The organism is Burkholderia sp. BCC0398, assembly GCF_902833245.1.
Taxonomy (GTDB): domain Bacteria; phylum Pseudomonadota; class Gammaproteobacteria; order Burkholderiales; family Burkholderiaceae; genus Burkholderia; species Burkholderia sola.
This window is the reverse complement of record NZ_CADFEM010000001.1, coordinates 1-115,343: the sequence shown is the minus strand read 5'-3', so window position 1 is coordinate 115,343 and position 115,343 is coordinate 1. Positions and strand designations below refer to the sequence as shown.

Below are 115,343 nucleotides of genomic sequence, written 5' to 3'. Positions count from 1 at the left end.
TCGGTCATTGCACGCTCGACACCGGCAGCGTGCAGACGGGCGTGACCGTCGTGAAGCCGCATCCGGGCGACGTGTACCGCAGCAAGGTGCCGGCGGGGGCGGCCGTGATCAACGGTTTCGGCAAGAGCGTCGGGCTCGTGCAGGTCGACGAACTCGGCACGCTCGATACGCCGATCGCGCTGACCAATACGTTCGGCGTCGGCGCGGTCGCAGAGGCGCAGATCCGCGCGGCGATCGCCGCGAATCCGCGGATCGGCCGCGACTGGCCGACCGTCAATCCGCTCGTGTTCGAGTGCAACGACGGTTACCTGAACGACATCCAGGCGTTCGCGGTCACCGCCGCGCATTACGACGACGCGTGCCGCGCGGCGTCGCGCGACGTCGCACGCGGCGCGGTGGGCGCCGGGCGCGGGATGTCGTGCTTCGACCTGAAAGGCGGGATCGGTTCCGCGTCGCGCGTCGCCGTCGCGGCCGGCCGCCCCTATACGGTCGGCGCGCTCGTGCTCGCGAATTTCGGCCGGCTGCCGATGCTGACGCTCGGCGGCGTACCGCTCGGCCGCGTCGTCGCGCAACGGCGCGCGGCCGACGCCGCGCACGCGGCGCCGCCCGAGCAGGGCTCGATCATCCTGTTGCTGGCGACCGACGCGCCGCTCGACGCGCGGCAGTTGTCGCGGCTCGCGCGCCGCGCGGCGGCGGGGCTGGCCCGCACCGGTTCCGTGTACGGGCATGGCAGCGGCGACATCGCGCTCGCGTTCTCGACCGCCTACACGATCGCGCCTGACGCATCGACGATCGCGCTGCCGGCCCTCGTGGCCGATGCGGCGCTCGATCCGCTGTTCATGGCCGCGGCCGAAAGCGTCGAGCACGCGATCGCCGACGCGTTGCTGCAAGCGGTAACGGTCGCCGGGCGCGACGGCCACGTGCGGCCATCGCTGCGCGACGCGGTGCCCGATCTCGACCGGTGGTTCAACGAATACAACGAAGGACGTTCGACCCTGTCATGAAGATCCTGATCTCGACCGACATCGAGGGCGTCGCCGGCGTATTCGCGACCGAGCAGACGCGCGCCGGCAATCCGGAATACGAGCGCGCGCGCCGCTGGATGACCGCCGAGGCGAACGCGGCGATCGAAGGCGCGTTCGCGGGCGGCGCGCAGGCCGTCTGGGTCAACGATTCGCATGGCGGCTTCCGCAACCTGCTCCCCGACGGGCTCGATGCGCGGGCGCGCGTCGTGCTCGGCAAGCCGCGTACGCTCGGGATGATGACGGGCGTCGAACAGCAGCCCGATCTCGTGTTCATGATCGGCTATCACGCGAAATCGCAGACGCGCGGCGTGCTCGCGCACACGATCAACAGCTTTGCGTTCACGCAGGTGTGGCTGAACGGCGTCGAGCTCGGCGAAGCCGGGCTGTACGGCGCGCTGGCGCGCGAATACGGCGCGCATGTCGCGCTCGCGACCGGCGACGACGTATTCGCCGAGGAAACGCAGCCGCTGTTTCCGGACGCGCGTTTCGAGACGGTCAAGACGGCCGGCGGCGCATCGAGCGGCGAGACGCTGACGCCGTCGGCGTCGTGCGCGCGGATCGCGACCGCCGCGCGGGAAACGGTCGCGCATGCGCTGTCGTCCGGCGTGCGCGCAGGCGCGCATCGGCCCGCGCCGGCCGCTTGCACGCTGCGCGTGCAGACGGTCGCGCTCGCCGACCTGTTCTGCGTGCTGCCGTCGCTCGAGCGCGTCGATGCGGTGACGCTGCGCTTCGACGGGCCGTCGGTCGAGCACGTGGTGCGCACGCTGAACAGCCTGTCGGCAATGTCGTTCATGCTCCGGTGATGCGTGCCGCGACGCCGCCGCCGGTGCGCGGCCGGTCAGCCGGTCGCGACGGTGCCAACCGTCGCGGCGAGCAGGAATGCTTCCATTGCCGCAACCGGCGAGAACGGCGTCTCGTTCATCGGATGGGTGTTGGCCGCGAGGTCGCGCAACGGTGGAGCGAGTCGTGGATCGTTCGAAGGCGACCGCCTTCGATATCGGGTCATTGATGATGGAATTCGGGCCGTGAGAAATACGCAGCTAGATCCCTACGAACACATTCCCCGGAGCGTGGTCGTGACCGCCAACGACTATGCGGGGGGCACGACGTTTCCGGATCACGCGCACGTGCGCGGACAATTCGCGTTCGCGTCGCGCGGCACGATCAGCGTGTCGACGCCGCACGGCCGCTGGCTGGTGCCGCCGCAGCGCGCGTGCTGGGTGCCGGCCGGCGTGCGGCACGAAATGACGATGACCGGGCCGGTCACGATGCTCAACGCGTTCGTGGCCGCGGACGCCGCGCAGGCGGCCGGGCTGCCCGCGCAGTGCGGCGTGTATGGCGTGTCGCCGCTGCTGCGGCAACTGCTCGACGATGCGGTCGACCTGCCGGCGATGTACGACGTCGACGGCCGCGCGGGCAAGCTGATGGATCTGCTGGTCGCCGAAATCGCGACGATGCCGCGCCTGTCGCTGCATGCGCCGCTGCCGGCCGACGCGCGGCTGGCGAAGGTGTGCCGGCACCTGTTCGCGGCGCCGTCGATCGCGGCCGATCTCGACCGGGTCGCGGCCGACGCGGGCGTGAGCCGGCGCACGTTCACGCGGCAGTTCCGCGCGCAGACGGGCGTGAGTTTTGCCGCGTGGCGCCAGCAGGTGTGCATGCTCGCGGCGATTGCCCGCCTGACCGACGGGCAGCCGGTGACGCGCGTCGCGCTCGATCTCGGCTATGCGAGCGCGAGTGCGTTCACGTCGGCGTTTCGCCGCATTCTGGGCGACACGCCGAGCCGGTATCTGGAGAGTCGCCGCTAGGCGGTGCCTGCCGCCAAAAAATACGCGTCCGCCAACTTCGGCCAGACGCGTTCAAAGGCACTCCGTGTGAAAAAATGCGCGACCGGCCTGTCGGGCAGCGTCGCGCATCGTCCATATCATTGTTGCTTCGTCCGATTCAATCCTGCCGGCTCGTTGCGGATAACGAAGCATACGCTGCATAACGCGCAAACGATATCGTGTCGATCCCATGATTCATGTGCTGTCGCAGCATGCGTTCCGATTGCGCATGCGATATCGGAGCGGAAAGCCGATGAGGACGGGCATCCGCGGCTCCGCCGGTCACGATGCGCCGCACCATCGAATGCGGGCGACGGAGTCCCCCAAACGCCGCGTGGCGCGATGCCCATCGGTATCGCGCCACGCGGCGGTGCGGTTGCAGGCGAAGCCAACGCGCGCCGGCGCACGCGTCAAACGTCGAAGAACACGGTTTCGTCCGGCCCCTGCATGCGGATGTCGAAGCGATAGACGACCGGCCGGCCCGGCTGCGCGTCGCGTTTTGCGACGAGCGTCGCGCGGCGCTCGGCGGGCACCGCGTTCAGCACGGGGTCGGTCGCGTTCGCGGCGGCCTCGTCGTCGAAGTACACACGCGTGAACGCATGGGTGAGGATCCCGCGCATCATCACGGTCACGTTGATGTGCGGCGCGTCGTCGGCGGCGACGCGGCCCGGCTTCACCGTCTCGACGACGAAGCGCTGCTGCGGATCGGTGCCCGTGCCGACGCGCGCGAAACCCGTGAAGCCGGATTTCGCGATGTCGTCGCGCGACGCTGGATAGCGGCCCGCGCCGTCCACCTGCGTGAATTCCAGCACCGCGTCGCCGACGACGTTACCGTCGCCGTCGAACACCTGCCCGACCAGCAGCACATGCTCGCCTTCGGCGTGCGCGGCGGCAATCGTCGGCGTGAACAGGCTTTTCAGGTCGTAGTCGTATTGCTGCGGGCACAGGCCGTACGCGAAGTACGGGCCGACCGTCTGCGAAGGGGTTTGCTTCAGCGTCGTCATGGTTCAGCGCTCCATCGGGGTGGCGTCGCGGCCGCGCAGCACGATGTCGAATTCGTAGCCGAGCGCATAGCCTTCTTCGGTGATGTCCATCGAGAAGCGCGAGATCAGGCGATCGCGCGCGGCCTCGGGCGTGCCCTGGAAGATCGGGTCGTACGCGAGCAGCGGATCGCCGGGGAAGTACATCTGCGTGACGAGACGCGAGCCGAAGTAATCGCCGAACAGCGAGAAGTGGATGTGATTCGGGCGCCACGCGTTCGGATGGTTGCCCCACGGATACGCGCCGGGCTTGATCGTCAGGAAGCGGTAGCGGCCTTCGTCGTCGGTCAGGCAGCGGCCGGCACCGAGGAAGTTCGGGTCGAGCGGTGCGTCGTGCTGGTCGACCTTGTGCACGTAGCGGCCGGCCGCGTTGGCCTGCCACACCTCGACGAGCGTGTTGCGCACGGGCTTGCCGCCTTCGTCGAGCACGCGGCCGGTGACGACCATCCGCTCGCCGAGCGGCTCGCCGTTCTTCACGGCGTTCTTCGTCAGGTCATGGTCGAGCGCGCCGAGATCTTCCGCGCCGTAGACGGGCGCGTACTGGTCGCGCAGCTTCTCCTTCAGCGGGATCAGCGGGCGGGTCGGGCCGCGCTTGACGGACGAACGGTACTCGGGGTGAACATAGGCCGGATGCGACGGCCAGTCGCGCGGCGTGAGGATCGTGGGGGAATCCATCGGGCGTCTCCTGTCAGTTTTTCGCGAAGTGGATGGCACGACTTTAGCCAATCCGGAAAGTTATGCAAAATGACCTTTTTTCGCGAATCGCATAACCGTTCGTTATGTTCGTCCTGACAATGAAAATTCCGCCGGACAGGCAACCTGTCCGGCGGAAAAAGCGATCGGGCTTCGCGTCGTCGGTGACGACCCCGTGCACGGCCCTCCAGCCAGCCCGTCGCTGTTTTTTGTCTTTCGTTCTCGTTGTTATCCGGTCTCCCCGAGCGTGCCCGTCGTCATGGATGGCGGGGATCGAAGACGATCCCGTCGAATTCGAGCACCAGCGTGCCGCTGCGCAGCAGGGCCGACGGTGTCGACGCGTGGCCGGCGCCGAGCACGTCGGTCACGTACTGCGCGCAGAAGCTGCGCCGCGCCCGCAGGTTCAAGCGACTGCCGAGCAGCGCATCGATTCGCTGTTCGGCCAGCGCATGGACGTGACGCTGCGCGTCGGCCGACGCTGCCGCGACGCGGCGCGCCAGTGCGATGCGTCCGCCGTCGGTACGGGCGACGAAGCGCGACAGCGGCGTGAGCTTCGTCCACGCAAACGCGGTGGACTCGGCGATCAGCGGTTCGTCGCCCGACGTATCGACGACGATGCCGAAGCGATTGGCCCAGGTGTCGACCGCGCCAGCCGCGGCATCCGATGCACCGGCCGGTACGCGGATGAACACCAGATCGCCGACATGTGCGCCGGCGGCCAGCGTGCGCACGGTCGCGAGCGGCATCGTGCGATCGGTGTCGCGTGCATCGCGCGGGGCGGCGTGGTGCGGTTCGCAGAGGGCAGTGTCGATTCGGGTCGTCATTTCGGCTCCGTCGTTGCGTGACAGGACGGAGCGGATTATGCAGACAAAGTAACCAAAAGTGCTGATGTGGATGCGCAAGTAGCCTAATATCCGACCTCGAGCATCATTTTTCGATACCGCCATGACCGAGACCGCCCAACTCATCGAAACGCTGAAGCGCCAGCTGAAGGCGCAGGGAATGACTTACCGGGACGTCGCGCGTGCGCTGGACGTGTCCGAGACGAGCGTGAAGCGGCTGTTCGCGAGCGGCCGCTTCACGCTGGAGCGTGTCGCGGAGATCGCCCAGCTGCTCGGCTATACGCTCGCCGAGCTCGTGCAGGAAGCGTCGGCGTCCGCGCCGCGCTTGCGCGTGCTGACCGAGCAGCAGGAGGCGTTGCTGGTGTCGGACGAGAAACTGCTGCTGGTCGCCGTCTGCGCGATCAACTACTGGACCGTGCAGGACATCGTGTCGGCCTATCGGCTCACGCAGGCCGAGTGCGTGAAATATCTGCTGATGCTCGACCGGATGAACGTGATCGCGCTGCTGCCCGGCGACCGGATTCGCGTGCGCGTCGCGCGCGATTTCGACTGGCTGCCGGGCGGGCCGATTCGCCGCTACTTCCATGCGCACGTGCTCGACGACTTTCTCGGCAGCCGCTTCGACGGCCCGGGCGAGACGATGACGTTCCTGCAGGGGATGCTGACCGATGCGGCCGCCGCGGAGCTCGAACAGGAACTGCGGCGGCTCGCCAGCAAGGCGGCGGCGCTGCATGCGGAGTCGTCGTCCGCGCCGCTGGGGCAGAAGCACGGTACGGCCCTGCTGATCGCGAAACGGATCTGGGAGCCGACGGGATTCCACGCGCTGCGGCGCCATGCGTGATGCCGCGCCGAATGCTTGGGCCTTTCCGGAAAGTTATGCAAAATGGCGATTCATCATCATTTGCATAACGACTCGTTATGAATAACCGTATCGCCGACGGTCGCGTCAAATTCCGGCACCTGCAGTGTTTTCTCGCGGTCGCGCAGCTGGGCGGCGTGCAGAAGGCGGCCGAAAGCCTGTCGATCACGCAACCGGCCGTGTCGAAGACGATCGCCGAGCTGGAGGCGATCCTCGGCGTGAAGCTGTTCGAGCGCGGCCGGCACGGCGCGCGGCCGACCCGCGAAGCGCAGCTGTTCATGCCGCACGCGAATGCGTGCGTGCTGGCGTTGCGGCAGGGCGTCGGGCTGCTGGCGCGCGAGGGCGGGGCCGCCGCCGCGACGCTGGAAATCGGCATGCTGCCGACCGTCGCGGCCTCGCTCGCGCCGGCCTTGATGAAGGCACTGACCGCACGCTGGCCGCGCATCGTCGTACGGATCGCGACGGCCGCGAACGCCGAGTTGCTCGAGCGTCTGAAATCCGGCGCGATCGAGTGCGCGATCGGTCGGCTGTCGGAGCCCGAGCGGATGATCGGGCTCGCGTTCGAGCAGTTGTACAACGAGCCGCTCGTCGCGGTCGTGCGCGCCGGGCACCCGCTGCTCGCGAGCGCGGCGCCGGCCGCCGAGCTGGCGCGCTATCCGGTCGTGCTGCCGCCGTTCGGCACGCTGATCCGCCAGTCGGCCGAGCAACTGCTCGGCGCATGCGGCGCGCCGCCGCTGGATTCGTTCATCGAGGTGCTGTCGGTATCGGTCGCGCGCGCCTTGGCGCTCGAGAATGACGCGGTCTGGTTCGTGCCGCTCTATGCGGCCGAATACGATCTGTCGGCCGGCGCGCTGGCGCGCCTGCCGCTGCCGTCGGCGGGCACGGACGAGCCGGTCGGGCTCGTGCTGCGTACCGATGCGCAACCGTCGCCGGTCGCGCGGACGCTGATCGACGCGGTGCGCGACATCGCGCGATCGCGGTTCGGCGATGCGCACCCGCACCGGGCGCCGCGTGCGGCGCGCAAGCCCGGTCGCGGCAAGCGTTGATTCATCGGGCCGGGCGACGCGCCGGGCCCGATCTCCTTTCTTGCTGCAGGGATCCGCCATTCGGCCAGTAGCCGTCATAGGGGTGCTTGGCATATCGTACCGTTTTTGATACGATTGACGGCAAGACGATGACGAGACAGCAGATTCAGGCCACGCTCGGCGTGCGGTTCTTTCGCTCGGCCCGCGGCAACGAGCCGGTGCGCGAATGGCTCAACGCGCTCGGGCAAGTGGATCGAAGGGCGATCGGCGAAGAGATCAAGACCGTTCAACTCGGCTGGCCGCTCGGCATGCCGCTGGTCCGCAAGATGGCGAAGGATCTTTGGGAGATCCGCGTGGCGGTGCCGGGGCGCAGCGCACGCGTGCTGTTCACGGTCGTCGGCGACACGATGGTGCTGCTGCACGGCTTCTTCAAGCAGTCGCGCGCCACGCCGTCGAACGATCTCGACGTCACCGTCGCGCGCCTGAAAGCGCTGACGCACGCCATCTGAATTCCCCGGTTGCGCCGGAATACACCGTCTCCGACGGTCGGGCAGCCGGCAACGCCATGCACTGGAGTACGACATGACGACCACGAACAATCCGCATATCGGCAGCGATTTCGATGCCTTTCTCGAAGCGGACGGCAATCTCGAAGCGGCCACCGCCACCGCGATCAAGCGCGTGATCGCGTGGCAGATCGGGCAGGAAATGAAGGCGCAGCACATCACGAAAACCGCGATGGCCGCGCGGATGAAAACCAGCCGCGCCGCACTCAATCGTCTGCTCGACGAAACCGACACGAGCCTCACGCTGGCGACGCTCGCGAGCGCGGCCGCCGCGCTCGGCAAACGGCTCAGCTTCGAGCTGGTGCCGGCCTGACCGGCGCGAACGAACGGCGCACGGGCGGCTCGACGTGATGGTTCGCGCGCCGGGCGGGGCGAGCGGGCCGGCGTCGGCCCGCGGGCGCATGCCGGGTCATTTGCGCGGGCCGGCGACCTGCAGATAAAGCAGTGCGCCGCCCGCGAGCAGTAGCGGGAACAGGAAATACCAGCCGGTCGTCATGAACAGTCCGGCCACCGCAATCAGCGAAATCCACGCGCAGCGATACGCGATGCCGCCACGCGGCAACAGTTTCAGCGCGGCCGCCGCGCCGAGCCCATACACCATCACGAAACATCCGGACGTCACAAGCACGAGCGGCTTCGGCCCGACGTCCGACAGCGCCGTGGCGGCCAGTGCGACGGCCGCGAGCACGGCGATCACGCCGAGGCTGCGGCGCGGCACGCCGCCCACCTGGCTGCCTTGCGCGAGCCACGCAGGCAACGCGCCGTCGCGTCCGAGCGCCGCGCCGAGCTTGGCCGCGCCCGCGAAATACGCGTTCATCGTGCCGAGCGTGAGCAGCAGCGCGGCGGCCGCCGCCAGCACTTGCGCATGGCCGCCGATGCCGCCCGCGATCAGTTCGGCGAGCGGCGCGCCCGATGCGCCTGCGGAAGGCCCGAGCACCGTCACGCTCGCGGCGGCGACCGACAGATACAGGAACCCGACGACCACGACCGCGATGCCGGCCGAACGCGGCATGTCGTGCGCGGGCCGGCGGAATTCGGCGGCGAGATGGGTGATCGCTTCCCAGCCGGCGAAGCTCCACACGAGCAGCGCGGCGGCCTGGCCGACCGCGAGCCAGCCATGCGGGGCGAACGGATGCAGGTTCACGGCGCGCGCATGCGGCGCGGACGCAAGCACCGCGGCGAGCAGCAGCGCGACGAGCAGCGCCGACAACACCAGTTGCATGCGGCCCGACACGGTGACGCCGAATGCATTTGCGGCCGACACGGTCGCGATCAGCGCGGCGGCGGTGACGATGACCGTCGTGTGTCCGCCGCCCGTGACGGCCGCGACGTATGCACCGCCGAACATCGCGGCCGCCGGCGCGCCGGCAGGCACCGCGAAATAGAAGCACCAGCCGACGATGGCGGCAGCCTTCGGGCCGAATGCACGCCGCGCGTAGGTCGACACACCGCCCGCATCGGGATAGCGGGCGCCGAGTGCGGCGAAGGTGGCCGCGAGCGGCCCGGACAGCACGACGAGCGCCGCCCATGCGAGCAGCGAGGCCGGCCCCGCGACTTCGGCGGCGAGCGCGGGCAGCGCGATCACGCCGGTGCCGAGCACCGCGCCGATATAGAGCGCGGCGCCCTGGAAAATGGTCAGCGAACCCGCGTGATGAGCAGCGGGCGAATCGGCATGCGAAGGCATGAGCGGCAGTCTCCGGGAGTCTTGTTTTGTGTGGACGACGCGCGAAAGCCCGCGCGGTCGATCACCGATGCTACCCGAACGATGGCGCTCGCGCGGCCCGGCGACGAGTAGTCTCGTGCCGCGACCGTGTCAGCCGATGTCAGCAGGAACGCGCGAGCCGCAGGCGCGCGTCCTCGCGCGCGGCAGGCGACAGGTCGGGCGCGTAATGGAACGTACCCGATACCAGCGAGGCGACGGGCACGCCATCGCGGAACAGCACGCGATTGCCGGCCAGCGCCGGCACCTTGTCGCCGGGCAACAGCGTGCCGGCGAGATTCAGCGGATCGGCGCCCGTCACGCATAGGTATTGTCCGTCGCCCGGTTGCCGTCGGAGTTCGCGCAGGATCGGGATGGCCTCGGGCAGCGCGAACTGCTCGCCCGCGAGCCCGGCGACGAAGCGACCGCCGCGAATCTCGCCGCGTGCTTCGAGGCGCTGCAGCACGCGCACGAGTTCGCGCCAGCTGGGCAGCCAGTCGGCTTCGCGTTCGAGCAGCCGCCAGAACACGACGCCGTAGCGGCGCAGCAGCGTCCACACGATATGTTCGAGCGCGTCGGGATCGGTCGTGGCGAGGTTGCGTTTCGGTGCAGGCGTGTCGTCATCCGGCGGTGCCTGACGCTGTACGAGCGCCCAGCGGCCGGCGTCGTCCATCCCGCCGATCAGCGCGCCGCCGCGGCGCGTGCGTGGCGCATACGTCGCGCTGCGCTTGACGGCCGGCTTCAGCAGCGCGCGCAGGCCCGCGTAGCTGTCCGCATTCACGAGGCCGGCCGACACGAGTTCGCCGAGCGCCTGTTCGAGTTCGACGGGCAGCATGTGCAGGTCGTCAAGCAGCGCATCGAAGAACATCGCGCCGTGCGCGGCGAGTGCGTCGCGCACTTGCGTGGCGCGCGCGGACAGCGCCGGTTGCGCATCGGGGTCCCGCAGCGCCTGCCACGCGGAAAGATGACGGCGTGGCAGCAGCACGATCGGCGTCGTCTTCACGGGCGTGCCGGCCGCGCGCGCCGGCGCGCCGATGCGGGTCCACACGAGCTTGCCCGAGCGGCACAACTCGTCGAGGCCGCCCGCCGTGTAGTCGGTGAGCCGCGCGGGCAGCAGCGCGTCTTCCCACGCGCTTGCCGCGGCCTCGTAGCCTTCGAGCTGTTCGACCACGGCTGCCAGCGCGTCGCGGCCGGTGCCGCGCGTGTCGGGCGTCAGGTGCTGCCAGTGGAACAGGAAGCGCATGAAATCGGCGCGTTCGACCGGCTCGATCTCGCGACGCAGCCGCTTCACCGTATAGCGATGAATGCGCGCGAGCAGGTGGCGTTCGCACCATTCGTCGATCGTCGCGCCCGGCGTGAAGCGGCCGCGCATCACGTAGCCTTCGCGCTCCAGCGCCGCGAGCGCCGTCGCCACCGACGCGGGCGGCAGCCCGAGCGGCGCGGCGATCGCATCGAGCGTCAACGGCCCGAAGCCGGTGAGCCGCGCGCGGATCACGTCGACGAGCGCCGCATCGGCTTCCCACGGCTGCACGCATGCGGCCGGCACCTTGAGCGCTGGTGTCGCACGGGCGTCCGCATGCAGCGCGCGCAGGCAGACGAGCCGCTCGACCGGCACCCACAGCGCGGTGCCGCCCGGCGTGGCGAGTTTCGTCGCGCGGCGGCGTTCCGCGAGTTCCGCGAGCCGCTCGGGCCAGCCTGCGTGCGCGTGTGCCTCGCTGTCGGCGACGCACGCGAGCGTGAGCAGCGCATCGTGCATTTCGTCGGCGTCGCGCACGAGCGGCCACGCTTCGTCGCGCACCGCGTCGATTGCGTCGGCGTCGAGCGCACCGAGATCGTCGGCCGATTCGGGATCGCTCCAGCGGCGCGACTGCACGGCCTGCGTGCGGCGTTCCTCGAGCGGCGCATCGTCGAGGAATGCGTAGGGCTTCGCGTTCAGGATCTCGGCCGCGAGCGGCGACGGCGCGGGCAAGTCGCGCGCGACGAGCTCGATCGCGCCGCTTTCGATCCGGCGCAGCAGCGCGAGCCAGCCGTCGGTGTCCATCGCGTCGTGCAGGCAGTCGTCGAGCGTCTGGTCGACGAGCGGATGATGCGGAATCTCGCGTTCGCCGACGATGTTCTCGAGGCACGCGACCTGATCAGGGAACACCGTCGCGAGCAGATCGTCGCTCTTCATCCGCTGCAGTTGCGGCGCGGTGCGCCGGCCGCCGGTGAAACGCGGCAGCGCGAGCGCGGTGGTCGCGTTCCAGCGCCAGCGCACGCCGAACATCGGCGCGTCGAGCAGCGCCTGGGTCAGCACGTGCTCGGCGCTGGCCGAACGCAGGTAGCGCCACACTTCGTCGAGCGCGAAGCTGTGCGCGAGCGACAGCGACAGGATGATCGCGTCGTCGGTCGCGGCGGCCTGCAGTTCGAAGTTGAAGTTGCGGCAGAAGCGCTTGCGCAGCGCGAGCCCCCAGGCGCGGTTGATCCGGCTGCCGAACGGCGAATGGATCACGAGCTGCGTGCCGCCCGATTCGTCGAAGAAACGCTCCATCACGAGCGTGTCCTGCGTCGGCAACGCGCCGAGCGCGGCGCGGGTGCGCGCGAGGTAGTCGGCGATCTGGCGCGCGGCGTCGGGCGACAGGTGCAGATCGTCGACGAGCCAGCGCAACGCGGGCGCGAGGCGGCTTTCGGTGGGGGCGAGCGCGGTGCCGCCGGGCGCGTTGTCGGGCGAGGCGGGCTGCGCGTCAGTCTCGGCGGCCGCTTTTCGGCGTTTGCCGCGGGTAGTCGTCTTGCCTGCCTCGGTGACGTTCGCGTGCTTCGCCGCGTCGGTCCGCGCCTGCCGGTCGCCATCGGCGAACAGTCCGTCGAGCCGCGCGCGCAGCCGGCCGACCGCCGCCGACAGCTCGTCGCTGCGCCCGAGCCCCTCGCCGAGCCAGAACGGAATGCTCGGCGATTGACCCTGCGCATCCTCGACGCGCACGCGGCCCGTTTCCACGCGAATGATCCGGTACGACTGGTTGCCGAGCTGGAACACGTCGCCGGCGAGGCTCTCGATCGCGAAATCCTCGTTGACGGTGCCGACCTGGATGCCCTGCGGTTCGAGCAGCACCGCGTAGTCGGCCATGTCGGGGATCGTGCCGCCGGACGTGGTCGCGGTCATCATCGCGTTGCGGCGGCCGCGCACGGTGCCGCCCACCACGTCGCGATGCAGGTATGCGCCGCGCACGCCGCGCCGGCTCGTGAACCCTTCGGCGAGCATCTTCATCACTTCGTCGAAGCGCTCGCGCGTCAGCCGCGCGTACGGCGCGGCGCGCGTGAAGCTCGCATACAGCGCGTCTTCCTGCCATTCCGTGCACGCGACTTCGGCGACGATTTGCTGCGCGAGCACGTCGAGCGGCGCTTCGGGAATCCGCAGCGCGTCGAGTTCGCCGCGCTGCACGCAGTCGAGCAGCGCCGCGCATTCGACCAGCTCGTCGCGCGACAGCGGAAAGAGCCGCCCCTTCGGCACGCCGCCGACGTGGTGCCCCGAGCGGCCGACGCGTTGCAGGAACGGCGCGATGCCGCGCGGCGAGCCGACCTGGCAGACGAGATCGACGTCGCCGATGTCGATGCCCAGTTCGAGCGACGCGGTCGCGACGAGCAGTTTCAGTTCGCCGCGCTTCAGGCGCTGCTCGGCGTCGAAGCGGTGCTCCTTCGCGAGACTGCCATGATGCGCGGCGATCGCGTCCTTGCCGAGCCGGTCGGCGAGATGGCGCGCCATGCGCTCGGCGGTGCGGCGCGTGTTGACGAACACCAGCGTCGTGCGGTGCGCGGCCGCGAGCCCCGCGATGCGGTCGTACACCTGTTCCCACACGTCGGTCGCCATCACCGGTTCGAGCGGCACGTTCGGCAGTTCGAGCGCGAGATCGCGCTCGCGCGTGTGGCCCGTGTCGACGATCGCGCAGTCGCGCGGCGCGTCGGCCGGCCCGCCGACCAGGAAGCGCGCGACCGCGTCGATCGGCTTTTGCGTGGCCGACAGCCCGATGCGCGGCAGCGCGCGGCCGACCAGCGCGTCGAGGCGTTCGAGCGACAGCGCGAGATGGCTGCCGCGCTTGGATGACGCAAGCGCATGGATTTCGTCGACGATGACCGAGCGCACGTTCGACAGCATTTGCCGCCCCGACGTGGACGACAGCAGCACGTACAGCGATTCGGGTGTGGTGACGAGGATGTGCGGCGCGCGCTTGCGCAGCGCGGCGCGTTCGGCCTGCGTCGTGTCGCCGGTGCGCACCGCGGTGCGGATCGCGGGCACCGGCAGGCCGAGTTGCGCGAGCGATTCCGCGATGCCGGCGAGCGGCGCGTCGAGGTTCACGTGGATGTCGTTCGACAGCGCCTTCAGCGGCGATACGTAGACGACCAGCGTCGCGTCGGGCAGCGTGCCGTCGTGCGCGAGCGCATCGCGCACCAGATCGTCGAGCGCGCACAGGAACGCGGTGAGCGTCTTGCCGGAGCCGGTCGGCGCGGCGACGAGCGTCGAGCGGCCGGCCTTGATGTGCGGCCACGCGAGCGCCTGCGCGCCGGTCGGCGCGGCGAACGTGCGCCGGAACCACGCGGCGATGGCCGGGTGGAACACGTCGAGCGCGCGGGCGGCAGGGCGGGTAGCTGTGACGTCCATCGGAGCGTTGAAATAGGGTGCGAGCGGGGGCGAGCGTGCGGACGGATCGCACGCGAATCGAATCGTCAGTGTGCCAGACGCCGCGCGCGCGTGCCGGGCATGCGTGCCGACGATTCCCATGCAGATGGGGGCCGGCGCCGTGCTTTCAATGGACGGAAAGTTGCGTGCCCGCCGGCACGCCGAGCGCGCGCTGAATTGTGTCGAATTGCAACTGGGCCGAGCCCCAAGCCTGAATTTTTCCGAAAAGCGGAACGTGCGTGATGAGCGCGAACCGCTCCTAGACGCGATGCAGCCAGCCGAGCCAGTGTTCGACCAACGGCGCACGCGACCACAGCGACTGCGCGAGCCACAGCGTGCCGCCCCACGCGGCGGCCACGACGATCAGGTCGCAATGCCCGCTGTTCCACAGGTTCAGCGAATGGCGCCGCCAGATCCACGGTACGCCGAGCGGATTGGGCCAGTCGGCGAGCAGGTGCATCACGCCGCCGCAGGCGAAGCCGAACAGCGGCGCGGCCCACAGCGGATGCGGATGATGGGTGAGCCCGTGCCAGCCGAGCGCGAGCAGCGCGACCCAGCCGATACCCCAGTGCGTGAGGGTGCGATGCGTGATCCACAGGCGGCGTTTGCGGCTCCACCAGGCGACTTCGAGCCAGTCGGGCGCGGTGCCGCCCGCGACGCCCGCCGCGAACGCGGCGAGCATGCCCGAATGCCACGGGCCGGTTGCACCGGTTTGCGCGACGAGGACGGCGGCTGCGACGCCGGCCGCGAAGCCGGACGCGTGATGCGCATTGTGTGATGCCATAGCGAGCGAGACGAGGAAACGTGAAGCGGCGCGTGCACGAAACGATGATTCGGCGCGCAAGCGGGGCGCTATCTTCGCAGATCGGCCTGAGCCGCGCGCGGCGCGTTTGCAGATTTTTTTACGCGCAATGCACGGCATGCCGCGCGATTCGCAACTTTCGGTTTTGTGCATTGCGCGACGGCGCGCGCCGCAGGCGGTGCCGAACGCTCCACGTGTGCGTCGCGGCGCCGCAAAGTGACCGGCCGCACCCACGCGGCACGCTTTCGTCGCGCGCCGCGTGTTCGACCCTTTTTGTGCCCCTATACTACGAAGCCGGCATATGGCCGTCGGCGCGCCAGCGGCCATCCACGGATCAGGTGCTTGTCGTGCCTGAAGGAGATCCACATGGGGGACATGCAATGACTACGCTGAATCGCTTCAAATCATCCGCCGCCGTGCTGGCGACGGTGGCCGGCATCGGCTTCCTGCCGAACGCGCCCGCCTACGCGAAGGGGCCGCAGCCCGCGGTCCTGACGAGCTCGGCGGTGGCGGTGGCCGACAAGTACAGCGCGGATGCCGCGGAGCGGATCTTCAAGGAAGGCGGCAACGCGATCGACGCAGCCGTCGCGATCGCGTTCACGCTGGCCGTCACGTACCCGGAAGCCGGCAACATCGGCGGCGGCGGCTTCATGACGATCTACAAGGACGGCAAGCCGTACTTCATCGATTACCGCGAGCGCGCGCCGCTCGCCGCGACGAAGGACATGTACCTCGACAAGGACGGCAACGTCGTCAAGGGCATGAGCCTGTACGGCCCGCGCGCGGTCGGCGTGCCGGGCACGGTCGCGGGCATGTGGGAGGCGCAGAAGCGCTTCGGCAAGTTGAAGTGGAAGCAGGTGCTCGCGCCGGCGATCCACTACGCGCGCGACGGCTTCGTCGTCGACGAACAGCTCGCGCAGCGCGGCGTCGACGCATCGAAGGAGTTTGGCGGCAAGACCAACTTCGACAAGTATTTTTCCGGACTGAAGGCCGGCGCGAACTTCAAGCAGCCCGATCTCGCCGACGTGCTGACGCGCATCGCGAACGGCGGCGCGGAGGGCTTCTACAAGGGCAAGACGGCCGAACTGATCGCCGCGTCGATGAAGACCGGCGACGGCAACGGGCTGATCACGACCGAAGATCTCGCGCAGTACCGCGCGGTGTGGCGCCAGCCGGTGCAGGCGAAGTGGAACGGCTATGACGTGATCACCGCGCCGCCGCCGAGCTCCGGCGGCATCGGCCTCGTGCAGTTGCTGAAGATGAAGGCCGACCTCAAGCAGGACTTCGAGGGCGTGAAGCTCAACTCGCCGCAGTACATCCACCTCGTCGCGGAAATCGAAAAGCGCGTGTTCGCCGATCGCGCGCAGTATCTCGGCGATCCCGACTTCTACAAGGTGCCGATCGCGCAGCTGACCGACGACGCGTACATCGCGAAGCGCGCGGCCGAGGTCAACCCGAAGGAGCCGTCGGACACGAAGAGCGTGCAGCCGGGCCTCGGCACGACGATGCCGGAGAAGGCTGAAACGACGCACTTCTCGGTGGTCGACAAGTGGGGCAACGCGGTATCGAACACGTACACGATCAACGGCTATTTCGGCTCGGGTGTGATCGCCGACGGCACGGGCATCGTGCTGAACGACGAGATGGACGACTTCTCCGCGAAGCCGGGCGTCGCAAACATGTTCGGCGTGGTCGGCAGCGACGCGAACGCGATCGAACCGAAGAAGCGCCCGCTGTCGTCGATGTCGCCGACGATCATGACGAAGGACGGCAAGGTGTCGCTGGTGATCGGCACGCCGGGCGGCTCGCGCATCTTCACGTCGATCTTCCAGGTGATCAACAACATCTACGACTTCAAGATGCCGCTGAAGGAAGCGGTCGGTGCGATGCGTTTCCATCACCAGCTGCTGCCGCCGAACACGATCTTCTGGGAGCCGTACCACCCGATCGAAGGCGAACTCGCGAAGCAGATCGAGGCGCGCGGCTATACGCTGAAGGGGCAGGATTTCAGCGGCGACATCCAGGTCATCAAGATCGACGGGAAGACGCCGGAAGCGATGGCCGATCCGCGCGGGCGGGGGGTGACGCGGGTCATTCGTTGACGTTGACGTGAAGCAATGCGTGCGCGGCGACAGCGGCCGCGCGCGCCGTTCGGCAGCCGGTGTTTCGACCCGGCTGCCGAATTTTTTCAGCCGGTCGTTCGGATGAAGCCCGCGATCCGCGCGGCAATGGCTTCGGACGCATCCTCGAGGCAGCCGTGCCCGATGCCGGTCCGCTCATTTCGCTTCCGACGGGCTTGGCCGCCCGTTTTCATGAATTTGACGCGCGACGCTGGGATAATGGGCGAGTTTGGCTGCGTCAATGATGGAAGGAGGCCCCATGGGCGACAACGATACCCGCACCGAGACCGACAACCGCACCGATACGGACCCGATGGAAGCGCGCCAGCGCCGTTTCGAGGAGGATCTCGTCGACGCCTACGACGAAGAGCTCGAGATGGAGCTCGACGACCGCCGCTTCGACGATGGCGAGGACCTGCTGTTCTCGCCCGAGCGTCGCGAGGCGCGCAAGGAATATTTCCGCGAGCTGTTCCGGCTGCAGGGCGAGCTCGTGAAGCTGCAGGACTGGGTCGTGAATACCGGACACCGGCTCGTCGTCATTTTCGAGGGGCGCGACGCGGCCGGCAAGGGCGGTGCGATCAAGCGCATCACGCAGCGCCTGAACCCGCGCGTGTGCCGGGTTGCCGCGCTGCCGGCGCCGAACAACCGCGAGCGCACGCAATGGTACTTCCAGCGCTATGTCGCGCATCTGCCGGCCGGCGGCGAGATCGTGCTGTTCGACCGCAGCTGGTACAACCGTGCGGGCGTCGAGCGCGTGATGAATTTCTGTACCGACGACGAGTACGAGGAATTTTTCCGGTCGGTGCCCGAGTTCGAGAAGATGCTCGTGCGCAGCGGGATCCAGATCGTCAAGTACTGGTTCTCGATCACCGACCACGAGCAGGAGCTGCGCTTCCAGAGCCGGATCGCGGATCCGCTGAAGCAGTGGAAGCTGAGCCCGATGGACCTCGAAAGCCGCCGCCGCTGGGAGGCTTATACGGCCGCGAAGGAAGAGATGCTGCAGCGCACGCATATTCCCGAGGCGCCGTGGTGGGTCGTGCAGGCCGTCGACAAGAAGCGCGCACGGCTGAACTGCATTCACCATCTGCTGGGCCAGGTGCCGTATCACGAGGTGCCGCGCCCGACGATCGATCTGCCGCAGCGCGAGCATCACGAGGATTACATTCGCCGGCCGGTGCCGGACAACATGATCGTGCCGGACGTTTATTGAGCGATTCGCCCGGTCGATCGCAATGCGACGAAGCGCGCCGCGGTATGCGGCGCGTTTTTTTTGAGGTCTGGCGGAGGGTGGGCGGTTCGAATGCATGCAGTGCATGCGTACGCGCGCGCCGCGCGGGCTGTCGCCGCAACGGCTCAAAGATCAGGAAACCCCGAGCGCCCCTGCGTCAGATCGAACAATTCGGCTCTTGCCGCGGCTTCGGCGGTTTCGGGCAGCTTGATCACGAGCTTCACCGTCATCCCGTACGCGCTGTCCACCAGTTCATAGCCGGCTTGTTCGATCCAGCGGCGCACGCGCGCCTCTTCCGGGTAGCCGATCTCGACCGCGAGCCGCGTGCGCCGAATGCGCTCGACGCGCTCGGCATCGAGCAGCGCCGATGCGATCGCATCCGTATACGCACGCACCAGCCCGCCCGCGCCGAGCTTCACGCCGCCGTAGTAACGCACGACCGCGCCGAGCACGCCGTCGAGGTCGTGATGGCGCAGCACTTCGAGGATCGGCCGGCCCGCGGTGCCCGACGGCTCGCCGTCGTCCGACATACCGGACTGGCCGCCCGCCAGCAACGCCCAGCACACGTGGGTGGCCGCCGGATGCTCGTCGCGCAGGCGTTGCAGGACCTGCATCGCGGCATCGCGGTCCTCGACCGGAACCGCGTACGCGATGAAACGGCTCTTGCGGATTTCGAGTTCGCGGATGGTGGAGGCGGCGAGCGAGTAACTCATGCGTCGCGACGCGGAAAGTGTAGGGAAATCAAGGCGATGATAGCTGGTCGATGCGTTTGACGGGGGCCCGTGGACGAATGGATATCGTCTGCATGAGCGCGGGGCAAAGACGGAATTTTACCGTGGCGCGCGTCGAAGCATTTCGATGCCGCTGCGCACGGCATCAACGCACGCCGACCGACGACCGCAGCGCCGCGCCCAGCGTGCGCAGCGCCTGCCGGGCGTGCGCATCGGTCAGATTCGAGTAGAGCACCACGTCGCGCGTCGGCAACGGCGGCAGCCCGTAGCGCATCCCCATGTCGACGGTGCCGGCGGGCGCCACGCGATGCCCGAGCGCCGCGATGGCCAGCCCCGCGGACACCGCCGCGCCGATCGTCGCCACGCCGCCGCCGACGAAGACTTCCGTCCACGCGACACCGGCTTCGTCCAGCGCGTCGACCGCCATGCGGCGCACGCTGCACGGTTCGGCCTGCGTGGCGAGCCGCAGCGGTTGCGGCGGATGGTATTCGAAATCGGCCGCCGCCATCCAGCCGAACGACTCCGACAGAATGGTTTCGCCGTCGAGCCGCCGGCTGTCGTGCTGCAGCGCGACGGCCGCATCGAGCAGGCCGCGATCGAACGCATCGAGCACGTCGCGCGACGCGGCGACGCGGATCTCCAGCACCAGCGCCGGCTCCGCTTCGCTCATCCGCCGCAACAGCATCGGCAGATCGGCGCCGACGACATGGTGGCTGACGCCGATCACCAGCCGTCGCCGGCTCGTGCCGAATGCGCTGATTGCGCCATGGTGAGCAGCCACCAGTTCGCGCGCCGGCTCCAGGAACGCGGTGCCGTCGGCCGACAGACGAACCTGCCGCGGCGTGCGTTCCAGCAGGCGGCGGCCGAGCCCGTCTTCCAGCCGCTTGATCTTCAGGCTCACCGCGGACTGCGTGGTGTCCAGCGCCTCCGCCGCCCGCGTGAAGCTCTTGAGATCGGCGGTCAGCACGAATGCCTGCACGGCTTCGATGTCGAGCGTTTTCATCGCACCCTCGGTCATTTCAGAATCGAATCATTGAAATATTCTGCCATCGTCTTTTCAAATGATTCAAGGTCTTCTACGCTGCGCTCATGCCGTCCGGAATGCCGTCCGTTTCTTTCGCCAGGAGTCGATCATGCTGACCGCGTACTACGTGCACCGCCTGCCGGGGGACTACGACCTCGACATCATCCGCCAGCGTGTGCGCGAGCGCGGTCGCCTGTGGGACGACACGCCGGACCTGCTGTTCAAGGGATTCCTGCTGCGCGAGGCAGGCCGCCACGGCGCGACGGAAAACGGCTACGCGTCGTTTTACCTGTGGCGCAACGAACAGGCGTTCGCGCGGTTCGTGACGGACGGCCGCTATCGGGTCGTGACGGACAGCTTCGGCCGCGCGCCGATCGACACGCAGGTGGCGCTGGACGCGCGCAAGGGCAGTGCGTCGACGGGACGTTTCGCGCGTCTGGAAACGATCGAGATTCCGGCGGATGCCGACCTCGATGCGGCACTGGCGCGGGAGATCGAACGCAATCGCGAAGCGGCGGCACGGCAGGGCGTGGTCGCGGCGGCCGTCAGCCTCGATCCGCTGCGCTGGCGGCTGACGCGTGCGCTCGTGACGGAACACGAACCGGACGACGGCGGCGCGGGCACGGTGTACCAGGTCCTGCATCTGGCGAGGCCGCTGCTCGACACGCTGGAAGCGGGCAGCGCGTGATGGCCGGCATCGTGTCGCGATTGCCGGCCGGCGTGGTGGTGGCCGCGCATCTGGCGGGTGTGGTGGCGGGCATCGCCGCGATTGCGGCGCTTGCGACGATGCTGGCGCTGCTGTTCAGATAAGGCGCTTCAGCGCAGTGGTGGTTCAGAAGGGGCGCCGCGCATGCGATGCACGGCGCCCCCGGGTCGCTTCATCGCCGCTTGCTCAGTGGCCCTGCAAGCGGATATCGCGCGACGACGCGCCGACATACACGGTCCCGCCCGGCACGACCTTCCAGCCGTTGCGCGACGTATCCCACACGCTCTGCATCCGTGGCGACACGGTCACGCGCACACGCCGCGCCTCGCCCGGATTCAGCCGGATCTTTTCCCAGCCGACCAGCCGCTTCGGCGGCTCGTCCTTGTACGGCACGCCGAGATAGACCTGCGGTACTTCCGCGCCAGCCACGCGCCCGTCGTTGCGCACCGTGAACGCGACGCTCAGCGAGCCGTCCCATTGCTTCGACACCGACAGGCCCGAATACGCGAAGTGCGTATACGACAGGCCGTAGCCGAACTCGAACATCGGCTTGATGTTGCGCGCGTCATACCAGCGGTAACCCATGTTCAGCTTTTCCGCGTACACCGGGTCGGGGTCGAACGTGCCGTTTTGCCCCCACGTCGGCGAGTCCTGATCGCGCGCCGGGAACGTCACGGGCAGCTTGCCCGACGGATTGACCGCACCGAACAGCACGTTCGCGATCGCCTTGCCGCCGGCTTCGCCCGGATACCACGCCTCGACGATGGCCGACACGTTGTCCTTCCACGGCATCAGCACCGGGTTGCCGCTCTGGACGACGACGATCGTATGCGGATTCGCGCGCGCGACGGCTTCGACGAGCGCATCCTGGTTCGACGGGTTCGCGAGGCTCAGGCTCTGCAGATCGCCGAAATCCTCGCCGGCCGGCTGCGCGACCACGACGATCGCGACATCCGAGCGGCCCGCGAGCGCCGCGGCCTGATCGATTTCCTGCTGCGTGTATGCGCGGAACGGCGACTGCTGGTCGCTGTTGCCTGCATACGTGACCTGGGCGGCCGGCGCCAGCGCGCGGATCGCCGCGACGATCGGCACGTCGACCTTGAGCCACGGATTGCGCCACCAGCTGCACCCGGTCGACGACCCGAACGTCAGGCCGCCGCAGCCGGCGAACGAACCCGATACCGGGTCGCGCGTGTTGCCCGAGCCGCCGCCGGACAGCACGGCCGCATCCGCATGGCCGCCGATCACGGCGATACGCGACAGCGCCGACGCGACCAGCGGCAACTGGTTGCCGTCGTTCTTCAGCAGAACGATCGACTGCTCGGCGGCCGCCTGCGCGAACCGGTTGCCGGCCGCGAAATCGATCGTGCCGCCGCCCTGGGCCGGATCGTCCATCACGCCGACACGGATCATCACCGCGAGCTTGCGGCGCACCATGTCGTCGAGGCGCGCGGTCGACACCGAGCCGTTCGCGATCGCCTGCTTGACGGCCGCCGGCGTCAGGTACACGCTCGGCCCGACGTCTTCTTCCTCGTCGAGGCCGGCGTTGATCGCGGCGGCGGTGCTGTGCGTGGCGCCCCAGTCGGACTGCACCTGGCCCTGGAAGCCCCACTCGTTCTTCAGCACGTCGTTCAGCAGGTGAGGGTTCTCGCACGCATAGGTGCCGTTCAGGCGGTTGTAGCTGCACATCACGCTGCCGGGCCGGCCGCGCTTCGCGGCGATCTCGAACGGCAGCAGGTACAGCTCGCGCAGCGTGCGCTCGTCGATCTGCGTATTGCCGCCCATCCGGCCGTGTTCCTGCTCGTTGCCCGCGTAGTGCTTGATCGTGGCGATGACTTTCTGCCGCTGCGTGGCGAGCGTGCGTTCGGCGAGCAGGTCGCCGGCGAGCAGCGGATCCTCGCCGAGATACTCGAACAGGCGGCCGCCGCGCGGCTCGCGCGCGAGGTTGGTGCCGCCGGCGAGGCCCATGCCGAATCCTTGCGCGCGCAACTGGATCGCGACCTGCTTGCCGAAGTCGTACGACAGCCGCCGATCCCAGCTCGCGGCGACCGCGATCGTGGCCGGGAACGTCGTGCTGGCCTGCGACGTGCTGCCGGAGCCGGTCGCCGAATCGACCATGTTGAGATCGGGAATGCCGAGCCGCGGCACGCCCTGGATGTAGCCGGCGCCGCCGCCCGGCACCTTGGACATTTCGTATTGCGAATGAATGAATTGTAGTTTTTCGTCGAGCGTCATCTTGCGCACGAGCAGGTCGGCGCGCCGTTGCGCGGCGGCTGACGCGAACGTGTCGGTCGCGTCAGCCTGCGCATTGAAATCGGCGTCGCCGGCGTAGGCGGTGGTGCAGAGGGTCGCTGCCAGCACGACGGCCGGCCAGAGTGTGTCCCGCATGTTGCTCTCCTGATCGTATTGCCGGTTGTTGGAATGATGTCTGGAGTTGCGTACGTCCGGCGGATTCGCACCGGACGCATTCGGCTGGCGATGCAGGGTGGTTGCGCGTCGGCATGCCAGCCAGGCGGGGAATCGTTACGGCCGGTTGGGCTCGATCGAGCAACGCGGACGGCGACGCGGACCGTCCGATGCTGCCGAATCGGATGTAGCGATTCTCTGCAGCGACTAATCGTACGAATGTAGTTTGACTACAGCATCGGTGTTTCTACCGATACGTGTGATCTTTATTTCGTAGGGACGCGCGGCGGGGCGGAGAGGCGGTCATCGTTCCCGATCGGGCCTGCGCGGCAGAGTAAGAATTGCCTGCGCATGGGGCGCTCGGAGGGGCGGAAGGTCGGGGCGTGTATGCCCGTGCGATATGGTTCGTTGCGCGCGCATCGAACACGAACAGCGTCGGATGCCGGTCGCCCCGTGCGGAAACCGGCGCGGCACCGACAGTGGGCTAGCCGCGTCGAGCGACCGGACTGCCGGGCATCGGAATCCCGGCGCGATAGACGACGGTGGCGAGTGCCGCGGCGACCGCCGCCTCGGCCATCAGCACGGCGACGGCGGCGCCCCGCTCGGCGAAATACCTGGCGAGCACGGGCACCAGCACGATGTTCAGAATGCCCGACGACATCAGGATTCGCGTGAATGCCGACTTCATCCCGAGCGGCAGCATCGTTTGCACACCGAACAGGTCGGTCATGCCGGCCATGAACGGAATGAAGGCCATCCAGCGCAGCACCTGGACCGTCGGTTCGTACGAAGGGCCATACAGGATCCGCACGGCGAGCGGCGCGCCGAAGAAAATCGCGAGCGAGATGCCGAGCACCATCGCGACCTGCACGACGAACAGCTTGCGCAGGAACGAGAACGCGTCGTTGCGCGCATGCCGCATCAGGTAGCTGATGCGCGGATAGGTGGCCGCCTTCAGCGGTTGCAGCATGCTGAGCGCCGCGCGGATCAGCTTGTCGCCGGCGGCGAAGTAGCCGGCCGCGACGTTGCCCGAGACGAAGCCGAGCAGCACGGTGTTGGTCGACGCGTAGAACGCGATCGACGTCGACGCCAGAAACACCTGCCAGCCGCCTTTCAGCGATTCGGCGATGTCGGCCGCGCCGACGCGCACGAAGTCGATTTCACGGTTGAGGTACAGATAGGCCGCCAGCGCGATCGCGGACAGCGTCGGCACCGCTGCGTTGACGATCATCGCGCGATCGATGTCCGCCGGGCTGTGCACGAGCGCGAACATGGCCGGCAGGCTCAGGATGCGCCCGACGAACAGGATCATGCTGAGCGCGCGCAGCTTTTCCATTCCCTGGAAATACCAGCCCGGCGTGAACGCCACGCCGGCGACCATCCCGAACCCGATCAGCAGCAGGTCGCGGTCTTCGCCGAAGCGCTCGACCGCAAAGGTCAGCGCGACGAGCACGACGAAGCAGATCACCGCGATGCCGATCTGCGCGTATAGCGTCGCCCAGAAGATGCGCGAGCGTTCGGCGCGGTTGTCGCGAGCGAGCGCGATGCGCGGCGTGGCGGTCAGGTCGAAGCTGTAGCTCGTGCAGTTGGTGAGATACGCGATGACGGCGAGCGAGAACGCGAGCTGCCCGTAGCCTTCGGGCCCGAGGGCGTGCGTCAGCAGCGGTGCGATCAGCAGCGGCACGGCGTACATCGAAATCTGCAGCGTCAGCAGCAGCAGGAAATTCTTCTTGAGGTTTGACATTCGCTCGGTCGGCGCCGTGAGTGTCGCGGTGCGGCGGCATGGGACCGCGGTGCGCGCGTGCATCCGGTCGGCGCTGACCCGGGTTGCATGGGTGGGTGGCGCGTCCGGCGTCGCCGGGCACGGCCACATCGTATGGCGGCCATGATACGGGCCGCACGGGACGACTATGTTCGCGAGCCTACCGTTCGCGGATTCCGTTCGTGCGCGCGGCATGAATCGCGGCACGGCGCGCGTCGGCGTGCGTTGTCGTCTCGCGACAGCGATGAATCTATTTGTAAGCTGCCGCACCGAAGGACGTTCGAACCGAGTGCTTTAATCGATCGCACTGTTTTGGTTCACGGTGCAAACCGCCCGACGATGCCTCGGGCACGCAACATCACCTCCCGCGGGCATGGGGAGCAGGGCAACGCATGGAACCGGGCGGGCCGCGCAGGGGCGCGGCGGGGGCCGCTGCCGCGCGTTCATCGACGAGTCGCACGATCGTGGATCGCTCATTCCGGTGGAGCGGCCCGAACGCGTGTCCGCGTCCGATAAAAATACCGATCCGAGGAGTACCGATTGAAGCCGATTACGTTCGGCAGCTGCGTGGGGTGGCTGCACGAAGGACAGACGACACAAGGTGTGATCCTGTGCGAATCGCTGGGACACGAGGCATCGTGGACGCACAAGCTCATGCGGGCGATCGCCGAGCGCCTTGCCCGCGACGGCGTCACGGTGTTGCGATTCAACTATCCGTGCACTGGCGATTCCGCGGGCGACGACCGTGACGCCGATCGGTACGCCGCGACCGTCGGCAGCATTCACGATGCGATCGATCTGCTGCGCGACCAGGTCGGTGTCGCGTCGCTGACGCTCGTCGGAATCCGCGCGGGCGCGCTGTTCGCGATGCTGGCCGCCGCGGGCGACGGGCAGCACCCGTCGCCGCGCGTCGACGCATTGGTGGCGCTCGCGCCGGCCGTGCGCGGACGCGCTTATCTTCGCGAGCTGTCGTTCGTGCATCGCCAGTGGCTCGACGTCACGTCGCCTGCGATTCGCACCGCCCATCGTGACGAGCCCTGCATGAACGTGCTCGGGCACCGCTTTCCGGACGATTTCGTCGCCGCGTTGAAGGCGGTCGATCTGTGCGACGTCGTGCGCGCTGCCCCGAGGCTGCCTGATGCGATGCTGCTGATTCAGCCCGATCAGGACGGACCTGCGTTGCGCGATGCGCTGCTCGCGCGGGGCGTGAACGTGGCGGCCGATCCGTTTCGCGAATGGCCGACGACGATGCTGGACGGGACGCGCTCGCGCCTGCCGCTCGCGGCCATCGACACGCTCGCGCGCTGGATCGGCGAACGCGTGCCGCGCACGGCCGCCAGCGTCGACCCGATGTGGCGGCATGATCCACCGTGGAACGGCGAATCGGCCGCCGCGCTCGACATGACCGACATGACCGAGCAGGTCGTCGCGGTCGGGCCGGACCGGTTGGTCGGCGTACTGTGCCGTCCCGCCGATACGGGGCCGGCGAATCCCGCCGCTCCGGCGCTCGTGATCGCGAACACGTCGACGAATCCGCGAAGCGGCGAAGGCCGCTTCAGCGTGCGCCTCGCGCGGACGCTTGCACGCGCCGGCGTCACGACGCTGCGGATCGACGTGAACGGCGTCGGCGACAGCGGCGCGGCTGCGCTCGACGACCAGTCGCGCGTCGTGTATTCGGCGCAGTCGAGCGACGACGTGGCGGCCGCCGCCGACTGGCTGCGTGCGCTCGGCCATCCTGACGTGGTCGCGGCCGGCATCTGTTCCGGCGCCTATGCGGCATTGCATGCGGCCGTGAAGACGCCGTCGCTCGGCGGCGTGATCGCGATAAACCTGGCGCGCTTCGTGTGGCCGGCCGGGCTCTCGCTCGACGCGGTGCAGAAGCAGCGGAACAACTCGGTGCGCGGTTACTGGCTGTCGGTGCGCGACTGGCAGAAGTGGAAACGCCTCGTGCGCGAACGGCGCGATTTGCGGCCGATCGCGCGCGCCGTCGCCGCCAATGCGATCGCGCGAGTCAGCGTGCCGGTGAAGGAGGCGGCCGCGCGCGTCGGCTGGAAGCCGCGCGCCGGCACCCCACGCGGCGTGATGCACGTGCTTGCGCAGCGCAATGTCCGCACGACCCTGGTATATGGCGCGCTCGATCCCGGCATCGACGATGTCCGGCGCCACTTCGGCGCGATCGAGCACGCATTCGGATGCTCGCGTCACGTGCGGCTGCATCTCGAGCCGCAGGTCGATCACGCGGTGTACGGCGCGGTCGGCACGGACATCGTGATCGCGCGGTGCTTGCAGGCGCTCGGTCGCGACTTGACGAGGCCGGCCGTGCACGTTGCCGATCCCGTCGCGCGCGAAGCGGCAGCGGGATCGTACGCAAACGTGTCGGTCGGCAGCCCGTGATGCGCGCGGTGCCGCACGCGTCGGCGCTTTGGGGCGCGATCCCCGCTTCGTATGAAGATCGACGTTCGGTGGGGTCGCTCACAGACGCGCCGTTCGCCGTGGTGTCCAATCCCTTATCGATGCATGCACGGTCGTGCCGCGGCATGACCGGCCGGGACGGGTCAGTCGCGATCGCCCGGCTCCGCATAGGGTGATTTCGCGTAGGGCGATGCGTACAACGTGTCGCTGCGCCATACGTCGTCGGCGGGCGCATGGGCGACCTGCGCGCGATGTGGCCGCGTCGGCACGAGCGGCCGGCGCAACGCGATGCGGGCCCGCGTGTCGGGCTGGACGGCGGCGCTCGCGGGTGCTGTCGCCGCAGATGCAGCCGCGGACGCAGTCGCTGCGGGTTCGGCGGCCGCGTTCGCGCCGGCAGCTTGCGCCGAGCGTTGTGGCGGCACCGGCGCAACGAGCGTCGACGACGCGAAGGGCGATGTATCGGCAGGCGTGCCGGACAGCGTTTGCGCACCGGCGGTACAGAGGAAGCCGGTCGACACGATGCAGACGAACGGCGCAAGCGACGAAGAGAAGTTCATGACGGATCGTACGGAATGACGTGCGGTGAAGAGGGTGGTGCGGCATGCAAGCTGCAATGCAAGCCGCGCTGGGCAAGCGTAATGCCGGAATTCGCCGCGTTCGGCGGGTTACCGCACAGTTTTGGAAGGACACCATGTCAATCACCACGCAACCGGAATCGACGCGCGGCACGCCGCGGCCCGGCGCCCGTCGCGCACCGTGGCTGTCGCGCATGGCGATCGTGGCGGCCGCATGCGCGCTGAGCGCATGTGTGCTGTCGCCGGGCATGACTTACCGCGCGCCGGCGGAGCGCGACGCGAATGCGCGCGTGAGCGCCGACGCATCGGGGTCGGGCGGCCTCGACGGCGTGCAGAACGTGTCGAGCGAGGATCTGATCGAGATCACGCCGGCATTCGTCGCCCAGCACCAGGCGGGGCGGTCGGCCAATGTCGACGCGGAGATCCGCCGGCTGTTCGGCAAGCCGACGCCGTATACGATCGGCCCCGGCGACGTGCTGGGCATCGTCGTATGGGACCACCCCGAATTGAACCTGCCGACGACACAGACGCTCGGCGGCGGTGACGGCGTCGGCGCCAGCTCGGTCGCGACGGGCTATACGGTCGACGCGACCGGCAACGTCCAGTTCGCGTACGCGGGCCTCGTGCACGTGGCGGGATTGACCGAGGCACAGGCGCGCGCGCTGCTGACGAAGCGGCTCGGCGAATACGTGCGCAAGCCGCAGCTCGCACTGCGCGTGCAGAGCTACCGCAGCAAGCGGGTCTATCTCGACGGCGAGGTGCGCACGCCGGGCCTGCAGATCGTCAACGACATGCCGATGACGCTGCCCGAGGCGATCGACCGCGCGGGCGGTTTCACGCCGACGGCCGATCGCTCGCAGGTTTCGGTGACGCGCGGCGACACGACCGTGAACGTGAGCCTGCCTGCCCTGATCGCGGCGGGCGTGAATCCGTCGAACATCCTGTTGCGCGACGGCGATCTCGTGCGCGTGCGTGCGGCGAGCGACGCGAAGGTATTCGTGCTCGGCGAGGTATCGCGGCCCGCGACGCTGACGTTGACCGACGGCCGGATGAGCCTCGGCGAAGCGCTCGGCGACACGGGCGGCGTGAGTCAGTACACGTCGGATGCGCGCCAGGTGTTCGTCGTGCGCCGCGGCCCCGACAATCGCCCGCGGGTGTACCACCTCGACGGCAGCTCGCCCGCGTCGTTCGCGCTCGCCGACCAGTTTCCGCTCGAGCGGCGCGACGTCGTGTTCGTCGATGCGTCATCGCTGGTGCGCTGGAGCCGCGTCGTGAACCTGCTGATTCCGTCGTCCGCGCAAGGTGCGCTGACGGCGAAAGCCATTTCGCCGTGATGCCCGAGGCGGATTTCGTGACCGCGACCGTGCGTCGCGCCATACGGGACTGATGCTGTATGAACACTTCGACCCTGCCTGACCCGCACAGCGGGCGCATTCTGCGGCCGTCCTATCCGGTGCGCCGCTACTGGAGCATGCTGTATGGCGGCCGGCGACTGATCGTCTGCACGGCGCTCGCGGGCGCGCTCGCGGGCGGCCTGTATGCGCTGTTCGCGGCTCCCGTTTACCGCTCCGACATCCTGTTTCAGGTCGAGCAAAGCCAGACCGATTCGAAGCAGACGTCGCCGCCCGGCGATCCGTCGTCGGTGTTCGATCTGAAGACCGATGCATCGACCGAGATCGAGGTGCTCAAATCCCGTGCGGTGCTCGACCGCGCGATCCAGAGCACGAACCTCGCCCTCGACGCACGGCCGCATTACCTGCCGCTGATCGGCTGGCGCTTCGTGAACGCGGCCGACGGGCTGTCGTCGCCGTTGCCGGGCGGATACGTGTATGGCACCGAGCGCATCGACGTGCCGACCTTCGACGTGCCCAAGCGCCTGCTCGGCAAGCGTTTCGCGCTGACCGTCGGCGACGACGGCGCCTACACGCTGCAGCGCACGGGCTTTTTCGGCCGGAAAGGACCGGCATGGCAGGGCCGCATCGGCCAGCCGCTGCACGTCGAGACGCCGCAGGGGCCGATCGACGTGTTCGTGCGCGACGTGGCCGGCCAGCCCGGCGCACGCTTCGACCTGACGCGCTACAGCGACGAGGAGGCGACGACGTGGCTGCAGAAGAACGCGCTGATCTCGGAGCGCGGCAAGCAGTCGAACATGATCGGCGTGACGCTCGACGGCATCGATCCCGTGCACGACAGCCGTGTGCTGAACGCGATCGGAGATGCGTATCTGGCGCAGAACACGCAGCGCAAGTCCGAGGCGGCCGACAAGCTGATCCGATACATGGACGGCCAGTTGCCGCAATTGAAGGCGCAGCTGGAAGCGGCGGAGAGCCGCTTCAACGCATTCCGTGCATCGCACGGGACGGTCAATACGAGCGATGAGGCACTGGCATTGCGTCAACAGTCGGTCGACATCGAGACGCGCGTGCAGACGCTGCAGCAGCGGCGCGAGGAACTGCTGACGCGCTTCATGCCGAAGCATCCGGCCATCGTGGCCGTCGATGCGCAGCTCGCCGATGCGCAGCGCGCGCTCGACACGGCCCGCAAGCAGATCCAGCAACTGCCGACCGTCGAGCAGGGCGTGCTGCAACTGCAGCGCGACGTGGCCGTCGACACCGCGCTGTACACGAACCTGCTCAATACGCGCCAGCAGATGGTCCTCGCGCGTGCCAGCAAGACGGGCACCGTGCGAATCGTCGATACGGCGAAGGTCGCCGAGCAACCGATCGGTCCGCATCGCGGGGTCGCGGTGGTCGGCTTGCTGATGGTCGGCCTGATGGCGGGCGCGGCGATCGTGGTCGCCCGGCAGCGTGTCGTTGGCACGATCGGCGACGCGGAGGAAATCGAGTGGGCGACGGGTTTGCCGGTGTTCGCGACGGTCCCGCACAGCGCCGTCGCGGCACAAGCGGAGCTGCGGTCAAAGGTGCGCCGGCGCGGCCAGCGCATGCTGGCGACGCAGGTCCAGGCCGACGGACAGGACGCGGCGCTCGAAAGCCTGCGCAATTTCCGGGCGGCGCTGCAACTGTCGATGCCGGCCGCATCGAATCCCGTCGTGCTGATTTCCGGCCCGACGACGGGTGTCGGCAAGTCGTTCGTCGCGGCCAACATCGCGTCGCTCGTGGGCGCCGCGAAGCGGAGCGTCCTGCTGATCGATGCCGACTTGCGCAAGGGATCGCTGCACGACCGGTTCCGCTATAGCCGCGCGCCAGGGCTGTCCGACGTGGTGGCGGGCACCCACACGCTCGACGACGCAATCAAGCGCGGCGTCGCACCGGGCCTGGATTTCATCGCGATGGGCAACGTCGTTCCCGATCCGGGCGAACTGCTGCTGCAGCCCGCGCTCGCCGAACTGATCGAGCGGGTCGCGTCTCGCTACGACATGGTCGTGCTCGACGGCCCGCCGTTGCTCCCGGTCGCCGATGCGCTGGTGCTGGGGCACCTGGCGGGCGCCGTGTTCCTCGTCGCGCGGAGCGGCGTGACGACGTTGACGGAACTCGATGAAAGCGCGCGGCGGCTCGAGCACGCGCATATCGGCGTACGGGGCGTGATCCTGAACGACTACAAGGGCGCGCCGGGACGGTACGACTACGGCTACAACGATGCGAACACGCATCAGGCCACGTCGGGGTTGACGGGGATGATGGCGTCGCGGCAACGGGCGGAACGCCCGTCATGAACCGGCGAGCGGGCAGGGCTGGGGCCGGGCCGCGACCAGGCCCGGCGACGTTGCGCGGGATGGCGCGCGTGCGCGGTGCGGCGGGCGGTTACACGGGCTACTGGTGGGAAGATCCGGCCCGGCTCGTGCTGATGTTCATCCTGCCGTTGTACGGATTGCTGTCGCTCAGCCTGCTGGGCGACCAGAAGTCGATCGCGAGAATCTATTTCGACGGCTACTACGCGTTCGTCGGCGCGCTGTTCCTGATGGTGGTGGCGGCCACGGCGTGGCTCGCGACGACCGAAGCGCGGACGCGGCGCGGGCCGCCGGAAATGCCCGTCGAGGTGCCGCCGCGCGTGCTCGATTGCCTGTTTGCACTCGCGCTGTTCGGCAATCTCGTGATGATGAGCGGAGTCATCGCGCGTCCGGCGCTGCTGCTCGAGTTCCTGCACGGGCAGGCTACCGCGTACGACATGCTCCAGCAGATCGGTCGGATCACCGGGTTGAGTTCGTTCACGCAGGCGACGGCGCCGTTCGTCGCGCTCTATTTCTACGTGTTCCGAACGCCGGCGAAAGGCCTGAACCGCTACAAGATCTACATGGCCGTGCTCGCGGTGCTGACGCTGCTGCGCAGCTTCCTGTTCGCGGAGCGCCTCGCGTTGATCGAGATGGTGATGCCGCTCGCGTTGATGGTCGTGCGGTTCCGGCTGCACGGCCGGTATGCGCGGCTGCTGACGCTCGGGCCGTACGCGGCGATCCCGCTGTTGTTCGCGCTGTTTATCGCGAACGAGTACAACCGTTCATGGGAAGCCTATTACGTCAACATCTACGACAACATCTTCGACTTCGCGCTCGAACGGCTCGGCCTGTACTATTCGACGTCGCTGAACAACGGTGCGGGGATGCTCGCCGTGCTCGGCTGGGGGCAGGGCCATCCGATGTTCACGTTCGATTGGCTGATGCGCTTTCCGGTGATCGGCGCGACGTTCCAGCCGTGGTTCGATTCGAGCGACAGCTTCAACCTGTTTCTGAACAGCTACGCGGACCCGGAATTCAACAATCCGTCCGGGATCTTCGTCCACTTCTATGAATGGGGCTGGTTCGGGCTGCTTGACGCAGCCGTGCTCGGCTGGATGGTTGGCCGCAGCTATGCGGGCTGGCGCAGCGGCAACGGATTCTGGTGCTGCGCGCACGCGGTGCTCTACGTGTCACTGATGGAAATCATGCGTACGCCAAATCTGTTCAGCGGACGCAATTTCCTGCCGATCGTGTTGCCGATCATCGTGTTCCATTGGTTCGGGAAGCGCCCGGCGGGCGTTGGGCCTTCCGGGCATACGGGATCCGGACGCGGGACGCGCGCCGCGGAAACGAACGAGCGGGGCGGCAGTGCAACGGCATAGCGGCTCGCAGGGCGCCCGGACCTCGGGATGATCGCGCGAAGCTCAAGCGGTACGCGTTCGTACCGCCGTGTCGCGTCCTGGCCACGCGGGGAAGCCGGCAATGTGCGCGAAGCCTGTCCGCAATGCGACCAGATAGACGACGATCGGGATCGCGACACCGGCCAGCGTGCCGAGTACGAGGTGTAAGGCGAGATCGGTGATGCCGGCGCGCATCAGCACGATCCGTACGGCCGCCATCGCGAAGATGTGGGTCAGGTAGATCGGCATCGATGCGCAACCGATTGCCGCCAGCCATGCCGCGCGTGCCGGCTGCGACGCATACCGATGCGCGAGTTGCAGCGTCAGCGCGATGCCCGAGAACGCGGCGGGAAGCGCCCAGATGCTCGTCGCGCCACCGAAGCCGTGAGCGAATACAACTGCGGCGACGAATGCCGTTGCCGTGGCGGCGCATGCGGTTGGCCCGCTGTTGCGCGCGAGCCAGCCGGGCAACGCCTGCGACGCAATGACGCCCGTCACGAAGAACGGTGCGTTCATCAGCGTGATCGACAGGATGCCCCACTGCGTCGCCGCGCCGAGTACCAGCCCGAGCACCGCGCATCCGGCGAGCCAGCCGCGCGCCCGCGATGGCATGGGTGAACGCGTCGTATTCGGCACGGCCGCCGCGAAAGCCCGGATGCCGAGCATGCAGAGCATCAGCGCGTACAGGAACCAGAACTGTGCGAACGGTCGCCAGCCGATCGCCAGCAGGTCGTCCAGCGTGAACGGATGATTGGTGCCGTGCGACGCCATTGCAATCTGCACGGCGCCCTGCGCGATCGACCACAGCAGGTACGGATACACGATCGTCCTGATCTTCGACCACAAGAAACCGTCCGGCGCGCGGCGCAGCGAGCTGCAGACGTGCAGGCCGGACAGGAAGAAGAACAACGGCATGTGGAACGTGTAGATCACGTAGTCGTTCCACGCGAATGCCGTGTCGGCCGCGCCTGTCGGCACAAGGTCGGCGGAAACGGCACCGCGCAGCACGTGGCCGTATACGACAAGAATGATTCCCGCGCCGCGGGCGACATCGAGGCTGGTTTCGCGAGCAGTCATGATGAAGGGGCGGTCGGCCCGTCAGGTTCCGCACCGCCGGGATATCGGACAGTCGTTCACTGTATGGCGGACCGATGCGCAGGACAGTGCGGTGGGCGACAGTGGGTCGTCGTGCAGCCCGACGGATGTCCTACAGCCCCTCGAATATCGCCTTCATCATCTCGGCGCTTCGGCTCCAGCGATACTTCTCCGCGTGCAGGCTTCCCTTGCGTTTGAGCTCGGCCCTGAGTGCGTCGGAATCGAGCAGGCTCCGCAATTTCCGCGCGATGTCGTCCTGCGAATACGGATCGCAGTACAGCGCCGCATCGGCACAGACTTCCGGCAGGGCCGCAGATTTGCCGACTACGACCGGGCAGCCGTAGCGCATCGCCTCGAGAGGCGGTATGCCGAAGCCTTCGTAGATCGACGGATACAGGAAGCACGCGGCGTGCTGATACAGCGCCTTCAATTGTTCGTCGCTGATATAGCCGACGTACTTGACGTTCGGTTCCGCCGCCGCCATGAGGTCCTGCTTGCCGAACACGGTGGTGTTCTGCATCCCGACGATGACGAGATCGACCGACGGATCGTCGATCTGCCTGAACGCCGCGATCAGCCGGCCGAAGTTCTTGGTGGGATTCATGCTGCTGACCGCGAGCACGAACCGGTTCGGTGTCAGCGCATGCTTATCGAGCACGCTGGTGTCCGGTTCCAGGGTGTCGAGATGATCCGCGCCGAGCGGCACGACGCTGATCTTCTCCGCGGCAACCCCGCAGTGATGCGCGAGGCGATCCCGCGAGAAATAGGAGTTGGTCAGCACGCAGACGGAGGTTCGCGCCAGGATCCAGAACATGACCCGGTACCACATGCGAAACGGGCGGGAGAAATGCGCGGGGGTGTCGAACACGGCCGCGTCGTGCATGTAGATGATCTGGTTGCCGATGAAAATGGATGCCGAATTGCTGAGATTGACGATGCGGCCGCGGCGTGCGAACAACGGGAGCACCAGCTGTTCCCACACCACGCCCTTGTAAAAGCCGACTTTGACCATCTTCGCTCCGCTTACCTCGATGCCCGGCTGCGGAGGCACCAGCACGGTTACCGGATCCTGCGGCTGAAACTTGATCAATGCGGCGATCAGCTCGCGTGCGACGCGTTGCACCCCGGTTGTCTTCTGCGTGGTGAATCGGCCGTTGTATACGAGTGGCTTCGGTTTCTTGAACGAGATCATGTCCATAAGGGGATATCGAAATCAGGCTTTGACGTGATCCGCTGCAACCGGCTTGAACTCGCGCGTGTCGACGCGCGGCTCGTCGGTGCCGAGTCCGTAAAGCGCATGCCATTGCCGGAAGATCGCGCTCATCGAAAACCGCTGAATGGCCCGCTTTCGCGCGGCATCACCCATCCGCTCGCGAAGCTGCCGATCGTCGCGAAGGGCGGTCACGTACTCGACCATCTCGTCGGCGGTTGACGCGACATAGCCCGTCACACCATGAATCACCACGTCGCGATTGCCGACAACGTTCGTCACGACGGCCGGAATTCCGGCAACCTGCGCTTCGATCAGCGCGACCGGCATGCCTTCCCAGCGCGAGGTCTGGACATAGATGTCGAGTTCCGACGTCAGCGCCAGCGCGCGTTCGCGGGTTACCCAGCCACTGCATGCGACGGCCTCGCGCGCGGCGGAATCCGGGATCTCGGCCGCGTTGCCGCCGATCCACAGAAACTCGACGCTGGCGCCGTGCAACATGTCGGCGAGTCGCACGAATGCTTCATGGTTCTTCTGGAACGACGCGCGGCCGCTCATCCCGATCACGACCTTGTGGTCGTCGCGCGTACGGCGGGCCGGAATCTCCGCGACGTTCACGCCGTTTTCCACCAGGACCGCCGATCTTGGCCTGACTTTTCCGTTGATCTCGCCGAGCTCGCTGCCCGAGCACGCGACAATGGTGCCGCCGATGCGCGCCGCGATGCGCTCGAAGCTCAGATAAGCGAACTGCTTGATGGGCGACACGTCGCAGCGCAGGAATGACAGGCCGTGTGGCGAGTAGAGAACCGTTGCATTCGGGGCGGCGATCCGGGCAGCGATACGTCCCAGCACGCCGGCCTTCGACGAGTGCAGATGAATCGCGGTCGGCTTGCAGTCGCGCAGGGTACGGACGAGCGCGTGCACGCTCCGCAGATCCTGCCGGACGTTGACCTCGCGCACCATGTCGACATAGACCAGCTTCACGTCGGGCCGGAACAGCGTCGAGAAATCGGCCGGCGTTTCCGGGCGGATCGCGTGCAGCACCGTCACGTCCACGCCGGCCGCGGCGGCATGGTTGGCGAGATAGGTGAGCATCGACAGCACGCCGCCGCCGAATGCTTCGGCAATATGAACGATCTTTTCCTGGGTCATCTCTCGGTCTGTCGATTCGGTCGCGCTGTTCGTTACCCAGTGCGACGATGGAGGCGGCGTATCGTCAAGTCGTCAGCGGACCACGCATGCCGTACGTCCTATCCATTACGCATTCCTGATTGATTGATGCGCGATCGCCGCCGCCATTGCTTCCGGTCTGTCGGACTTGATCGCGCGAACACGCCACGTGGCGGCGAACATCTACGCGCCACGCATGCATCAATTGGTCCGGACCATTGTGAAGCGCACGCCGCACGCACTCGGTGCGATGGCTAACCGAACAAGCGAATCGGCAGCCGCAGTCGCGTCCGGATGGGATTCATCGCGCGCCGGTGCGTTGGTCGGGCGACTTGCGTACGCGAGCGAGCGGATTGGACAGATAGCGGATCGCGCGATTGCTCAGCGTTGACGATGGCAGCAAGCACGCGAGCGACAACACGGTAACCGCCACTTTCTTGGCCGGGCGCCAGAACGGGTTGCGCAGCACGGTGTGCCAGTAGCGTCCCGATTCGCACAGGAACCAGCGCCAGCGCCGCGCGAGCGGCGCGCGATACAGCGTGCTCGCGAAGCGCGCCTTCTCGATGGCGAAGTCGAGCGGGGCCATCGGTAGCGCTTCCCGCAACCGCGTGCCGGCAAGCGTGCGCAGGATCGACCAGCGGCGTTCGGCCTTCAATGCACCGGTTGCCGCGTCTTCCGAGTTGGCGAGCGCGAGGGCCGGGCCGTCGGCCGCGCTTGTGTTCGACTGCTGGTGCATGCGATAGCCGCCGAGCGTCGCATCGATCATGTGGACGGCACCGAGCAGCGCGATGCCGTAGATCGCGTAGAAATCGGCGCCATGGAGATTGTCGGCAGTGACGGGCACCGGAAAAATGCGTTTCAGCGCAGCGACCTGGTACGCATTGCCCGATGCAGGCGGCGACGGGTACAGCCAGCCCGCGCGCAACAGGCGGCCGCAATCCGTATCGATCACCGACTGCGGCACGCTCGCGCCGGTTCGCGCGCCATCGTGCGCGATCACGTCGAGCCGGAAATGGACCTTCACGAAATCGCCGGATGCGAACGCGGCGAGCACGCGTGCCGCGGCGTCGGCATAGAGCAGGTCGTCCGCGTCGAGCAGGATGACGTAGCGCGACGTGACGTGCTCCAGCGCGCGGTTGTACGCGGCAACCTGACCGCGATTCTCCTGGAACACCGCGGCAATGCGCTCGCCATACGAGCGAATGATGTCGCGCGAATCGTCGGTCGACCCGTCATCGACGATCAGAACGCGGACGCCGTGCGCGGTCTGTGCGAGCGCCGAGTCGATCGCGTCGCGCAGGTACTTGCCGTGGTTGTAGTTGCAGATTGCGATGGTCAGGTCGGTCATGTGCGGAAGTCGGACGGGCGCGCGGACGATCGGGGTCATGATACGGATCGCGCGGCTGCGCACAGTTCGCGAGCCTACCGTTCGGGAGTGCGCGCGCGCATGGCATATCGCGTCGTCGATGCGGTACTGGAGCGCTTGGTCTGATGACGCACCGAAGCCGTTCGGAGCCCCTGATCTAATCGACGTTGGAGCATCGCCGCTTTCGTCGGCTTAGCGGACAGGCCACGCAGCCGGCCGTCAATACGTGCGGTTCGACGTGCACGAAGACTTGTCAGGGAAACGATACGATATGCATGAATTGCAACGCCTGTCGCGCTTTGTGGTCGCCGGCATGTGCATGGCGGGCGCGCTATCGTGGCCGGCGCTCGCCGCGCCCGCCACCTCCGCGACCCAACCGGCCGCGCTTGATGCGGCGGTACCGGACGCGTACGTGCGTCCGGACCCCGCCGCGGCCGATCAGGGCGACGCGCTGCAACGCGCGCTCGACGCGCTGCGGCCGGGGCAGCGGCTTGTATTCGCACCGGGGCGGTATGTCGTCGGCCGGTCCCTCGTCGTGCGGCAGGCGCGTGTGGTGCTGTCGGGCTTCGGCGCGACGCTGATCGCGACAGCGCCGAACGATCAGACGATCGAGTTGCACGGCGACGGTACGACGCTCGTCGGGTTCCGGCTCACGGGAACCGGCACCACGCGTCTCACGACGCCGGAGTCGACGAAGATCGAGGTAACGGGGCGCGACGTGCAGGTGCTCGACAACATCGTCGACGGTGGCGCAGGCGCGGGCATTTTCGTGTTCGGCGGTGCGGATGTCGCGATCGTCGGCAACGAGGTGCTGTCGACGCTGGCGGACGGCATTCACATGACGCACGGCTCGCGCAACGTGCTGGTGCAGGGCAACGTCGTGCGTGGAACCGGCGACGACATGATCGCCGTCGTGAGCTACCAGGCGGAAGGCGTGCTGACCCGCAACGTGATGATTACCGGCAACTCGCTGGAAGGCAACCCGTGGGGCCGTGGCATCACCGTCGTCGGCGGCGCGAACGTGACGATTTCAAACAACATCGTGCGCAACGTGCAGGTCAGCGCCGGGATTCTCGTCGCTCAGGAAGACAGCAACCGCACGGTCGGCTCGTCTGACGTCCGGATCGAGCGCAACGTGATTGCCGATATTCAGACGGCGACAGGTCGGACCGATTCGCGTCCGCTCACGCAGCAAGCAGCGATCGAGGTCAGCACGTGGTCCGGTTCGGTGTCGCGCGTGACCGTGATCGGCAATCGCGTTTCGAATGCGCGATTCGATGGCATTCGGTTGTGGGGCAACGTGTCGGACATACGGCTGGCGGACAATCAGCTGTCGGGGATCGGCGGCATGCCGGTGCGGGCCGGACCTGAACCGGATTGCGCCGCCGGCGCGTCCGCGGGTTCGTCCGCGAACCATCGGGCAAGGGGCGCGCCGTGCACGAGCACGCGCCTGTCTCGGCCGGGCGCGCCCGACGCCGTCGGCGCCGATACGTCACTGCTGCCACGCGTGCGCGAATCCGTCAGACGGGCGCGCTGGTCCCAACGCGGCGTCGATTGATCGTGCGGGGCGCGGCCAACGCGCCGGCGCGATTCGCATGCACCTGTCCGACGCTCGTCCGGCTAACCGGGTTCTCCGGCCGAGAGCGATACGACCGGCGTGGGTTGCGCGGAAGTCGTCCTTGACGATGGCTGAACCGTCCCGACGACCGCCCGCCCATACTGATCGTCGAACCGCACGATATCGTCCTCGCCGAGATAGTTGCCCGATTGCACCTCGATGATTTCGAGCGGAATCCGGCCGGGATTCTCGAGTCGATGCACTTCGCCGACGGCGATATACGTCGATTCGTTCTCGCACAGCAGGAACGTCTCGGCGCCGCGCGTGACCTTCGCGGTGCCGCGCACCACGATCCAGTGCTCGGCACGGTGATAATGCATCTGCAACGACAACTGCCGGCCGGGTTCGACGACGATCCGCTTCACCTGGAAGCGCTCGCCGAAATCGATCGAATCGTAATGGCCCCACGGCCGCTGCACCTTGCGGTGCTCGCTCGCCTGCGGGCGCTGGTCGGTCTTCAGGCGCGCGACGATGTTCTTCACGCGCTGCACGTCGTGCTTGTTCGCGACCAGCACCGCATCGGCCGTCTCGATCACGACGACGTCCTTCATCCCGACGCACGCGATGAGGCGGCCTTCGGAGCGCACGAGGCTGTCCTGCGTATCCTCGAACACGATCGGTCCGCGCGCGACGTTGCCCTGATCGTCCTTCGGCATGATTTCCCAGATCGCGTCCCACGTGCCGACGTCCGACCAGCCGGCCGCGAGCGGCACCACGATGCCTTCGATGCCGAGCTCGCCGTGTTGCGCGAGGCGCTCCATCACCGCATAGTCGATCGAATCCGACGGGCACGCGTCGAAGGCCGCCGCATCGATCCGGAAAAACGGATCGTCGGCGACGCCCGCGCGCCATGCGTTCTCGCAGGCGGCGTGGATGTCCGGCGCGAGCGCGCCGATCGCCTTCAGCCAGACCGATGCGCGCGTGACGAAGATCCCGCTGTTCCACCAGTAATCGCCCGATTGCAGATAGCGTTCGGCCAGCGCCGCATCGGGTTTTTCGACGAAACGCCCGATCGCGTAGCCGCCCTGGCTGCCGTGGCGGCCCGAGCGCGGCTCGCCGACCTGGATGTAGCCGTAGCCCGTCTCCGCGCGGCGCGGCAGCACGCCGAGCGTGACGATCGCGCCTTCCTGCGCATAGCGCGCCGCGCGTGCGATCGCGTCCTGGAACGCGCCGACGTCGACGATCACGTGATCGGCCGGCATCACGGCGAGCACGGGGTCGTCCGCGAGCGCGCTCGCGTCGAGCGCGGCCAGCGTCAGCGCGGGCGCGGTGTTGCGCGCGGCCGGCTCCAGCAGGATGCGGGCGGGCGCCGAGCGGCCGTGCACCTGCTCGGCGCTCATGAAGCGATGCTGTTCGCCGCAGACGAGCAGCAGCGTATCGCCGAGCGACGCGTTCGCGATGCCGTTCAGGCGGCGCGCCGTCGCCGACAGCGGCGACTCGTTCGAGACCAGCTCGATCAGTTGCTTCGGATACTGCTCGCGCGACAGCGGCCACAGCCGCGTGCCGGAGCCGCCGGCGAGAATCACCGGCAGGATGCTCGGCAGATCGGGTTCGGGAACCGGGCGAAGGGTAGGGGTCATCGGTTCGCTCCGGTATCGGCGGGTAGCCGGGTGCGCGCGCGGCCGTCCGCGCGCGTGTCGTCGTTGCGGGAGACGGAAACGGCCCGCGACAGCAGGTGACGCAGCGCGCCGGCTGCACGGTCGGCCGACCGTACCAGGCCGACGAACGGCGCACCCTGTTCGAGATACGGGCCGTAGGCCTTGCGGAATCCGAACTGTTTGTAGAATGCCTGACGCGGCGCGGGGACGTGCGTGCGCACCGCGGTGTCCGGCCATGCGGCCTGCGCGGCGGTGAGCGCGCGCCCGATCAGGCGTTCGAGCGTGTCGTCGTCGCGGCAGCTTTCGCTCGTCAGCACCTTGTCGATCACGACGTCCGGATCGATGTCGTCGCCGGGCAGGATGCGCGCGTACGCGGCGACTTCCGTCGTGTCGCCGTTGCGCACGCTCGCATAGACGTGCAGCGCGCCCGCGTCCTTGCCGTCGATGTCGAGATGCGTGTGCGCATCCTCGACCACCAGCACGGCGTTGCGCGCGCGCAGGATTGCGTAGAGATCGACGGCGCTCAGGTGTTCGAATTCACAACAATGCCATTCCATGATGCGGTCCTCGCGTGATGCCTTCGGCACGCCGCGCCGCACGGACGCGGTCGTTCCGTGCGGCGCGGCGATCTTCATCATCCGGATGCGGGGTGCGGCGGTCTGTTCGAAAGCGTACTCACGCTCCGGATTCGCATGCACGGCGCGGGATACGACGCGACGTGCGCATCACGGGAGCGTCGCAATGTGCGATAGCACACACCGTCGGGGCCGGTGCCTTTTCATAATTGCTTCATCGTGGCGGCCTGCAATGAGGCGCGACCGACATCGCGCGCAAAACGGGTCACCGGGACGCGGGACCGAGGATTGCGGTGGTTCGCGACCGGCCGGTCGCGCGCTTGCACCGTCGCGTTGATCGGCCGGTGGGTTTGCTTCGGGTCGCGACGTGCGCGGTGGCTGATCGCCCCGGGAGGGCCGTCATGCTGCACCGCACGGCGCGCGGGCGTGCGTCCGATGCCCGGCGCCCGGCACCCGAGCCTGTCGGCGGGGAATTCGCCGAAAAGAGGCTGCGCGGCGCGAGGCCGGTGATTACGACGTGTAACGGCCGGGCGGCCCGCGCGCCGGCGCAAGGCGATGCGGCGACCCGCCGGCGCGCGCGATTATGCGGTCCGGACGCGCGGTCCCACGCACTTTTGGGAGATTTCGGTGAAAATCGCAGGTAATCGATCGTATCAATCTTGCGGAAAAGTAGTATTTGCCACTGATTGACGGGAATGGTCGGAGATAATCAAATCTCAGTGGTCAAAAGCGCGCAGCGCGGGGCCACGGGCAGCGTAACCGACTGATTCAGGATTATCTTTTGGTAACAAGGTCATCTCGAAACGGGGTGTAGATTCAGGTGCGGATGAAATGGGGCGGTCAATCCGGGCGCGGTTTGGCAGCCCTCCGGTTCAGCATCGGGCGCGACTGTCGTGTACGACGCGACGCACATGCGGACGGAATGTCCGTTTGCCGGCGTGCCCCGCCTGACGGCGGGTCGCTTCAAAGCCGGAATGTCATGGCTCCCGCAGCCGCGCATTCCGTTCGAGTTCGATGACAACGAGGCCGGATGACATCCGGCTCGACCTCCGGGGGTTTTCGCCGTGTGCAGTTTCGATCTTCGCCAAGGCTGCGGAAACGCAGCGCGGAAGGGCGGCCATGCGCCGCCGGCCGCAGCGCACGCGGACGGTTCGCGGAGTGCAGAGAGTGACGGTTCGTTATGAATATGCCAATAACGCGCGATAAGAGCGCCGGCGCGGGGAGCGGTAACGGGCAGCGTCCGCTGATTTACTGGACGCAGTCGCCGTCCGTGATGCTGCGAAAGGAATTGTCGCGCCGCGACTGGAAAGTGACGGTCGTCGCGCATGCGAACGACCTGCGCGACACGTCCGGCGAAATTACCTGCGGCATTCTCGATCTGAGCGGTGGCCATGCCGATGCGATCGGCAGCATCGCGTCGACCTGCGCGTCGATGCGCGACGTCGTCTGGGTGGCGCTCGTGGATGTCGGCCAGACGGCGTCGCCGAACGTGCGCGCGCTGTTGCGCGACTACTGCTTCGACTACGTGACGCTGCCGGCGTCGCACCAGCGGATCGCCGATACGGTCGGCCATGCCTATGGCATGGAGTGCCTGTTCGCGCGCGATCGCGAACAGCTCGAATCGGAGGAAAAGGGCATCGTCGGCACCTGCAGCGCGATGTTGCGGCTGTTCGATACGGTGCGGCGTTTCGCGCGCACCGACGCACCGGTGTTCGTGTTCGGCGAAACGGGAACCGGCAAGGAGCTCACGGCCGTCGCGATCCACCGTCATTCGGAGCGGCGCAACGGCCCGTTCGTCGCAGTCAACTGCGGCGCGATTCCGCCGCATCTGCTGCAGTCCGAGCTGTTCGGCTATGAGCGCGGCGCGTTTACCGGCGCGAACGCGCGCAAGATCGGCTACGTCGAGGCCGCGAACGGCGGCACGCTGCTGCTCGACGAAATCGGCGACCTGCCGCATGAAAGCCAGGCGAGCCTGCTGCGGTTCTTGCAGGAACGTTCGATTCATCGTCTTGGCGGCAGCGATCCGGTGCCGGTCGATGTCCGGATCGTGTCGGCGACGCACGTCGACCTGCGCGACGCGATGGAGGAAGGGCGTTTCCGCGCCGACCTGTTCCACCGGCTGTGCGTGATGCGCATCGACCAGCCGCCGCTGCGCGCGCGCGGCAAGGACATCGAACTGCTCGCGCACCACATGCTCGAACGCTTCCGCGGCGATGCGCGCCATCGCGTGCGCGGCTTTTCGACGGATGCGATCACGGCGCTCTACAAGCACGACTGGCCGGGCAATGTCCGCGAACTGATCAACCGCGTGCGCCGTGCGGTCGTGATGACGGAGGGGCGCCTGATCACCGCGCAGGATCTCGAGCTCGAATACTGTCTCGATGCGGCGTCGCCGTCGGTCGCCGACATCCGCAAGTCGATCGAGCGCGAGGCGATCGAAACCGCGTTATTGCGGACGCGCGGACGCGTCGCCGCTTCGGCGCGCGAGCTCGGCGTGTCGCGCGCGACGCTGTATCGCTGGATGGAGGCGTACGGCATCGAGCGACCGCGCGGGACGGGCTCGTCCGACTGATATGCGCCAGCATGACGCTCGCGCCGGACGCGAGCGTCGTGTCAGCCGGCCTGCGTGGCGCGCACCGCGCGCGCGGCGTTGACGGCCCGGATTTCCACCGTGGGCGCGACGTAGTCGTCGGCCGCCGCGAGCTTCCCGTCCGTTCGCAATGGAATGAGCGCGATGCGCGCAGGCGTGCCGGGCGCGAGATGGAACCAGTCGTCGCTCGGCATGAAGCCCGGCGCGTCGATCTGCACGTGGCGGGCGACGTGTCGCGTGTCGATGTCGACGTGCCAGGTCGCGCCGGTGCGCGACACGCATGCCTCGATCCCCGGTTCGCGACGCGCCAGCACGGCCGGATGCGTGCGGGACGGAAAATGGAACGCCTGCGACAGCAGCGTGCCGTCGTCGGCGCGTAAGGTCGCTACGACCGTATCGTGTTCGCAGGGGCCGAAGCGGTACGCGTAGGTCCAGTCGAAGAAGCGGCCGAGCAGCTCGGCCGAGCCGAGCCGTACCGTGTCGTGCGCGGCGATCCGCACCGGGGAGCCGGCCCGCGCGACCGGCGTGCGGCCGTCGCGCAGCGCGACCAGCTCGATCGCGGCCGACAGCGGCGCCGGGCGTTCGTTGACCACATGCACGTCGAGCCCGTTCAGGCCTTCGTCGACGAGCAGCACCTGGATCGGCTGCAGCACCTGACGCAGCGCATACCAAGCCGATTTCGGCCGGTGCGCGGCGTCGATCACGCCCCATCCGGCGCCCGGCATCACGTCCTGGAACTGCCACACGAGCGCGCCCGCGCAACGCGAACCGGTGCGCCGCCATTCGGAAAACGTCTCGCGCATCACGTCCGCGATCACCGCACGCGACAGCTCGAGGTAGCGCGCCGGGTCCTCGCGCCGCAGCCGGTCGGGCACGAAGTCGTACAGCGTCTGCAGATAATGGTCGCGGATATCGTCGAAATCCCACGACGTGCCAGGGTCGCGGGGCACGGCCGCCTTCCAGCGCGGTTCGTGCACGCCCGGCCAGCCGAGTTCCGCGAGCGTCGCATCGCCCGGCACGTTCGCGAACGCGAGGCATTCGCTCGCAAAGCGCACGTCCGCGCGGCGCGCGTCGTCGAGCGGGCGCAGATACGCGCCGACGCCGTAGTAGTGCGACACGCGTTCGCGCGGCATGAACGGCAGCACGCCGCCGTCGGGCGAATCGGGCACGTACGGGACGTCGGGGCGGTGTGCGGCCGCGTGGCCGGCCAGCCGGTCGGCGGTCAGCTCGACGAAGCGCTGCTTCGGCCCGAGCCCCGACATCGCGGCCTGCTGCGCGATCTCGCTGCCGCCGCACAGCACCGCAAGCGACGGCGAAGGGCCGTGACGCGACAGGAACTGGCTCGCCTCGCGATCGACGTTGGCCGCGAACGCGGGATCGTCGAGCGCGTAATCGAAGTTCGCGAAACCGAAGTCCTGCCAGACCAGCAGCCCGAGCCGGTCGCACCATGCGTGGAACGCGTCGGCCTCGTAGGTCATCGTGCCGCCGACACGAATCATGTTGAAGCCGGCGTCGCACGCGAGCCCCAGCAGGCGGCCGTAGGTCGCGTCGTTCGCGTGCAGCGCGAGCGGCGCGGCGCTGCTCCAGCATGCGCCGCGCGCGAATACGGGCACGCCGTTGATGCGCAGTCCGAAACCCTTGCCGTCGGCGCCGGCGTCGACGTCGATCGTGCGAAAACCCGTCGAGCCCAGCGACCGGCGCGCATCGCCGATATGCAGCGCGATCTCGTAGAGCGCCGGTTCACCGTGCGTATGCGGCCACCAGCGGCGCACGTTCGGTATCGCGACGCTCGTGCGCAGCCGGTCGGCGCCGGCGCGTTCGAGCGTCGCGTGATGTTCGCCGCATGACAGCCGCGCCGCGAACATGTCGGGCAGCGGCGCGGCGAACGTCAGTTCCGCATCGAGCCAGCCCGTGTCGCCTTCGACGCGTGCATGCAGTTTGCAATCGGTAAGAATGGGCCCGTCGGACGGATCGAGCACGTCGATGGGCCGCCATGGGCCGGTGGGCACATACGGCGGGAACCAGCCCGGCATATGGCCGAACAGCGACGTGCGGATCGTGCGCAGCGTGGCCGGTTCGGCCAGCCGCGTGCGCCAGCGTGCACGGCGCGTCGCGCGCGCGTCGCGCAGGTGCGGCGCGAGCGCGCGGAAACAGACGGTCAGCCGGTGCGTGCCGTCGAGCGACACGGGCACGTCGTGCGCGACGAACATGCTGTCCGAGCAGTGGATCGGCGTGTCGTCGAGCCAGGCCTGCGCGAGCGTCGCGAGGCCGTGAAAGCGCAGGATGCGCAGCCCGCGCCCGCGCAGTTCGAGCCGATACCAGTGGTCGCGCTCGTCGAGCGACGCGGCTTCGTCGAGCCGGCCGGACAGCGCGAGCGCCTGCGCGACCGTGCCGGGCACCGGCGCCGCGATCCAGCCGTCGTGGTCGGCCGGGAGGTCGCGCGGCTCGCGCACGGCGCCCGCGGCCGTCGCCCGCATCGACCATGCGGGCAGCGTGCGCGCGCGCGTCACCGCATGGCCGGCACGGGCGCTGCGTTGGCGCGCACGGGCGTCACGTGCCGCAGCGGCGCGCCGATCTGCCGCGCGCACGCGACGAGGTCGGCGTACGCAGCCTCGATCGCTTCGAGCGTCGCATCGCCGCGTTCTTCCTTGCCGCGTGCGCACGCGCGCGCGAGCCGAAATTCGAGCACCATCGCTTCGGACGCGATGCGATCGCACGCGGCGCGGATCTCGGCGAACGGCCCGGTGCAGCCGCTGGCGTGCAGCCAGCGCGCATAGTGGCCGAACAGTTCGAAATTCGCGCCGAGCTGCCGCACCGAATTGAACGAGTACGCATGGAAGCGTTCGAGCGGCGCTTCCGCGAGGATCTGCGCATCGGTCTGCAACTGCCGGCGGAACGCCGCGATCGGATCGACGACCGGCAGGCGCCGCAGGTGGCGCTGCAACGCGGCGAGCGAGGCTTCGCACAGCGCGCGCTCGTCGAGCGGCGCAAAGCGTCGCTTCGCGCATTCGACATACGGCGGCAGCGTCATCGGCGAACTCGCGCCGATGAGCCCGTTGTAGTCGAAATCCTCGGCAACGTAATAGCCGCTGTTGTGGAAGTAGCCGATCTGGTGCTTCTCGCGGTCGATCGCGTCGATGCCGATCGTCGTCTTCGTATGCTGCGTGCGGTAGCTGGTGCCGCGCGTATCGGGCAGGAACCACGCGTCGACCTCGACGATCATCAGGTGGCCACGCGCGACCTGCGTCTCGATGTGCTGGTCGAGCGGCTCGTAGATCGAATGCTCCTGCACGACGATCCCGTAGAGCCGCTCCAGTTCGTCGTGCGGAAACTTGAAGAACGTGAACTGGTCGCCCTCGAAATCGAGCGCGATCGTAAACGGCAGCGCAGCATACGGATTGAGGCCCCACCAGCGGAGCACTTCGAGCCACATGTCGACGTAGCAGTTGGTCTGCTTCCAGACCATCTCCTGACTGTGCAGCGGGTGCGGCCGGTAGTGGCGCGCGCGGTGGCGCACGCCCTCGAACGACGCGTCTTCGCCGTCGCGGGAAACGAACCTCATCGCGCGCCCCACAGCACGTCGCGCACGTCGCTCGGCCATGCGTCGATGTCGAAGCCGTGGTGGCGGAACAGCGCGAGCGTGAGCCGCTCGAGGCCGAAGCCGACGCAGCCCGTGTGCGCGACGTCGCCGGTCGCGGTGCGGATGTCCCACAGCAGTCCGAAGTGGTCCATGTGGTAGTTGAAGCTCAGGCACGCGGTCTGCCGGTCGTCGTGCTCGATCGGAATCAGCAGCTCGAACTTCAGGTTCTGCTCGCGCTGGCTGTCCGCGACGATCTTGCCGCCGCGCCCGAAGAACGGGTCGTTCGCGAGATCGATCGCATTCGGCAGGCGCAGCGCGTCGATCATCCGCGTGCCGCGTTCGATCCATGTCTCGCGGAACGAGACGATCTGCTCGGGCGTGCCGATCCGCACGTACTCGCGCATCCGGAACAACTGCATGCGGGTCGGGTCGAGCGACGGTTCGTGACGGAAGCAGTACGAGAACACGTCGACGATCCGGCCGTCGGCGGGCAGCGCGCCCGCGCGCGCGACGACGGGATACACGGGGTAGCACGCGGCCGGCGTCATCACGACGTAGGTCGGCTTCTGGTTTTCGGTCCAGTCGTCGCCGCGATCGAGGCATTGCAGCACGCGCTGATGCTGGCGTTCGTCGCCGCAGAACGCATGCACGCTGCCCGCCAGTTGCGGAAAGCTCTTCATGTATTCGCTGCGCTCGAACTCGGTGCGGCTCATCGCCGGCGGGAAGCGCAGCACTTCGGCCTGCTGGTCGGCGCCGAGGCGCGTGACGAACGCGTCGAGCGCTTCGACCACGCGCTCGAATCGTTCGCTGCGGCCGAACAGGCCCTGGATGCCGGTCGAGACCAGCAGGCCCGCATCGATCAGCGCGTCGCGCAGCGGATTGACGCCCGCGCGGTCGAGCGGTGCGTTGGCGGGAACGGAGGGGGCGGTGGGCACGGCGAGGCGATCGTTCACGTATGTTTCTCCAGCGTCGCGGGACGCAGCGCGAGCAACAGGCTCGCAGTGTTGGCGGCAATGCGGTCGTTGCTGATCATCAGCGGCGCCGCGTGCAGGTCGCGAATGTGGCGGCCGATGCTGAACGGCGTGCCTTGCTTGTAGCCCGCCATCCCGCAGATCATCATCGCCTGGTGCGCGACCTCGAGCGCGGTCGCCGACACGTAGGTCTTCAGCGTATTGATCTCGGCGGCCCATGCCATGCCGGCCGACCACGAGCGGGCCGACGCGTTCGCGTGGAGGCGCAGCACGTTGTCGACGCGCGCCTGCATCGCCTGCATCAGCGCGAGCGATTCGGCGATGCGCCGCGCGGCGGGCGACGGCGCGCCATCGGTCTGGCGCGCCTGCGCGCGGAAGAACTGGTGCGCGCGATGGAACGCGTCGCCGGCCACGCCGATCCACACCGCGGCCCACAGGATGTGCGAGACCGGCACCATCGTTTCCTCGGCGATCTTCGCGAACGGCACCGGCAGGCATTGCACGGCGGCGCCCTGCGCGTCGAGCACGAAGCCGTTGCTGCACGTGCCGCGCATGCCGAGCGTGTCCCATTCGCCGCGGCGCGTGAGCGTATAGCCGTCGCGCAGCAGCGTGACGAGCACCTGCTCGGAAGCCGGCGCATCCGCATCGCGTCGCGCGGTGGCGAGAATGCCGTCCGCGTAGTCGCCGTACGAGATCGTCGGCGCGGATTTGTGCAGCCGGAACCCGCCGCCGTCGATCTCGAGCGCGCACTGGCTCGCGCGCAGGTTGCCGCCGACGCCGTCTTCCGACGTGGCCGACGCGAGCAGCCACTGGTGACGCACGAGCTGCTGCAGGAACAGCTTGTGCCAGCCCTGGTCGGCGGCATGGTCGACGATGCACGCCACCTGGATCTGGTGCATCGCGAACACCATCGCCGACGACGCGCACGCCTGGCCGAGGATCGAGCAGGCCGACGCGATGTCTTCCAGCGACGCGCCAGCGCCGCCGAGATGGGCCGGCACCATCGCGCCGAGCAGCCGGCGCGCGCGCATCGCCTCGATTGCCTCGACGGGGCAGCGCGCGTCGCGATCGACCGCATCGGCATGCTGCGCGGCGATCTGCGCGACGGCATGCGCGGCCTCGTCGAGCCGATGCGAATCGCTGTCGGACGCGAGTTCGGGAAGCAGCGCGCTCATGCGGAGTGCTCGGTGCGTTGCAGCGTGGCGATCGTGTCCGCGAGCGCGTCGATGCTGCGGAACAGGTTGCGGTTCAGCATCTCGTCGGGAATCTCGATGTTGAACTGCTTTTCGATCGCGAGCATCAGCTGGATCGTATCGAGCGAGGAGAGGCCCGCTTCGTAGAGGTCGTCCCCGTCGCCGATCGAGTCGATCGCGGCTTCGAGATGGGCGACGTGCTTCAGGATGGTTCTGATTTCGTTTTTCACGTGCTGCTCCGGCGTGCGTGGTGTCGTCCGCTCGGGCAGACGCGCGATAAGCGCTGACATCCCCCCGGCAGTCCGGCATCAGTAGACCATCGGCAGCCCCGGCGTTCTGTTCGCCACCCTACAAACGGCTGACCCGGCACGCGGGCGGCGCCGAAGCGCCGCCCCGACCCGGCGCGCCGATCACGCGCGCGACGCGGCCGGCACGCCGGAGTCGGCCGACAGGATGCGCTTCATCTCGTCGCGCACGATCGCGCGGCAGCCGCACGACATTTTTTCGAGGCCGTCGAGGTCCGCGAGCTCGATCGAGCTGCGGTATTGCCGGATCAGGCCGAGCTTCTGGATTTCGCCGGCGGCGTCCGTGACCGTTTCGCGTCGTACGCCGAGCATTTGCGCGAGCATGCTGTGCGTCACCTGGATCTCGATGCTGCGCGTGCGGTCGAACGCGAGCAGGAACCATCTGCATAACTGATGTTTGAGCACGTGATGACGGCTGCAGAACGTGATCTGCGCGACCTGCGCCATCAGCAGCCGCACGCAGACGAACACGAGATGGCGGATCACCGGCGACGCCTCGAACGCGGTCGCGAAGACGCGCCGGTCGAGCCGGTAGACGAAGCCGTCGCGGCACGCGACCGCGCGGCAGGGCATCCGGCCGCTGCCGCCGATCACGTCGTCGCAGACCACGCTTTCGCTGCCGATCTCCGCGACTTCCAGCGTCATGCCGCCGGACGACACGTACTGCAGCGAAATCGCGGTCGTGACCGGCAGGTAGACGGCGGCGAGCATTTCGCCGGGTTCGCACAGCACTTGCCCGGATTTCAGGTGAACGAGTTGCAGGTGGGGCGTCAGCGTGGCGAGTTCGTCGCGGTCGATGGCCGCGAGAAACCGGTTGGCGTCGAAGCTGTGGGAAAGCTCGATCATGCCGTTCGCATAAGCGACGGCGTCGGTGGCCTGATGAGTCACGGCGCATCCTCGCAGGTGGGCGGTCGCGCGTCGTTGCGGCGAATCCCGGAATGGAAATCGCACGATCGTGCGGACTTTGTTGATCAAAAAAACGGAATGACGATACTCGCGAAAAAGGCTAGCACGCAATTGAATTCGGCCAATTCGACCTTTTGCCATTTCACAAAGTTTGACGATTTCGACTGCACGCAAACGTTATGTCGATTTAAGAATTCCTTTCTCCGGAATTAATCATCCGGAAATGGAATCGTGAACCTGCTTGTCATTCTATGTCGACCGGAATCAATCGGACAACGTGACGAATCGTACAGAGAAAGTGGCGGGAAGACATTGAACATTATTTGACAAATAAATGGGGTCATCCAGATTTTGTATTTATATCAACGTCTTGCAGGCGATATGTGCGGTGGTGGACAGAGTGGGGAATTAGTGTGCCGATTCAAATTTGAGACAGTTTGAAACGAGCGTGTGCGGTGCGGCGACGCCGAGAAATGCTGCGCCGCACATCACGGAAACAATTGAAAATCGGCTGTAAGTATTTGAACGATAAGCATCGCGACCGCAACGCCGGCGTCCCGAGCCGGCGCGCGGGAATTGATCAGTCGAATGCGTGCTGTGTCCGTCGTATGGGGGAGTGTCCGGAAATGAGACGTTTTTTCGGTTTTGGGGTCGGTTATTCAGGGGCTCTAAATCGGATGTGATTCATATATTAAGGACGGGCGGCTATTGGCACGTAAATCGCTTATTCGGGCTGGCGTGTCGAAACGGGGCAGTCGACTCAATTCGGCGTTGACAAGCCGATGATCAGTCGGATTCAGGGTTGTGGGCCGCAACCGCTGTCAACGTCCGGGCGCGCATCGCGATAACGAGTTCCGTGCCTGCCGCTGGCGGCGCGGACGATAAAAGGGATACAGACATGCTTCATCTTCACTCGAGCTATTCGGCGAACGCCATTCTTGCTGCCCTCCCGGAGGACAGCATCCGCGCCATCGCCCCGCATCTCGAACTGGTCAGGATCAAGGCCGGGATGCTCGACCGGGTCGGCGAGCCGATGCGTCATCTGCATTTTCCGACGACGGCGATGATGTCGGTGCAGCACCTGATGGAGGACGGTGCGATGGTCGAGGTGGCGGTGGTCGGCCGCGAGGGTGTGGTCGGGCTGGGGACGCTGGTCGGCGGTATCGCCGCGTCGAGCCGGGTCGAAGTGCGCATCGGCGGAATGGCCTATCGCGTGCCGAGTTGCGTGATGCGCGCCGAATTCGAGCGGTCGGCGCAGACCTACCGGCTGTTGCTCAACATCTGCCAGGCGACGATGGCGCAGATCTCGCGCAGCGCGCTGTGCAACCGGCATCACTCGGTCAGCGAGCAGCTCAGCCGCTGGCTGCTGCTCGCGCACGACCGGATCGACGGCGACGAGCTGGCCGTCACGCAGCAGACGATCGCGAACATGCTCGGCGTGCGGCGCGAAGGCGTGACGGAAGCGGCCGGGAACCTGCAGGAAGCCGGGCTGATCCGACAACGCCGCGGCCGCATCACGGTGCTCGACCGCGACGGCCTCGAACATCACGCGTGCGAATGCTACAGCCTGATTCGCGCCGACTATCGGCGGTTGCTCGGCACGCGCGAGCATGCGAGGCAGGCGACGATTCGCCCGCGCATGCCGGACGCGTACCGCGGATTCCCCGCGCATGGTGCGTGACGATGCAGTCGATGTCCGGTGGAACGAATGCGATCCGGCGTGCCGCGATCGCGGCGGCCGACGTCGTGCTCGTGCTGGCCGGGGCGCTCGCCGCGCAGGCGGCGTCGGGGCTCGGTTGGCATGCGCTGTCCGACGCGCAGCGCGGCGCGATCGCACTGCTGTGCGTGCTGACGGTGGCGCTGCTGCCGCGCTACCTGCGCACCGTGCGCGGCGGCGTGGCGGTGCGGGGCGGTGCGCACGTGTTGACACACACGCTGGTGGCCGTGGTGTGCGCGAGCGTGCTGACGGTTGCCGGCACGATGTGGATCATGAATCGCGGCGGCACCGTGACGACCCGCTGGATCGCGCGCACGGTGCTGGCCGGCGACGCGGCGCTGCTGCTCGGCCGCGCGGCGCTGCTGGCGTTCGCGCTGACGCGTGGCGACCCGCGTGCGCGGCAGCGCCGCGTCGCCATCGTCGGCGCAACGGCTTACGGGCGCGTGGCGATCGAGCGGATGCAGCTCGCGCCGAACGGCCCGTTCGCGGCCGCGTGCGTGTTCGACGACGATGCGCCGGCCGCCGCGGGCGGCATCGGCGGCGTACCGGTGATCGACGACTGGAACGCGTTGCGCGAGCGGATTCGCGGCGGCGACATCGACGAGGTATGGCTCACGCTGCCGATGTCGCACGAGTGGCGGATCCAGCGGATCGTGCGCGAGTTGCGCGACGAGTTCGTCGAGTTGCGGCTGTTGCCCGACGTGCGGCAGATGGCGGTCGTCGATCGTTCCGCGACCGACGTGCTCGGCATGCCGGCGATCAATCTCGCGACCACGCCGCGCTCCGCGCCTGAGCTGTGGGCCAAGTTCGCGTTCGACCGGCTGTTCGCGTTCGGCGTGCTGATTCCGTTGCTGCCGCTGCTGACGATGCTCGCGATCGCGGTCAAGCTGTCGTCGCCGGGGCCCGTGCTGTTCAGGCAGCGCCGCAAGGGCGTCGACGGCCGCGAGTTCGACATCCTGAAGTTCCGGACGATGCGCGTGCATCGCGTGCAGCCGGGCGTCGTGCGGCAGGCGTCGCGCAACGATTCGCGCATCACGCGCGTCGGCGCGTTCCTGCGGCGCACGTCGCTCGACGAGTTGCCGCAGTTCTTCAACGTGCTGTTCGGGCAGATGTCGGTGGTCGGCCCGCGTCCGCACGCGATCGAACACGACGACTTGTATCGGCAACTGATCGACTGTTACATGTACCGCTACCGCGTACGGCCCGGCATCACCGGATGGGCGCAGGTGAACGGCTATCGCGGTGAAACGCGCAAGGTCGAGGCGATGGCGGCGCGCGTGAAGTTCGATCTGTTCTACATGCAGAACTGGAGCTTCTGGTTCGACATCAAGATCATCCTGCTGACGGTGGTGCGCGGCTTCATCGGGCGCAACGCGTTCTGAGGATTCCGAATGATTGCAGCAGCGCTGCGCGAGCGATCGTATCGACCGCGCGATGCCGGTCCGCGGGCGCGGAAAGAACCGCGGCGACCGCACGGGAAATTGCTGCGCTGCGGGTGTGCCGACGCGCTGCGCCGCCCGCGCCGCAAGGCGGGGATTGCGCGTCCGTCCCCAGTTTCCGCACCGCTGCCGCTGCGTGAACGGCACGCTGATTCCGGTCAACACACGCGTGTTCAATGGGTTTATCCTGCGTCGAATGCGTCCGGCGTTTCGCGTCCGGCCGCCCATCCGGATGCGACCGCGCAGGTCATGCCTGCGCGCCGCGCACCGGTGCGATACCGCGCGCCGCTCTTGTTTCGCGCGGAACCCGGAACAGGAGAGACGGCCATGTCGCTCGACCCACGACAACGGCAGACGCTGAAGCAGCGGCTGAACGAGAGCGAGCAGGCGCTGCGTGCGGAGATCCGCGCGAGCGAAGACCAGCGCGCGTCGGAATCCTATGCGGAGCTTGCCGGCGCGGCGCCGGACGAGGGCGACGAGGCGAATGCGGACCTCTTCGTCGACGTCGACCATGCGTTGATCGGCATGAAGCTGACCGAGCTGCGCGCGGTTGGCCGCGCGCAGCAGCGGATGCGCGACGGCAGTTACGGCGAATGCATCGACTGCGACGGCTCGGTCGGCTACGAGCGCCTGCTGGCGCGCCCGACCGCCGAACGCTGCACGCATTGCCAGTCGCTCTACGAGCGGCGCTACGCGACGACCCCGCGCGCATCGCTCTGACGTCGTGCGTGCGTACGCTCGCCGACCATGGCCGCGACATCCGGACGATGATCGCGAACGGCGACAATCCCGGGAAGATTCCGTCGATCGGGCGCGGCTGGCTGACGCGGCATGACGTGCTGAACACGCGCACGCTCGCGCAACCGCAGCCACTGCTGGCGCGCACGATGGGCGGTGCGGGCAGCACCGGCGGCAGCGGCACGCAGCGGAGCCGGTCGAAGGGTGCGTGAACGCGTCGCGCCCGGCCGCGACGCGTTCGACTCATGCCGGCAAGCTCATCCGAGTACGCCGGTCGCCGGGACGTAGGGCAGCCCGAGCGCCTGCGCGACCGCTTCGTACGTGATATGGCCGTCGCACACGTTCAGGCCCGCGCGCAGATGCGGATCGTCGAGCATCGCCTGTTTCCAGCCCTTGTCGGCGAGCGCGAGCGCATGGCCGAGCGTTGCATTGTTCAGCGCAAAGGTCGACGTGCGCGCGACCGCGCCGGGCATGTTCGCGACACAGTAGTGGACCACCCCGTCGACGACGAAGGTCGGCGCAGCATGCGTGGTCGCATGCGAAGTCTCGAAGCATCCGCCCTGGTCGATCGCGACGTCGACGACGACCGCCCCCTTGCGCATCGTCGCGATCATGTCGCGCGTGACGAGCCGCGGCGCCGATGCGCCCGGCACGAGCACGGCGCCGATCACGACGTCGGCATCGCGCACGGCTTCGTCGACCGTATGCGCATTCGAGCAGACGGTCGCGATCCGGTTGGCGAACACGAGATCGAGCTGGCGCAGCCGGTTCACGTTGGTGTCGAGCACGGTGACGCGCGCACCCAGGCCCACCGCCATCTGCAGCGCGCCGGTGCCCACCACACCCGCGCCGAGCACGACGACGTGCGCGGCCGGCACGCCCGGCACGCCGGCCATCAGCACGCCGCGGCCGCCGCGCGGGCTTTCGAGGTGGGTCGCCGCGACCTGGATCGACATGCGCCCCGCGACTTCGCTCATCGGTGCGAGCAACGGCAGGCCGCCGCCGGGGCCCGTCACGGTTTCGTAGGCGATGCAGACCGCGCCGGATTTCACGAGCGCGGCGGCCTGATCGGGATCGGGCGCGAGATGCAGATACGTGTAGAGGATCTGGCCGCGCCGCAGCATCGCGCATTCGGCCGGCTGCGGCTCCTTGACCTTGATGATCATGTCGGCGCGCGCGAAGATTTCGTCCGCGCCGTCGCTGAGCAATGCGCCCGCGGCCGTGTAGTCGTCGTCGAGCAGGCCGATCGCCGTGCCCGCGCCGCGCTGCACGAGCACGCGATGGCCGTGCCGCGTGAGTTCGCGCGCGCCGGCCGGCGTGAGGCCGACGCGGTATTCGTGGTTCTTGATCTCTTTCGGCACACCGATCAGCATGAGTCGCCTCCATGGCCTTCGTTATCGTCGTCGTGCGGGCAGCCGGTTGCACAGCGGCGTGCCGATCGCAGTACTGGAATAACAGCGTAGTGGTGCGCGGAGGGAAGTCAAGCAGCCGGCTCGCGCGACGACGCATCCGCACTGCAGCGCAGCATGCGCGGCGACCGGTTGCGACCGGACGTCGCAATGCGCGCGTGGCCGGGTTTCGGTATCGTCGTGCGTGGCGCGGGCCGGGGCCGCGTGCCGAATCCTTTCGGCAACACAACGGGACGAGGACATCGATCGACATGACAGGTGCGTATTTCAGCGTGCCGACGCTTTGCGCCATCGCGCTCGTGCACGTCTACTGGGCGTTCGGCGGCCGGCTGGGCAAGCGTGCGGCCATTCCGGAGCAGGACGGCGTACCGCTGTTGCGGCCGACTGCCGTCGGCACGCTTGCCGTCGCGGCGGCACTGCTGGGCGGCGCAGGCGTGGTCGCCGCGCGTGCCGGCTGGCTCGGGCGCAACGCGTATCCCTGCACGATCGCGTTCGCGGTCGTTGCGCTCGCATTGATCTTCGCGGTGCGGGCCGTCGGTGATTTCCGCTACGTCGGCTTCTTCAAGCGGATTCGCGGGTCGCGTTTCGCGCGGATGGACACGCTGTATTACTCGCCGCTGTGCGCGGCGCTGGCGTTGTCGATCGCGTCGATGTTCTGGCCGTGGTGAGTGGCGGCCGGCGCACGGCTCACTCCGTGCGCGTATCGTCGATCAACGCTACGTATTCGGCTGGCACGGCATCGGTCAGCCAGACGCCGTTTTCGGCGACGAAGAACGTATGGCCTTGCCGATGCATGCGCCGCGCATCGACTTCGAGGATCGCGGGCACGCCGTAGCGCACGCCGACGGCCAGCGCCGTGCGGACGTCCGCCGACAGGTGTACGTGATGACGGGCGCCGGGCTTCAGCCCTTGCGCGCGAATCGAATCGAGGAAGCGCGTCGCCGTGCCGTGATAGAGGCGCTCGGGCGGTTGCGCGGCCGGATATTGGCGCTGCACGGCGGGCGTCGAATGGCCCTGTACCGCGCGGATGCGTTGACCGTCATCCGACAGCGCGAAGCGCTGCTTGTCGCTGGTTGCGCACACGCTTTCGATCGTCGCGCGATCGAGCTGGCGTCCGTGACGGGCGGCGCCGGCGATCAGTTCGTCGATGTCGGCCCAGCCTTCGGCGTCCAGTTGGAGGCCGATGGCCTGCGGCTCGTGGCGCAGCAGGTAGCTCAGATATTTGCTGATGCCGGTCGCATCGGGCGCCGGCTGTTTGTTTTTCTCGGTGTTCATGAGTTGCGGAGGCTACCAGAGCGCGCTGCAACTCGATACCGTCATCTGTCCGGGCGTCGCCGGAAAGCGACACGCGCGCGCCGCAGCTGATCGTCCGCCCGGCCGGCAAGCTGTCCGCTATCTCGCCATCCTTGCACATTCCGGCTTCCGAATTTCCCATTGTTGCTAATTTCGATGCACTGAATTGCATTGAACCCCCTGGCAATGGAACCGGTTCCAGCTATAATTCGCCCGCACTCGTCGCCGGACCCGAAAGAGGTCGTGCGCGTTGCGCTTGCCGTGGGCAGACGCGACGTCTAAGTTGAACAAGGGTCATGGGCGATGACGGACAGATGCAGGCCGATGCCGGTATTTGTCCGACGATAGGCCCGCAATGAGGTCGATCCGCGCAGCGCGCCGCCGGCATCCGGGGCGCCGCGCGGCCGCAACGAGGGCGTCCCCGCGAATCGCGGCCGGCCGCCAGCATCGAGGTTGTGCGCAACACACGAAAGAACAGGGCAACCGGCCGCCTGCGGCACGGCTGCCTGCCGGGCACGCGGCATGCGGAATGCGCGCGTCCGAACCCCGATCCCCAACGATCAACATCCGACCATGTCCACGTCACCTGACAAACCCAATTCGCGTCGCCGTTTCCTGCGCACATCGGTCGCGCTCGTGCCGATCGCGTCGGTCGCCGGCTGCGACCTGCGCTCGTCGTCGTCGCCGTCCGCGACGACGGCCGGCAACGCGTCCGCTGCGTCGGCCGGCGCCGACCGCGCGCCGTACAAGCCGACCTTTTTCGATGCGAAGGAATGGGCGTTCGTCCAGGCCGCGGTCGACCGGCTGATTCCGGCCGACGCCGAAGGCCCCGGCGCGCTCGAAGCGGGCGTGCCCGAATTCATCGATCGCCAGATGGAGACGCCGTATGCGCACGGCGCGACGTGGTACATGCAGGGGCCGTTCCAGCAGGGCGTGCCGGAGCTCGGCTACCAGTTGAAGCTGGTGCCGCGCGACATCTACCGGCTCGGCATCGCGGCGGTCAACCGCTATTGCGAAAAGGCGCACGGCAAGGCGTTCGCGGATCTCGACGCGCCGACGCGCGACGCCGTGCTCGGCGCGCTGGAGAAGGGCGGCGCGCAGATCGACGACGTCCCGCCCGGCCTGTTCCTCGGCCAGTTGCTGCAGAACACGCGCGAAGGCTACTTCTGCGATCCGGTGCATGGCGGCAATCGCGACATGGCCGCGTGGAAGATGATCGGTTTCCCGGGCGCGCGCGCGGACTTCATGGATTTCGTCAACCAGAGCGGCAAGCCCTATCCGTACGGCCCCGTCTCGATCAACGGGGAGCGCAGCTGATGGCCGCAGACAAGAAGCCGCATGTCGATGCGGTAATCGTCGGTTTCGGCTGGACCGGCGCGATACTCGCGAAGGAACTGACCGAAGCGGGCCTGAACGTCGTCGCGCTCGAGCGCGGCGAATATCGCGACACCTACCCGGACGGCGCGTATCCGAACACGATCGACGAGCTGACCTACAACATCCGCAAGAAGCTGTTCCTCGACCTGTCGAAGACGACCGTGTCGATCCGCCACGGCCTGCAGGACACCGCGCTGCCGTACCGGCAGCTCGCCGCGTTCCTGCCGGGCGAAGGCGTCGGCGGTGCGGGGCTGCACTGGTCGGGCGTGCACTTCCGGATCACGCCGGAAGAGCTGCGCCTGCGCAGCCACTATGAAGAGCGCTACGGCAAGAAGTTCATCCCCGAAGGGATGACGATCCAGGATACGGGCGTCACGTACGACGAGCTCGAGCCGCATTTCGATTTCGCCGAGAAGGTGTTCGGCACGTCGGGGCAGGCGTACAAGGTCGGCGGCAAGGTGGTCGGGGACGGCAACGTGTTCGAGGCGAACCGCAGCGACAATTTCCCGCTGCCCGCGCAGCTCAACACGTATTCGGCGCAACGCTTCTTCGATGCCGCGCACTCGCTCGGGCTGCATCCGTACAGGCTGCCGTCGGCGAACACGTCGGGCCCGTACACGAACCCGTACGGCGTGCAGATGGGCCCGTGCAACTTCTGCGGCTACTGCAGCGGCTACGCGTGCTACATGTATTCGAAGGCGTCGCCGAACCTGAACATCCTGCCCGCGCTGAAGCAGGCGCCGAACTTCGAGCTGCGCTCGAAGTGCCATGTGCTGCGCGTCGACCTCGACGACACGAAGAAGCGGGCGACCGGCGTGACCTACGTCGATCCGGCCGGGCGCGAGGTGCACCAGCCGGCCGATCTCGTGATCGTGGCCGCGTTCCAGTATCACAACGTGCACTTGCTGCTGCTGTCGGGCATCGGCAAGCCGTACGACCCGATCTCGGGCGAAGGCGTGGTTGGCCGCAATTTCGCCTACCAGAACCTGTCGACGATCAAGGCGTTCTTCGACAAGGATACCTACACGAATCCGTTCATCGGCGCGGGCGGCAACGGCGTCGCGGTGGACGACTTCAACGCGGACAACTTCGACCACGGCCCGCTCGGTTTCGTCGGCGGCTCGCCGCTGTGGGTGAACCAGGCCGGCGTGAAGCCGATCAGCGGCATCGCGACGCCGCCCGGCACGCCGCAGTGGGGCTCGGCGTGGAAGAAGGCCGTCAAGGACAACTACGCGCACACGATCTCGATGGATGCGCACGGCACCAACATGTCGTACCGCGACGTGTATCTCGACCTCGATCCGACCTATCGCGATTCGTACGGCCAGCCGCTGTTGCGGATGACGTTCGACTGGAAGGACAACGACATCAAGATGGCGCAGTACGTGACCGGCCAGATGAAGAAGATCGCGGAAGCGATGGGGCCGAAGGCGATCGGCGTGTCGACGCGCGAGTTCGGCAAGCATTTCGACTCGCGCCAGTACCAGACGACCCACCTCGTCGGCGGCGCGATCATGGGCACCGACCCGAAGACGAGCGTGCTGAACCGCTACCTGCAGTGCTGGGACGTGCACAACGTGTTCGTGATGGGCGCATCGGCGCTGCCGCAGGGCATCGGCTACAACCCGACCGGGATCATCGCGGCGCTGGCCTACTGGTCGGCCCGCGCGATTCGCGAGCAATACCTGAAAAATCCCGCCCCGCTGGTGACCGTATGAAGAGGACGATGAACCACCACAACGCCGCGCGCCGCGTTTCTCCGCTGCGGCGCGCGCTGGCGATCGGCTCGGCATGGGCGGCATTCGGCCTCGCGGGTGGAACCGCGTTCGCACAGCCGGCGTCCGCGCCGACCGCGGCTTCGGGCCCGGCGGCCGCACCTGCCGCCCAGTCGGCCGACGCGGCCCTCGTCAAGCGCGGCGAATATCTTGCGCGCGCAGGCGACTGCATCGCCTGCCACACCGCGAGCGGCGGCAAGCCGTTCGCGGGCGGGCTGAAATTCGACACGCCGATCGGCGCGATCTACTCGACGAACATCACGCCGGACGCGAAGACGGGCCTCGGCGGCTGGACCTACGACGACTTCACGCGTGCGGTGCGCGAAGGCGTGCGCAAGAACGGCGACACGATGTATCCGGCGATGCCGTTCCCGTCGTACGCGCGGCTGACCGACGACGACATGAAGGCGCTGTATGCGTACTTCATGCACGGCGTCGCGCCGGTCGAGCACGAGAACCGCAAGGTCGACATCGTGTGGCCGCTGTCGATGCGCTGGCCGCTCGGCATCTGGCGCAAGCTGTTCGCGCCGTCGCCGAAGCCGTTCGACGCGGCGTCGTACCCCGACCCGGTCGTCGCGCGCGGTGCATATCTGGTGCAGGGGCTCGGCCACTGCGGCGCGTGCCACACGCCGCGCGCGCCAACGATGCAGGAGCGCGGCCTGACCGACGCCGATGGCCTCGACTTCCTGGCCGGCGGCGCGGCGATCGACGGCTGGGTGCCGACGAGCCTGCGCGGCGAGCCGCGCACCGGCCTCGGCACGTGGAACGAAACCGAGATCGTGCAGTTCCTGAAGACCGGCCGCACGCTGCGCACGGCCGCGTTCGGCGGGATGACGGACGTGGTCGGCCACAGCATGCAGCACATGACCGACGACGACCTGAACGCGATCGCGCGCTACCTGAAGACGTTGCCGCCGCGCGTGCAGGGCGAGCGGCCGCACGTGTACGACGCGGCCGCGGCGAAGGCGCTGCAGACCGGCGACGCGAGCAAGCCGGGCGCGGCCGTCTATCGCGACAACTGCATGGCTTGCCACCGCAGCGACGGGCACGGCTACACGCGCGTGTTCCCGGCGCTCGCCGGCAACCCGGTCGTGCAGGGCGACGACCCGACGTCGCTGATCCACGTCGTGCTGGAAGGCAGCGCGCTGCAGGGCACGCGCACCGCGCCGTCGACCTTCACGATGCCGCCGTTCGGCTGGCGGCTGTCGGACCAGGAAGTCGCGGACGTGTCGAACTTCGTGCGCACGAGCTGGGGCAACACGGGCGCGCCGGTGACGGCCGCGCAGGTCGCGAAGGTGCGCAAGAGCGTGCCGTCGACGCGGCCCGAGCCGCCGCCGGGCGCGCGGTTCCCGCAAGCGTCGCGCTGACCGGAGCGGCGGGACGCGGGCCCCGCCTGCTGCTGGGGCGGCGCCCACGCGCGGCGGGTCCGCGCGACGCCTTTCCCTTCGCCGGGGTTGTACCCCGCACCGCGCGCAGCGGCGTGAAATTTTCGCGGCTGCGCGCCATTCTTCCGCCTCATCCCTTATCCTTTCACTCTTGAACCTTACTAAATAGTTACAAGAGCTTGGGAGGGGGGATGCCTCATGACGTTAGCCTGATTGCGTTGCTCGCGGCCGGTTTCGGTCTCGCGATGATCTTCGGTTACCTCGCGTCGCTGCTGAAAATGCCGCCGCTCGTCGGCTATCTGCTCGCCGGGATCGTGATCGGCCCCGGCACGCCCGGTTTCGTCGGCGATCTGTCGCTCGCGCAGCAGCTCGCCGAAGTCGGCGTGATGCTGCTGATGTTCGGCGTCGGCCTGCATTTCTCGCTCGGCGATCTCCTCGCGGTGCGCAAGATCGCGCTGCCGGGGGCGATCGTCCAGATCACCGTCGCGACGCTGCTCGGCGGCGGGCTCGCGCTCACTTGGGGCTGGAGCCTCGGTGCGGCGCTCGTGTTCGGGCTCGCGCTGTCGGTCGCGAGTACCGTCGTGCTGCTGCGCGCGCTCGAAGGGCGCGGGCTCGTCGAGACGGTCAACGGGCGCATCGCGGTGGGCTGGCTGGTCGTCGAGGATCTCGTGATGGTGCTCGTGCTGGTGCTGCTGCCGCCGGTGGCGGGGCTGCTCGGCGGCACGCCGCCCGGCGACGCGCATGCGGCCGGCGGCAGCGTGTGGGGCACGCTCGGCGTCACGATGCTGAAGGTCGCCGCGTTCATCGCGCTGATGCTGGTGGTCGGCAAGCGCGTGTTCCCGCGCATTCTGTGGCTCGTCGCGCGCACGGGTTCGCGCGAATTGTTCACGCTTTGCATGATTGCCGCGGCGGTCGGCATCGCGTTCGGCGCGGCGAAGCTGTTCGACGTGTCGTTCGCGCTCGGCGCGTTCTTCGCGGGAATGATGATGCGCGAGTCGGAGTTCAGCCGGCGCGCGGCCGACGAGACGCTGCCGTTGCGCGACGCGTTCTCGGTGCTGTTCTTCATCTCGGTCGGCATGCTGTTCGACCCGAAGGTGCTGATCGAGGAGCCGCTGCACGTGATCGAGGTCGCGGCGATCGTGCTGGTCGGGAAGACGCTCGCGGCGGTCGCGCTCGTGATCGCGTTCCGCTATCCGCTGAACACCGCGCTGACGGTCGGCGCGGGTCTCGCGCAAATCGGCGAATTCTCGTTCATCCTCGCGGGGCTCGGACGTGCGCTCGGGCTGCTGTCGGCCGAGGGGCAGAGCCTGATTCTCGCGGTCGCGCTGATCTCGATCGCGATGAACACGCTGCTGTTCGCGATGATCGATCCGGCGCTCGCATGGATTCGCAAGCATTCGGCGTTCGCGCGCAAGCTCGAGGCGCGCGACGATCCGCTCGCCGCGCTGCCGATGTCGACGCCGCAGACGCATCTGACCGGGCAGGTCGTGATCGTCGGCTACGGCAAGGTCGGCACGCGGATCGCGCATGCGCTGGACGAGCGCGGGATCGCCTATGTCGTCGTCGAGCAGAATCGCGAGCTCATCGAGAAGCTGCGCGCGGACGGCACCGCGGCCGTGTCGGGCGACGCGATCGAGCCGATCGTGCTCGTGCAGGCGCATATCGCGCGCGCCGGGATGCTGGTCGTCACGCTGCCCGACGTGTTCGACGTGCGGCAGATCGTCGAGATCTCGCGCACGCTCAACCCGACGCTCGAGGTCGTGCTGTGCACGAACAGCGGCGACGAGGCCGCGCTGCTGTCGAGCGAGGGCATCGGCACCGTATTCATGGGCGAGACCGAACTCGCGCGCGGGATGACCGAGCACGTGCTCGGCCGGATGGCGAAGCCGGTCGCGGCCGCGCATTGACGGCGCGCGGCATCGCGCCTCGCATCGTCAGCCTGCGGTAGCGGCCTTCGCGGGCGCGGGAGTGCCGGATTGCGCGGCCGTCTTCAACGATGCCGCCGGTTTCGGCGCCCCGACCGTCTTCTGCGGCGCGGCGGCCTGCGCCGGTGCATTCTTTTCCGGTTCGACCGGCGCATCGGGCGGCACGCCGAGCAACTGCAGCGAGCCGCTCGTGACCGACGCGAACACCGGGCCCGCCACCGTGCCGCCGTAGTACCCCTTGCCGCGTGGCTCGTCGATCATCACCGCGACGATCAGGCGCGGGTTGCTCATCGGCGCCATCCCCGCGAACAGCGCGCGGTACTTGCCCTTCGCGTAGCTCGCGCCGACCTGCTTGCGCGCGGTCCCCGTCTTGCCGCCGATCCGGTAGCCGTCGACGCGCGCGCGGCGCCCCGTGCCGCCTTCGCCGACCGCCATCTCGAGCATCGAGCGAATCGCGGCGGCCGTTTGCGGCGACGTCACGCGGTGGCCGCGGTGCGCGTCGATCGTCTGCTGGTCGGTGCCGTTCTTCAGCAGCGACACCGGGTGCAGCGTGCCGTCGCCCGCATAGGCCGTGTAGGTCTGCGCGATCTGCAGCAGCGACATCGACAACCCGTAGCCGTACGCCATCGTCGCCTGCTCGATCGGCCGCCAGCGCTTGTAGCCGCGCAGCCGGCCCGACGCAACGCCCGGGAACGTCAGTTCCGGCGCGCGGCCGATCCCGTACTCCTGGTATTTGTTCCAGATCGTTTCGGCGGGCAAGTTGAGCGCCAGTTTCGCGAGCGCGACGTTGCTCGATTTCTGCAGCGCTTGCGACACCGTTAGCGACCCGTGGTTCGACGTGTCGTGGATCACCGCCGGGCCGATCTTGTAGGTGCCCGGCGACGTGTTGATGATCGTGTTCGGCGTGACCTTGCGCTCGTCGATCGACAGCGCGACGACGAGCGGCTTGATCGTCGAGCCCGGTTCGAACGTGTCGATCACCGCGCGGTTGCGCAATTGCTGGCCGGTGAGGCGGGCGCGGTCGTTCGGGTCGAAGGTCGGATAGTTCGCGAGCGCGAGGATCTCGCCGTTCTGCGCGTCGAGCACGACGACGCTGCCGGCCAGCGCATTGTTCTCGATCACGGCCGCCTTGAGCTGGCTGAACGCGAGTTGCTGGATGCGGCGGTCGATCGTCAGTTCGATCGTCGCGCCGTGCTGCGCGGGGACGAGCGGGCGCGTGTCCGACACGATGCGGCCGAGCCGGTCGCGGATCACCTCGCGCTGGCCGGACGTGCCCTGCAGGCGCGCATTCGCCGCGAGCTCGACGCCTTCCTGGCCCTTGTCCTCGACGTTCGTGAAGCCGACCACGTGCGCGGCCGATTCGCCTTCCGGGTAGAAGCGTTTCGAGTCGGCGATTTGCGTGATGCCGTCGATCGCGAGCTTGTCGAGCCGGCTGGCGGTGTCCGCGTCGACCTGCCGCTTGAGCAGCACGAACGTCTTGTCGTTGCCGAGACGCCGCTTCACCTCGGCGAGCGGCAGGTCGAGCAGCTTCGCGATTTGCGGGTAATCGGTGTCGGCGACCTGTTTCGGGTTCGCCCAGATTTCATAGGTCGACAGGCTGACCGCGAGCATCGCGCCGTTGCGGTCGACGATGCGTCCGCGCATCGCGTCGAGCTCGATCGTGCGCTGATAGCGCTTCTGGCCCTGGCCGACGTAGAAATCCTGGTTCGCGACCTGCACCCAGAACGCGCGCGCGATCAGCGCGGCGAACGCGAGGAACACGACGACCACGATCAGCCGCGAGCGCCACATCGGCAGGCGCGCGGCGAGCATCGGATTCTTGGTCGCCGCCGCGTACGGATCGGCGGGGTGGGTCTTCTTTTTCACGCTCATGCAATGGCCGGGTCGGGCCGCCGTGCGGCGGTGGGTCAGTCTGAATAATGCGATTGTAATAAATGAGTAAACACCGTGTGAGGAAAGTATGGTCCGGCCCCGTAAAAAGACGAAGGGTAGGCCGTCTGGAAAAGGGAGGAAAGCGCAGCAAAGGGGGCGACGCAGGATGCCGCGGCGGCTGCGGAGGATGAAACACGGGCGATCCGTCGCGAGCGGAGCCGGACACGCGGTCTCCGCCATCGCGCGATCGCGACCGTTCCGACGCGCGATCAATTGCCCGCGCGACGATAATTTCTCTAATCTCGAAAATAAAAAGCGCCTCGAACGGAGGCGCCATTCATGCTGAATATCGAAATGAATATCACTACTGCCGGAATAAACCCGAAAACCGCAGACGATTCATGTCAATAATACCTAGCGGGCAACGGAAATAAATTCCCGGTATTCCGGCTGGGTCGTGCAGGTATCGACCGCCTGCAGGCGCCATGCGCCGTCGGGATGATCGCCGGCGAGCACCGCGGGGCCCTGTTCGCGGCGCATCGCATCGAACGACAGCCCCTTCAGTTGACAGACGGCATTGCCGCTGTCGGCTGCACAGAGCGCCATCGCGCCCTCGATGTCGCGGACCTTGCCCCAGGTCGGAAGGTCGATGCCCTGATGTGCCTCGCGCGACCACAGACCCTCGTCGGTATCGACCCACAAGACTGCGAAGGAATGCCGGGTTGCCGATTCGCTGCCATTAATCCGAATGGTGAGGCGCATTGCATCGTCTCCTTGAAAAAAGACACATTCGACCGTTTGAACTTGAACAGTCTAGATAGACTGGTGTGAAACGCAAGTGATAATCCGCAATAAATTTATATTGAGCCCATTTCGATTCCAGATGAAAGGACGTCTGACGATTCATGGTCATTCCCGACGCGTCAGCACAGGCGCGCGATACCGGCGATGGCCGTGGCCGGTCGGGCACGCGCCGCGGTCCAGACATGGGATGACAGGGCCGCCGGCCGCGTCGATCTGTCGCGCACCGGCTGCCATCGCGACCGGGTCGATCGGCGCGTTTCGGCACCGGTCGAATGCAGCCGACCGAACGTTTCGTCGTTTTAATCAGCCGACCGGCACGACACACTCCGACAATCGCGTACAAATCGGCACACTTTCACGAAACTTTCGGGACAGACTTGCATGCGGTCGGGCCCCACACTGGGAACTTCCCCGATCCTGTGCCGCGGACGCCCGTCCGCGCCGGCTGCCGCCGCCTCGTGCCAGAGCGCGATCGACGCGATCGCAGGCCGCACGCCCGATCGGGAGCCGCCGGGGCCCGCGTCGGCCCCGGCCCGGCCGGCGAGCCGGGCGGCGCCCGCAACCGCGGGCGCCGCGCCGCCCCGGCCGATTCTTCGAAGGAGACTATCGTGCTGATCTGGAAAACCGCGTTGTCGCTCAACTGGCGGACGAGCCTCGTGTCGCCGGCCAGCGCACCGGTCGCGGCGGCGAACGTCGGACGGCTGGTGCTGACCGGCGCCACCGGCTTCATCGGCAGTACCGTGCTGACGGCGCTCGTCAATGCAGGGCTGCTCGAACGCATCGCCTGCGTCGTGCGCGCGCGGGACCGCGGCCATGCGGTCGCGCGGCTGCGTGAAGCCGCGTTGCGCGCGGGGCTCACGCCGTACTGGGCGTCGCGCCTGACCGACGCGAACGTGATCGTCGGCGCGCTCGGCGATGTGTGGCACGGCGCCGATGCGTCGCGCCTGGCCGGCGCGACGCACGTGATTCATTGCGCGGGCCATGCGTCGCCGGCCGACGGCGCGCACCTGCGGGCCGACATCGCCGATGCGGTGCGCTTCGCCGAGCGCTTTGCGCGCGCGCCGCGCCTGCAACGCTTCGTGTACGTCGGCACCGCTTACGCGCATGCGGGCCGCGGCGGGATCGTGCAGGAAGAGGCGGAGCGCGCGGGGAACGACGTCGTGCCGCGGGCCGGCGACGGCCTGCCGGGCGCGGTGCTCGCGGCCGACTATCTGCACGCGAAGGCGGAGACGGAGCAGCGCCTGCGCGCGCTCGGACTGCCGCTCGTCGTCGTGCGGCCGTCGCACGTGGTCGGCCATACGGTGCTCGGTACGCGGCCCGCGCCGAATTCGTTCTGGATGTTCCGGCTCGCGCATGCGGCGCGTCGCTTCACCGCGCGGCCGATGACGCGCATCGACATCGTGTCGGTGGACGACGTGGCGCGCGCGACGATGCTGCTGGCCGTCAAGCCGACGCTCGCGCACGACGTCTATCATGTGTCGGCCGGCGACGAGGCGCCGCAGGTCGCGCAGATCGTGCGCGCGATGGACGAGGCGGCGGGGATGACCGGCGCGCCGCGCTACGCGGCATGCGCGCCGGCCGAACTGCCGCTCGTCGTGCGCGACGTGCTCGGGCGGCCCGATCCGGCGCTCGAGCGCGTGATCGGCCGGGCGCTGCAGCGCTGCGGCGAATTCGCGACGGTCGATCGCGTGTTCGACAATCGCCGCGTGCGCGACGAAATCGATTTCGAGCCGCTGCCGTTCATCGATTACGTCGAGGAGTGCATGCGCACGTCGCGCGGCGTGGCGGTGACCGAGCTGATGCGCGGCGCGATCCACTAACCGGTCGCATCGCCCCGGCGCCCGTTCCCGCCCATGGCGGGCGCGGGCGCCGTCTTCATGCCTGGTTGCCGAGCTCGATGAGCCGGTCGAGCGCGCGGTAGATGTCGTCGAGGCCGTCCTCGCCGAATCGCGCTTCGAGCTGACGATATTGCTCGTCGATGCGCGGACCGATTTCCGTCACCAGTTTCCTGCTTTGCGGCGTCAGGCTGACCAGCAGCCGGCGCTGATCCTCCTGCGCGCGCGTGCGCGTGATCAGGCCGTCGCGCTCCATCCGTTCCAGCACGCCGGTCAGGCTCGGGCTCAGGATGCAGCAGCGTTTCGCGATCTGCCCGGCTTCGAGCGCCTGCGCCGGTTCGCCGTCAAGCACGCGGATGATCCGCCATTGCTGTTCGGTCAGCGAGAATTCCTTGAGAATGGGGCGAAACAGGCCCATCAGCGTTTCGCGGGCCTCGAGCAGCAGCATGGCCAGGTTGCGATGGTCGAGCGTACGGTTCATCGGGGTGAGCAGAGGACGGGGACGCATCAATCTTAACAGCCGAAGCTGATGAATTTCGCGTATCAGGGTAATCGAGGTTGTCAGCGCCCGATTGTTTACTTAAGATATTAACTATTGATGATGCGCCGCGACGCGCGGCAGGGGAATGACGCATGGAGCTGTCTTGCACGACCGCCGCGGCGCCGCCGTTGCCGGTCGCCATCGGTACCGTCTACGGCGCGCTGCTCAACGAGCGCGGGGCGCTCGCCGCACTCGGCGACGCCGTGAACGCACCGCCTTACGGCCGTCCGCCGCAGGCGCCGGTCCTGTACATCAAATCGGCCAACACGCATGCGGCCGATGGCGCCGCCGTCGTCGTGCCGGCCGGCGTCGACGCGCTGGAAATCGGTGCGTCGGTGGCCGTCGTGTTCGCGCGGCGCGCGACGCGCGTCGCGGCCGCGCGGGCGCTCGACTACGTGCACGGCTTCACGCTCGCGAGCGACGTATCGGTGCCGCACCCCGATTACTACCGTCCGGCCGTGCGCTTCAAGTGCCGTGACGGCTTCTGCCCGCTCGGCCCGGCGATCGTGCCGGCCGCCGCGCTCGCCGATGTCGACGCGATCGGGCTGACGGTGCGGATCGACGGCAAGGTGGCTGCGTCCGCGTCGACCGCGACGCTGATTCGCCCGGTGCGCGAGCTGATCGCCGACGTGACGGCCTTCATGTCGTTCGACGCGGGCGACGTGCTGCTGCTCGGCGTCGCGGGCGGCGCACCGCATGCCCGCGCGGGCAGTACGATCGAGATCGCCGCGGCCGGCATCGGCACGCTGCGGCATACGCTGATGGCGGAGGAAGCACGATGAAGACGGCGCGCGTGATCTACAACGGCGCACTGCATGCGGCCGAACCGGCCGGCGACGGCGCGATCCGCATCGATACGGGGCGCGTGGTGGCGGAGGATGCCGTGGTGTGGCTGCCGCCCGTCGCGCCGCGCACGACGTTCGCGCTCGGCCTGAACTACGCCGACCATGCGAAGGAACTCGCGTTCAACGCGCCGAGCGAGCCGCTGATCTTCCTGAAGGGGCCGAACACGTTCGTCGGTCACCGGTCGCTGACCGTGCGCCCGGCGGACGCCACGCACATGCACTACGAGTGCGAACTGGCCGTCGTGATTGGCCGCCCGGCGCGTCACGTGAGCCGCGCGCAGGCGATCGACTACGTGGCCGGCTATACGGTCGCGAACGACTACGCGATCCGCGATTACCTCGAAAACTACTACCGCCCGAACCTGCGCGTGAAGAACCGCGACACCTGCACGCCGCTCGGGCCGTGGTTCGTCAGCCGCGACGAGATCGGCGACGCTGCCGACCTGACGCTGCGCACGACCGTGAACGGCCGCGAGACGCAACGCGGCAGCACGCGCGACATGGTGTTCGACGTGCCGGCGCTGATCGAGCACATCAGCAGCTTCATGACGCTCTCGCCGGGCGACCTGATCCTGACCGGCACGCCCGAGGGGCTGGCGGACACGCAGCCGGGCGACGAGGTCGTGACCGAAATCGAAGGAATCGGCCGGCTCGTGAACACGATCGTCGGCGAAGCGGACTACTATCGCGCCGGCTGAGGCCGTCGCCAAGGAAGGAGAGCACATGACCATCAAGCACTGGATCGGCGGCCGCGAAGTGGAGAGCCGCGACACTTTCACGACGCTGAACCCGGCGACGGGCGACGTCATCACCGACGTCGCATCGGGCGGCGAGGCCGAGGTCGACGCGGCCGTGCGCGCGGCGAAAGATGCGTTCCCGAAATGGGCGAACACGCCGGCGAAGGCGCGCGCGAAGCTGATGCGCAAGCTCGGCGAGCTGATCGAGAAGAACGTGCCGATGCTCGCGGCGCTGGAGACGCAGGACACCGGGCTGCCGATTGCGCAGACGAGCAAGCAGCTGATTCCGCGCGCGTCCGAGAACTTCAACTTCTTCGCGGAAGTGTGCGTGCAGATGAACGGCCGCACCTATCCGGTCGACGACCAGATGCTGAACTACACGCTGTACCAGCCGGTCGGCGTGTGTGCGCTGGTGTCGCCGTGGAACGTGCCGTTCATGACGGCCACGTGGAAAACGGCGCCATGTCTCGCGCTCGGCAACACGGCCGTGCTGAAGATGTCGGAGCTGTCGCCGCTGACGGCCGACCAGCTCGGCCGGCTCGCGCTCGAAGCCGGCATTCCGCCCGGTGTGCTGAACGTCGTGCAGGGTTACGGCGCGACGGCCGGCGACGCGCTCGTGCGGCATCCTGACGTGCGCGCGGTGTCGTTTACCGGCGGCACGGTCACCGGCAAGCGGATCATGGAGCGCGCGGGCCTCAAGAAGTATTCGATGGAGCTCGGCGGCAAGTCGCCGGTGCTGATCTTCGACGACGCCGATTTCGACCGCGCGCTCGACGCGTCGCTATTCACGATCTTCTCGATCAACGGCGAACGTTGCACCGCGGGCTCGCGGATCTTCGTGCAGCGCACGATCTACGACCGCTTCGTGCAGGAATTCGCGCGCCGCGCGAACAACCTGGTGGTCGGCGATCCGGCCGATCCGGGCACGAATCTCGGCGCGATGATCACGCGCCAGCACTGGGAAAAGGTGACGGGCTATATCCGCATCGGCGAGCAGGAAGGCGCGCGCGTGGTCGCGGGCGGCGCGGACAAGCCGGCCGGGCTGCCCGATCATCTGCGCAACGGCAACTTCGTGCGGCCGACCGTGTTCGCCGACGTCGACAACCGGATGCGCATCGCGCAGGAAGAGATCTTCGGGCCGGTCGCGTGCATCATCCCGTTCGACGACGAAGACGAAGGGCTGCGGCTCGCGAACGATACGGCGTACGGCCTCGCGTCGTACATCTGGACGCAGGACGTCGGCAAGGTGCATCGGCTCGCGCGCGGCATCGAGGCCGGGATGGTGTTCGTGAACAGCCAGAACGTGCGCGACCTGCGCCAGCCGTTCGGCGGCGTGAAGGAATCGGGCACCGGGCGCGAGGGCGGCGAGTACAGTTTCGAGGTGTTCGCGGAGATCAAGAACGTGTGCATCTCGATGGGTTCGCATCACGTCCCGCGCTGGGGCGTGTAACGGGCGCGTAGCGATTCGCCGCAAAGAACCATACGGAGACTTGAACGATGGGCAAACTGTCCCTCGCCGCGAAGATCACGCACGTGCCGTCGATGTACCTGTCGGAATTGCCCGGCAAGCATCACGGCTGCCGTGAAGCGGCGATCCGCGGCCACCGGCTGATCGGCGAGCGCTGCCGCGCGCTCGGCGTCGACACGATCGTCGTGTCGGACGTGCACTGGCTCGTCAACGCGGGCTATCACGTGAACTGCAATGCGCGGTTCGCGGGCACCTATACGAGCAACGAGCTGCCGCATTTCATCCGCGACATGCAGTACGCGTATCCGGGCAACCCGGCGCTCGGCCGGCTGATCGCGGAAACGGCCACCGAGCGCGGCGTCGCGACGCGTGCGCACGAGATCGACAGCCTCGAGCTCGAATACGGCACGCTCGTGCCGATGCGCTACATGAACGGCGACCAGCACTTCAAGGTCGTGTCGATCGCCGGCTGGTGCATGTGGCACACGCTCGACGAAAGCCGGCGCTTCGGCGAGGCGCTGCTCGAGGCGATCGAGAAGAGCGATTCGAACGTCGCGTTCCTCGCGAGTGGCTCGCTGTCGCACCGTTTCAACGACAACGGCAGCCCCGAGGAATCGATCCACCAGATCAGCCGCGAATTCTTCCGGCAGGTCGACCTGCGCGTGGTCGAGCTGTGGAAGCAGGGCGATTTCAAGACCTTCTGCGCGATGCTGCCCGAGTACAACGTGCATTGCCACGGCGAAGGCGGGATGCACGACACGGCGATGCTGCTCGGGCTGCTCGGCTGGGATCGTTACGACCAGCCCGTCGAGATCGTCACCGACTATTTCGCGAGCTCGGGCACCGGGCAGATCAACGCGATCTTCCCGCTCGCCTGAGCGCCGCATACCTATCAGGAGCGTTGCCATGCCACACATCGTCGTCGAATACACCGAGAACATCCGCGACGGCGCGCGCATTCCCGCGCTGCTGCGCACGATCAACGCGACGCTGATCGCGCAGGGCGGCGTGTTCCCGACCGGCGGCATCCGTTCGCGCGCGATCGAGCTGCACGACTACTGCGTCGCCGACGGCACGGAGGACGACGCGTTCGTCCACGTGACGCTGAAGATCGGCGCGGGCCGCAGCGACGAAACGAAGCAAGCCGCGTGCGACGCGCTGTTCGACGCGATCAAGGCCCATTTCGCCGAGTTGTACGCGAAACGCTATCTCGCGCTGTCGATGGAACTGACCGAGTTCAGCGAAAGCGGCTCGTACAAGCACAACAACATCCACGCCCGCTACAAGCGGGCCGGCTGAACCCCATTCCCGATCCGATCATGCTCGAACCCGCCATCATCGACCAGCTCGCGCACCGTCTGCACGACGCCGAGCGTGCGCGCACGCAGATCCGCCAGATCTCGCTCGACCATCCCGACATCACGATCGACGACGCGTATGCGATCCAGCGCGCGTGGGTGACCCTCAAGCTCGCGGAAGGCCGTACGCTGAAGGGGCACAAGATCGGCCTGACGTCGAAGGCGATGCAGAACACGTCGCAGATCGACGAACCCGACTACGGCGCGCTGCTCGACGACATGTTCTTCGAAGACGGCGGCACGATCCCGACCGGCCGCTTCATCGTGCCGCGCGTCGAGGTCGAGCTCGCGTTCGTGCTCGGCAAGCGGCTCACCGGCCCGAACTGCACGATCTTCGACGTGTACGACGCGGTCGATTACGTCGTGCCGGCGCTCGAGATCATCGACGCGCGCAGCCAGTCGATCGACCCCGACACGAAACGGCCGCGCAAGGTGTTCGACACGATCGCCGACAACGCGGCGAACGCGGGCGTCGTGATCGGCGGCCGGCCGGTGCGCCCGCAGGACGTCGATTTGCGCTGGGTCGCGGCGATCATGTCGCGCAACGGCGTGGTCGAGGAAACCGGGGTCGCCGCCGGCGTGCTGAACCATCCGGCGAACGGCGTCGCATGGCTCGCGAACCGGCTGTCGCGCTTCGACGTCGCGCTGGAGCCGGGGCAGATCGTGCTCGGCGGATCGTTTACGCGGCCGTGCGCGGCGCGTTCGGGCGATACGTTCAGCGTCGACTACGGCCCGCTCGGGACGATCCAGTGCTACTTCGAGTGAGGTGAGCGAACGATGCAGATGCCGTCGAATGTCTTCAAGGCCGCGCTCGCACGCGGCGACGCGCAGATCGGCCTGTGGCTCGGTCTCGCGAATCCGTACAGCGCCGAAGTGGTCGCGGGTGCCGGTTTCGACTGGCTGCTGATCGACGGCGAGCATGCGCCGAACACGGTGCCGACGATCCTCGCGCAACTGCAGGCGATCGCGCCGTATCCGTCGCATCCGGTCGTGCGCGTGCCGTGGAACGATCCGGTGATCGTCAAGCAGGTGCTCGATCTCGGCGCGCAGACGCTGCTCGTGCCGATGGTGCAGAGCGCCGACGAAGCGCGCGCGGCGGTGGCCGCGACGCGTTACCCGCCGCACGGGATGCGCGGCGTCGGCAGCGCGCTGGCGCGCGCGTCGCGGTGGAATCGCGTCGGCGAGTACCTGCATCGCGCGAACGACGAGATGGCCGTGCTCGTGCAGGTCGAGACACGCGCGGGGCTGGAAGCGATCGATGCGATTGCGCGGGTCGACGGCGTCGATGGTGTGTTCATTGGCCCGGCCGATCTCGCGGCCGATCTCGGTCATCTCGGCCACCCCGGGCACCCGGACGTGCAGGCCGCGATCGATGGCGCGATCCGCGCGATCAAGGCGGCCGGCAAGGCGCCGGGCATCCTGAGCGCGGATGAAGCGGCTGCGCGGCGCTATCTGGAAGCGGGTGCGTTGTTCGTCGCGGTCGGCGTCGATACGACGCTGCTGGCACGGAGCGCGGAGCGGCTTGCCGCGCAGTTCAAGGGGAACGGCGGCGATGTCGTGAAGAAGGGCGACGGCACGTATTGACGTAGTGGCGGGCGGTTTTTGTCTGCTGACCGCCGGCCGTTCGCCGTGCGGCTTCATGCACGCGCATGGCCGTATCTATTCCTCCGCTCGCCTTCCCGTCTCCATATACTTCCCCGGCGTCGTCCCCAGCGCACGCCGGAACATGTCGATGAACGCGCTCACGTTGTCGTACCCGAGATCGAGCGCGATCGTCGTCACCGGCACGCCGTCGGCGATGCGCTCCAGCGCTCGCAGCAGCCTCGCCTGCTGACGCCACTGCGCGAACGTCAGCCCCGTCTCGGCGACGAAGCGGCGGCTCATCGTCCGTGCGCCGATGCCGGCCCATTCGGCCCATTCCTCCAGCCGCCGGTCGTTCGCGAGATCCGCGGCCAGCGCATCGGTGATCTTCACGAGCCGCGGGTCCCGCGGACGGACCAGCCCCAGCGCCTCGGCTTCCGATGCTGCGATTTCGTCAAGGATCACGTCGGCGATCCGGGTCTGCGCGGCATCCAGTTCCGAGTCGCCCCAGCTTGCGGCGCGCTGCACGGCTTCGCGCAGCAGCGGCGTCGTGCGGATCGCGCGCGGCGTCGCCGGCAGCGTCGCGCAGCAGGCTTCGGCGACGAACGCCGACCAGCCCGAAATCGGCCCGAACGAGCGCAGCGAATGCCGGCAATGCGGCGGAATCCAGATCGCGTGGATCGCCGGCACGACCCATTCCTGGTCGTCGAGGCCGATCGTCACCAGCCCACTCAGCGCGCCGACGAGCTGGCCGCGCGCATGCGAATGCGGCGCGGTGATGCGCGGGTCGCGTTGCGACAGGACGGCGGCGACCACGAACGGGCCGTCGTCGGACGTGACGAAGCGGGCGGGCAGGAGTGGATCGGACATGGCCGGATATCGGTATCGAATGGCCGTTATACCGGAGATCGGCCGGTTTCGCACGCCTACACTGCGTCCATCGATGACAACCGGAGTAAGACGCGATGCGAGCCGAACAGATGCTGCCCGACCATGCCAATCAAATCGATGCCGGCGGAACGACGATCCGCAAGGGGACCGTCGGTGCGTTTCTGGTCAATGCGCGTGTGTTGACCGATCCGAACGCCGCGCCGGCGGAGAGGGCGCGCGCGGAGGCCGATGCGATCGACGCGTTGCCTGCACTGCGTGCGCTCGGCCTGTTCGACGTACTGGAAGTACGCGATCCCGCGCTGCGCGCGTGGCTCGATGCCCGGTAAAGGCCCACCGTCCAGGATTGAGGGAACCACCATGAAAGCAGCAGTCGTTGAAGGCGCTGGACAGCGCCCGATTTATACGGAGTTCGAAACGCCGCGCGCGATGCTGGGCCACAGCCTGATTGACGTGACGGCGTCCGCGCTGAGCCGCATCGCGCAGGGGCGCGCGGCGGGTACGCATTATTCCTCCGTTGGCGGTTATCCGTTCGTCGTCGGTGTCGACGGCGTGGGGCGTCTCGACGACGGTCGGCGCGTCTACTTCTTCGGTGCACCCACGCCGTTCGGCGCGATGGGCGAACGCACGATCGTGCCCGATACGCAGTGCGTGCCGCTCCCGGACACGCTTGGCGATGTCACCGCCGCGGCGATCGCGATTCCCGGGATGTCGTCGTGGGCGGCGCTGACCGAACGCGCGCGGTTCGTCGCGGGCGAGACGGTGCTCCTCAATGGCGCAACGGGCACGTCGGGGCGGCTCGCGGTGCGGATCGCGAAGCATCTCGGCGCGGCGAAGGTGATCGCGACGGGCCGCAACGCGGCCGCGTTGCAGGCGTTGTTGAGTGCCGGCGCGGACGCCGTCGTGTCGCTGCAGCAGGACGACGCCGATCTGGCGCGGGCGCTCGAACCGCATTTCCGCGCGGGCGTGGATGTCGTGCTCGATTATCTGTGGGGCGCCAGCGCGCGGACGCTGCTGGGCGCCGCCGCGAAAGCGACACCGGGCGGGCGGCGGCTGCGTTTCGTGCAGATCGGCTCGATCGGCGGCGCGGACGTGCTGGTGCCCGGCGCCGTGCTGCGGGCGACCGCGATCGAACTGATGGGCAGCGGGATCGGCAGCGTGTCGCTGCCGCGCTTGCTGGCGTCGGTGCGCGGCGTATTCGAAGCGGCGGGGGATGCAGGACTCACGATCGACACGCGCACCGTGGCGTTGTCGGCGGTCGGTGAACATTGGGGCGATGCGAGCAGCGTCGTGCGATTGGTATTCACGATGCGCGCTGACTGAACGGCGACGGGCGTGCAACGGCCATCGTCTGCCAAGGGGAAGGGCCAGAAGACGGGCGACCGCGCGTATTGAGAGCGAGGTTCGCAGGTCTTGTCAGGGAGGCTATCGAATTTCGCCATTGCTAATAAGATGGTGCATTTGAGAACCCGCTTGGGAGTGCGCGATGCCCCATACCTCGATGTCCGATACGATCTTGCCGGCGGAGCGTGAGGTGCCGTCCACACCTGATCAAGCTGCTCGAATCGATCCGATGCGTTACAAGACCGAACACGATCAGGCGAGCGCCAGTGCGATGGACGAGTTGAGTCGGCAAGCGCAGGAGTTCGGGATGGGCTACGAATGTCAGGGTCGCCGTTCACAGTTGGCAACGATGCTTGGGAGCCTTGTCCTACACCGCGAGGCTGCCTGGCGCTTGTTTCGAGACATGCGTTTTCCGCCAGAAACGAACGAATACATGTGGAATCCATGTCAGGTGATGCGGAATGCTTCGCGTTCGCGACTCCATCGGATCCGTGATTTTTGATGAATGGCGCATGCGGAACATTGTGAGGCGGTGAGTGGGCCTGTATGGTCCGGGATTCCACAACGCAAGGGAACGCACGGTGCGCGATAAAGATAGAATCCCATACTTAAGGATCAACAAGCTGATTTGGAAATGGAAGCTATGCGACGGGGACGATGGGGGCATCCCGGCGTGTGATCTCGGCCTGTCACTAGCAATGGCTCCGCCGGTGAGCGAGTCCTCAGTAGAGCAATCTACGCCCGTTGCGCGAGTCGACAAGCGCGATTCGCTCGACAAGATGGTGGACGACATCGAAAGGGTCGCGGCTGCGTTTTCTCGCTTCAGGAAATGGCTGGATACGCCTGTTCCGCCCAAGCAACCGAAGCCGATGGAGAAGGAAAGGATGGTGCCGCCTTTCGATATTCAGCAAATTCCCGATGCTATGCGCAAAGAGCATATGCCAGTTTCGGCGAAACTGATGGAGCGGTGGTTTGCAGGAGAGCTTAACTACTCGGCCACATCAAAAGATCAGCGGAACGAGATCAATCAGAACGGCGAACTCTACCCGGAGTCGATGATCGATCGAACCACCATAAAACTGGATTGGGTTCTCAAGCACGCGCGTGCCAAGAGGCAGTACGATAATCTCGTGAATGTCGACATATACAGCCCGCGCGCATATGAAACCCTCAAGGACATTCTTGGTCGCTATCGCAGACGCGGGGATGTATCGCCTTGGACGGTCAGCGGCTACGATATTCGCAAGCTACACAAGGAATTCCAGTTCCAGCGAGCGGCTGTGGAAAGTTCCTTTGAGCAGAAAGCTTTGCAGGCTGTGCGGCGGCTTCCGGATGCCGGTGTTCCTGACGACCTGACCGGTGCGTTGGGGGCTTTCAATCTGTATGCAGGGGTAGCTCGCGTTATCTTCGACGCCGAAGGAAAGGAGGCGACGGTCACCCACATCGTTATATACGTCAGGGATGGGTATTCCTTTGACGGGGCTGCAGATTCACGATCCCAGTACCTGGGCCACTGGAGCAAAAACGGTGTGATTATCGTGCCAAGTTACACTGCAGCGAATCTTGCAGATCAGCCGTGGTTTGATTTTCCGGTCGTGTCCGGCAGTACGGTCGCAAACCTCTATGAGCCAGGGAAGGTTTACTATCCGGTCCGGAATCGCTCGTTCCGAGACTGGCAAGCCAGACATCATCGAGGCGGTGACTTCATCATATTTTCCGACTACAAGCCGATTATGCTGGACAAACCAATAACGGTGTATTTCGAATGAACGGATTGGCGACCACCATGCAAGGGGCGGGTATCGTTGCGCTTGCAGCAATCGCGCTGTTCGGAATCGCTGCATGCATGTTGACAGTTGTCCTATACAGCCTCGCGCACCAAGAGGGGCGCGCCGCACGAATGAGATCTGGAATGAGAGCGCTCGGTTTTGGCGTGGCAGCTGTGACTGTGTTGGGCTGCGCCGGTTCTTACTATCAGGATGCGCACGTCCGCGCACGAGCGACTCAGTTTGATACCGAACTCTCCAGGAACGATGGGGGGCGCTACACGGCGCAATACACCTATCTGCCTGGGGACCGCATTCTTTTGCGACTGTATCGGACATCTGACATGCGATTGCTTGCCGAGCGTACTTACACGTACCCGGATGCCGTCCGTTTGGTATGGACTAAGGAATCCTTGGTATTTGATTCTGCCGTCGAGGGCGATGGCGAGATCAAGCTACCGCCTACACTGTTCGATCGATTCAAGGCTATGTTGCCGTAGTCGACCGCACTTCGTGCTTATCCGATGCCGTATTGTGCGCCCGAATGGCGCAGGATAATGCGCGACGGCGCACGAGGACCGGCACCGCATCGAATAGAGGCGGGCGGCCACATGTACCGCCGCCCGTGCCATTCGGTCAGACTCAAAACCGCTGCTGAATCCCCGCCGTGACCCCGACCTGCGTGGTGCCATACCCGTTGAAATCGCGCGACACGCCGACTTTCTGGTCGTGTTTCGCGATCGCGAACGCCCCGGCCGCATACAGCACCGTGCGCTTCGACAACGCGTACTGCGCGCGCACCGACACCAGTGTCGGGTCGGCATCCGTGCCGCCCTTGATGTTCTGGTGATAGACGGCCGCGATCAGCGAGAACGTCGGCGTGAACTGGTACGACCCGCCGAGCCAAACCATGTCGCTCAACTGGTTCGCCGCCGTGGTGCGGAACGTGCGCTTGTAATTGCGGTATCCGGCCATCGTTTTCAGGTTGCCGAAGTCGTAGCTCAGGCCCGCGTGGATGCCTTGAATGTAGTTGACGGTATCGGCCGGCGTGACGCTGTCGGCCGCACCGTTCTGCCGGTCGAACGTGACGACGGCGGCGAACGGCCCCGTCTCGTAACCGATCGCGAAATCGTACTTGGAGCTGGTCTTCACGCTGCCCGGCACGTTGCCGAAACCGTACAGCGCGCCGAACTTGAAGCCGCTGAATTCGCCGTCGTAGCGCACGGCGTTCGACGAGCGCGTGAACATGCCGTCCTTGCGGCCGCCCGTCGCCATCGACGACGAGGCCCACGAATAGTTCTGCGAGTAACCCATCGGGTCGAACGGCATCATGTAGTCGTACGTGACGGTGAAGTTGCGGCCAAGCGTCAGCTCGCCCCATTTGCTTTTCAGGCCGACCGTCGCGCGGCGCGCGAAGATCGAGTCCGGGCCGTCGTCGGACGCACCGTTCGCGAGATCGATGCCGCTTTCGAGCCGGAACACGGCCTTCAACCCGCCGCCGAGATCCTCGACGCCGCGCAAGCCCCAGCGCGACGTGTTCTTGTTGCCCGACTTCAGCTTGATCGAATTGCCGCCTTCCGGTGCCGCATGGTTCGCGAATTCGATGCCGGCGTCCATGATCCCGTATATCGTGACCGACGACTGCGCGTGCGCGACCGGCGCGGCGAGACAGGCGGCTGCAGCCGAACCGGTGAGGACTACTGCTCGAATAGAACGTTCTGCGCGTGACTTCATTTTGACGGTGTCTCCTGGGTTGTTTTAGGCGGGGTGAAACGGAAAACGGGCACGCAGCGCGCCATCGGCGGACGCGATGAAGCGTCCGTCGATGCGAGTCGCAAAGGGATACGCGCTCGACTGCCAGCGCGGCGGCGCGCGAGCCGCCGCGATCGGGTCAGCCCGCTTTCGCGAACGCCCAGCAGTCGTTGGTCGGGAATTCGATCCAGTGCTTGCCGGCCGCGCGCGGCACATGGCCGAACGCACGCAGGCGCATGTCGCCGCAATGGAACAGGTATTCCCATCGGTCGCCGAGATACATCGACGTGACGAGGTCGGCCTGCAGCCGGTTCGCGCCCGGGCCGTCGGCGACCTGCACGCGTTCGAGACGGATCACGGCCTGGGCGTCCTGGCCCGGCGCGAGCGTGTCGCGGGCAAGCGCTTGCAACTCCCAGCCGTCGCCGGCGAGCGTCACGCATTCGCCGTCGATCGCGGCGACGCGCGCGTCGATGCGGTTGTTGCTGCCCATGAACTCGGCCGTGTACAGCGAGCGCGGCGCACCGTACAGCTCGGCCGGCGTGCCTTCCTGCTCGATGCGGCCGTTGCGCAGCAGCAGGATGCGGTCGGACATCGCCATCGCTTCGGTCTGGTCGTGCGTCACGCACAGGGCCGACAGCCCGAGCGACACGATCAGCTCGCGCAGCCACGCACGCGCCTCCTCGCGCAGCTTCGCGTCGAGGTTCGACAGCGGCTCGTCGAGCAGGATCACCGGCGGGTTGTAGACGAGCGCGCGGGCGATCGCGACACGTTGCTGCTGGCCGCCCGACAGCTGATGCGGAAAGCGCTCGGCGAGATGGCCGAGGCCGAGCTGGTCGAGCGCGGTCCGCACGCGCTGCTTCTGTTCGGCCGGCGCGACGCGGCGCAGCTTGAGGCCGTAGCCGACGTTGTCGGCGACGGTGCGGTGCGGCCACAGCGCGTACGACTGGAACACGAGGCCGAGCGAACGCTGTTCGACGGGCAGGTCGATGCGTTGCGCGCCGTCGAAGAACACGCGCTCGTCGAGCTGGATGCGTCCGTCGGACGGCTGTTCGAGGCCGGCCACCGCGCGCAGCAGCGTGGTCTTGCCGCTGCCCGACGCGCCGAGCAGGCACACGACTTCGCCGGCCTTCAGTTCGAACGACACGCCCTTGAGGATCGGGTTGGCGCCGTAGCTGAGGTGCAGATCGTCGACGATGAGCTTATCCATGAAGTTTCACTCCGAAGCGCAGGGCCACGCCGAGACCGGCGCCGACCATCGCGATGTTGATGACAGAGAGCGCGGCGACCTGGTCGACGGCGCCGGTCGCCCACAGCGACACGAGCAGCGCGCCGATCACTTCGGTGCCGGGCGACAGCAGGTAGACGGCGGTCGAGTATTCGCGCTCGAAGATCATGAAGATCAGCAGCCACGCGGCGAGCAGGCCGAAGCGCACGAGCGGCAGCGTCACGTCGAGCGACACGCGGCTGCGCGTCGCGCCGACGCTGCGGCCGGCTTCTTCCAGCTCGGGGCCGACCTGCAGCAGCGCGCTCTGGATCAGCCGCATCCCGTACGCGAGCCACACGACCGTGTACGCGATCCAGATGCTCCACATCGAGTTCTTCAGTTCGCGCAGGCCGGGCACGAACAGGAAAATCCACAGGAACGCGAGACCGGCGAGCAGGCCCGGCACCGCGCGCGGCAGCAGCACGAGGTAGTCGAGCAGCCTGGTCGCCCAGTCGGGGCGACGGTGGCCGGCGAACGCGACGAGCGAGTAGAAGCCGATCGCGAGCGCGCCGCCGATCACGCCGATGCCAAGCGTGTTGACGATCGCGCGCACCAGGTTGTCCTGCTCGAACAGCTCGATGAAGTTCGACAGCGTCAGTACCTCGGCGAGCGCGACGCCTTCGCCCCAGTTGGTCACGAACGCGCGCAGCACGATGCCCGAGATCGGCACGATCACGGTCAGCATCAGCCACAGCGCGACGATCGCGAGCGCGACCCAACGCCACACGCCGAGCGGCAGCACCGTCGCGCGGCCGGCCTTGCCCTTCACGGTGACGAAGCGGCTCGCGGTCTTCAGCAGGCGGCGCTGCAGCAGCACGAGCGGGAACGTGATCGCGACGATGCACACGGCGACCGCGGCCATCAGGTGATACGACGGCACGCCGAGCTTGTTGGTCAGCTTGTACAGGTAGGTCGCGAGCACGAGGTGGCCTTCCGGGTCGCCGAGCACGAGCGGCAGCCCGAACACCTCGAAGCCGAGGAAGAACACCAGCACGCCGGCGAACAGCAGCGCGGGCATCGTCATGGGCAGGCTCACGTCGAGCGCGACGCGGAACGGGCGGGCGCCCGTCACGCGCGCCGCTTCCTCGACGTCCGAGCCGAGGTTGCGCAGCGCGGCCGACGAATACAGGTACACGTGCGGCACGTGCGTGAGGCCGACGATCACCGTGATCGCGAAGATCGAATACACGTTCCAGGGCACGTTCTGCACCCCGAACAGTTCCTTGAACCACACCGAGTAGAAGCCGACCGGGCCGGCCGCGACCACGTAGCCGAACGCGAGCACCATCGGCGACACGAACACCGGCGTGAGCAGCAGCGGTTCGAGCCAGCGGCGGCCGGGCAGGTCGGTGCGCACCATCAGGAACGCGAGGATGCCGCCGAGCGGGATCGAGATGAACAGCATCCCGCCGGCGATGATGAACGAGTTCTTCACGGCCGACCAGAAGTCGGGATCGCTGAAGATGAAGCGGAAGCCGTCGATGCCGAGCGTCTTGTTCGCGTCGAAGAACGGCGCGGACAGCAGGCTCTGGAACAGGATGAAGCCGAGCGGCAGCGCGACCGCGACGGTCAGTACCGCGACGACGATCCAGCGCAGCATGCCGGCGAGCGGCTGCAGGCGGCTGACCGGCAGCGCGGGAACGGCGTCGCGCGGGCCGACGGCGGGCGGAACGGCCGGTGCCGTGCCGCGTGTGCTGGTTGAAAGCATGAGTTCGCCCCTGCGGCCATCCGGATGGCCGCCTCAAGGAAGTCGGTGAGGAGAAGGGGCTGCCCGCGCGACGGGCGGCGGGCAGCCTGGGTCAGCCGAAGCCGATCAGCGCTTGATCGCCTGCTGCCATTGCTTCAGGAACGCGAGACGCTTCGACTGGTCGAGATAGACGAGCAGGCCGGTGCCGATCTGGATCGGCTTCAGCGAATCGCCGAGTTCCTTCGTGAGGCTCGCGGCCGACGTCTCGCCGGTCACGTCCGCGCGGATCGCGTACAGGTTCGCCTGGTTCGCGATCAGCGTCTGGCCGCGCTTGGACAGCAGGTAGTCGACCCACAGCTTCGCGGCGTTCGGGTTCTTCGCCTTCTTCGACACGGTGGCGAGGCGGCTCACGACCTGTGTGTAGTCCTTCGGAAACACGTAGCCGATCGACTTGTCCTTCTTCGCCTTCGCGTACGCGTACGAACCGATGATGTTGTAGCCGATCAGGTTCTCGCCCGACGAGATGCGCTCCATCATCGCGCCCGTGCTCGACTGCAGCTTCGGGCCGGTCGCGCCGATCGCGTTTACCAGCTCCCACGTGACCTTCTCGTTCACGTGCGCGTCCTGGGTCAGGTAGTTGAAGCCGACGCCCGATTTCTCGATGTCGTAGGTCGTGACCTTGCCCTTGAACTTGTCGGCCTGCGTGGTGAGCAGCTTGATCAGCTCGGCGCGCGTCTTCGGCACTTCGTTTTCGGGGATCAGGCGCTTGTTGTAGACGATTGCGAGCGGCTCGAACGTCGTGCCGTACGCCTGCTTCTGGTATTGCGCCCATTGCGGCACGTTCGGGCTTTCCGGCGAATCGTAGGACGCCATCAGGCCGTCGTTGACGAGCTTGACCTGCAGGTCCATCGCCGAGCTCCACAGCACGTCGGCGCTGGTGCTGCTCGCCGCGTTCTCGCTGATGTAGCGGTTGTACAGCTCGGTGCTGTTCATGTCGTTGTACTCGACCTTCACGCCGTACAGGCTTTCGAAGTCCTTGATCAGCGGACGTACGAGGCCCGTGTCGGTCGTCGAGTAGACGATCAGCTTGCCTTCCTTCTTCGCGGCGTCGATCACGCCCTGGTAGTTCCCCGGGTAGCCGGCCGGAACCTGCGCGGCGGCGCTGCCGGCGGCGGCGCCCAGAACGACCGCCAGCGCGGCGGCGAGGTGCTTCGGTGCAAACGGCATGTCTTCCTCCAGTGATGCGTCGATGTTGTTCGAGTGACGCGGATGTTAAGTGCGACGCACTTTCAGCCCGCTTTCATTTCCGTTCACAATCGTGCCGTTCGTGTCATGGATTTCCCGAGGTCGACGCGGCCGCCGCCGCGGGTTTCGCGGCGCGCGGCAGGGTTCGAAAGGGAGAGGGGGCGAGGTTGCCGGCTACGCGGACGCGGCCAGCAGTTGTCCGAGGAGGCGGCCGCCATGCCGCGCGTGCGCGGCCGTCAGTGCCGCATACCCGACGACGACGCCCGCTTCGCACCGGGCGCTTCGACAGAAGCCGCGGATCGGCTGCAACTCGATGCCCGCCGCGCGGGCTTGCGACACATACGCAGCGTCATCGATGCCGGGTGGCAGCCACAGCACGAAATGAAAGCCCGCATGCTCGCCGGACACCGTGTATCGGCCGCCCGCATGCTTCGCCAACTGGTCGAGCACGATGTCGCGCCGCTGACGGTATGCGTGGCGGGCGGCGCGCAGGTGCTTCGCGAAATCGCCGTGGCCGATGAAGCGCGCGAGCGCGAGCTGCGGCGCGACGCCGACCGAGCGCGCGGTCGCGTGCCACACGGCGGACAGTGCCGGCCGCAGTGCCGCCGGCACGACCATGAAGCCGATGCGCAGCCCGGAAAACAGCGTCTTGTTGAACGACCCGCAGTAGATCACGCGATCGCACGCATCGAGCGATTTCAGCGCGGGCAGCGGGGCGGTCTGGTAGCTGAATTCGCCGTCGTAGTCGTCCTCGATGATCCACGTGCGGTGGCGTTGCGCCCAGTCGAGCAGTTCGAGCCGACGCGACACCGACATCGTGACGCCGAGCGGCGCCTGATGGGCCGGCGTCACGTAGGCGGCGCGCGCATCGGGATGGCGGTCCAGCGATGCGGTGTCGATGCCTTCCCGATCGACCGGCACGTCGATCACGGTCGCGCCCGCGAGCGTGAAGATCTGCCACGCCGACGCATAGCCGGGATCCTCCATCAGCACCGTCGAGCCGGGCGCGAGCAGCGTGCGCGCGACGAGGTCGATCGCGTGGCGGATGCCGGTCGTGATGACGATGTCGCCGGCCTCGCACGGGATGCCGCGGTATTCGCGCAGGTACGCGGCGATTTCGGCGCGCAGGCTGTCGACGCCCTGGGCCGGCGTCGCGCCGAGCTCGTCGGCCGTCGCGGCAAGCAGGCCGGCGCCGAGCGCCTTCTTCCATTGCTGCATCGGCAGCAGGCCGGGATCGGCGAGCCGCGCGACGAACGGGACGCCCGGACGCACGCCGTGCTCGGGTTCGGCCGCGGCGGCCGGCGCCGGGGAGGCGGCGGCGTGGAGCGGGGCGCCGTCGCGCGACTGTGCGGCCGCGCGCAGATAGCTGTCCGGCACTACCGCGCAGACCCGTGTGCCGGACCCCTGCGTGCGGGCGATGTAGCCCTCGGCGCACAGGATGTCGTATGCCGCTTCGACGGTGCCGCGTGCGACGTCCCAGCGCGCGGCCAGCGTTCGGCTTGATGGCAGCGGGCTGTCGGCGGGCAGCAGGCGTTTCAGGATCGCGTCGCGAATCGTGTCGGCGATGCATTCCTGCTTCGACTGCGGACTGCCGCCCGACAGCCCGGCGGGGCGCGGCAGATCCAGCGGAATCGCGGCTTTGCCTCGCGGCATAGTGGTCCAGTCAATAGTCGATTTAATGGCCCTTCAGCTTATATCACTTTCGCCTTAGATTGCTGTCGACCCCACCCATCCTGACCGAAACGGACTCACCGCATGAAGACGCGCTCATTACCCCGATGGGGCTGGCTGTTCCTGCTGATGCTCGTGGTGTGCCTGCCGCGCGTCACGATCGATGCGTACCTGCCGTCGCTGCCCGCGATGGCGGACGCGCTGCACGGCACCGACGCGCAGTTGCAGCTCACGCTGACCCTGTACATGGTCGGCTATGCGCTGTCGATGCTGGTGTCGGGGCCGCTGTCCGACCGCTACGGCCGACGTCCGGTGCTGCTCGGCGGCCTGGGCGTGTACGTCGTCGCAAGCGTCGCATGCGCAGGGTCGACGAGCATCCCTGCGCTGATCGCCGCGCGCATGTTCCAGGCGCTGGGCGGCTGCACCGGGACCGTGATCGGCCGCGTGATCGTGCGCGAACGTTTTCCGGCCGCGACGCAGGCCACGATGCTCGGCCATATTTCGGCCGGCATGGCGCTGTCGCCGGTGGTCGCGCCGCTGGCCGGCAGCGCGATCGCCGAGTGGCTCGGCTGGCGCGGCGTGTTCGGCTGGCTGGCGGCGGGCGGGCTGGTCGCGGCCGCGATGGTGCTGCGCTACCTGCCCGAGACGCGCGAATGCGACGCGCGGCCGCCAGCCGGCGCCAGCGCGGGGTTGCTGCGAACCTACGCCGGCCTGCTGCGCGAGCGGCGCTTCCTGCGCTATTCGCTCGCGATCAGCTTTGCTTACTGCACGTACTACCCGTTCATCGCGGAATCGTCGACGCTGTTCCAGCGGCACATCGGCGTGTCCGGGCCGGTCTATGCGGCGATCTTCGGCGTGACCGTACTCGGCTATCTGGTCGGTTCGAATATGTTCGCGCGGATCAGCGCGCGCTGGTCAGCCGATTCGGTCATCGCGGCGGCGGCGGCCGTCAATCTCGTCGGCGCCGCCGTGCTGGGGATCGGCGGCGCGATCGCCCCGACTTCGGTGACGGCCCTCGTCGCACCGATGTTCGTCGTGATGATCGCGGTCGGGATCGCGATTCCGGCCTGCCAGTTCGCGGTGATGCAGCCGTATACGAAGATCGCCGGTACGGCGTCGGGGCTGTTCTTCTTTATCCAGATGGCGATCACGGCCGCGTGCGGTGGCGTGCTGGCGTGGCTGTCGGACGGCACCGCGCGCCCGATGATCGCCATCACGGCCGGCGCGAGTATCGCGTTCGTCGCGGTGGTGGCCGGTTTTCGCGAGCGGCGTGTGACCGGCGATGCGCGCATCGCGGCGCGCAACCGTCCGGCTGCCGAGCGCTGAGCGGCAGCCGCCGGCGCCGCCCGCGGCCGCTTCGCAACACCCGCGCAACCCGTGTTTGCGCGAGGCGTGGAGACGGAAAGGATCATGTAATGTAGCGGGCTGTCGCTGACCTTACCGGAATCCCCATGCGCGTGCTGCTCGTCGAAGACAACCCGAACCTGGCCCAGTCGCTGAACGACGCGCTGAGCGCCGCGCGCTTCGCGGTCGATCACATGGCCGACGGCGAGGCGGCGGACCACGTGCTGCGCACGCAGGATTACGCGCTGGTGATCCTCGATCTCGGGCTGCCGAAGCTCGACGGGCTGGAGGTGCTGCGGCGGCTGCGCGCGCGCCGCAATCCGGTGCCGGTGCTGATCCTCACCGCGCACGGGTCGGTCGAGGACCGCGTGAAAGGGCTCGATCTCGGCGCCGACGACTATCTCGCGAAGCCGTTCGAATTGACCGAACTGGAGGCGCGCGCCCGCGCGCTGATCCGGCGCAGCCTCGGTCACGAGCACTCGCGCGTCGAATGCGGGCCGCTTTCGTACGACAGTATCGACCGCGGCTTCCATCTCGCGGGCGAGCCGCTGTCGCTCACGCCGCGCGAGCGCTCGGTGCTCGAGGTGCTGATCCTGCGCAACGGCCGCGCGATCAACAAGGACACGCTGTCGGAGAAGATCTTCGGGCTCGACGAATCGGTCAACGCGGACGCGATCGAGATCTACGTGTATCGCCTGCGCAAGAAGCTGGAGAACACGGGCGTCGCGATCGTCACGCTGCGCGGCTTGGGCTACTTGCTCGAAGCGAAGGCGGACGAGTGATCCGCCTTCACGCTCACCGTCATTCACTGGCCCCCGAGGAGGCGCATGCCGTCGCCGGCCGGCTTCGCAACGACGACCTCCGGCCCGGGCGCAGGGTAATGCGCCGCGAATACCCCGCCATGCCCGTCGGGACGGCCCGGCGAGCCGCATGATGACCCGCCCGAACCTGCGCGCGCAGGTCGCGCTGTGGCTGCTGTTGCCGCTGCTCGGCCTGCTCGCACTCGACTCGTGGCTCACGTACCAGCGCGCGATGAGCGCCGCGCACGTCGCGTTCGACCGCACGCTGTCGTCGTCGCTGAAGTCGATCCGCGAAGGCGTGCGGCTCAACGCCGGCGAGATCGAGGTCGACTTGCCGTATCTCGCGCTCGAAATGCTCGAATCGAGCGACGGCGGCAAGATCTACTACCTGATCCGCGAGGACAACGGCCGCACGGTCACCGGCTATCCCGATCTACCGCTGCCGCATGGCCGCGACGCGGGCGATGGCGCGCTGTTCGTCACGCGCTACTACGACGTCGTGTATCGCGGCGAGCAATTGCGGATGGCCGCGTTGCGTATTCCCGTGCACGACGTGCCGACCGCGCAGTCGCGCATCGTGTGGGTGATGGTCGGCGAGACGATCGAGGCGCGTCAGGCGCTCGCGCGCGAGATCCTGATCGGGTCGCTGCTGCAGGAAGGGCTGCTCGTCGTGCTGGCGCTCGGGATCGTGTGGCTCGGCGTCGGGCGCGGGCTGCGGCCGCTGAACCGGCTGTCGGCGACGGTCGCCGCGCGCAGCGAGGACGATACGACGCCGCTCGACACGGGCGCGATGCCGAGCGAACTCGCGCCGCTCGTCGATTCGATCAACCAGTACATCGGTCGCACGCAACGGATGCAGGTGGCGCGGCGCCGCTTCTTCGCCGATGCGGCCCATCAGTTGAAGACGCCGCTCGCGGCCGTGCAGGCGGGCGTCGAACTCGCGTTGCGGCCCGACGAGCAGCCGCGCGCGAACGTGCACCTGCGGCGCGCGAACGGCGCGGTGCGGCAGGCCGCGAAGATCGTCCAGCAACTGCTGTCGCTGTCGCGGCTCGATTCGGACAGCGGTCATGCGGTCGCGCACAAGCCGGTCGCGCTGCATCGGCTCGCGCGCAGCGTGACGCTGGACTGGTCGCCCGTCGCACGCGCGCGCGACATCGATCTCGGGTTCGAGCACGAGGCCGACGTCGACGTGCTCGGGCAGTCCGACCTGCTCGGCGAGATGATCGGCAACCTGATCGACAACGCGATCCGTTATGTGGGCGACCATGCGGTGATCACGGTGCGCGTGTCGCGCGACGGGGCGGACGCGCGGCTCGACGTGATCGACAACGGGCCGGGCATTCCGGCCGACGAACGCGACGCGGTGTTCGAACGCTTCCATCGCGGCAGCAAGACGCAGACGGTCGAAGGCACGGGGCTCGGCTTGTCGATCGTGCGCGAGATCGCGCGCGTGCATCAGGGCAGCGTGACGCTGGCCGATGCGCACGGCGGCGGGTTGGTGGTCACGGTGCGGCTGCCGGCGGCGAGCCATCGTTAGAGAGGGTTTCGACACGCGTCGCAGCCGTTGCAGCCGAGTGGCGGGGCGCGCGGCCTGCCGACCGGACGCCCCGGCGCTCACGGCTTCAGCAGCAGCTTGCCGATGGACTTGCGGCTTTCCATGTCGGCATGCGCGTGCGCCGCGTCCGCCAGCGGGTATTCGCCGCCGATCCGGACCTTGAGCCGGCCTTCCGCGATCCAGTCGAACAGCCGCGCCGAGTGCGCGCGGAGCAGTTCGGGCGTGTAGATATGATCGAAGAAGGTCGTATAGCCGATCTTGATGCTCCTCGGCAGGCTCATGAGGTCGATCGGCCCCGGCCCGCCGAGCACCGGACCGTACCAGCAGAAGGTTCCCGAGCGGCGCAGCACGTCGAGCGACCCCTGAAAGGTCTTCGGCCCGGAGCCGTCGTAGACGACGTGCACGCCTTCGCCGTTGGTCAGGCGCAGCGCCTTCGCGGCGAACCGCCCGCTGGTATCGACGATCAGATGATCCGCGCCCGCTTCCCTGGCCGCGGCGACCTTGTCTTCGGACGAGACGCGCCCGATTACCCGGCCGCCGCGCAGCTTGATGATCTGCGTCAACAGCAGGCCCAGCCCGCCGGACGCCGCGTGGACGAAAGCGACGTCGCCCGGCTGTACGGGATAGAAATCGGTCGCGAAATGGCTGGCGGTGAGACCCTGCATCATCACGGCGGCGGCCGTGCGATCGTCGATCGTATCCGGAACCGCCACCAGCGACGTGGCGGGGATCGCAATCTGCTCAGCATAGCTGCCGGGCGCGTAGGCCCACGCGACGCGCTGGCCGGGTGCGATGCCGTCGACGCCGTCGCCGACCGCCAGCACCCGGCCCGCGCCTTCGACGCCAAGAATCTTCGGGTTCGGCCATCCCGTCCACGCCATGCCCTGTCGCACGCCGATGTCCATGAAGTTGACGCCTGCGAAGGCGATCTCGACCAGCGCCTCGCCCGTACGTGCGACCGGGGCGGGCCGCTCGACCTGCTCCAGCATGTCGCGGCCGCCGGTGCCGTTCATCACAATGGCTTTCATGATTTACCTTGTTATTGAATGATCATTCATTAATTTGCCAAAAAAAATCTACCGTAGCGCCCGCAGCGTCATGTCGGCCAACGCGCTCAGGCTTGCGTGGTCGGCGCCGCCGCGACCGGCCGCGCGGATGCCGGTGATGTTCGCGATCAGGAACCGGGCGGTCGCTTCGGGAACGAGGCCGGCGGCCACGTCGCCTTCGCGCTGCGCATCGCGGACTCGGGCCGCGATCGCGGCGATCAGGCTATGGGCCAGCACCGCATGGATCTCCGCGAGCTCGGGGCGGGACACGCCGAATTCGTAGACCGAAATCGTACCAAGACAAGGTTGGGCGGCCGCTTCGACCACGCGACGGAGCAATGCGTCGATCCCGTCGATCGCGCGTGCGCCGCTGCGCAGCGCGTCGAAGTGCGCAGCGCATTCGCCCATCCCGTAGCGGCGCACGGCCGACAGGTAAAGCTGCCATTTGTCGCCGAAGGCCGCATAGAGGCTCTGCCGCCCGATGCCCATCGCGCTGACGAGCATCTGGGCCGAGCTGCCCTCGAAGCCATGCTCGCTGAAAACGGCGATCGCGCCGTCAAGCGCTGCATCCGTGTCGAATTCCCTTGGTCTTGCCATGAGCGAACTATATCAATTCAGGAACAATCGTTCAATAAAATTGTGGGTGGAGAGCCGAGCCTTGATCTGCCGGCGCATGTGCACGCCTGTGCGGCAGTCGTCGTGGCGGATCGTCGCTCAGTCGCCGAACCCGATCTCCGCTTCGACCGGCTGCCCGACTTCGAGCCACGCGCCCGCGCCTTCGACGACGATCGCATTGATGCCGAACGTCAGCGCGCCGTCGTAATTCGGGTTCGCGCGATAGGTCTGCATCGTGTCGGTCGGCTCGTGCGGCCATGCGGGATCGGGCGTGCCGGTGGCCTGGTCGATCGTCGGCACCGGGCAGCGCGTGCACAGCTTCACGAGCCGCAGCCGCACCGGCGTGTCGCCGTCGGTGTCGAGGTGCTCGACGAAATCCTCTTCGTACGCGTCGAGATCCGACACGACGATGTTCGGACGGAAGCGGTTCATCGGGATCGCCGGCGCGCCTTTCGCGGCGAGCCGCGCATTCAGGTCGTCGAGCGACGACTGACCGATCACGAGCAGCGGATAGGCGTCCGAGAATTGCGTATGCGTATCGATGTCGCCGGTCCATTGGCGGTTGCAGCCGCGGCGCGCGTCGGGGCCGAAGCGCGCGAGCTTCGTCGGCGTGCCGAGGAATTCGGTGAGCCACGCGGCCGTGTCGGCGCCCGTGTCGATCGCGTCGACGGTGTCGCGCCACACGGTCGCGGCCATCTTCGGCGTGGCGGGCGTCGCGTCGCCATCCAGCGGCGTGCGGATTGCCGGCATGCCCGGCGCGTTCAGCACGAGCGCGTCGCTGTCGAGCGTCGGGCGGATCAGCGCGAGGCGCGGGTGCGTACGCTGCGTCAGCATCTGCCCGTGCGGATCGGTGATCAGCCAGTGGCGGTCGTACGCGAGGCCCGTTTCGAGCAGTTGCGCACGCGGCAGCGCGATGCCGGCGCAGGATTTGATCGGGTAGACGAAGAGTTCGGCGATGGCTGGCATGACGTGGCGCTGGCTGAAGGCGGGATGATCGAAACGCGATTGTGCCAGATCATGCCCGCGCCGTTCGGGCGGTCGCGCGCCGCCACGCGGCCCGTCACGCGAGCGGGAAGCCCGTGTCGAAGGTCGTGCGCACGTCGAGCGGCTGGCGCAACAGCCCGGCCTTCAGGTAGAAGTCGGCCGTGCGCTGCTGCTCGGCGATCACCGTCGCGTCGATCGGCTGCCAGCGCGTGCCGCGGCGCTCGAACTGCAGCTTCGCGGCGGCGGGCGGAATGCCGATGATGCGCGCGAGCGCGGCCGAATACGCGTCGACGTGCCGGTACGACCAGGCCTGCGCGCGCACGACGCGCCGCAGGAAATCGTGCAGCACGTCGCGCTTCGATGCGATCGCCGCGTCGGTCGCCGCAAGATAGCTGAGGCCCGACCACAGCCCGCGGCCGTTGACCAGCACGCGTGCGCGGCCGCTCGTTTCGGCGAGCGCGGTATAGGGCTCCCAGGTCGCCCACGCGTCGATCGAGCCGGTGGCGAGCGCCAGCATCGTGTCGGCCGGCGGCAGGAAGCGGAACGACACGGCATCGGGCGGCAGGCCGGCCGCGTCGAGCGCCTTCAGCGTGACGAAATGGCCGATCGAGCCGCGCGTGGTGCCGATGCGCTTGCCTTTCAGGTCGGCCGCGCCTTTCAGCGCCGCGTCGGGTTGCACGAGCACGGCCGTGCCGTATGGATCGGAACGGTTCGCGCCGATCACCTTGATGCGGGCGCCCGACGCGAGCGCGAAGATCACCGGCGCGTCGCCGATCGGCCCGCAGTCGACGGCGGCCGCGTTCAGCGCTTCCGCGAGCGGCGCGGCGGCCGGGAATTCGGTCCATGCGATGTCGTATGCGAGGCCGTTCAGTTCGCCGGCCGCTTCGAGCAGCGCGCGCAGCCCGCCTTTCTGGTCGCCGGCGCGCAGCAGCGGGCGGGCGCCGGATTGCGCGCGCAGGGCGGCCGGCGCGGCGACGATCGTGGCAAGGGCGCTCGCCTGCGCGAGGAAGTGGCGTCGGGTCGGATTCATCGTGAAGTTCTGTCGAAGGAAGGATTCGTGGGTTCAATGCGGGAGCCCGGCCTGTACGTCGCGCACGGGTTCCTGATCGACGCGCAGCAGCAGCGCGGTCAGTGCGTCGCCGCTTGTCACGCGCGCGGCGGCCGGCCGGACCGCCGCGTCCGAGCGGCACAGCAGGTCGGCATCCGACCAGCCGGCGCTGCCCGGCAACGCGCGCGCCCGCAGCCAGCCGCGCCGATCCGCCAGCAGTTGCGTGCCGCCGAGCGCGTCGGGCGCAACGCCGGCAATCGTCGCGAATGCGCGCCACGCATCGGCCGTCGTCGCGACGCAGTTCGCGCGCGCGCCGGCTGACGTTGGCACGGGCGCGCCGCGTTCGGTGACGAGCAAGGTCTGCCAGCGCGCGTCTTCCGGCGGTGGCGTCGCACCCGGCGCGAGCGCGACGACGCGCACGCGCTGACCTTCGCGCCAGCGCTGGAGCGCCTGAGGCGCGGCGTCGCCGCAGCGCACGTCGAGTGCCGGCAGCGGGACCGGCACCGGCCACGCGCCTTCCGCCTGCGCGCCGCTACCGGCGGACAACGCTTTCAGGTAGTCGAGCACGGCCCACGTGTCCTGCGGGCCGAGCGTCGCCGCGAAGCCGGGCATCGTCGCTGCGCCGTGCTCGTCCTGCGTGCCGTGGCGCACGCGCCAGAACAGTTCGCCGTCGAGGCGACGCGCGAGCAGCGTGCCGGCGAAGGTCGGCGGCCAGTGCGCGAGCGTGGCCGCGAGCGGCCCTTCGCCGCGTCCGTCCGCGCCGTGGCAGGCCGCGCAATGTTGCGTATACAGGTGCGCGCCGCGCATCACGTTCGATACGGAAAACGGCGCGGGATCGCGCTGGAAGCTCGTCGGCACGGCAGGCGCGAGCCACAGCGAAGCGGGCGGCCACGGCGCGAACCACGCGACGGCGAGCGCGGCGATGGCCGACGCGACACGCCACTTGCGCGAAGCCAGTGCGAGGCAGGCGAGCACGACGGCCAGCGCCGTCACGCCACAGGCGAACGCGAGTTGCCGCGTGAGTCCCGCGTCGATGTGCAGCGTTTCGAGCGCGATGCGGCGTGCCCACGGCCACGCGGCCTGGCCGTCGGCGTCGCCGGTCAGGCCGAGCGCGTGCAGCACACGCGCCAACGCGATCTGCGCGCGATACAGCAGTTGCAGGAACGCGATGGCCCAGTCGGCGAATGGCGGCGCGTTCATCGCGCGCGTCTCCGGCGTACCGCAGTCAAACGTCGAACGGCATCCGGCATCTACCAGCTCGCATCGAGCCCGAGATGCCGCAGCGCGTCGTGGCGCAATGCGGCGAGGCGCGGGTCGCCGCGATGGCGCGGGTAGGGCAGGTCGACGCGCAGTTCGGCGACGATCCGTGCCGGGCGCGGCCCGAACACGATCACGTGCTGCGCGAGGAACAGCGCCTCTTCCACGTCGTGCGTGACGAGCAGCGCCGAGAAACCGTCGCGTTGCCACAGCGCGGTCAACTCGGCCTGCATCGTGAGCCGCGTCAGCGAATCGAGCTTGCCGAGCGGTTCGTCGAGGATCAGCAAGCGCGGATCGTTGACGAGCGCGCGGGCGAGTGCGACGCGCTGCGCCATCCCGCCGGACAACTGATGCGGAAACACGTTCGCGAACTCCTGCAGCCCGACGCGCGCGAGCGCATCGTCGACGCGATGCTGCGCGGTGCGCGCGACGCCGCGCGCTTCGAGGCCGAGCGCGACGTTCGCGCGCACGCGCCGCCACGGGTACAGCGTCGGGTCCTGGAACACGACGATGCGCGACGGATCGGGGCGCTCGATCGGCGTGCCGTCCTGCGCGATCGTTCCTTGCCGCGCGGCGTCGAGCCCCGCGACGAGCCGCAGCAGCGTCGATTTCCCGCAACCGCTCGGGCCGAGCAGCGCGACGAATTCGCCGGCCGCGACCGACAGCGACACGTCGTCGAGCACCGGCAGCGCGCCGCCGGGGCCGTCGAACGCATGGCTCACGCGGCGGATGTCGATGCGTGCGCCGCGCGGCGACGTGACGGCGGGCGCCGCGACCGTGGCAGCGGACGATTCGAGTACGGCGGCGCTTACCATTTGACGGTTCCTTTCTGCCACGCGAGCACACGGTCGCGCACCGCGAACAGCAGCGCGATCAACCCGGAAAACAGCAGCGCCATCACGAGCAGCGCCGCATACATGTTCACGTACGACGCCCAGCCCTGCGCCCAGCTCAGATACCAGCCGAGCCCCGACTTGACGCCCATCATCTCGGCGACGACCAGCACCGTGAACGACGCGCTCAGCCCCATGAAGATGCCGACGAACACGTGCGGCAGCGCGGCCGGAATCGCGACGCGCAGCACGAGGAAGCGCGCGTTCGCGCCGAGCGTGCGCGCGACGTCGTAGTACTGCTTGTTCACGCTCGCGACGCCCGACCACGTCAGCACGGCGACCGGGAACCCGGTGGCGAGCGCGATCAGGAACGCCGCGGCTGAATAGCTCGACGGGAAGAAGTAGAACGTGAGCGGCAGCAGCGCGGTGGCCGGCACGGGGCCGAGCACGCGCAGCACCGGATGCACCCAGTAGCCGATCCGGCGCGACCAGCCGATCGACACGCCGACCGCGAAGCCCACCGTGACGCCGTACGCGAACCCGAGCGCGAGCAGCTTCAGCGTGTTGCCGGCGCTGCCGGCGAGGCGCGGCCAGTCGTCGACGTAGACCTCGATCAGCGCCTGCGGCGGCGCGAAGAACGGCGTCGGCAGCCAGCCGGTTTTGGCGGTGACGATTTCCCACGCGGCGAGCACGAGCGGCAGCGCGACGAGCCACGGGCCGGCCGGTCGCACCCGTGCGAGCCGCGTGCGGGTCGCCGCGACGAGATGGCCGAGCGTCGCGGCGACGAGCAGCAGCGCGGCGATCGTCCACGCGGCCGTGCCGAACGTATCGGTGTACGCCCAGTCGCTGAAGCCGACGATCCGGTTCGGCCACAGCTGCGTGAGCGCGCCGAGCGCGGCCCACGCGAGCGCGGCGGCGATCCCGGTCGGCCAGGTGCGCGCGCGCCGGGCTTCTGCGGCCAGCGTGGCTTCGCAAGTCGTGCAGGCTGCGCGCGCGGAAACTGTAGCGTTGGCAGCGGCGCCGGCCGGGGCCGATGCGGCGCGTGCGGCGCGTGCGGCGGAAGCGTGTTCGATCGTCGACATCGCGTTACCCCAGTACGTTCGCATAGACCTGCTGCGCGAAGCGCTGCGGGTCCGTGCTCTTCTTCAGCACGCTGATGCGCCGGAAATCGTCCGCATAGAACGCGATTTCCTGCTGCAGGTCGACGCTGGTCGGGTGATGCGTGTAGGTGAGCGTCGCGTACAGCTTGCGCAGATCCTCGGGGCTGATCTTCGGCGAATACTTCGCGAATACCTTTGCGGCTTCGTTCGGGTTGTCGTGCGTGTATTCGGTGGCCTGCACGATCGAGCGCGCGAGCGCGGCGGCCGACGGCCGGTCGTTGCGCACGAGGTCGCCGCGCGCGCCGATCACGCAGCACACCTTGCGCGCGTATTCGCCGGACAGGTTGGTCGCGAGTTCGGTATACGCGCCGTTGCTGCGCTTTTCGAGCAGGTAGAGATTCGGGTCGCCGTCGGCGATCGCGTGGATTTCGCCCTTGTCGACCGCGACGCCGAGCAGGTCGGCCGGATACTGCCGCCACGTGATGTCGCGCTCGGGATCGATGCCGTTCTTCGCGAGCAGGATCGAGAAGAAGTGCTTGCCGGGCGCGGCCAGATCGCTGACGCCGACCGTCTTGCCCTTCAGCGCCTGCAGCGTCGTGACGCCTGCGGCCTTCGCGCCGAGCAGCCGCACGCAGCCGCCGTGCGAGCTGCCGATGATCTTCACGTCGAAGCCGGCTTCGAGCGGCTTCAGCCAGCGGTGGATCATCCCGACCGCCGCATCGGCCTTGCCGGTCGCGATCGATTCGAGCAGTTGATCGGTCGAGCCGCTGTAGTTGATCAGTTCGACCTTCAGCCCGTTTTTCTCGAAGAAGCCGCGCTCCTGCGCGACGACGATCGGCGTCAGGCAGAACGCGTTCTGGTTCCACGCGAACGTGAGTTTCTTCAGCGGCGGCGCGGACCAGGCCTTGCGGCCGAGCGTGATCGCCGGCACGGCGAGCGCGGCGGCGCCGGCCGCGCGCAGCAGGCGGCGGCGTTGGTCGTCGTGCGCGTCGGCAGGCGTGGGCGCGGTGGTGTGGGTCATGTTGTCTGGTCTCCGGTGTGGCGGAAAGGCGGCTCAGTCGAGCAGGTCGGGTTCGTCGGCGACGACGCGCGCGAACAGGCTGTCGAACGCATGCAGCGCGCCGTCGGGGCCGCCGATCTGGCCGTGCGTATGGCGCGCGGTCGCATGATCGATCGGTTGCGGCGTGCCGGCCGCTTCGGCCAGCAACTGCGTGTGCGCGACGTTGTCGAGCGCGATGTACCACCACGCGGCGGCCTCGACCGTCGGGCCGGCCGTCAGGATCCCGTGGTTCTTCAGGATCACGCCCTTGTGCGTGGTGCCGTCCGGCTTCGCGAGCGCATCGGCGATCCGCGCGCCTTCGCTGGTGTCGACGACCATCCCCGTGAAGTCGTCGAACAGCGCGTGATCCTCGTAGAACACGCACGCGTCCTGCGTGAGCGGATCGAGCGGGCGGCCGAGCGTCGACCAGGCCTTGCCGTAGGTCGAATGCGTGTGCGCGGCGGCGACGACGTGCGGATGGGCTTCGTGGATCGCCGCGTGGATCGCGAACGCGGCCTTGTTCAGCGGCCGCGTGCCGATCGCGGTTTCGCCGCGCGCGTTGACGAGCAGCAGGTCGGACACCTTGATCTGCGAGAAATGCACGCCGAGCGGGTTCACCCAGAAATGGTCGGGCAGCTCCGGATCGCGTGCGGTGATGTGACCGGCGAGGCCCGCCGCGAAGCCGAAGCGCGCGAACAGGCGGAACGCGGCCGCGAGCCGCTCCTGCCGGTGGCGGCGCTCGGCGGCGACGTCGACGCGCGGCGCGGGCGGATCGAACCAGAAGTGCTGGCGCGGCGTATCGGCGAGCACGAGGCCCGATGCGGTACGGTTGGGCGAGGACAGGACGGCGGACATGGTCGCGTAGGGCTCCGTTGGTCTCAGGCAGCGCGGCGCGCCGCGTCGCGTGCGGCGACGGCGCTGCGCACGCGCGGAATCAGTTCGCGGCCGTAGTCGATCGCGTCTTCCAGCGGATCGAAGCCGCGGATCAGGAACGTCGTCACGCCGAGGTCGTAGTAGTCGAGCAGTGCGTCGGCGACCTGTTCGGGCGTGCCGACGAGCGCCGTCGAATTCGAGCGCGCGCCGGTGAGCTTCGCGATCTCGGTCCACAGCCGCTTGTCGACGCGCGAGCCGCGCTCGGCCGCGGCGAGCAGGCGGCGCGCGCCTTCGCTCTGCTGCGGGCCGCCGGCGCCGAGTCCGGCCGCTTCGCGCAGCCGGCGCGTTTCGTCGAGGATGCGGTGCGCACGCGCCCACGCTTCGTCCTCGGTCGCCGCGAGGATCGGGCGGAACGACACGGAGAAGCGCACCTGGCGGCCGTGTTTCGCGGCTTCGGCGCGGACGCGCGTCGTCAGGTCGCGCACCTGGTCGAGCGATTCGCCCCACAGCGCGTAGACGTCCGCGTGCTTGCCGGCCACCGCGAGCGCGGCTTCCGACGCGCCGCCGAAGTAGATCGGCACATGCGGCTGCTGGACCGGCTTCACTTCCGAGAAACCCTGCTTGAACCGGTAATGCGCACCGTCGTGATCGAACGGCTGCGCTTCGGTCCAGATGCGCCGCAGGATGCCGAGGTATTCGTCGGTGCGCGCATAGCGTGCGTCGTGATCGAGGAAATCGCCGTCGCGCTGCTGCTCGCTGTCCGAGCCGCCGGAGATGAAGTGCACGGCGAGCCGGCCGCGGCTGAACTGGTCGAGCGTCGCGATCTGCCGCGCGGCGAGCGTCGGCGCGGTGAAGCCCGGCCGATGCGCGAGCATGAAATGGATGCGCTCGGTCGCGGCCGCCGCGAACGCGATCGTCAGCGTCGCCGACGGGCCGGTCGAGTGATGCGGCACGAGAATCCGGTCGAAGCCGGCCGTTTCGTGGGCGCGGGCAAAGTCGCGCACATAGTCGGGATCGACCACGGGGCCGGACGCCGGGTGGATTTCCGACTGCTTCTGGCTCTGGATCATGCCGATGAATTCGACGCTCATCTGGGGTCTCCGGTACAGGGACGTCCCGGCGCACGGCCGGGCAGGAATGGAGCGCAGGTTAACGCCGGGATCATGCGGAATGGAAATAATCAATCCCGATTTGAATATCAGATTTGCATGGTTTGGGGCCGTATGCGTTGCGCATACGCTATGGGCTCATGAATGATCGGGCGCGCGTTGACGCTGTATTTGCCGCCGCGCTTTCGCCGCCGTGTTCGACCTACCCCAGGGAATCCGTTTCGATGTCCGCCAGCCTTGCCGCTTCCTCGCCGCCACCGCAACCTTCGCTGCGCCTTCTGCCTGCTGACGCCGCTGACTTCGTCGCCGCTGCAGACGCCGACGAGGCGAGCGACGCGCGCGTCGCCGTGCTGCTCGAGCGCCTCGCCCCCGAGCTCGCCGCCGATGCGGCCCGCAACGACGTCGACGGCCGCTTTCCGCACGAGAACTTCGCACGGCTGCATCGTGCCGGGCTGATCGCGCAGGTCGTGCCGCGCGAGCATGGCGGCGCCGGTGCGACGCTGGCGCGGGCGAGCCGGATCGTCGCTGCCGTCGCGCGGGCCGACCCGGCGACCGCGCTGGTGTTGACGATGACGTATCTGCAGCATCGCGCGCTCGGCCGCGCCGACAACCGCTGGCCGGCGCAGGTGCGACGCGCGGTGTTCGACAGCGCGGTCGCGCACGGCGCGCTGATCAACGCGCTGCGCGTCGAGCCCGCGCTCGGTTCGCCGTCGCGCGGCGGGCTGCCGGACACTATCGCACGCCGCGATGGCGACGGCTGGCGGCTGTCGGGCCACAAGCTCTACAGCACCGGCATCCCGGCGCTGCGCTGGCTGGCCGTGTGGGCGCGTACCGACGAGCCGACGCCGCGCGTCGGCGTGTTTCTCGTGCCGCGCGACCCGGAGACCGACGGCGACCGCATCCGCGTGATCGAAAGCTGGAATCACGTCGGCCTGCGCGCGTCGGGCAGCCACGAGGTCGTGTTCGACGACGTGCCGCTGCCGGCCGATCACGCAGTCGACGTGCGCGCGCCGGACGCATGGGCCGTGTCGGCTGCCGCGCACGCGGATGCCGACGCGCAGGCCGATCAGCAGGCGTGGATGGTCGCGCTGCTCGGCAGCCTGTACGACGCGGTGGCGCGCGCGTCACGCGACTGGCTGGTCGAGTTCGCGACGACGCGTGCGCCGAGCGGGCTCGGCGCGCCGCTCGCGACGCTGCCGCGCGTGCAGGAAGCGGTCGGTGAAATCGAGGGCTGGCTGCATACGAATCGCGTGTTGCTCGACGAACACATCGCGCGCACCGACGCAGGCAACGCGCCGTCGCTGACGACCAGCGGCCTCGTCAAGCGCACCGTGACCGAGCACGCGATCCGGACGGTCGAGCAGGCGTTGAAGCTGTCCGGCAATCACGGGTTGAGCCGCGCGAATCCGCTCGAACGCCATTATCGCGACGTGCTGTGCAGCCGCGTGCATACGCCGCAGGACGACGCGATCGCGGTGGCGGCGGGGCGGGCGGTGCTCGATGCGACGACGCGCGGGCGGACGAACGCGGCGGCGGACGCAACGTCACGCAACGGGATCGAAACCGGTCGACGCGATGCGTGAGCCGGGCCGGGTTGCCTTGCCCGGAAATGGCGAGGCGGGAGGCAGGCGCTGTGCGGTGGCCGCAGCCACCGCCACCACGTTAGGCGGCCTTGTCGTGCGATCGCTCGGGCAGCGCGAATGCCGTGCGCGCATGCGCGGCGACGGCCGCCAGCGGCGCGTCGAGGCGCGCCGCATCGTGCCGGCGCAGCAGCCACAGGTCGATCTGCGGCTTGAAATCGGCGAGCGGCACGATGTCGAGCGCATCGCGCAGCGGGCTGCCTTCGACGAGCGGCAGCGGCATCAGCCCGAGGCCGAAGCCGTTCGCGACGCTCTGCAGTTGCAGGTCGCGGCCGTACGCATCGAGCGTGACCGGCATCGGCAGGCCCTGCGCGTCGAGCGCGCGCCGCAGGCCCGCACGAAAGCCGCAGCCGTCCGGATTGAGCACCCAGCCGCGCGCGTGGCAATCGGCAAGCCGGTAGCTGCGTCGCGGCCAGTCGCCCTTGCGGCCGACCGCGACGAGCCGCGTGGCCAGCAACCGTTCACCCTCGACCTGCGCCGGCAGCACCATTTCGCGGGCGAGGAAGACCAGCGCCGCATCGAGTTCGCGGCGGGCGACGCGTTCGACGAGCAGGCCGCCCCATGCGGTCGTGACCTGGGTCGCGAGCGCGGGCCACTGCGCGGCGAGTTCCGCGATGAGCGCCGGCAGCATCAGCTCGCCGAGCCCTTGCGTGAGCCCGATCCGGAATTCGCCGGCCGGGGGTTGCTCGCCGGCCGTCAGTTCGCGCAGCGCGTCAACCTCGCGCAGGATCGCGCGACACTGCTCGAACACCTGCCGGCCGATGTCGGTCGGGCGCGGCGGCTTCGTGTTGCGGTCGAGCAGCGTCACGCCGAGCGCTTCCTCGAGATTCTGGACGCGCCGCGTGATCGCGGGCTGCGTCATCCCGAGCTCGGCCGCGGCCTGGCTCAGGGTCTGGCAGCGGACGACCGCTGCAAAAGCGTCGATATCGCTAATTTTCATGTTTGTTCTGCATGGTCTTTTGGGTGCATCATGACGATCCATCATATTCCGCATCATATTCGAGGAGCCGGCCGATGAGTACGCTTTCGTTGCAGCAGACGCCGCTGCGTCCGTTCGTCGAGGGGCTGGATGCGCTGCTCGCGTCCGGCGCGAACGAGGCGCGCATTCTCGACGAGGGCGGCGCGCTGCTTGCCGCGCTCGTCGAACACGACGACTGGTTGCCCGACGCCTTCGCGCAGCCCGATCCCGAGCGTTACCGGCAGTACCTGCTGCATCTCGACCCGGACGAGCGCTTCTCGGTCGTCAGCTTCGTGTGGGGGCCAGGCCAGGCCACGCCGATCCACGACCACACGGTGTGGGGGTTGATCGGGATGCTGCGCGGCGGCGAGTTCTCGCAGCCGTACCGGTTCGACGCGGCCGGCAAGCCGGTGCCCGCGGGCGACGCCGTGCGGCTGCAGCCGGGCGAGGTCGAGGCCGTGTCGCCGCGCATCGGCGACGTGCACCGCGTGACCAACGCGTTCGCCGACCAGGTATCGATCAGCATCCACGTGTACGGCGCGAACATCGGCAAGGTCGAACGCGCGGTGTACCTGGACGACGGTACCGTGAAGCCGTTCGTGTCCGGCTATTCGAATGCCTGACGCTCGGCCCGCTCGCGCGGCCCGTTGCGGGTGCGCGCGGGCAGGGCCACGCTTGCTCCGTTCCGCTTTCTTCATCGACTTCAACACATTCAACACCGAGACATCGTGACGCAATCCGCCGATTCCACTTCTACTTCCCGCTTTCCCGCCGCGTCGTACGAGAACGTACGCGCACGCCTGCTGGCCCGCGACGAGATCGCGCTGATCGACGTACGCGAGGAAGATCCGTACGCACAGGGCCATCCGCTGTGGGCCGCCAACTTTCCGTTGTCGAAGCTCGAACTCGACGCGTGGACGCGGATTCCGCGCCGCGACACGCCGGTCGTCGTGTTCGGCGAAGCGGGTGGCGAGGATCTCGCGCCGCGCGCGGCCGCGACGCTCGCGCGCCTCGGCTACACCGACGTGCGGCTGCTCGACGGCGGCCTCGCGGGCTGGGTCGCGGCGGGCGGCGAGCTGTTCATCGACGTGAACGTGCCGAGCAAGTCGTTCGGCGAATGGGTCGAGGCCGAGCGCCATACGCCGTCGCTGTCCGCGCAGAAGGTGCAGGCGCTGATCGATGCGAAAGCCGATGTCGTGATCGTCGACGCGCGCCGCTTCGACGAGTACCAGACGATGAACATCCCGACGTCGACCAGCGTACCGGGCGCGGAGCTCGTGCTGCGCGTGCGCGCGCTCGCGCCGGATCCGCGGACGCAGGTGATCGTCAACTGCGCGGGCCGCACGCGCAGCATCATCGGCACGCAATCGCTCGTCAACGCGGGGCTGCCGAACCCGGTCGCCGCGCTGCGCAACGGCACGATCGGCTGGACGCTGGCCGGCCAGACGCTCGAGCGCGGCGCGGCGCGCCGCTTTCCGGACGAGATCGACGCGACGCAGCGCGCCGACGCGCGTCGGGCCGCCCGCGCGGTGGCCGAGCGCGCGGGCGTGCCGCGCATCGCGCTGGCCGACGTCGCGGCGCTCGACGAGCCGGGCCGCACGCTGTACCGCTTCGACGTGCGTACGCCCGAGGAATACGAAGCCGGCCACCTGCCGGGCTTCCTGAGCACGCCGGGCGGCCAACTCGTGCAGGAGACCGACCATCACGCGGCCGTGCGCGGCGCGCGGATCGTGCTGGCCGACGACGACGGCGTGCGCGCGGACATGACCGCATCGTGGCTCGCGCAGATGGGCTGGGACGTGCGCGTCGTCGAACCGGCCGGTGCCGCGGCATTCGCCGAGCGCGGCCAGCCGCCGCGCGACGTGCCGGCGACGCCGCCCGCAGCCGACGTGTCGCCCGCGACGCTCGCCGGCTGGCTGAAGGAAGCCGCGCCGGGCGAGCTCGCGATCGTCGACGTGACGGCCAGCGCGAACTACGTGAAGCGTCATATCCCGGGCGCATGGTTTGCCGTGCGTGCGCAGTTGCGCGACGCGCTGGCGGCGATTCCGCCCGCGAAGCGCTACGTGTTCACGTGCGGATCGAGCCTGCTCGCGCGGTTCGCGGCGGACGACGCGCGCGCGCTGCTGCCGGCCTCGGCCGAGATCCGGGTGCTGACCGGCGGCACGGCCGCGTGGATCGACGCCGGGCTGCCGCTGGAGAGCGGCGAGACGCATCTCGCGTCGCCGCGCGTCGACCGCTACCGGCGCCCGTACGAAGGCACCGACAATGCGGCCGCCGCGATGCAGGCATATCTCGACTGGGAGTACGGACTGGTCGACCAGTTGAAGCGGGACGGCACGCACCACTTCAACGTGATCTGACCGACGCGGGGCAACCGGGCGCGGCACGTCGTGCGCGGCGCCCGGTCGCGATGCGGGTCGGCGCCGGGTATCAGCGCTTGAACGTATCGACGGCCGTGCGACCGACGGCCGGATCGTCGGTGAAGAAGCCGTCGATGCCCGCGCGCAGGTATGCCTGGATCTCGCGCACCGAGCCGGCCGTATTGCGCGTGGCCGGCGTGCCGCCATCCTTCAGCGATGCGGGCAGGAAGTTGTTCTCCGGGCGGAACGTGTACGGATGCACGACGAGGCCGGCCTCGTGTGCATGGCGCACGTACGGCGTCGGCTGCTGCAGCGTGCCGTCCGCGGCGACCGCGATGATCGACGTCTTGTACGGCCCGACGCCGTTCGCATAGGTCGCGATCTCGCGCATCCCGTCGCGCGTCGACAGGTCGCCGTAGGTGCGCGTGTCGTTCGCCTTCACGAAGTCGTACGGGCGCTGGCCCGCTTCGTCCATCAGCTGCACGAGCTTCCAGTTCGGCTGGCTCGACTTGATCCGGTTGCGGATCGTCTTCAGGTTCGCGACCTCGAACGACTGGATGTAGACGGTCGCCGTGCGCGACGTGTACGCATCCTTCAGCAGCGCGTCGACGAGTCGATCCTCGAGCGGCAGGCCGATCGACTGGAAGTAGGTCGGATGCTTGGTTTCCGGATACAGGTGGATCGTGCGGCCGGTCTGCGCGGACATCTGTTTCGCGAGCGCGACGATCTCGTCGAACGTCGGAATCTCGAACTGGTCGTTGTACGCGGTGTTGGCCGGGCGCACCTGCGGGATGCGCTCGCGCGCCCGCAGCGTCTTCAGCTCGGCGAGCGTGAAATCCTCGGTGAACCAGCCGGTCAACTGCGTGCCGTCGATCGTCTTGGTCGCCTTGCGGCTCGCGAACTGCGGCAGCGTCGACACGTTCGTCGTGCCCGAGATCTCGTTCTCGTGGCGCGCGACGAGTACGCCGTCGCGGGTCGACACGAGGTCGGGCTCGATCACGTCGGCGCCGTCCTCGATCGCCTTGCGGTACGACGCGAGCGTGTGTTCGGGGCGCAGCGCGCTTGCGCCGCGATGGCCGACCACCTGGACCTTCGCGGAAATCGGCTGCGTGGGATCGCGCGTCAGATCGTCGTCGCCGCCGCACGCGGCGAGCAGGAACGCGGCGGCACAGGCGAACGGGACGTAGCGCAGGGAGGTCGGGCGCTTGAGGGGCATGTCGATGAACCTTCGAAACGGAGTCGGGAAAGGGCGCTCGCGCCGGCGGCCGGGCAGGGCGCCGGGCTGCGGAGTCGAACGGTGCGCGATCGTCGCATCGAATCATTACATATGTATTACTTCGACCTTTCCGTTTCGTTTTGGGGCGGCGGTGCGCACGGTAGCGCGCGCGACGGCAGGCGGGCGCGCACCGCATTCCGGCCGTCACAGCGAACCCGCGCGCCGGATGCACTAAACTTGCGGGAATTTTGCATCGCCGCACCGGGGCCGACGCCCGCCTGGCGCGACGATGCGGCGACTCGCGGGCCGGCGCGGGCGCCCGGCGCCCGTGTGCGTCCGGGGCCCGCGCCGGCCGATTTTTCCCGACCCATGACGACCCATACCGATCCCGCCTATCTGCTCGGCGAGCTGCTGAAGAACGTTTCCCGCTCCTTCTACCTGACGCTGCGCGTGCTGCCCGACGGCATGCGCGACCCGGTCGGCCTGGCGTATTTGCTGGCGCGCGCGGCCGACACGATCGCCGACACGGCCCTTGTCGCGCCCGACCGGCGCGCCGCGCTGCTGACCGACCTGCGCGACGACGTCGAGCGGCTTGGCGACGGCGCGGCGCTGTCGCGTTCGCTCGACGACGTGACGCGGATGCAGACCGATTCGCACGAACACCTGCTGCTCGGCTCGATGGAGCCGATGCTCGCGCTGCTGCGCGCGCAGCCGGAGGCCGATCGCGCGTCGATCCGCAAGGTCGTCGCGACGCTGACGGCGGGGATGGAATTCGACCTGCGCACGTTTCCGGACGAGCAGTCGGGGCAGGTCGCCTCGCTGCCGACGCGCGACATGCTCGACCGCTACACGTATCTCGTCGCCGGCTGCGTCGGCGAATTCTGGACCGACATGACGGGGATGCACACGCGCGCCGCGCGCGACTGGGATCTGGCGGACATGCGCGAGAAGGGCATCCGTTTCGGCAAGGCGCTGCAGATGACCAACATCCTGCGCGACTGCGCGAAGGATCTGCGCATCGGCCGCTGCTACCTGCCCGACGACGTGCTGCGCGCGCACGGGCTCGCGGTGGCCGACCTGATGCGGCCCGAGGATTCGGCACGCGCGCGCGGCGTGCTGGTCGACCTGCTGCGCGCCGCGCTCGACCAGTATCGCGACGCCTGCCTGTATACACTCGCGATCCCGCGCCGTTTCGTGCGGCTGCGGCTCGCGTGCCTGTGGCCGATCATGATCGGGCTCGAAACGCTCGAGCTGCTGGCCGGCCACGCGGCGTGGCTCGATCCGGCGAAGCCGGCCAAGGTGCCGAGAAAACGTATCTACCGGATCATGGCGGCGTCGCTCGCGCTGGTCGGTTCGAACACGGCGATTCGCGCGCGCCTGACCGCGCTCGCCGATGCGGTGTCCGCGCGGCTCGCTTCTGCGCCACGGCATTGAAGATCGCCGGCATCGCCTCCCGGTCCGCGTTCGCCGGACCGTACCCGTCCGGTTCCCGGCACGCGGACTAAAAACGTTTTCATGATTTCGTGTCTCGAAATGTGGGTGTCACGAATGTCGGCGATCCTGCGCGGCGGCGTGAATCGCGGCGTCAGCTTCGAACGCGCATTGGTAAGACGTTTTGTCGCCGAAGGCGTCTGACGACATCAGGCGGTCGCGTTGCACCCGTAAAAATGTAAAGCTAGGGTTTTCACCGGCAAATGCCGGAAACACCCGCTGCACAAGCGTTTCGGGCTGTCTTGTAACCGTTTGGTGAACCGCTGCGTTGCGTCGATCATACGATGACCGACCGCACATGTTGGGAAACAATCGGTAATCCGTCAGAATCGCGTCGGCATGTACTCGCACATGTGTCGGTCATAAAACCACACCAGAAAAGAAACATTCTTTGAGGACGGAGAATCAATGAAAAAGCGCGTCGCTTTTGCCATGACGGCAGCGGGTCTCGCAGCCGCTACCGCCGCCCACGCCCAGAGCAGCGTGACCCTGTACGGTATCGTCGACAACGGTATCGCCTGGCAGAACAACTCGTCGGCAGTCGGTGCGACCACGGGCGGTCACTCGAAGGTGCAAATGTCCACCGGCGTGTGGGCAGGCAGCCGCTTCGGCCTGAAGGGCAGCGAAGATCTCGGCGGCGGCACGAAGGCGATTTTCCAGTTGGAAGCCGGCGTCAACACGGCTAACGGCTCGTCGCAGTGGACGGGCGGCATCTTCACGCGCCAGGCATGGGTTGGCCTGACCAACTCCACGTACGGTACGCTGACGGCCGGCCGCCAGTACACGGCGTACTACACGCTGCTGTCGCCGTACAGCCCGACGACCTGGCTGACCGGCTACTACGGCGCGCACCCGGGCGATATCGATTCGCTGGATACCAGCTACCGCGCGAACAACTCGCTCGTCTACATGTCGCCGAAGTTCTACGGCTTCACGGTCGGCGGTTCGTACTCGTTCGGCGGCGTCGCAGGCGCGACGAACCGCGGCTCGACGTGGAGCGCGGCGATCCAGTACCTGAACGGCCCGGCAGGCATCGCGGTCGGCTACCAGAAGATCAACAACTCGACGCTCGGCGGCGGTGTGTGGGGCGCGAACTCGACCGCCCAGAACGGTCTGGACACGAGCGGCAACGGTGCGGAACAGGCCGTGTCGTCGATCAACAACGGCTACAAGACGGCACAGTCGCAACAGCGCGTCGCCGTGACGGCCGGTTACCAGTTCACGCCGTCGTGGGATATTTCGGCGTCGTACTCGAACGTCCAGTACATCCCGGGCGTCGGCTCGTCGTTCCGCAACACGGCGATCTTCAACACGGCAGGCGCCGTGCTGCACTGGAAGGCATCGCCGCAGTGGGACTTCGCCGCAGGCTACTCGTACACGCGTGCGACCGAGTCGAACGGCATCTCGAGCTCGGCCAAGTACCATCAGGTCACGCTGTCGCAGTACTACAGCCTGTCGAAGCGCACGGGCCTGTACGCGGTTGAGGCGTATCAGCACGCGAGCGGCAACACGCTCAACGGCGCGGCGGTCATCGCGGCAACGACGTCGATCGGCGACGGCGTGGGCGCGGGTTCGAAGCAGAACCAGATCGGCGTCGGCGTCGGCCTGATCCACCGCTTCTGATGTCGCGCGGCGCGCGAGCGCCGCTCACGGCATGCGGTATGAAAAACCGGCCTTCGGGCCGGTTTTTTCATGGGGCGGCCGTTTGCTCCGCCCAGTCTCCCGCCAGCGCCTGAAACAGCGCGGCCGTATCGGTGAGCCGGTCGGCCTGCGCGCGCGTGCGCTCGAGCGTCGTCTGCAGCGCCTGCCGCTGCGCGTCGAGCAGCTCGAACGCGTTGATCCCGCCCGCCGCGTAGCGCACGCCGGCAATCGCCCAGCTGGCTTCCGCCTCCCGCGCGGCCGTGTCCCGCGCCTGCCATTCGGCGGCATCGTGCTCGACGGCGCGCATCGCGTCGGCGACCTGCTGCAGCGCCTGCAACACGATCGACCGATAGCTCGCAAACGCCGCGTCGTAGGCGGCCTGCGCCGCGCGTCGCTTCGCCCGCAGCTCGCCGCCGCGAAAGAGCGGCTGGGCGAGACCGAGGCCGATGTTCCAGATATTCAGGCCGTTCACGATGTCGGCCACGCTCGTGCGTTCGGAGCCGACGCCGGCCGAGATCGAGAAGCGCGGATACAGGTTCGCGGTCGCGACGCCGATGTTCGCGCTCGCCTGATGCAGCATCGCCTCCGCCGCACGGATGTCGGGCCGCTCGCGTGCGAGCGTCGACGGCAGCGTAATCGGCAACGCACGCGGCAGCGCGAGCGCATCGAGCGTCAGGTCGGGGAGGTCGGCATCGGCCGGCGGCGCGCCGAGCAGGATCGCGAGGCGATGGTCGGCCTGCGCGAGTCGTGCCGCGAGCGGCGGCAGCGACGCCTGCGTCTGCGCGAGCAGCGTGCGCTGCGCGTGGACGTCGGCCTGCGACACGCCGCCCGCCGCCGCGCGCGCCTCGACGATGCGCAACTGCCGCGCCTGCGCGTCGGCGAGCTGCCGCGTGAGCGCGATCTGCTGCACGAGCGACGCGCGCAGGATCGCGGTGGCGACGACGTTGCCCGCGAGCATCAGGCGCGCCGCGTCGAGCGTGTACGACTGGTAGTCGATCCGTGCGCGCAGCGCTTCGAGCGCGCGCCGGTTGCCGCCGAACACGTCGAGCGTGTACGACACGCTCACCGATGCGTCGTACAACGTGAACGGCCCCGGGTTCGGCACATTGGCCGGCAGGCCGAACGCGGCGATGTCGACCTTCTCGCGCGTCGCGGACAGGTTCGCGTCGACGCGCGGCAGCATCGTCGCGCCGGCTTGCGCCACATGGTTCTGTCGCGCCTCGTCGAGCCGCGCGCGCGCTTCGGCGAGCGTCGGGCTGTTGCGCCACGCGGTATCGACGAGCCGGTTCAGCGGTTCGGAGCCGAATCGTGTCCACCAGCGCACCGGCGCATGCGCGGCCGGCGCGAATGTTTGCACGGCGTCGGCCGTCGTCGCCGGCGGTGCGCCGCGTGTGTAGCGTTGCGTCGCCGGCGCGTCCGGCGTGCGGAAATCCGGCCCGACCGCGCAGCCGGCGACGAACGAGGCGACCGCCAGCGAAACGGCGATGGCCGGGCGGGGGGCGCGCGCGCGACGCGAAGCCGGTTTCATCGCGCGCCGCCTAGTCCAGCGTGCGCCGGTAGAAACGCAGCGCGACGCCCATCACGACGACCGTGAACAGCGCGACCGGCCACACCGATGGCCACAGGTCGGCCCAGCCGTCGCCTTTCAGCAGGATGCCGCGCACGAGCCGGTTGAAGTAGGTGAGCGGCAGCAGGTTGCCGATCGCCCGCGCCCACGCCGGCATTCCCGCGAACGGGAACATGAAGCCCGACAGCAGGATGTTCGGCAGGAAGTAGAACACCGCGAGCTGCATCGCCTGCAACTGGTTCTGCGCGAGCGACGACAGCGTGATGCCGACCGTCAGGTTCGCGGCGATGAACAGCAGCGCGGCGAGGTAGATCGCGGGCAGGCTGCCGATGAACGGCACCGCGAACACGAAGCGTGCGGCCGCGAGGATGATCGACACCTGGATCAGGCCGATGAACACGTACGGCACGATCTTGCCCGTCATCACCTCGAGCGGCCGCACCGGTGTCGCAAGCAGGTTCTCCATCGTGCCGCGCTCGCGTTCGCGCGTGATCGCGAGCCCCGTCATCATCACCATCGTCATCGTCAGGATCACGCCGATCAGGCCCGGCACGACGTTGTATTGCGTGATCCCCTCGGGGTTGTACAGCCGGTGCAGCACGACGCCGAACGCGGCCGGGCGGCCGTTCAGGTGCGCGAGCGGCCCGCTCAGGTCCTTCGCCGCGACCGCTTGCGCAAGGCCCGACAGCGCGCCGAGCGCGGACGCGGTCGCGACGGGGTCGGTCGCGTCGGCCTCGACGAGCAGCGACGGCCGTTCGCCGCGCAGCAGCCGGCGCGAGAAATCGGCCGGCACGCTCAGCACGAACAGCACGTCGCCGCGCGCGAGCGCGCGCCGGCCGGCCGCTTCGTCGGGCAGGGTCTCGACGATGTCGAAATACGCGGAGTTGCGCATGGCGGCAATGAAGCTGCGCGTGAACGGGCTCGGATCGGCGGCGATCACCGCCGTCGGCAGGTGCTTCGGATCGGTGTTGATCGCGAAGCCGAACAGCGCGAGCTGGATGATCGGCACGCCGACGATCATCGCGAACGTCACGCGGTCGCGGCGCAACTGCAGGAATTCCTTCAGCACGATGCTCCACCAGCGCGCGGCCGAGAACGATTCGTGCAGGCGCGCCCACGGTCTCATCGCGTCGCTCCGCCGGCCGGGCCGGACGCGCGGCTCATCATGTAGATGAAGACGTCCTCGAGCCCCGTCTCGATCGGCGCGATGCGCAGCGCCGCATCGTCGCGCGCGACCTGCGCGAGCGTCGCGTCGAGCGCGACGCGGTCGTGGCCGCTCACGTGCAGCGCGGAGCCGAACACGACGGTCTGGTCGATGCCCGGCATCGCATGCAGTCGCGCGGACAGTTCGGCCAGGTGCTCGCCGGTGACCGCGCGGGTCGACAATCCCTGCGATGCGACGATCTCGGCCGACGTGCCTTGCGCGAGCAATTCGCCGTACGCGATATACGCGAGCTTGTGGCAGCGCTCGGCTTCGTCCATGTAGTGCGTGCTGACGAGCACCGAGATTCCTTGCGCGGCGAGCCGGTGCAATTCTTCCCAGAAATCGCGGCGCGCGGCCGGGTCGACGCCCGCGGTCGGTTCGTCGAGCAGCAGCAGTTCGGGCTCGTGCAGCATGCACGCGGCAAGCGCGAGGCGCTGTTTCCAGCCGCCCGACAGCGCACCGGTGAGCTGGTCCGCGCGGCTCGCGAGGCCGAGCCCGTCGAGCGCGCGCGAGACGGCGGCCTTGCGGTCGGCCATCCCGTACACGCGCGCGACGAAGTCGAGATTCTCGCGGATCGACAGGTCCTCCCAGTACGAGAAGCGCTGCGTCATGTAGCCGACGCGGCGCTTGATCTGCGTGCTGTCGCGCACGATGTCGTAGCCGAGGCAGGTGCCGCTGCCCGAATCGGGTGTCAGCAGGCCGCACATCATCCGGATCGACGTGGTCTTGCCGCTGCCGTTCGGCCCGAGAAAGCCGAAGATCTCGCCGCGCGCGACGCGCAGCGATACGTCCTTCACGACGTGCTTGTCGCCGAAACGCTTGTTCAGGCGCTCGACGTCGATCGCATACGGGGCCGGCGACGCGTTCACGGCACCCTCACGGCGACGGGCTGGCCCGGGCGCAGCTTCGATGCGTCGGCCGCGGCGGGGCGTGCCTCGATCATGAACACGAGCTTGCTCCGGCTCTCGTTGCTGTAGATCACGGGCGGCGTGTATTCGGCTTCGCTCGACACGTAGGTGATGCGTGCGGGCACGTCGGCCGCGCAGCCGTCGCAATGGATCGCGACCGCGCGGCCCGGCGCGAGCGAACCGACGGCGGCCTCCGGCACGAAGAAGCGCACCTTCAGGTTCTGCGGCGGCAGCATCTGCACGACCGGATTGCCGGCCTGCACCCATTCGCCGACGCGGTACAGCGTGTCGTACACGCGCCCGGCCGCCGGCACGGCGACGCGCTTCTGGTCGAGCTTCCATTGCGCCTCGGCCACGGCCGCCTGCGCGGCGTCGACCTGCGCGGCCTGCGCGGCAACCTGTTGCGCGCGGCCCGGCAGGCGCGCGACGTCGACCTGGCTTCGCAGCTCGCGCATCTGCGCGGCGGTGGTCTGCGCGGCCGTGCGCGCATCGTCGAGCTGCTGCTTCGAGATGCCGCCTGCCGCGTACTGGCGTTCGTCGCGGGCGAGCTGCGCGGCGGCGCGCGCGGCCTGGGCGGCCGCCTGCGCGAGCTGGGCCTTCGTCACGTTCACTTCGGGCGGGCGCTTGCCGGTCTGCAGATCGGCGAGCTGCGCACGCGCCGCGTCGAACTGATGCCGCGCCTGCTGCAGCGCGGCCGTTTCGTTGACGGCCTCGAGCGAGAACGCGGGCGCGCCGGCGGCGACTGCCTGGCCGCGCTCGACCGACAGCTGCGTCAGCGTGCCCGATTGCGACGACGACAGGTACACGAATTCGCCTTCGACGTAGCCTTGATACGTCGGCGTGCGATCGGTCTGGCGGCCGCAGCCGGCGAGCAGCGCGACGGCCGCGCCCAGCGCGAGCGGCCAGGTGCGCGCCGCGTTCACGACGGCCTCCGCGGCGCGCGCGTGCGTGCGCGAGGGGCGGCAGCGGGCGGCCGCATGCCCGAATCCAGCAGCGCGCGGACATGCCGGTGCAGCACGTCGCGGTCGATCGGCGGCAGGCCGCGCGCGCTTTGCCACAGCTTCGCGGTCGCGAGCGGCAGCATCACGAGCGCGACGATCGAATGGAACAGGAACGCGGGTTCGAGCGCGGGATTCAGCGTGCCGGCCCGCTGGGCGGCGCGAATGCGTTCGGCGAGGTGTCCGACGTGCTCGAGCGGAATGCGGCGGATCATCCGTTCGCGCAGCAATCCGCCTTCGTGGACGATCTCGCGCAGCCAGATCGACGGCAGCCACGGCATCCGGCCCGTCACGTCGAAGAAGCGGTCGACGAGTTCGGCGGCGAGCGCGAACGGGTCGTCGGCGGGCGGGTCGGTCGGCCGCCACACGAACGCGATGGCGTGCGCGATCCGCTCGTCGACGATCGCGTCGAGCAGCTGCTCGCGATTCGTGAAATAGTAGTGGACCATCGCGGACGTGACGCCGGCAGCGGCGGCGATCTGCGCGACGGTCGTCGCGGCGATGCCGCGTTCGGCGAACAGTTGCGTCGCGACGTCGAGCATGTGGTCGCGCAGGTCGAAATCGTCCACCGACGGGCGGCGCCCGCGCGGCCGGGCGACGGCGGATTTCGCGTTCATGCAGATGACGCTAATTGATGGGTTAGTTAATTTCAAGGAAGGATCCGCGCGTGCGTTGATCGCGATCAGGGGAACGGCAAGCAGCGGCGTGGACGAGCGGGGGGTGCCCCTATGTGTTTCGTCAAGCGTTAGGGGCTGACTTGGGTTGGTAAATGGTGCCGTCGCGCAGCATGGCGAACAGGACGTCG

The 115,343-nt window shown here is 68.1% G+C and carries 98 protein-coding genes (1 of these 98 running past the window's edge); 47 read left to right on the top strand and 51 right to left on the bottom strand.

All coding sequences use genetic code 11. The annotated features are described in order from the left end of the window. The 3 genes from HWX76_RS00485 to HWX76_RS00475 form a co-directional block, all read left to right on the top strand. Positions 1-1,004: the 3' portion of a P1 family peptidase gene (locus tag HWX76_RS00485; RefSeq protein WP_050010828.1), read on the top strand. It extends 79 nt beyond the left edge of the window; 1,004 of the gene's 1,083 nt are visible here — the last part of the coding sequence; its start codon lies off the left edge, out of view; it ends in the stop codon at positions 1,002-1,004. After that, positions 1,001-1,828, top strand: coding sequence for a M55 family metallopeptidase (locus HWX76_RS00480; protein WP_124594662.1), 828 nt, complete (start codon positions 1,001-1,003; stop codon positions 1,826-1,828). The genes HWX76_RS00485 and HWX76_RS00480 overlap by 4 nt, the downstream gene beginning before the upstream one ends. Positions 1,829-2,050: 222 nt before the next feature. Then, complete coding sequence (locus HWX76_RS00475; RefSeq protein ID WP_050010830.1) at positions 2,051-2,830, top strand: helix-turn-helix transcriptional regulator; 780 nt, start codon at positions 2,051-2,053, stop codon at positions 2,828-2,830. Positions 2,831-3,258: 428 nt separating this feature from the next. Here HWX76_RS00475 and pcaG read toward each other — a convergent pair whose 3' ends face one another. The 3 genes from pcaG to HWX76_RS00460 all read right to left on the bottom strand — a co-directional run bounded on the left by pcaG (position 3,259) and on the right by HWX76_RS00460 (position 5,405). Then, the gene (gene pcaG / locus HWX76_RS00470) at positions 3,259-3,852 is read right to left on the bottom strand and encodes a protocatechuate 3,4-dioxygenase subunit alpha (protein ID WP_050010832.1); all 594 of its coding nucleotides are present in this window, start codon (positions 3,850-3,852) and stop codon (positions 3,259-3,261) included. 3 nt (positions 3,853-3,855) lie between these two features. Further along, the gene (gene pcaH / locus HWX76_RS00465; RefSeq protein ID WP_006489685.1) at positions 3,856-4,563 is read right to left on the bottom strand and encodes a protocatechuate 3,4-dioxygenase subunit beta; all 708 of its coding nucleotides are present in this window, start codon (positions 4,561-4,563) and stop codon (positions 3,856-3,858) included. Between the two features lie 275 nt (positions 4,564-4,838). Then, positions 4,839-5,405 carry a YiiX/YebB-like N1pC/P60 family cysteine hydrolase gene (locus tag HWX76_RS00460; protein WP_050010835.1) on the bottom strand — a complete coding sequence of 189 codons (567 nt, stop codon included), beginning with the start codon at positions 5,403-5,405 and terminating at the stop codon, positions 4,839-4,841. Positions 5,406-5,526: 121 nt separating this feature from the next. Between HWX76_RS00460 and HWX76_RS00455 the strand changes: the two genes are divergently transcribed. From HWX76_RS00455 to HWX76_RS00440, 4 genes are all read left to right on the top strand, one after another. Further along, positions 5,527-6,264 (top strand): helix-turn-helix transcriptional regulator, encoded by a 738-nt coding sequence (locus HWX76_RS00455; protein ID WP_050010837.1) that lies wholly within the window; start codon positions 5,527-5,529, stop codon positions 6,262-6,264. A gap of 77 nt (positions 6,265-6,341) precedes the next feature. Next, positions 6,342-7,328 (top strand): pca operon transcription factor PcaQ, encoded by a 987-nt coding sequence (gene pcaQ / locus HWX76_RS00450; protein WP_176015342.1) that lies wholly within the window; start codon positions 6,342-6,344, stop codon positions 7,326-7,328. 128 nt (positions 7,329-7,456) lie between these two features. Next, a complete protein-coding gene (locus tag HWX76_RS00445; protein WP_124554150.1) occupies positions 7,457-7,816 on the top strand; it encodes a type II toxin-antitoxin system RelE/ParE family toxin in 360 nt (119 codons plus the stop codon). 73 nt (positions 7,817-7,889) lie between these two features. Then, positions 7,890-8,186, top strand: a complete 297-nt coding sequence (locus HWX76_RS00440) for an XRE family transcriptional regulator (protein ID WP_012338300.1) — start codon at positions 7,890-7,892, stop codon at positions 8,184-8,186. A gap of 96 nt (positions 8,187-8,282) precedes the next feature. Here the strand turns inward: HWX76_RS00440 and HWX76_RS00435 are convergent, their stop codons facing one another. The 3 genes from HWX76_RS00435 to HWX76_RS00425 all read right to left on the bottom strand — a co-directional run bounded on the left by HWX76_RS00435 (position 8,283) and on the right by HWX76_RS00425 (position 15,007). Further along, positions 8,283-9,557, bottom strand: a complete 1,275-nt coding sequence (locus HWX76_RS00435; RefSeq protein WP_176015341.1) for an amino acid permease — start codon at positions 9,555-9,557, stop codon at positions 8,283-8,285. Between the two features lie 139 nt (positions 9,558-9,696). Beyond that, on the bottom strand, positions 9,697-14,205 hold the full coding sequence (locus HWX76_RS00430) for a DEAD/DEAH box helicase (protein ID WP_176015340.1): 4,509 nt from the start codon (positions 14,203-14,205) through the stop codon (positions 9,697-9,699). Positions 14,206-14,482: 277 nt separating this feature from the next. Continuing rightward, positions 14,483-15,007 (bottom strand): metal-dependent hydrolase, encoded by a 525-nt coding sequence (locus HWX76_RS00425; RefSeq protein ID WP_089489288.1) that lies wholly within the window; start codon positions 15,005-15,007, stop codon positions 14,483-14,485. A 398-nt stretch (positions 15,008-15,405) separates the two neighbouring features. Here HWX76_RS00425 and ggt point away from each other — a divergent pair, with 398 nt between their 5' ends. Together ggt and ppk2 are read left to right on the top strand one after the other, a co-directional pair. Then, entirely contained in the window at positions 15,406-17,127 is a 1,722-nt protein-coding gene (gene ggt, locus HWX76_RS00420; RefSeq protein WP_050010847.1) for a gamma-glutamyltransferase, read from the top strand. Positions 17,128-17,404: 277 nt separating this feature from the next. Then, positions 17,405-18,355 carry a polyphosphate kinase 2 gene (ppk2, locus tag HWX76_RS00415; protein ID WP_050010849.1) on the top strand — a complete coding sequence of 317 codons (951 nt, stop codon included), beginning with the start codon at positions 17,405-17,407 and terminating at the stop codon, positions 18,353-18,355. Positions 18,356-18,498: 143 nt separating this feature from the next. Here ppk2 and HWX76_RS00410 read toward each other — a convergent pair whose 3' ends face one another. After that, positions 18,499-19,086, bottom strand: a complete 588-nt coding sequence (locus HWX76_RS00410) for a YigZ family protein (RefSeq protein WP_124630314.1) — start codon at positions 19,084-19,086, stop codon at positions 18,499-18,501. Positions 19,087-19,249: 163 nt separating this feature from the next. Further along, positions 19,250-20,107, bottom strand: a complete 858-nt coding sequence (locus HWX76_RS00405) for a LysR family transcriptional regulator (protein WP_050011079.1) — start codon at positions 20,105-20,107, stop codon at positions 19,250-19,252. 130 nt (positions 20,108-20,237) lie between these two features. Between HWX76_RS00405 and HWX76_RS00400 the strand changes: the two genes are divergently transcribed. Next, positions 20,238-20,816 (top strand): DUF4865 family protein, encoded by a 579-nt coding sequence (locus HWX76_RS00400; protein WP_176015339.1) that lies wholly within the window; start codon positions 20,238-20,240, stop codon positions 20,814-20,816. After that, on the top strand, positions 20,816-20,938 hold the full coding sequence (locus HWX76_RS36895) for a hypothetical protein (RefSeq protein WP_256121801.1): 123 nt from the start codon (positions 20,816-20,818) through the stop codon (positions 20,936-20,938). Before HWX76_RS00400 ends, HWX76_RS36895 begins: the two co-directional genes overlap by 1 nt. Before the next feature lie 82 nt (positions 20,939-21,020). On the opposite strand, the gene HWX76_RS00395 is transcribed toward HWX76_RS36895, so the two are convergent. Beyond that, entirely contained in the window at positions 21,021-23,222 is a 2,202-nt protein-coding gene (locus HWX76_RS00395) for a glycoside hydrolase family 3 C-terminal domain-containing protein (RefSeq protein WP_050010853.1), read from the bottom strand. A 502-nt stretch (positions 23,223-23,724) separates the two neighbouring features. Then, positions 23,725-24,984, bottom strand: coding sequence for an oligosaccharide flippase family protein (locus HWX76_RS00390; RefSeq protein ID WP_050010854.1), 1,260 nt, complete (start codon positions 24,982-24,984; stop codon positions 23,725-23,727). 558 nt (positions 24,985-25,542) lie between these two features. Between HWX76_RS00390 and HWX76_RS00385 the strand changes: the two genes are divergently transcribed. Next, the gene (locus HWX76_RS00385; RefSeq protein ID WP_176015338.1) at positions 25,543-27,396 is read left to right on the top strand and encodes an alpha/beta hydrolase; all 1,854 of its coding nucleotides are present in this window, start codon (positions 25,543-25,545) and stop codon (positions 27,394-27,396) included. Between the two features lie 161 nt (positions 27,397-27,557). On the opposite strand, the gene HWX76_RS00380 is transcribed toward HWX76_RS00385, so the two are convergent. After that, a complete protein-coding gene (locus tag HWX76_RS00380) occupies positions 27,558-27,971 on the bottom strand; it encodes a hypothetical protein (RefSeq protein WP_176015337.1) in 414 nt (137 codons plus the stop codon). Between the two features lie 134 nt (positions 27,972-28,105). Between HWX76_RS00380 and HWX76_RS00375 the strand changes: the two genes are divergently transcribed. Genes HWX76_RS00375 through HWX76_RS00365 form a run of 3 tightly spaced genes read left to right on the top strand, consistent with a single transcriptional unit; the run spans position 28,106 to position 33,041 of the window. Beyond that, complete coding sequence (locus tag HWX76_RS00375) at positions 28,106-29,323, top strand: polysaccharide biosynthesis/export family protein (protein ID WP_089489291.1); 1,218 nt, start codon at positions 28,106-28,108, stop codon at positions 29,321-29,323. Positions 29,324-29,382: 59 nt separating this feature from the next. Next, complete coding sequence (locus tag HWX76_RS00370; protein ID WP_176015336.1) at positions 29,383-31,662, top strand: polysaccharide biosynthesis tyrosine autokinase; 2,280 nt, start codon at positions 29,383-29,385, stop codon at positions 31,660-31,662. After that, entirely contained in the window at positions 31,659-33,041 is a 1,383-nt protein-coding gene (locus HWX76_RS00365) for an oligosaccharide repeat unit polymerase (protein WP_244137924.1), read from the top strand. The genes HWX76_RS00370 and HWX76_RS00365 overlap by 4 nt, the downstream gene beginning before the upstream one ends. A 42-nt stretch (positions 33,042-33,083) precedes the next feature. Here the strand turns inward: HWX76_RS00365 and HWX76_RS00360 are convergent, their stop codons facing one another. From HWX76_RS00360 to HWX76_RS00345, 4 genes are all read right to left on the bottom strand, one after another. Next, positions 33,084-34,136, bottom strand: a complete 1,053-nt coding sequence (locus HWX76_RS00360; protein WP_089489293.1) for an acyltransferase — start codon at positions 34,134-34,136, stop codon at positions 33,084-33,086. Positions 34,137-34,266: 130 nt separating this feature from the next. After that, positions 34,267-35,346, bottom strand: coding sequence for a glycosyltransferase family 1 protein (locus HWX76_RS00355; RefSeq protein WP_050011080.1), 1,080 nt, complete (start codon positions 35,344-35,346; stop codon positions 34,267-34,269). A gap of 21 nt (positions 35,347-35,367) precedes the next feature. Beyond that, positions 35,368-36,516 carry a glycosyltransferase gene (locus HWX76_RS00350; protein ID WP_050010864.1) on the bottom strand — a complete coding sequence of 383 codons (1,149 nt, stop codon included), beginning with the start codon at positions 36,514-36,516 and terminating at the stop codon, positions 35,368-35,370. A 319-nt stretch (positions 36,517-36,835) separates the two neighbouring features. Then, positions 36,836-37,882: a glycosyltransferase family A protein gene (locus HWX76_RS00345; protein WP_050011081.1), complete on the bottom strand. Its 1,047-nt coding sequence runs from the start codon at positions 37,880-37,882 to the stop codon at positions 36,836-36,838. Between the two features lie 289 nt (positions 37,883-38,171). Between HWX76_RS00345 and HWX76_RS00340 the strand changes: the two genes are divergently transcribed. Further along, positions 38,172-39,458 (top strand): right-handed parallel beta-helix repeat-containing protein, encoded by a 1,287-nt coding sequence (locus HWX76_RS00340; RefSeq protein ID WP_050010865.1) that lies wholly within the window; start codon positions 38,172-38,174, stop codon positions 39,456-39,458. A 62-nt stretch (positions 39,459-39,520) separates the two neighbouring features. Here the strand turns inward: HWX76_RS00340 and HWX76_RS00335 are convergent, their stop codons facing one another. Next, positions 39,521-41,098 carry a mannose-1-phosphate guanylyltransferase/mannose-6-phosphate isomerase gene (locus HWX76_RS00335; protein ID WP_050010866.1) on the bottom strand — a complete coding sequence of 526 codons (1,578 nt, stop codon included), beginning with the start codon at positions 41,096-41,098 and terminating at the stop codon, positions 39,521-39,523. Then, positions 41,095-41,673: a drug:proton antiporter gene (locus HWX76_RS00330; protein ID WP_050011082.1), complete on the bottom strand. Its 579-nt coding sequence runs from the start codon at positions 41,671-41,673 to the stop codon at positions 41,095-41,097. Before HWX76_RS00330 ends, HWX76_RS00335 begins: the two co-directional genes overlap by 4 nt. A gap of 1,198 nt (positions 41,674-42,871) precedes the next feature. Here HWX76_RS00330 and HWX76_RS00325 point away from each other — a divergent pair. Continuing rightward, positions 42,872-44,263, top strand: coding sequence for a sigma-54 dependent transcriptional regulator (locus HWX76_RS00325; RefSeq protein WP_175976070.1), 1,392 nt, complete (start codon positions 42,872-42,874; stop codon positions 44,261-44,263). A gap of 41 nt (positions 44,264-44,304) precedes the next feature. On the opposite strand, the gene HWX76_RS00320 is transcribed toward HWX76_RS00325, so the two are convergent. The 6 genes from HWX76_RS00320 to HWX76_RS00295 all read right to left on the bottom strand — a co-directional run bounded on the left by HWX76_RS00320 (position 44,305) and on the right by HWX76_RS00295 (position 51,218). Further along, a complete protein-coding gene (locus HWX76_RS00320) occupies positions 44,305-46,791 on the bottom strand; it encodes a glycoside hydrolase family 2 protein (RefSeq protein WP_176015335.1) in 2,487 nt (828 codons plus the stop codon). Further along, entirely contained in the window at positions 46,788-47,843 is a 1,056-nt protein-coding gene (locus HWX76_RS00315; RefSeq protein WP_050011084.1) for a DUF1839 family protein, read from the bottom strand. Before HWX76_RS00315 ends, HWX76_RS00320 begins: the two co-directional genes overlap by 4 nt. Continuing rightward, positions 47,840-48,814, bottom strand: a complete 975-nt coding sequence (locus HWX76_RS00310) for an amino acid--[acyl-carrier-protein] ligase (protein WP_124630304.1) — start codon at positions 48,812-48,814, stop codon at positions 47,840-47,842. Before HWX76_RS00310 ends, HWX76_RS00315 begins: the two co-directional genes overlap by 4 nt. After that, positions 48,811-50,007, bottom strand: a complete 1,197-nt coding sequence (locus HWX76_RS00305) for an acyl-CoA dehydrogenase family protein (protein WP_176015334.1) — start codon at positions 50,005-50,007, stop codon at positions 48,811-48,813. The genes HWX76_RS00310 and HWX76_RS00305 overlap by 4 nt, the downstream gene beginning before the upstream one ends. Continuing rightward, positions 50,004-50,255 (bottom strand): acyl carrier protein, encoded by a 252-nt coding sequence (locus tag HWX76_RS00300; protein WP_006490451.1) that lies wholly within the window; start codon positions 50,253-50,255, stop codon positions 50,004-50,006. The genes HWX76_RS00305 and HWX76_RS00300 overlap by 4 nt, the downstream gene beginning before the upstream one ends. A gap of 180 nt (positions 50,256-50,435) precedes the next feature. Then, complete coding sequence (locus tag HWX76_RS00295; RefSeq protein WP_175976075.1) at positions 50,436-51,218, bottom strand: Crp/Fnr family transcriptional regulator; 783 nt, start codon at positions 51,216-51,218, stop codon at positions 50,436-50,438. A gap of 916 nt (positions 51,219-52,134) precedes the next feature. Between HWX76_RS00295 and HWX76_RS00290 the strand changes: the two genes are divergently transcribed. From HWX76_RS00290 to HWX76_RS00275, 4 genes are all read left to right on the top strand, one after another. Next, a complete protein-coding gene (locus HWX76_RS00290) occupies positions 52,135-52,917 on the top strand; it encodes a Crp/Fnr family transcriptional regulator (RefSeq protein WP_089489297.1) in 783 nt (260 codons plus the stop codon). Between the two features lie 11 nt (positions 52,918-52,928). After that, positions 52,929-54,335 (top strand): undecaprenyl-phosphate glucose phosphotransferase, encoded by a 1,407-nt coding sequence (locus HWX76_RS00285; protein ID WP_050011086.1) that lies wholly within the window; start codon positions 52,929-52,931, stop codon positions 54,333-54,335. Positions 54,336-54,719: 384 nt separating this feature from the next. Continuing rightward, positions 54,720-55,112, top strand: coding sequence for a TraR/DksA family transcriptional regulator (locus tag HWX76_RS00280; protein ID WP_050010876.1), 393 nt, complete (start codon positions 54,720-54,722; stop codon positions 55,110-55,112). A gap of 8 nt (positions 55,113-55,120) precedes the next feature. Continuing rightward, on the top strand, positions 55,121-55,342 hold the full coding sequence (locus HWX76_RS00275) for a hypothetical protein (RefSeq protein ID WP_050010878.1): 222 nt from the start codon (positions 55,121-55,123) through the stop codon (positions 55,340-55,342). Between the two features lie 45 nt (positions 55,343-55,387). Here the strand turns inward: HWX76_RS00275 and ald are convergent, their stop codons facing one another. Further along, positions 55,388-56,503: an alanine dehydrogenase gene (gene ald, locus HWX76_RS00270; protein ID WP_050010880.1), complete on the bottom strand. Its 1,116-nt coding sequence runs from the start codon at positions 56,501-56,503 to the stop codon at positions 55,388-55,390. A gap of 287 nt (positions 56,504-56,790) precedes the next feature. Between ald and HWX76_RS00265 the strand changes: the two genes are divergently transcribed. Continuing rightward, entirely contained in the window at positions 56,791-57,207 is a 417-nt protein-coding gene (locus HWX76_RS00265; RefSeq protein ID WP_050010881.1) for a DUF3995 domain-containing protein, read from the top strand. A 19-nt stretch (positions 57,208-57,226) separates the two neighbouring features. Here HWX76_RS00265 and HWX76_RS00260 read toward each other — a convergent pair whose 3' ends face one another. After that, positions 57,227-57,814, bottom strand: coding sequence for an RNA 2'-phosphotransferase (locus tag HWX76_RS00260; RefSeq protein ID WP_176015333.1), 588 nt, complete (start codon positions 57,812-57,814; stop codon positions 57,227-57,229). A gap of 591 nt (positions 57,815-58,405) precedes the next feature. Here HWX76_RS00260 and HWX76_RS00255 point away from each other — a divergent pair. From HWX76_RS00255 to HWX76_RS00240, 4 genes are all read left to right on the top strand, one after another. Beyond that, entirely contained in the window at positions 58,406-59,149 is a 744-nt protein-coding gene (locus HWX76_RS00255) for a gluconate 2-dehydrogenase subunit 3 family protein (RefSeq protein ID WP_050010884.1), read from the top strand. Further along, positions 59,149-60,927 carry a GMC family oxidoreductase gene (locus tag HWX76_RS00250; RefSeq protein WP_011547848.1) on the top strand — a complete coding sequence of 593 codons (1,779 nt, stop codon included), beginning with the start codon at positions 59,149-59,151 and terminating at the stop codon, positions 60,925-60,927. Before HWX76_RS00255 ends, HWX76_RS00250 begins: the two co-directional genes overlap by 1 nt. After that, a complete protein-coding gene (locus HWX76_RS00245; protein WP_176015332.1) occupies positions 60,924-62,351 on the top strand; it encodes a cytochrome c in 1,428 nt (475 codons plus the stop codon). The genes HWX76_RS00250 and HWX76_RS00245 overlap by 4 nt, the downstream gene beginning before the upstream one ends. 209 nt (positions 62,352-62,560) lie before the next feature. Continuing rightward, positions 62,561-64,276 carry a cation:proton antiporter gene (locus tag HWX76_RS00240; RefSeq protein ID WP_176015331.1) on the top strand — a complete coding sequence of 572 codons (1,716 nt, stop codon included), beginning with the start codon at positions 62,561-62,563 and terminating at the stop codon, positions 64,274-64,276. Between the two features lie 27 nt (positions 64,277-64,303). On the opposite strand, the gene HWX76_RS00235 is transcribed toward HWX76_RS00240, so the two are convergent. Both HWX76_RS00235 and HWX76_RS00230 read right to left on the bottom strand, forming a co-directional pair. Next, complete coding sequence (locus tag HWX76_RS00235) at positions 64,304-66,166, bottom strand: penicillin-binding protein 2 (RefSeq protein ID WP_050010889.1); 1,863 nt, start codon at positions 66,164-66,166, stop codon at positions 64,304-64,306. A 414-nt stretch (positions 66,167-66,580) separates the two neighbouring features. Beyond that, positions 66,581-66,928: a DUF3564 family protein gene (locus HWX76_RS00230; protein ID WP_050010890.1), complete on the bottom strand. Its 348-nt coding sequence runs from the start codon at positions 66,926-66,928 to the stop codon at positions 66,581-66,583. Between the two features lie 650 nt (positions 66,929-67,578). On the opposite strand from HWX76_RS00230, the gene HWX76_RS00225 reads away from it, so the two are divergent. Continuing rightward, positions 67,579-68,790: an SDR family oxidoreductase gene (locus HWX76_RS00225; protein WP_050010891.1), complete on the top strand. Its 1,212-nt coding sequence runs from the start codon at positions 67,579-67,581 to the stop codon at positions 68,788-68,790. Positions 68,791-68,845: 55 nt separating this feature from the next. On the opposite strand, the gene hpaR is transcribed toward HWX76_RS00225, so the two are convergent. Further along, positions 68,846-69,286 (bottom strand): homoprotocatechuate degradation operon regulator HpaR, encoded by a 441-nt coding sequence (gene hpaR / locus HWX76_RS00220; RefSeq protein ID WP_050010892.1) that lies wholly within the window; start codon positions 69,284-69,286, stop codon positions 68,846-68,848. A gap of 152 nt (positions 69,287-69,438) precedes the next feature. On the opposite strand from hpaR, the gene HWX76_RS00215 reads away from it, so the two are divergent. The 7 genes from HWX76_RS00215 to hpaI are packed head-to-tail and all read left to right on the top strand — an operon-like array spanning position 69,439 to position 75,338. Further along, positions 69,439-70,128: a fumarylacetoacetate hydrolase family protein gene (locus tag HWX76_RS00215; protein ID WP_050010893.1), complete on the top strand. Its 690-nt coding sequence runs from the start codon at positions 69,439-69,441 to the stop codon at positions 70,126-70,128. Then, positions 70,125-70,889, top strand: a complete 765-nt coding sequence (locus HWX76_RS00210; protein ID WP_050010894.1) for a fumarylacetoacetate hydrolase family protein — start codon at positions 70,125-70,127, stop codon at positions 70,887-70,889. The genes HWX76_RS00215 and HWX76_RS00210 overlap by 4 nt, the downstream gene beginning before the upstream one ends. Positions 70,890-70,914: 25 nt before the next feature. Next, a complete protein-coding gene (gene hpaE, locus HWX76_RS00205; RefSeq protein ID WP_050010895.1) occupies positions 70,915-72,378 on the top strand; it encodes a 5-carboxymethyl-2-hydroxymuconate semialdehyde dehydrogenase in 1,464 nt (487 codons plus the stop codon). Between the two features lie 47 nt (positions 72,379-72,425). Then, positions 72,426-73,274 carry a 3,4-dihydroxyphenylacetate 2,3-dioxygenase gene (gene hpaD / locus HWX76_RS00200; protein WP_050010896.1) on the top strand — a complete coding sequence of 283 codons (849 nt, stop codon included), beginning with the start codon at positions 72,426-72,428 and terminating at the stop codon, positions 73,272-73,274. Between the two features lie 28 nt (positions 73,275-73,302). After that, the gene (locus tag HWX76_RS00195) at positions 73,303-73,695 is read left to right on the top strand and encodes a 5-carboxymethyl-2-hydroxymuconate Delta-isomerase (protein WP_124630298.1); all 393 of its coding nucleotides are present in this window, start codon (positions 73,303-73,305) and stop codon (positions 73,693-73,695) included. A gap of 20 nt (positions 73,696-73,715) precedes the next feature. Further along, entirely contained in the window at positions 73,716-74,519 is an 804-nt protein-coding gene (hpaH, locus tag HWX76_RS00190; protein ID WP_089489299.1) for a 2-oxo-hept-4-ene-1,7-dioate hydratase, read from the top strand. 12 nt (positions 74,520-74,531) lie between these two features. After that, positions 74,532-75,338, top strand: a complete 807-nt coding sequence (hpaI, locus tag HWX76_RS00185; RefSeq protein ID WP_124554174.1) for a 4-hydroxy-2-oxoheptanedioate aldolase — start codon at positions 74,532-74,534, stop codon at positions 75,336-75,338. 75 nt (positions 75,339-75,413) lie between these two features. Here hpaI and HWX76_RS00180 read toward each other — a convergent pair whose 3' ends face one another. Beyond that, positions 75,414-76,205, bottom strand: a complete 792-nt coding sequence (locus tag HWX76_RS00180; RefSeq protein ID WP_124630297.1) for a helix-turn-helix transcriptional regulator — start codon at positions 76,203-76,205, stop codon at positions 75,414-75,416. A 95-nt stretch (positions 76,206-76,300) separates the two neighbouring features. On the opposite strand from HWX76_RS00180, the gene HWX76_RS00175 reads away from it, so the two are divergent. The 5 genes from HWX76_RS00175 (at position 76,301) to HWX76_RS00155 (ending at position 79,833) form a co-directional block, all read left to right on the top strand. Further along, a complete protein-coding gene (locus tag HWX76_RS00175; RefSeq protein ID WP_050010900.1) occupies positions 76,301-76,552 on the top strand; it encodes a hypothetical protein in 252 nt (83 codons plus the stop codon). 31 nt (positions 76,553-76,583) lie between these two features. After that, complete coding sequence (locus tag HWX76_RS00170; protein ID WP_176015330.1) at positions 76,584-77,546, top strand: zinc-binding alcohol dehydrogenase family protein; 963 nt, start codon at positions 76,584-76,586, stop codon at positions 77,544-77,546. A gap of 178 nt (positions 77,547-77,724) precedes the next feature. After that, on the top strand, positions 77,725-78,069 hold the full coding sequence (locus HWX76_RS36585) for a hypothetical protein (RefSeq protein ID WP_244137923.1): 345 nt from the start codon (positions 77,725-77,727) through the stop codon (positions 78,067-78,069). A gap of 79 nt (positions 78,070-78,148) precedes the next feature. Beyond that, positions 78,149-79,336, top strand: a complete 1,188-nt coding sequence (locus HWX76_RS00160) for a DUF6402 family protein (RefSeq protein WP_176015329.1) — start codon at positions 78,149-78,151, stop codon at positions 79,334-79,336. Beyond that, positions 79,333-79,833, top strand: a complete 501-nt coding sequence (locus tag HWX76_RS00155) for a hypothetical protein (RefSeq protein WP_244137922.1) — start codon at positions 79,333-79,335, stop codon at positions 79,831-79,833. The genes HWX76_RS00160 and HWX76_RS00155 overlap by 4 nt, the downstream gene beginning before the upstream one ends. A gap of 142 nt (positions 79,834-79,975) precedes the next feature. Here HWX76_RS00155 and HWX76_RS00150 read toward each other — a convergent pair whose 3' ends face one another. The 5 genes from HWX76_RS00150 to HWX76_RS00130 all read right to left on the bottom strand — a co-directional run bounded on the left by HWX76_RS00150 (position 79,976) and on the right by HWX76_RS00130 (position 86,934). Next, positions 79,976-81,067 carry a porin gene (locus HWX76_RS00150; RefSeq protein WP_089489303.1) on the bottom strand — a complete coding sequence of 364 codons (1,092 nt, stop codon included), beginning with the start codon at positions 81,065-81,067 and terminating at the stop codon, positions 79,976-79,978. A 157-nt stretch (positions 81,068-81,224) separates the two neighbouring features. Continuing rightward, positions 81,225-82,292 (bottom strand): ABC transporter ATP-binding protein, encoded by a 1,068-nt coding sequence (locus tag HWX76_RS00145; protein WP_176015328.1) that lies wholly within the window; start codon positions 82,290-82,292, stop codon positions 81,225-81,227. After that, positions 82,285-84,057, bottom strand: a complete 1,773-nt coding sequence (locus HWX76_RS00140) for an iron ABC transporter permease (protein WP_050010904.1) — start codon at positions 84,055-84,057, stop codon at positions 82,285-82,287. The genes HWX76_RS00145 and HWX76_RS00140 overlap by 8 nt, the downstream gene beginning before the upstream one ends. Positions 84,058-84,162: 105 nt before the next feature. Beyond that, positions 84,163-85,263 (bottom strand): ABC transporter substrate-binding protein, encoded by a 1,101-nt coding sequence (locus HWX76_RS00135; protein ID WP_124593296.1) that lies wholly within the window; start codon positions 85,261-85,263, stop codon positions 84,163-84,165. 192 nt (positions 85,264-85,455) lie between these two features. Next, positions 85,456-86,934, bottom strand: a complete 1,479-nt coding sequence (locus tag HWX76_RS00130; protein ID WP_176015327.1) for a PLP-dependent aminotransferase family protein — start codon at positions 86,932-86,934, stop codon at positions 85,456-85,458. 102 nt (positions 86,935-87,036) lie between these two features. On the opposite strand from HWX76_RS00130, the gene HWX76_RS00125 reads away from it, so the two are divergent. The 3 genes from HWX76_RS00125 to HWX76_RS00115 all read left to right on the top strand — a co-directional run bounded on the left by HWX76_RS00125 (position 87,037) and on the right by HWX76_RS00115 (position 90,633). Further along, positions 87,037-88,278, top strand: a complete 1,242-nt coding sequence (locus HWX76_RS00125) for a multidrug effflux MFS transporter (RefSeq protein WP_050010907.1) — start codon at positions 87,037-87,039, stop codon at positions 88,276-88,278. Between the two features lie 125 nt (positions 88,279-88,403). Next, on the top strand, positions 88,404-89,078 hold the full coding sequence (locus HWX76_RS00120) for a response regulator (protein ID WP_050010908.1): 675 nt from the start codon (positions 88,404-88,406) through the stop codon (positions 89,076-89,078). Positions 89,079-89,229: 151 nt separating this feature from the next. Continuing rightward, positions 89,230-90,633 carry a sensor histidine kinase gene (locus tag HWX76_RS00115; RefSeq protein WP_050011087.1) on the top strand — a complete coding sequence of 468 codons (1,404 nt, stop codon included), beginning with the start codon at positions 89,230-89,232 and terminating at the stop codon, positions 90,631-90,633. A 77-nt stretch (positions 90,634-90,710) separates the two neighbouring features. Here HWX76_RS00115 and HWX76_RS00110 read toward each other — a convergent pair whose 3' ends face one another. The 10 genes from HWX76_RS00110 to HWX76_RS00065 all read right to left on the bottom strand — a co-directional run bounded on the left by HWX76_RS00110 (position 90,711) and on the right by HWX76_RS00065 (position 100,537). After that, positions 90,711-91,679 (bottom strand): quinone oxidoreductase, encoded by a 969-nt coding sequence (locus tag HWX76_RS00110; protein ID WP_050010909.1) that lies wholly within the window; start codon positions 91,677-91,679, stop codon positions 90,711-90,713. Between the two features lie 48 nt (positions 91,680-91,727). Continuing rightward, positions 91,728-92,294: a TetR/AcrR family transcriptional regulator gene (locus tag HWX76_RS00105; protein WP_050010910.1), complete on the bottom strand. Its 567-nt coding sequence runs from the start codon at positions 92,292-92,294 to the stop codon at positions 91,728-91,730. 117 nt (positions 92,295-92,411) lie between these two features. Next, positions 92,412-93,278, bottom strand: a complete 867-nt coding sequence (locus HWX76_RS00100; RefSeq protein ID WP_050010911.1) for an MOSC N-terminal beta barrel domain-containing protein — start codon at positions 93,276-93,278, stop codon at positions 92,412-92,414. Between the two features lie 94 nt (positions 93,279-93,372). Then, complete coding sequence (locus HWX76_RS00095; protein WP_050010912.1) at positions 93,373-94,326, bottom strand: ABC transporter substrate-binding protein; 954 nt, start codon at positions 94,324-94,326, stop codon at positions 93,373-93,375. Positions 94,327-94,359: 33 nt separating this feature from the next. After that, entirely contained in the window at positions 94,360-95,544 is a 1,185-nt protein-coding gene (locus HWX76_RS00090; protein WP_089489309.1) for a cytochrome c, read from the bottom strand. A gap of 50 nt (positions 95,545-95,594) precedes the next feature. After that, positions 95,595-96,416, bottom strand: coding sequence for an ABC transporter ATP-binding protein (locus HWX76_RS00085; RefSeq protein WP_176015326.1), 822 nt, complete (start codon positions 96,414-96,416; stop codon positions 95,595-95,597). After that, on the bottom strand, positions 96,410-97,516 hold the full coding sequence (locus HWX76_RS00080; protein ID WP_124630343.1) for an ABC transporter permease subunit: 1,107 nt from the start codon (positions 97,514-97,516) through the stop codon (positions 96,410-96,412). Before HWX76_RS00080 ends, HWX76_RS00085 begins: the two co-directional genes overlap by 7 nt. 4 nt (positions 97,517-97,520) lie before the next feature. Beyond that, positions 97,521-98,555, bottom strand: coding sequence for an ABC transporter substrate-binding protein (locus tag HWX76_RS00075; RefSeq protein ID WP_124554184.1), 1,035 nt, complete (start codon positions 98,553-98,555; stop codon positions 97,521-97,523). A 33-nt stretch (positions 98,556-98,588) separates the two neighbouring features. Continuing rightward, positions 98,589-99,428 carry a class II aldolase/adducin family protein gene (locus HWX76_RS00070; RefSeq protein WP_124554185.1) on the bottom strand — a complete coding sequence of 280 codons (840 nt, stop codon included), beginning with the start codon at positions 99,426-99,428 and terminating at the stop codon, positions 98,589-98,591. Between the two features lie 23 nt (positions 99,429-99,451). Next, positions 99,452-100,537, bottom strand: coding sequence for an LLM class flavin-dependent oxidoreductase (locus HWX76_RS00065; protein WP_050010917.1), 1,086 nt, complete (start codon positions 100,535-100,537; stop codon positions 99,452-99,454). A gap of 242 nt (positions 100,538-100,779) precedes the next feature. Here HWX76_RS00065 and HWX76_RS00060 point away from each other — a divergent pair, with 242 nt between their 5' ends. After that, complete coding sequence (locus HWX76_RS00060) at positions 100,780-102,138, top strand: acyl-CoA dehydrogenase family protein (protein WP_050010918.1); 1,359 nt, start codon at positions 100,780-100,782, stop codon at positions 102,136-102,138. Between the two features lie 79 nt (positions 102,139-102,217). On the opposite strand, the gene HWX76_RS00055 is transcribed toward HWX76_RS00060, so the two are convergent. Then, a complete protein-coding gene (locus HWX76_RS00055; protein WP_176015325.1) occupies positions 102,218-103,192 on the bottom strand; it encodes a LysR family transcriptional regulator in 975 nt (324 codons plus the stop codon). Between the two features lie 17 nt (positions 103,193-103,209). On the opposite strand from HWX76_RS00055, the gene HWX76_RS00050 reads away from it, so the two are divergent. Beyond that, positions 103,210-103,776 carry a cysteine dioxygenase gene (locus HWX76_RS00050; RefSeq protein ID WP_006482085.1) on the top strand — a complete coding sequence of 189 codons (567 nt, stop codon included), beginning with the start codon at positions 103,210-103,212 and terminating at the stop codon, positions 103,774-103,776. Between the two features lie 105 nt (positions 103,777-103,881). Continuing rightward, positions 103,882-105,513 carry a rhodanese-related sulfurtransferase gene (locus HWX76_RS00045; protein WP_050010921.1) on the top strand — a complete coding sequence of 544 codons (1,632 nt, stop codon included), beginning with the start codon at positions 103,882-103,884 and terminating at the stop codon, positions 105,511-105,513. Between the two features lie 70 nt (positions 105,514-105,583). Here the strand turns inward: HWX76_RS00045 and HWX76_RS00040 are convergent, their stop codons facing one another. Next, entirely contained in the window at positions 105,584-106,729 is a 1,146-nt protein-coding gene (locus tag HWX76_RS00040) for a glycerophosphodiester phosphodiesterase (RefSeq protein WP_050010922.1), read from the bottom strand. A 369-nt stretch (positions 106,730-107,098) separates the two neighbouring features. Between HWX76_RS00040 and HWX76_RS00035 the strand changes: the two genes are divergently transcribed. Both HWX76_RS00035 and HWX76_RS00030 read left to right on the top strand, forming a co-directional pair. Next, positions 107,099-108,163 carry a phytoene/squalene synthase family protein gene (locus HWX76_RS00035; RefSeq protein WP_124630290.1) on the top strand — a complete coding sequence of 355 codons (1,065 nt, stop codon included), beginning with the start codon at positions 107,099-107,101 and terminating at the stop codon, positions 108,161-108,163. A 465-nt stretch (positions 108,164-108,628) separates the two neighbouring features. Then, positions 108,629-109,843 (top strand): porin, encoded by a 1,215-nt coding sequence (locus HWX76_RS00030; protein ID WP_050010924.1) that lies wholly within the window; start codon positions 108,629-108,631, stop codon positions 109,841-109,843. A 67-nt stretch (positions 109,844-109,910) separates the two neighbouring features. On the opposite strand, the gene HWX76_RS00025 is transcribed toward HWX76_RS00030, so the two are convergent. The 5 genes from HWX76_RS00025 to HWX76_RS00005 are packed head-to-tail and all read right to left on the bottom strand — an operon-like array spanning position 109,911 to position 115,155. Beyond that, on the bottom strand, positions 109,911-111,389 hold the full coding sequence (locus HWX76_RS00025; protein ID WP_050010925.1) for an efflux transporter outer membrane subunit: 1,479 nt from the start codon (positions 111,387-111,389) through the stop codon (positions 109,911-109,913). A gap of 10 nt (positions 111,390-111,399) precedes the next feature. After that, the gene (locus HWX76_RS00020) at positions 111,400-112,554 is read right to left on the bottom strand and encodes an ABC transporter permease (RefSeq protein ID WP_050010926.1); all 1,155 of its coding nucleotides are present in this window, start codon (positions 112,552-112,554) and stop codon (positions 111,400-111,402) included. After that, complete coding sequence (locus HWX76_RS00015) at positions 112,551-113,501, bottom strand: ABC transporter ATP-binding protein (RefSeq protein ID WP_124638088.1); 951 nt, start codon at positions 113,499-113,501, stop codon at positions 112,551-112,553. The genes HWX76_RS00020 and HWX76_RS00015 overlap by 4 nt, the downstream gene beginning before the upstream one ends. Next, positions 113,498-114,463 carry an HlyD family efflux transporter periplasmic adaptor subunit gene (locus HWX76_RS00010; RefSeq protein ID WP_050010928.1) on the bottom strand — a complete coding sequence of 322 codons (966 nt, stop codon included), beginning with the start codon at positions 114,461-114,463 and terminating at the stop codon, positions 113,498-113,500. The genes HWX76_RS00015 and HWX76_RS00010 overlap by 4 nt, the downstream gene beginning before the upstream one ends. After that, positions 114,460-115,155 (bottom strand): TetR/AcrR family transcriptional regulator, encoded by a 696-nt coding sequence (locus tag HWX76_RS00005; protein ID WP_050010929.1) that lies wholly within the window; start codon positions 115,153-115,155, stop codon positions 114,460-114,462. Before HWX76_RS00005 ends, HWX76_RS00010 begins: the two co-directional genes overlap by 4 nt. Positions 115,156-115,343: the final 188 nt, after the last annotated feature.

Bases quoted from the DNA above. Each gene is read 5' to 3' on its own strand.
- HWX76_RS00215 (WP_050010893.1), top strand. From the start codon at position 69,439: ATGGAGCTGTCTTGCACGACCGCCGCGGCGCCGCCGTTGCCGGTCGCC.
- pcaG (WP_050010832.1), bottom strand. From the start codon at position 3,852: ATGACGACGCTGAAGCAAACCCCTTCGCAGACGGTCGGCCCGTACTTC.
- ggt (WP_050010847.1), top strand. From the start codon at position 15,406: ATGACTACGCTGAATCGCTTCAAATCATCCGCCGCCGTGCTGGCGACG.
- HWX76_RS00230 (WP_050010890.1), bottom strand. From the start codon at position 66,928: ATGCGCCTCACCATTCGGATTAATGGCAGCGAATCGGCAACCCGGCAT.
- HWX76_RS00005 (WP_050010929.1), bottom strand. From the start codon at position 115,155: ATGAACGCGAAATCCGCCGTCGCCCGGCCGCGCGGGCGCCGCCCGTCG.
- HWX76_RS00445 (WP_124554150.1), top strand. From the start codon at position 7,457: ATGACGAGACAGCAGATTCAGGCCACGCTCGGCGTGCGGTTCTTTCGC.
- HWX76_RS00340 (WP_050010865.1), top strand. From the start codon at position 38,172: ATGCATGAATTGCAACGCCTGTCGCGCTTTGTGGTCGCCGGCATGTGC.
- HWX76_RS00115 (WP_050011087.1), top strand. From the start codon at position 89,230: ATGACCCGCCCGAACCTGCGCGCGCAGGTCGCGCTGTGGCTGCTGTTG.
- hpaR (WP_050010892.1), bottom strand. From the start codon at position 69,286: ATGAACCGTACGCTCGACCATCGCAACCTGGCCATGCTGCTGCTCGAG.
- ppk2 (WP_050010849.1), top strand. From the start codon at position 17,405: ATGGGCGACAACGATACCCGCACCGAGACCGACAACCGCACCGATACG.
- HWX76_RS00150 (WP_089489303.1), bottom strand. From the start codon at position 81,067: ATGAAGTCACGCGCAGAACGTTCTATTCGAGCAGTAGTCCTCACCGGT.
- HWX76_RS00125 (WP_050010907.1), top strand. From the start codon at position 87,037: ATGAAGACGCGCTCATTACCCCGATGGGGCTGGCTGTTCCTGCTGATG.
- HWX76_RS00145 (WP_176015328.1), bottom strand. From the start codon at position 82,292: ATGGATAAGCTCATCGTCGACGATCTGCACCTCAGCTACGGCGCCAAC.
- HWX76_RS00315 (WP_050011084.1), bottom strand. From the start codon at position 47,843: ATGAGGTTCGTTTCCCGCGACGGCGAAGACGCGTCGTTCGAGGGCGTG.
- HWX76_RS00040 (WP_050010922.1), bottom strand. From the start codon at position 106,729: ATGCCCCTCAAGCGCCCGACCTCCCTGCGCTACGTCCCGTTCGCCTGT.
- HWX76_RS00395 (WP_050010853.1), bottom strand. From the start codon at position 23,222: ATGCGGGACACACTCTGGCCGGCCGTCGTGCTGGCAGCGACCCTCTGC.
- HWX76_RS00250 (WP_011547848.1), top strand. From the start codon at position 59,149: ATGGCCGCAGACAAGAAGCCGCATGTCGATGCGGTAATCGTCGGTTTC.
- HWX76_RS00090 (WP_089489309.1), bottom strand. From the start codon at position 95,544: ATGAACGCGCCGCCATTCGCCGACTGGGCCATCGCGTTCCTGCAACTG.
- HWX76_RS00370 (WP_176015336.1), top strand. From the start codon at position 29,383: ATGAACACTTCGACCCTGCCTGACCCGCACAGCGGGCGCATTCTGCGG.
- HWX76_RS00305 (WP_176015334.1), bottom strand. From the start codon at position 50,007: ATGAGCGCGCTGCTTCCCGAACTCGCGTCCGACAGCGATTCGCATCGG.
- HWX76_RS00245 (WP_176015332.1), top strand. From the start codon at position 60,924: ATGAAGAGGACGATGAACCACCACAACGCCGCGCGCCGCGTTTCTCCG.
- HWX76_RS00460 (WP_050010835.1), bottom strand. From the start codon at position 5,405: ATGACGACCCGAATCGACACTGCCCTCTGCGAACCGCACCACGCCGCC.
- HWX76_RS00095 (WP_050010912.1), bottom strand. From the start codon at position 94,326: ATGAATCCGACCCGACGCCACTTCCTCGCGCAGGCGAGCGCCCTTGCC.
- HWX76_RS00100 (WP_050010911.1), bottom strand. From the start codon at position 93,278: ATGCCAGCCATCGCCGAACTCTTCGTCTACCCGATCAAATCCTGCGCC.
- HWX76_RS00260 (WP_176015333.1), bottom strand. From the start codon at position 57,814: ATGAACACCGAGAAAAACAAACAGCCGGCGCCCGATGCGACCGGCATC.
- HWX76_RS00135 (WP_124593296.1), bottom strand. From the start codon at position 85,263: ATGCCGTTTGCACCGAAGCACCTCGCCGCCGCGCTGGCGGTCGTTCTG.
- HWX76_RS00240 (WP_176015331.1), top strand. From the start codon at position 62,561: ATGCCTCATGACGTTAGCCTGATTGCGTTGCTCGCGGCCGGTTTCGGT.
- HWX76_RS00050 (WP_006482085.1), top strand. From the start codon at position 103,210: ATGAGTACGCTTTCGTTGCAGCAGACGCCGCTGCGTCCGTTCGTCGAG.
- HWX76_RS00400 (WP_176015339.1), top strand. From the start codon at position 20,238: ATGCTGACCGCGTACTACGTGCACCGCCTGCCGGGGGACTACGACCTC.
- HWX76_RS00175 (WP_050010900.1), top strand. From the start codon at position 76,301: ATGCGAGCCGAACAGATGCTGCCCGACCATGCCAATCAAATCGATGCC.
- HWX76_RS00365 (WP_244137924.1), top strand. From the start codon at position 31,659: ATGAACCGGCGAGCGGGCAGGGCTGGGGCCGGGCCGCGACCAGGCCCG.
- HWX76_RS00285 (WP_050011086.1), top strand. From the start codon at position 52,929: ATGTCCGGTGGAACGAATGCGATCCGGCGTGCCGCGATCGCGGCGGCC.
- pcaH (WP_006489685.1), bottom strand. From the start codon at position 4,563: ATGGATTCCCCCACGATCCTCACGCCGCGCGACTGGCCGTCGCATCCG.
- HWX76_RS00235 (WP_050010889.1), bottom strand. From the start codon at position 66,166: ATGAGCGTGAAAAAGAAGACCCACCCCGCCGATCCGTACGCGGCGGCG.
- HWX76_RS00025 (WP_050010925.1), bottom strand. From the start codon at position 111,389: ATGAAACCGGCTTCGCGTCGCGCGCGCGCCCCCCGCCCGGCCATCGCC.
- HWX76_RS00080 (WP_124630343.1), bottom strand. From the start codon at position 97,516: ATGTCGACGATCGAACACGCTTCCGCCGCACGCGCCGCACGCGCCGCA.
- HWX76_RS00345 (WP_050011081.1), bottom strand. From the start codon at position 37,882: ATGACCGACCTGACCATCGCAATCTGCAACTACAACCACGGCAAGTAC.
- HWX76_RS00355 (WP_050011080.1), bottom strand. From the start codon at position 35,346: ATGATCTCGTTCAAGAAACCGAAGCCACTCGTATACAACGGCCGATTC.
- HWX76_RS00070 (WP_124554185.1), bottom strand. From the start codon at position 99,428: ATGTCCGCCGTCCTGTCCTCGCCCAACCGTACCGCATCGGGCCTCGTG.
- HWX76_RS00455 (WP_050010837.1), top strand. From the start codon at position 5,527: ATGACCGAGACCGCCCAACTCATCGAAACGCTGAAGCGCCAGCTGAAG.
- HWX76_RS00480 (WP_124594662.1), top strand. From the start codon at position 1,001: ATGAAGATCCTGATCTCGACCGACATCGAGGGCGTCGCCGGCGTATTC.
- pcaQ (WP_176015342.1), top strand. From the start codon at position 6,342: ATGAATAACCGTATCGCCGACGGTCGCGTCAAATTCCGGCACCTGCAG.
- HWX76_RS00105 (WP_050010910.1), bottom strand. From the start codon at position 92,294: ATGGCAAGACCAAGGGAATTCGACACGGATGCAGCGCTTGACGGCGCG.
- HWX76_RS00210 (WP_050010894.1), top strand. From the start codon at position 70,125: ATGAAGACGGCGCGCGTGATCTACAACGGCGCACTGCATGCGGCCGAA.
- HWX76_RS00280 (WP_050010876.1), top strand. From the start codon at position 54,720: ATGTCGCTCGACCCACGACAACGGCAGACGCTGAAGCAGCGGCTGAAC.
- HWX76_RS36895 (WP_256121801.1), top strand. From the start codon at position 20,816: ATGGCCGGCATCGTGTCGCGATTGCCGGCCGGCGTGGTGGTGGCCGCG.
- HWX76_RS00180 (WP_124630297.1), bottom strand. From the start codon at position 76,205: ATGTCCGATCCACTCCTGCCCGCCCGCTTCGTCACGTCCGACGACGGC.
- HWX76_RS00065 (WP_050010917.1), bottom strand. From the start codon at position 100,537: ATGAGCGTCGAATTCATCGGCATGATCCAGAGCCAGAAGCAGTCGGAA.
- HWX76_RS00350 (WP_050010864.1), bottom strand. From the start codon at position 36,516: ATGACCCAGGAAAAGATCGTTCATATTGCCGAAGCATTCGGCGGCGGC.
- HWX76_RS00405 (WP_050011079.1), bottom strand. From the start codon at position 20,107: ATGAAAACGCTCGACATCGAAGCCGTGCAGGCATTCGTGCTGACCGCC.
- HWX76_RS36585 (WP_244137923.1), top strand. From the start codon at position 77,725: ATGTCCGATACGATCTTGCCGGCGGAGCGTGAGGTGCCGTCCACACCT.
- HWX76_RS00035 (WP_124630290.1), top strand. From the start codon at position 107,099: ATGACGACCCATACCGATCCCGCCTATCTGCTCGGCGAGCTGCTGAAG.
- HWX76_RS00440 (WP_012338300.1), top strand. From the start codon at position 7,890: ATGACGACCACGAACAATCCGCATATCGGCAGCGATTTCGATGCCTTT.
- ald (WP_050010880.1), bottom strand. From the start codon at position 56,503: ATGCTGATCGGTGTGCCGAAAGAGATCAAGAACCACGAATACCGCGTC.
- hpaD (WP_050010896.1), top strand. From the start codon at position 72,426: ATGGGCAAACTGTCCCTCGCCGCGAAGATCACGCACGTGCCGTCGATG.
- HWX76_RS00055 (WP_176015325.1), bottom strand. From the start codon at position 103,192: ATGATGCGGAATATGATGGATCGTCATGATGCACCCAAAAGACCATGC.
- HWX76_RS00085 (WP_176015326.1), bottom strand. From the start codon at position 96,416: ATGGTAAGCGCCGCCGTACTCGAATCGTCCGCTGCCACGGTCGCGGCG.
- HWX76_RS00380 (WP_176015337.1), bottom strand. From the start codon at position 27,971: ATGAACTTCTCTTCGTCGCTTGCGCCGTTCGTCTGCATCGTGTCGACC.
- HWX76_RS00265 (WP_050010881.1), top strand. From the start codon at position 56,791: ATGACAGGTGCGTATTTCAGCGTGCCGACGCTTTGCGCCATCGCGCTC.
- HWX76_RS00110 (WP_050010909.1), bottom strand. From the start codon at position 91,679: ATGAAAGCCATTGTGATGAACGGCACCGGCGGCCGCGACATGCTGGAG.
- HWX76_RS00075 (WP_124554184.1), bottom strand. From the start codon at position 98,555: ATGACCCACACCACCGCGCCCACGCCTGCCGACGCGCACGACGACCAA.
- HWX76_RS00255 (WP_050010884.1), top strand. From the start codon at position 58,406: ATGTCCACGTCACCTGACAAACCCAATTCGCGTCGCCGTTTCCTGCGC.
- HWX76_RS00325 (WP_175976070.1), top strand. From the start codon at position 42,872: ATGAATATGCCAATAACGCGCGATAAGAGCGCCGGCGCGGGGAGCGGT.
- HWX76_RS00195 (WP_124630298.1), top strand. From the start codon at position 73,303: ATGCCACACATCGTCGTCGAATACACCGAGAACATCCGCGACGGCGCG.
- HWX76_RS00140 (WP_050010904.1), bottom strand. From the start codon at position 84,057: ATGCTTTCAACCAGCACACGCGGCACGGCACCGGCCGTTCCGCCCGCC.
- HWX76_RS00430 (WP_176015340.1), bottom strand. From the start codon at position 14,205: ATGGACGTCACAGCTACCCGCCCTGCCGCCCGCGCGCTCGACGTGTTC.
- HWX76_RS00375 (WP_089489291.1), top strand. From the start codon at position 28,106: ATGTCAATCACCACGCAACCGGAATCGACGCGCGGCACGCCGCGGCCC.
- HWX76_RS00410 (WP_124630314.1), bottom strand. From the start codon at position 19,086: ATGAGTTACTCGCTCGCCGCCTCCACCATCCGCGAACTCGAAATCCGC.
- hpaI (WP_124554174.1), top strand. From the start codon at position 74,532: ATGCAGATGCCGTCGAATGTCTTCAAGGCCGCGCTCGCACGCGGCGAC.
- HWX76_RS00435 (WP_176015341.1), bottom strand. From the start codon at position 9,557: ATGCCTTCGCATGCCGATTCGCCCGCTGCTCATCACGCGGGTTCGCTG.
- HWX76_RS00425 (WP_089489288.1), bottom strand. From the start codon at position 15,007: ATGGCATCACACAATGCGCATCACGCGTCCGGCTTCGCGGCCGGCGTC.
- HWX76_RS00020 (WP_050010926.1), bottom strand. From the start codon at position 112,554: ATGAGACCGTGGGCGCGCCTGCACGAATCGTTCTCGGCCGCGCGCTGG.
- HWX76_RS00330 (WP_050011082.1), bottom strand. From the start codon at position 41,673: ATGGAATGGCATTGTTGTGAATTCGAACACCTGAGCGCCGTCGATCTC.
- HWX76_RS00290 (WP_089489297.1), top strand. From the start codon at position 52,135: ATGCTTCATCTTCACTCGAGCTATTCGGCGAACGCCATTCTTGCTGCC.
- HWX76_RS00155 (WP_244137922.1), top strand. From the start codon at position 79,333: ATGAACGGATTGGCGACCACCATGCAAGGGGCGGGTATCGTTGCGCTT.
- HWX76_RS00130 (WP_176015327.1), bottom strand. From the start codon at position 86,934: ATGCCGCGAGGCAAAGCCGCGATTCCGCTGGATCTGCCGCGCCCCGCC.
- HWX76_RS00390 (WP_050010854.1), bottom strand. From the start codon at position 24,984: ATGTCAAACCTCAAGAAGAATTTCCTGCTGCTGCTGACGCTGCAGATT.
- hpaE (WP_050010895.1), top strand. From the start codon at position 70,915: ATGACCATCAAGCACTGGATCGGCGGCCGCGAAGTGGAGAGCCGCGAC.
- HWX76_RS00335 (WP_050010866.1), bottom strand. From the start codon at position 41,098: ATGACCCCTACCCTTCGCCCGGTTCCCGAACCCGATCTGCCGAGCATC.
- HWX76_RS00360 (WP_089489293.1), bottom strand. From the start codon at position 34,136: ATGACTGCTCGCGAAACCAGCCTCGATGTCGCCCGCGGCGCGGGAATC.
- HWX76_RS00120 (WP_050010908.1), top strand. From the start codon at position 88,404: ATGCGCGTGCTGCTCGTCGAAGACAACCCGAACCTGGCCCAGTCGCTG.
- HWX76_RS00170 (WP_176015330.1), top strand. From the start codon at position 76,584: ATGAAAGCAGCAGTCGTTGAAGGCGCTGGACAGCGCCCGATTTATACG.
- HWX76_RS00030 (WP_050010924.1), top strand. From the start codon at position 108,629: ATGAAAAAGCGCGTCGCTTTTGCCATGACGGCAGCGGGTCTCGCAGCC.
- hpaH (WP_089489299.1), top strand. From the start codon at position 73,716: ATGCTCGAACCCGCCATCATCGACCAGCTCGCGCACCGTCTGCACGAC.
- HWX76_RS00060 (WP_050010918.1), top strand. From the start codon at position 100,780: ATGTCCGCCAGCCTTGCCGCTTCCTCGCCGCCACCGCAACCTTCGCTG.